This window comes from Parvularcula maris (assembly GCF_024505085.1).
Taxonomy (GTDB): domain Bacteria; phylum Pseudomonadota; class Alphaproteobacteria; order Caulobacterales; family Parvularculaceae; genus Parvularcula; species Parvularcula maris.
On record NZ_JANIBC010000004.1, the window covers coordinates 134662 to 247876 of the forward strand.

Below are 113215 nucleotides of genomic sequence, written 5' to 3' on the forward strand. Positions count from 1 at the left end.
CAGTACCCTGTCTGGATGAGCCATGGCGACCGGGTCATCAGCCTGCCAGAAGGCTTCCACACCATCGGCACGTCGGAGAACGCTCCGTTCGCTGCCATCGCCGATGAGCTGCGCGGTTTCTACGGCGTGCAGTTCCACCCCGAAGTGGTGCACACACTGGACGGCGCGAGGCTGCTCTCCAACTTCACCAAGCAGATCTGCGGCCTCACCGGCGACTGGACCATGGCCGCCTTCAAGGACGAGATGATCGCCAAGATCCGCCAGCAGGTTGGCAGCGCCAAGGTCATCTGCGGTCTCTCCGGCGGGGTCGACAGCGCCGTGGCGGCTGTCCTTCTGCACGAAGCCATCGGCGACCAGCTCACCTGCGTCTTCGTCGATACCGGCCTGATGCGGATGAATGAGGGGCGCGAAGTCGTGGACCTCTTCCGAGGCACCTACAACATCCCCCTCGTCCATATCGAGGCTGAGGATCAGTTCCTGGGCGAGCTGGCGGGGGTCTCGGACCCGGAAGCCAAGCGCAAGATCATCGGACGGGTCTTCGTCGAGATCTTCGAGCGCGAGGCATCGAGGATCGAGGGCGCCGAGTTTCTGGCCCAAGGTACGCTGTACCCTGATGTCATCGAGAGCGTCTCCGCCACCGGCGGCCCCTCGGTCACGATCAAGTCGCATCACAATGTCGGCGGCCTGCCAGAGCGCATGGGCCTCAAGCTGGTCGAGCCCCTGCGCGAGCTCTTCAAGGACGAGGTGCGAGACCTAGGCCGCGAGCTAGGCCTGCCGGATGCTTTCGTCGGTAGGCACCCCTTCCCAGGGCCGGGCCTAGCCATCCGCATCCCCGGCGAGATCACCAAACAGGGCGCGGACCTTCTTCGCAAGGCGGACAAGATCTATCTCGACGCCATCCGCGAAGAGGGGCTCTACGACGCCATCTGGCAGGCCTTCGCCGTCCTCCTCCCGGTACGGACGGTCGGTGTGATGGGCGATGCCCGCACCTACGACCAGGTGCTGGCGCTGCGCGCCGTCACCTCCACCGACGGCATGACGGCGGACACCTACGCCTTCAGCCACGACTTCCTCAGCCGCGTCAGCACCAAGATCATCAACAACTGCGAAGGCATCGGCCGCGTCGTCTACGACATCACCTCGAAACCGCCCGGCACGATCGAGTGGGAGTAGGCGCTCCGTGCAGGAGGGGCAGGGCAAGACCAGGATACAGCTAGCCGCGCTGTTCGGCGCGCCGGTGCTCTTCGCCCTGATCCTGCTCGCTGGCCCGCCCGAAGGTCTCAGCTTCGAAGCGCTGGTCACCCTCGCGCTTCTGGCACTGATGGCGATCTGGTGGATGACCGAGGCGATCCCCATTCCGATCACCTCGCTTCTGCCGCTCGTCGTCCTACCGGCCTTCGGTGTGCGCAGCATCTCCGAGGCGTCGGCACCCTATGCCGACCGGATCATCATCCTGCTGCTGGGCGGCTTCATCATCGCCAAGTCCGTGGAGCGCTGGCACCTGCATGAGCGGCTGGCGCTGCTGACGGTGAGGCGAGCGGGCACGAAGACGGCAGGCCTGATCCTAGGCTTCCTCGTCGCCTCCGCAGCTCTTTCCGGCTGGATCAGCAACACCGCGACGACGATCATGCTGATGCCTGTCGCGCTGTCGGTGGCCTACAGTCTCGGGGCGGAGGAGAAGGCCCGCTCACCCCTAGCCGTCGCGCTGGCGCTCGCTGTCGCCTACGGAGCGTCGATCGGCGGGTTGGCCACCCCCGTGGGCACACCCACCAACCTCATCGTCATGGGCGCGCTGGAGAATACAGGCGCTGCCTCGATCAGTTTTGACCAGTGGATGCGCTTCGGCGTGCCGACCGTCCTCCTGATGATCCCCGCCGCCTGGGGCGTGCTGCTCCTCTCCGGCGGTAGGGCGCTCAAGGTCGAGGGCGACCCGCAGGCGGTAGTCAAGCAGCGCCTCGACGCTCTCGGCCCCTGGACCACACCGGAGATACGTACCCTGATCGTCTTCAGCGTGGTGGCCTTTTTCTGGATCTTCCGAAGGGCCTTCATCCAGGATCTCACGCTTTTCGGCGTCCAGCCCTTCGCCGGGCTCACCGACCACGTCATCGCCATCGCAGGGGCCATCGCGATGTTTCTAGTTCCTGCAGGGTGCAGGAAGGACCGCGCGGGTGAGATGCTGCTCGACTGGGATACTGCCGAGCGCATACCTTGGGGCGTCGTCCTCCTCTTCGGCGGAGGCCTGTCCCTCGCAGCGGCGATCACGGCGACGGGGCTCGGCAGCTACATGGCGGGCCTGATGGGCGGTGTGATGGACATGCCGGGGCTGGTCATCGCCGCCTTCTTCGCGCTCTTCGTCATCTTCTGGACCGAGATCACCTCCAACGTCGCCACCGCCGCTGCCTTGATGCCGGTGGTGATCGCCGTGGCTGCCTCGGCGGGGGTGGAGCCGGTGGTCCTCGCCGTGCCGGTGGCGCTGGCGGCGAGCTGCGCCTTCATGTTCCCCATGGCGACCGCCCCCAACGCCATCGCGTTTGCCACGGGCGAGGTCACCATCCCGCGCATGGCGAGGATCGGCTTCGTTCTGAACCTCGCAGGCCTCCTCATCATCACCCTGATCGGCGCCTATCTGGTGCCGCGCTGAGCGACCCCCTGGGGCTTTGGGCAAACCGTGCTAAGCCCTGTGCGGTAAGGGCAGAGGAGAGACGCCATGAAAGCCTGGCCGCGTATCGCCACCATGATTGCACTGTTGATCGTGCTTGGCTTCATCAGCCTCATCTACGGCTACCGCTTCGGCTTCTGGGGTCTAGGCCCGGTGTTCACCGGCCTGCGCCCGCCCTTTCTGTTCCTCCTAGGTGTAGCCTTCGTCCTAGCGGCGGCAGCAGCTGGCGCCTTGGTCTTTAAGCGCAGCTTCGTCCCTGCGATAGCGGCACTCGCCGTGGCGATCGCGGCGGGGGGCTTCGGCTACCTGCCCCTCTGGATGAAGTCCCAGGTGGAGGCGAACCCCTTCATCCACGACGTCACCACCGACGTGACCGATCCGCCCGCCTTCGTCGCGGTGCTGGATGAGCGGCGCGATGCACCCAACCCGCCGGAATACGACCGCGAGCAGACCGCTGCCCAGCTCGAAGGCTTCCCGGACCTCCGCCCCCTGGTCATGCCCAAGCCCCTACCGGAAGCCTTCGCCATCGCCGTCGATGCGGTGAAGGCCGAGGGGCTGACGATCAAGGCCGTCGAGCCGAAGGACCGCCGGATCGAGGCCACCGAGACCGTGCCGCTCTTCGGCTTTAAGGACGACGTGGTGATCCGCCTGCGCGATGCCCACGGCGTGGCGACGGTGATCGACATCCGCTCGAAATCGAGGGTGGGCGGCTCCGACCTCGGCTTCAACGCCCGCCGCATCCGCAGCCTGATCGACCGCATGGAAGAGAAGGGCGGCAGGCTCGAAGGGCCTATGCCGAAGGACGAGCGCAAGGTTTGATTTCGATATCCCGGTCATTTCGGGGACGCGAAACGTAGCCCGGAATGCAGAATTGGAGAGTTCGACCGGAAAGCGAATAGTGTCTCAGTCTGTATTCACTTCGCCAGGCGCGCTCTGGGGCCACCTCTCCCGTTCACGGGAGAGGTCAAAGGCTGCGCAGCAGGCTTTGGGTGAGGGCATCGGCAAAGCCGTTCTGCTGCGCTCGGCATCAAACCCGCGCTCAGAACCCCCTCACCCTCGGTCCCTCTCCCGCAGACGGGAGAGGGAGGCGGTACTTGCTAGGCTTTCAAACTAAGCCACTACCGAAAAGTGCTTTGGGCCAGTAGGAAAGTTTCCCGGTTCTCATTACCCGGCTCTTTTTCCAACCGCCTCGAAACGACGCTCTTAAACCCTATACGGACGAAGCGCCTCGCTGGGAGAGGGGCGCGGGAGTACGCGTCTGCCCTCGCGCCTCCTCGCGCAGACCACGGAAGATCTGATCCGCTCGTAGCGATCGGCGGTAATCCGTCGCCGCCAGCTTCTCAAGTAGCTCTCGCGTCTTCGCTTTGTGGTCGGTCATCCCTGCAATCCCGAGCTTTCCCTTTACTGCCCGTTAAGGGGAGTAAGCGTTCTCATAGGTTAACGGAAAGTGAAGCTCTAGGGAAGTGGTTTCATCACGTGACAGGCGTGGCCACATCGCCACACCCCATATGGTACAAGGCCCGTCCGTTCACGGTGCGTTCTAGTTTGGGCTGTTGAAGGCCGTTGGCTAGTCCGCCTGCACCTTCACGTAGGAGCCGGGAGCGTCCTCGATCACCTGGAGCTCGCCATCACCGGGCACGGGGGCAGGGACCTTGCCGGGGGAGCGCTCGTTCAGCCACTCGATCCAGTGCGGCCACCAGGAGTGCTCGTGCATCTCCGCACCGGCCGTCCACTCCTGCAGCGAGCCGGGTAGCTGGTCGTTGATGCGGTAGTGGTACTTCTTCTTGTCCGGGTGGTTAATGACCCCGGCGATATGCCCGGAGCCCGCCAGCATGTAGGTCACATCGTCCCCGCCGAAAAGCCTGGCGGAGCGGTAGACGGATTGCGGCGGCGCGATGTGGTCCTTTTCCCCCGCCTGCATGAAGATCGGCGTCTTCACCTTGGAGAGGTCGATCCGCGTACCCTCGATCTCCAGCTCGCCGCGCGACAGCTTGTTGTGCTGGTAGAAGTCGCGCAGGTAGAAGAGGTGGCACGCCTTGGTCATCCGTGTGCTGTCGGCGTTCCAGTAGAGAAGATCGAACTTCTTCGCCTCCTTGCCCTTGTAGTAGTTGTCGACAAAGGCCGACCAGATCAGGTCGTTGGGCCGCAGCATGTTGAAGGTCCGGGCCATGGCCGAGCCTTCCAAGACCCCGCCCGAAGCGTCGATCTGCTTCTCGATATTGCCGATCTGCTTGTCGTCGACGAAGAGGAGGAGGTCGCCCGCCTGCTCGAAATCCGTCTGCGCCGTGAAGAAGGTCGCGGTGTTGATCCGCGTGTCGTCGTGCTCGGCCATGTAAGCGAGCGCCACGGCGAGAAGCGTGCCGCCGATGCAGTAGCCGATCGTGTCGAACTCCTCCGCACCCGTCGCGCGGCTGGCGGCCTCCAGCGCCTCGAAGACGCCCTGGCGCATATAGTCGGGGAAGCTCTTCTCCTTCAGCTCCGGCCCCGGATTGACCCAGGAGACGACGAACACCGTCCGCCCCTGATCCACCAGCCAGCGGATGAAGCTGTTCTCCGGCTGAAGGTCCAGGATATAGAACTTGTTGATCCAGGGCGGGAAGATGACCATGGGCCGCTCCGCCGCTTCCTCCGTGGTGGGAGAATACTGGATGAGCTGCATCATCTCGTTCTGGTAGACGACCTTGCCGGGCGTTGTGGCCAGGTTCTCGCCCACCTTGAAGAAGTCGAGATCGGCCTGGCGGATGGCGAGCTCGCCATGCCCGCGTTCGAGATCGGCCATGAAGTTCTCGAGGCCGCGCACGAAGTTGCCGCCCTTGGTGGCCATGGTCTCGTCGATGACTTCCGGGTTGATGGCCGGAACGTTGGTCGGCGACATGGCGGCGAGGAACTGGTCGGCGTGGAACTGCGCCCGGCGCTTGGTCGCCTCGTCCACGCCGTCGGCGGCCTGGATCGCCTCGTCCACCCACTTCGCCATGATGAGGTAGCTCTGCTTGACGAAGTCGAGGGCGGGGTTCGCCGCCCAGGCATCGTGCTTGAAGCGCTTGTCCGAGGGGGAGGGCTCGACCACGGGCTCGGCCGGCTTGCCCGATGCCTTGTCGGCCATGGCGGCGAAGAGCTTGGTGTAGTTGTCCCACAGCGACATCTGCAGGCTCATCACCTTGACCGGGTTCTGGGACAGGGCGGTGATGACGTCAGAGGTGGCGCCGGCCACGTTGAGGGGGTCGGAGGCGGGCTGCGCGCCGCGCTGGCCGTACTCGACCCGGCGCTCCGCCACGTCGCGCATCACGTCCTGGGCCTTGACGTTGATGTCGGCCATGGTCCGCGCCAGGCGCGCCATGTCGGTGTAGGGGGGCATCCCGTCCGAGCCGGCGAAGGGGTTGCCGTTGCCTGGAGCGGCCTTCGCAGGCGCTGCCTTGGCGTCGGGTACCGGACGCAGCCTCGCCTCGGTCTTGGTGACCACGGGAGCTTTCTTGGCTGTCTTCTTCGCAGGAGCCTTCTTCGCCGCGGTCTTCTTGGCTGGAGCTTTCTTCGCGGGAGGGGCGGCAATCTTCGTCTCTTCGGCCTTCGGGGCAGCCTTCTTCACCGCCCGCTTGGTGCGGGGTTTCGAGGGCGCGCTTTTGCGGTCGGTATTGGACATCGGGCCACCTCCTGCTTAACCGCTTGGTTGGGTCTCGCCTTCATGTCAAAAGCGCAAACGGCAGAGATTGCAACCGGAACACACATATGCGCTGGCTTTCCTTGATCTTCCCTTTCGCGCTCGCAGCATGCGCCACCGAGCCGCTGAGCGAGGGGCAGGTGCTGATCAACGAGCGTGCGAAGATGCGGGCCAAGGACGAGAAGTTCCCGGTTCTCCGGCCCCTGCCTGGCCGAGAGGCGCTGGGCGAGGGGCTGCCCGGCAATCCGCGCCAGGAGCTGGCAGAGACCGCCCTGGCGATGCGCCTTCTGACTGAACAGGCCGCGGAGGCGCCTAACGGCTCGGACATCGACGCGGTGGCGGGCGAGTTGCGAGCCCTGGTCGCCGAGCTCCAGCGCGGCAGCACCGTCCGCGGCCCCGAGGTCGATGTGGAGGCGCTAGGCTTCCCGACCCCGCCGCCCCTCAACTGAGGTTTTCTCTTATTCGGCGATGGGGAGAAGCGTCATGCTCCTAGTCCCGCCCCCTCAGCCTACCGGCAGCTCCCCCACCAGTGGGGGAGCGACATAGAGAGCAAGCGGTGGTTCTGGTTCCCTCCCCACCCCGTGGGGGAGGTGCTCGAAGGGCGGAGGGGGCTGCTGTGTTCTCAAACGGAGACAGCGCCGGAAGTTGGACGGATCCGACTAAGGCAGAAGCTCTATGCCGGAGTAAGTCCACTCCCAGGGAATGCCGGTCTCGCCGAGCGCGTCTCGTACGAGCCTAGGATAGGCAGGCTCGATGCGGACATCGTTGGAGAGCATGACGATGCAGTCCTCCGAGGCCGCCTTGCAGACCACCATGTTCGCGGTCCAGTCATTGTGCCCGCCGCGCCAGAAGACGAGGCCTTGCGGTCCTTCGAAGAGGTGGATGCCCGGTCCCGAGGAGAAGCCGTCCAAACGCTCCTCTTCAGGCAGCTCCTCGCCGGGGGCGGGGAACTGTGCCCTCGTGGTGATCGGCACCACGGGGGCCGTCAGCTCACGGCACATCTCTTCCGATAGGCGCTCGCAGCGGACCATCGCGGCGAAGAGCGAGGCGGCGTCGCTGATCGTGGTGTCCATGGAGCCCGCCGCACGGACCTTGCTGCGCTCGTCATGGGGAACCGCCTCGCCGCTCAGCGTCCAGCCATCGGCCAGGTTCTCGGCGAAGTCCTCGCGCCACATCATGTCGGTCTTGGTCATGTTCAGGGGGCGGAAGACACGCTCGCGCATCTCCTCGCCGACATCGAGACCCAAGCCCTGTTCGAGAACGAACTGCATCAGGATCGAACCGTCCCCCGAATAGCCGTAGCGGCTGCCTGGGTCGAAATGGATCTCGAGCGGCGCCTCCCAGTCGAGCCTTCCGTCCAAGGTGATGAAGAAGAGGTTCCTGAAGCCGCCCGCATTACCGAGAAGGTGCCGGGGCGTGATCTCCCGCCAGCGGGGATCGTCCGCCAAATCTTCCCATGGGGCATGGGTTTCTTCGAAACCTGTATATTCGGGCAGGGGCTTGGGCAGCAGCTCGGCGATGGGCTGGTCGAGATCCATCATTCCTTCGTCAGCAAGCTGAAGGACGAGATAGGCGAAGACCGCCTTGGTCAGCGATGCTCCGTACATCACCGTGTCGGTGGTCAGCGGCTCGCCCGCCTCGTTGCGATCGCCGAAGGCCTCCACGCCCGTGACCTCCCCGCCCTCGATCCGGGCATAGGCGAGGCCCCGCGCGCCGGTGTCCTCCATGGCCTGCCGCATGCCCCCATCCCAGCTCTGGCTGTCGGGGGAGGGCTTCTGGGCACAAGCCAAGAGGAGCAGGGGAAGGGCGGCAGCGAATGACCTGAGCGTAAGCATAAAGAAGACATTGGTACTTACTGATCTGAGCGCAAGGCGGAGAGTCAGCAGCGGTGCACTAGTATTGGTGGAAGCGCCCATCTCTTGAGGGCTAGTGATGAACCGAGCGCGCTTGATGAACGCCCTCACCCGAAGCCTGCTCATGCAGCCTTCGACCTCCCCAGAGGGAGAGGTGACCCCCCACCTTGCCGCGCCGTTCAAAGGGGGTAAGTGCATCCCATGCCTTGCAGAGGAGGGGTTCCATGGCGCTTCGGGTGAACATTGCCGGTCTCGGCACCGTCGGCGCCAGCCTGCTGCAGCTCCTCGAAGGGGGGCAGCGCGAGGGGCTCGCCGTCTCCGGCATCTCGGCCCGAAGCCGCAGCCGCGACCGGGGCGTGGACCTCTCCCCCTATGCCTGGTCCGACGACCCGGTGAGCCTTGCGCAGGCTGACGACGCCGAGGTCTTCGTCGAGCTCATCGGCGGTGAGGACGGCGTCGCCAAGGCCGCCATCGAGACCGCGCTGCGCTCGGGCAAGCATGTGGTCACCGCCAACAAGGCCTTGATCGCCAAGCACGGCCTCGCCCTCGCCCAGCTCGCCGAGGAGATGGGCGTCGCCCTTCGCTTCGAGGCAGCCGTGGCGGGCGGCGTGCCTGTGGTCAGCGGCCTACGCACAGGCCTCTCCGGCTCGAAGATCCTCCGCCTCCAGGGCGTCCTCAACGGCACCTGCAACTTCATCCTAGCGGCCATGGAGGGCGGCGCGAGCTACGCCGACGCCCTCGCCGAGGCTCAGCGCCTTGGCTTTGCCGAGGCCGACCCCAGCTTCGACGTCGGCGGCATCGATGCAGCGCAGAAGCTCGCCATCCTCGCAGCCCACGCCTTCGGCGCCATGCCGCCCCTCACCGCCATCGACCCGAGGGGCATCGACCAGGTCACCCCAGGCGATCTCAGCGCCGCGCGGGAGCTCGGCCTGCGCATGAAGCTCGTCGCCGCGGTCAGCCGCACAGACGACGGCCTCGCCGCCCGCGTCGCGCCTGCGCTCGTGCCCATCACCTCCGCCCTCGACATAGGCGGCGGCTCGGAGAACATCGTCGTGGTGGACGCCGAGCCCCTGGGCCGGGTCGCCTTCTCAGGGCCAGGTGCAGGGGGAGGGCCGACCGCCTCCGCCGTCCTCTCCGATCTCACCGCCATCTCGCGCGGCGCCCTAGGCCCCGCCTTCGGCCATCCGGCCAGCAGCATCGACGCCGCCCCAAAGGTCGCCCCCGACGCGAGCCCCGTCCCCCACTTCATCCGCGTCCTGGTCGAGGACCGCCCTGGTGTCCTCGCGGGCCTCACCGATATCCTGGGCCGCGCCGAGATCAGCATCGAGACCATCCGCCAAGGCCCCGCCTCCCAGGGCGAGCCCGGCGTCGAGCTGGTCCTCACCACCCACGCCTCCTCCACCGAAACCCATGAGAGGGCCGCCGCCGAGATCGGCAAGCTTGAGGCCGTTCTCGCCAAACCCTCCGTCTACCCTATTCTCAGTAAGGACTGACCCCATGCCCATCAAAGACCAGAACGCCTATCTCGACCGCATCCTGACCATCGAGCTCGGGCGCTGCACCGAGGCCGCGGCCGTGGCCGCCTCCACCATGATCGGCCGGGGCGACAAGATGGGCGCCGACCAGGCCGCCGTCGATGCCCTCCGTACAGCCCTCAACAAGCTCGACATCTCCGGCACGGTGGTGATCGGCGAGGGCGAGATGGACGAGGCGCCGATGCTCTATATCGGCGAGGAGGTCGGCCAGGGCGGCCCCAAGATCGACATCGCCTTGGACCCGCTAGAGGGCACGACCCTCACCGCCAAGGCCATGTCGGACGCCCTCGCCGTGGTGGCCATGGCGACCGAGGGCGGGCTCCTCCACGCCCCCGACGTCTATATGGACAAGATCGCCATCGGCCCCGGCTACCCCGACGGCACGGTGGACCTCGACGCCGATCCCGAGGAGAACATCAGGAACCTCGCCAAGGCCAAGGGAGTGAAGCCCAGTGAGCTGACGATCTGCTGCCTCGACCGCGACCGGCACAAGGCCATCATCGACGCCGCCAGGCGCGCCGACGCCCGCGTCTTCCTCATCCCCGACGGCGACGTGGCGGGCGTCTTCCACGTCACCAACCCCGAAGGCACCGGGGTCGACATGTATATGGGCTCGGGCGGCGCCCCCGAAGGCGTCCTAGCAGCAGCCGCTCTTCGGTGCGTAGGCGGACAGATGCAGGGCCGTCTCCAGTTCGCCGACGACGCCGAGCTCGCGAGAGCCGAGAAGGCAGGCATCACCGACCTCAAGAAGAAGTACGAGCTGATGGACATGGCAGGCGGCGACGTCATGTTCGCCGCCACCGGCGTCACGGACGGCACCATGCTCAAAGGCGTCAAATGGCGCGGCGACAAGGTGACGACGCAGACCATGGTCATGCGGAGCAAAAGCGGGACCGTGCGGGTGATCGACGCGGTGAGCCGGGCGGACAGCTTTAATTTGGGGTATCGGGGTTAGCCGAGTAGCCGCGACCAATCCTTTATCGTTAGCAGAAGGCGATCTTTTTCGGTTTCTGCTAACGGGCAGCAATGAGCTATTGGGCCGCGCAAAATATTCAATGATCCGAGTATTCTGTGGACTGCAGGTTTGCTGGAAATAATATTACTAAAAATGTCCCAATTCGCTGTTATTAGAACTGTCAGCTCTCCAAAGGTTGTATAATCGATGGATTGATCTGAGCGGACGGTTACTCCGCTGTCCAGCTCGGCTTTCTGCCGACGTTTCACCTCATCCTTTATGTTCTGCGGTACCTTATCGCTGTTCCACCAGTCTTGCCCGCCTGCTTCAGGATCTGAAAGTGTTGAAGAACATAAGTCTCTAATCGATTTTTCTAGGCAGTAGAAAATTTGATAGTAAAAGGCCATTTCGGCCGCCTCGGACCGAACGCGGCTTTCGAACTGCTCCAGAGCCGTTTCGTTTTCTTCCTCAACTACGGTAGTTCCCATTAATCCGCTGATTCCGGTAGCAGCTTCCAAAGCGCGCAATTCATCGCCGAGCTGGAGAGCACTCATACCGAAAGCTCGTATACGTTCCTGTTGGTCCAAGATCAGTCCTTTAGAAGATTTTCTTTAAGGCTCTTAAATATAGCGTTGAATACTGATATATCTGACGTTGCCGGAAGATTAAGATTGATCGTATAAGACAGATTAATTCTATTCGACGATCCCACTCTTGTTTGAGGTATTATGGTTCCAATGTCATTATTGACCTCTGATCCCGTCTCTTCCATTTCAGCTGAAGCGGGATTTTCGCTGTCGAAAGCAGCATAATCTTTGAGGTTAGCGATAGTAGAAAGTGTAAGTGGAACACTTCGTGCGTCTTCCGCTTGTCCTGTTACTTCCAGTATCAATCCCTTGAGTTCTTCAGGATCGAGCTCGTGCATAAATTCATTGTACTGATAAAGTTCGTCGTAGCCAATGCGGATTGCCTCAGCTGCTGCCCATCCTCGCGTGGTCTTATTTCGGAATTTGCGATACAGATCTGTCGGAGTTCCGTCTGCAGCTGCAAAACCTATTTTTTTGAAGAATGCCGTGAGCTGATCGCCTGGACCGCCTTTTATGCCTAGTTTTGTTTTGACGAAATCTTGGCTCACCTTCGGCGGCGTTGGAGCAGAGATAATAGCTTCGAAACCCTTCCGTACACTGCCAGGAGAAGAAAGGTAGGGTAGTTTTTGAGTCATTGCCGTGAGCCACCGATCATATGAGCACCAGAGGTTGCAGAATTCGAGTGGAATGCCAATAAGTCATTACAGCGAAACCAGGTGCTGCAGCTGACGGGTTGTAGAGCGAGGGTACGGTGCATTCCGGCTTCGTCTCCAAGCGCCCTACGGGCCGGGCTCATCGTAGGGTGGACGCTGGCAGGCGGCCACCTTTCCCGGCGGCGAGGTCGGCAAGGTGGCCGGCAGGTGGCCGGCTACCGCCGTCCACTCTACGAGACCGATTCCGCGGAGTGAACATGGAGCGGCCGCATCTCCCCGCCGTCATCCCGGAAAGCCGCCAGGCTTATCCGGGACCCATGGCCTGACCTTGCGGCTAGGGCACCGCGGCTGGGCGGCTTGAGGGGGCGGGTCCATGGGTCCCGGATAGGCTTCGCCTTCCGGGATGACGGGGGAGCAGGGGCCCTCCCGAAGGGATCAAAGGCCCTCACGCAGTGAGTAGGGCGGCTGCCCGTGTGCTGATCGTCTGATGTGCCTTCCTCTCCGGCAGCCGCGTCGGGGCGGCCCGCGTCGGTGGCCGCGCGGGTGCGGGCGGTCTCTTCGCGCCATAGGAACGCCTGGGATACGCACCCGCCCTACGGCGCTGCGCTCGACTTATCCCCGCCGCTCCCTCTTCCCCTACAACACCCCCGTTGCGGCAAGACCGGGGCGGTAGGCGCCTGACCTTCCTGCTTGTCGCTGCGGCGGGTGTTGGTGCCTTCTGGGGTAGCGAGCCGGTGCGTCCGGTTAACGTAGCCGGAGGATCAGAGCAGCCATCGGGGCGAGCTAAGGATTGGCCCCCGCGTCCTTACTTACAGGACGGTCCGCCGTACCGCGCGCATCGGTCAGGGGGTGGGAACCCTGCTAGGCCGAAGCCCTCAACAAACCTCTTCCCTCGCTTCGGCAACGAGGCGCGCGGAACACCCCGGACCAGCTTGCAACCGACCACGGGCGGGGGCTTCGGCGTGCGCGGCTTTCTCCCAGCGTCATCCCGGCCGTAGCGAAGCGGAGAGCCGGGACCCATGGACCGGACGCTGACAACCACGAACGACCGCCGAACATACCCCAACCCTCCGTCCATGGGTCCCGGATAGCCTTCGGCTTCCGGGATGACGGCGGACGGGAACGTAGGGCGGACGGCGAAGCCGGCCGCGCCGAAACCAACCCCTCAACCCCGAACGCGGCCGGCTGCGCCGTCCGCCCTACGCTCTCCCGCCTGACGCCTTGCCGCACCTCCGCATTTCTCGTACCCCCGTGAGAAATCCTGGAGGCACCCCATGTCATCGGCCATCGTCCATCTCGCCATCCCCGCCGGCAATCTCGAAGAGACCCTGAAGTTCTACACGGACGTGCTCGGCTGCAGCCTTGGCAACTCCGAGAAGGGGCGCTGGCAGGACGTGAACTTCTGGGGCAACGAGCTGACCCTCCATCAGAGCGAGGAGCGCCTGCCAAACGTGCGCCACGACGTTGATATGGGCGCGGTGCTGGTGCCCCATTTCGGCGTCCACCTCACCCAGGAGGACTTCGACGGCATCAAGGACCGCATTGCCGAGGCGGGCCTCACCTATATCGACGAGCCCTACCGCCGCTTCGAAGGCGGTGAGTACGAGCAGGAGACCTTCTTCATCGCCGACCCCAACGGCAACGTCCTCGAGATCAAGACCATGAAGAACCCCGAGGTCCTCTGGCCGAAGAGCTAGTGGGTTTTGGCAGGTAGGGCCTGAACGCCCTCGCCTTTTCCGTGTTCCCCTCCCGCAACAACGCAGGGGAGGACCCCATGGAACTATTCACCTTCGAGCGCACCCGCGGCAAGGACAAGAAGCCCGAGAGGGACGACGGGAACTGGTTCTCCGACCTCTTCAAGCGCAACAAGCTTGACGACAAGGAGGTCAAGGCCGAGCCCAAGGGGGAGCGGGTCATCCTCAAGGGCCGGGTCAAGGACCGCGAGACGGCGGAGAAGATCATCGTCGCCGCTGGTAACAATAAGGGCGTCTCGGAGGTCGAGAGCCAGCTCGAGATCGAGAAGGACGACAAGCCGAAGAGCCAGATGTACACCGTGAAGTCCGGCGACACGCTCTCCAAGATCGCCCGCGAGTTCTACGGCGAGGCGAACAAGTACCCGCAGATCTTCGAGGCCAACCGCCCCATGCTGGAGGACCCGGACAAGATCTATCCCGGCCAGGTCCTGCGTATCCCGCCGGAACGCTGAGCTTTGCTGTCCCAGGCCAGCGGCGAGCTGAGCTTCCAGACGAGGCGGCAGGGCTTCACCGATGTGACCCAGCCGCTCTCGACCTGGCTGACCGAGCACGGCGCGGGGGAGGGGCTCCTCACGCTTCTCCTGCGCCATACGTCGGCCAGCCTCGTGATCCAGGAGAATGCCGACGGCGATGTCCTGCTGGACCTCGGCGACGCGCTGGACGGGATCGCGCCCCAGGACGGACGCTACCGCCATGGGGCGGAGGGGCCGGACGACATGCCCGCCCATATCCGCTCGGCCCTGACCTCGCCCACCCTTTCCATCCCGGTGAGCGGCGGGCGGATGGCGCTGGGCATGTGGCAGGCGGTCTATATCGCCGAGCACCGGACCATGCCGCACAAGAGACGGCTGGCGGTTCACTTTCTGGGCGAACTTACCCCCTAGGCGTCAGGGGCGTCATAGGATGGAGGCGTGCTTCCTTACGTCCCTTTCCAGCCATCCGGTTTTGTCTAACAGGGCAGGATGAACGCTTATCTTCTCGCAGGCCTTCTAGGCCTCGCCCTGACCCTCATCGTCTACACCGTGGTGGGCTGGAAGAGCATCGGCCACTGCATGACCATGTGGCTGAAGCCGTCCTACTGGACGAGCTACAACACGGTGGAGTTCCTGGCCTGGGCGACCAAGGCCGCGGTCATCGTGCCGGGCCTCGTCTTCGGGATCGAGGTCTGGTGGCTACACATCCTGACGCTGGTCACCTCGGTGGCCCTGATCTGGGCTTCGATGCGCAAGCTGCTGCCGACCCTGGTGGCCTTCAACACCCTCTGGATCTTCCTCTCCATGACGGTGATCGTCAGGCACCTCCTGGGTGGAGGTTAGAGCCCCCAGCCCGAGGGAAGCGGATAGGGCTCGCCCTTCTCGATGCGCATCAGCCCCCTGACGGAGCGTGTCAGGGTCATGAGGAAGAGCCAGACGAAGGCCAGGCCGGAAAGGATCATCAACGGAATGCCAATCGGCGCCAAGAGGAGCGTGAAGGTGAGGATCACGCCAAGCCAGAAGAGACCGGCATTGATGATGTTGCCGAGGAACGTCTTCCAGAAGACGCCGATCTGGTGCTCGTAATGGGTCCGCGCCACGGCATCATTGGTGCCGCGGAACAGATAGGCGAGGACCGCGCCCACCACAAGCGACAGGCCCGCCGAGAACAGGGCGACGATGTAGAGCGCGTAGACCGCGACGACCTTCCAGCGTGCTTCTTCTTCCATGGGTGAGATTTCCCCTTCTTCGGTTGCCGCCCAGCAGACCCCCATGTAATGGCGCCCCCGCACAGGAACAACGGACCCGGCGCAACAAAGCTCACCGGCGGGTCCGCGACCCTTCGAGACAAACCGCAGAACCCAAGGAGCCCATATGGCCACCCAGCGCACTTTCTCCATCATCAAGCCCGACGCCACCAAGCGGAACCTGACCGGCAAGATCATCGACAAGTTCGAATCGAACGGCCTCCGCGTCGTCGCCTCCAAACGTATCCATATGACCGAAGACCAGGCGAAACAGTTCTACGCCGTCCACAAGGAGCGTCCCTTCTACGGCGACCTCGTCAGCTACATGATCTCCGGCCCGGTGGTCGTGCAGGTGCTCGAAGGCGAGAACGCCATCGCCAAGAACCGCGAGATCATGGGCGCCACCAACCCCGCCGACGCCGCCGAGGGCACCATCCGCAAGGAGTTCGCCGAATCGATCGAGGCGAACTCGGTGCATGGCTCGGATGGTGAAGACACCGCTAAAGAAGAGATCGCATTCTTCTTCGATGATAACGAAATCGTCGGCTGAGGAACTCTGTAACAGCCTGATGTCTTCACGCTTGGTAGAGGTTTAGCGGTTAGCCTTAACCCTACCAAGCAGTGAATCAAGCCTCACGACTTGATGACAAGTACGAACCTTTGCACGCCTTTTGCATTGCTTGCGGCAGGAGGCGTGTTTGATGGAAAACCGCAACAAGCGCATGCTCAAGATCCTCGCCGTGACCGCGACCCTGACTGCAGGCTCCGCTTCGCTGGGTGAGGCTTTCGAGAACCCGTTCGGCGCACCCATCGACGTGCTGCCCGAAACGGAAGTCATGGTCGACGCCGCCAGAGCCTTCGACAAGATCGACATGAACCGCGACGGCCTCATCGACGAGGACGAGTACGCCGCCCAGCGTGTGGTCTACGCCCAGCTTGCCAGGTTCAACCGCCAGATCGCCATTGACGGCACCATCACCGTCCGGGTGCCCGTGCCGGAAGAGATCGGCCAGACCCTGACCTCGCCCGAGAAAGTGGCCCTCGATGCCGTGGCGCGCCGCGACTACCGGCTACGGGTCGGCGGTGGCGGTTTCGACCGCGCCGGATGGGAGGAAGCTCGCCTCGAGACCTTCTTCCTGAACGACACCAATGGCGACGGCGAGCTGCGCGGCAAGGAGCTGAAGGCCTACGCCTCCTACTTCGCCGGACAGACCCTCGGCAGCGGCAGCGCGGGCTCCTAAGTCCCCGCCATGCTCAGCGCGTAGAGCGTCACCGCCGCAGCGGTGGCGACATTCAGGCTCTCCACCTCCTCTCGCAGTGGGATCGATACCAGCGCGTCGCAGTGCCCGCGTACCCCCTCGCGAATGCCCTTGCCTTCGGCGCCCATGACCACAGCCACGGGACCGTCGGCGCGAAACTCGGGAAGGGGCACGGAGCCTTCTCCGGCCAGGCCCACCGTGGTGAAGCCCATCTCCTGGAGCGCTTCCAAGGAGCGGCTGATATTGACCGCCCGCACCACCGGCAGCGTCTCCAGCGTGCCCGCTGCCGCCTTGGCGAGCGCACCTGCAAGGGGCGGGGTGCGCCGGTCCTGAACGATCATCGCCTTAGCGCCGAAGCCTGCAGCCACGCGGATGATGGCGCCGATGTTCTGCGGATCGGTGACCTGATCGAGGACCACCACCGCGCCAGGGCCTTCTGGGCTGATGACATCCTTCAGCCGGGCACGGGGAAGGTCGGAGACCTGTGCGGCGATACCCTGATGGACAGCGCCCTGGTGCAGGAGCTTATCGATCTGGTGCGGCTTCAGGCTCTCGGCACTGCCGGGGATCTTGTGCTCGGCCTCCAGCCATGCGCTAGCATTGTCGGTAAGGGCTAGGCGCAGAAGGTCCCGCTTGGGGTTGCGGAGGGCGGCGAGAACCGCATGGCGCCCATAGAGCCAGACGGGGCCGTCTTCACGGGGTTTCTCGGACCGGCGGTGCTGGGGTCGGGCAGGCATGGAGGCGGATTGGCGGAAGTTGAGGGGAGAGGGAAGGGGGCTATGCGAGCCCTACCGTTTATCAGATGCGGTTTCCCACGGCGAAGGCGCAGCCGCAGACCGTGGTACCCATCTCCTGAAGCCTGTCGAATGTCCGCCGGTGGGAGATGGGTCCCACGGTCAAGCCGTGGGAAGCGTCAGAAGAAGAGCTGAGCGCTTCCACTACAGACCCTTCGAAGCTCGGCGGCGGAACGGGAAGGCACCCGACCGGGTGCCCGGACCGTATGGTCCGCCCCATCGGAGGCGCCGCGCGCCGTGAGATAAAGGAGAAAACCATTTTCGAGACTGAGGCTCTTGCTGCCGAGCTGCTGCCGCAGCATTTTCGACCTGAAAAAGGTCCCCCGGACCTTTTTCTTTCGCTGCGCGAAACCGGACGAAAATGGTGGAGAGGGCTGGATTCGAACCAGCGTACGCATACGCGGGCAGATTTACAGTCTGCTGCCTTTAACCACTCGGCCACCTCTCCAGGCCGCTCGAGAGCGAAGCAGGCCCATAGAGCGATGGACGCTGGCGCGCAACCCATTGGTGGGAGGTTTTCTAGGCCGACAAAGGAGCTGGCCGCTGCCTCACATAGCGAAGCCACACGGCAAGGTTCGTCCCAACGAGAAGCACCGCCACCGCCCAGAACGGCAGGCCGAAGCCTTCCTTCGACGCGGCTCCCCACGGCGAGAAGAGAAGGTAGAGCCCGGCGACCGAGGAGGCGAGGCTGACCGATGTGGGCAGGAGCCCTTGCCAGGGGGTCATGTCGATGACTGCCTTACGCAACGGCTCTGCCCGTTCCGTCCGTGGCTTCCACCTCGCGATCAGCAGCATAAGGACGACCTCGGCAGCGAACAGGACGGCGTATTGATGGATGAAGTGGATGTCGAGGATTGGCCAGGGGGAGAAGCGAAGGAACCCATAGGCGAGGATGTGGAAGCCGATCGCCAGTTTAGCCGCGAGGGCGGGGACGCGCTTGGTGAAGATGCCCGTGACCACAATGGCGATGATCGGGATGTTGTAGAAGCCGGTAAAGACGCGGATCACCTGCCACAGCCCTGCTTCGGCGAAGGAGAGCATGGGCGCCGCCGCGAAGCTGAAGAGGGCGATCACCACGCTAGTGATCTTCGCCATGCGGATCAGCGCCGCCTCGTCCGGCACCGATCTCTTCAGCGGCGCCCAGATGTCGAGGGTGAAGAGGGTGGCGGCCGAGTTGAGGAGCGAGTTGAACGAGCTGAACACCGCTCCCAAAAGCACGGCGAGGAAGAAGCCGCCAAGCGCCGCTGGCAGAACATCGTCCACCAGCCTCGGATAGGCCTCGTCGATGCCGGCAAGGCCGGGGCCGTAGAGGTGGTAGGCGATGACACCGGGGACCATCATCATGAAGGGCACGGCCACCTTGAAGAAGCCCGCGAGGAGGACGCCCTTCTGGCTCTCCTTCAGAGACGCGCCGCCCAGGACCCGCTGGATGACATACTGGTTCGTGCACCAATAGAAGAGGTTGGCAAAGATCATCCCGGTAAAGAGCGTGCCGAAAGGCGTCGGGTCGTCCTTCGAGCCGATGGCGCTGAGCTTCTCCGGCTCGGCGGTCGCGATGATCTCGATGCCTCGCATCAGACTGCCTTCGCCCAAGGCCATCAGCCCCAGAGCGGGGACCAGCAGCCCGACGATCAGAAGCCCGACCCCGTTCAGCGTATCGGAGACGGCCACCGCCCTCAGCCCTCCGAAGACGGCATAGACCGCGCCGACGACGCCGATGACGATCACGGTCAGAACCAAGGCAGGGAAAGGAGCGAGCCCGGTGAGCTCCTCGACCCGGAAGAGGCGGATCACCGCCAGTGAGCCGGAATAGAGCACCGAAGGGATGGTGACGAGGCCGTAGCCGAGGATGAAGAGGAGCGCCGCGAGCCGCCTCACCCCCTCATCGTAGCGGGAGGCCAGGAACTCGGGCAGGGTGGTGAAAGCGCCGGCGAGGTAGCGCGGCAGGAACACCGCCGCCATGGCGATGGCCGAGATGGCGGCGGTCACCTCCCAGCCCATGGACGACAGGTTCGCTCCGTGGGCGGAGCCGTTGAGACCGATCATCTGCTCGGCGGAGAGGTTGGTGAGAAGAAGCGAGCCCGCGATGAACCCGGCGCTCAGCCCGTGCCCGGCGAGGAAGTAGCCCTCCTTGGTCGAGGCCTCGCCTCTAGTCTTGAGGTAGCTGACCCAGCCGACGAGCACCATGAACCCAAGGCAGGTGAGAAGGGTGAGAAGAAGGCCGCAGCTCTGCATGGAGGAGGCCTAGCGCGGTTTGCGGCCCATGCCAGCGGCGTTGCGCAGGATCATCTTTCCGCAGCACACCCTTTGACCACGAAGTTCGCGTAGGCCATCAAGACGACGGGTATATTGGGAGTTCGCCATGCGCGGTTGTCTGACGGTTCTGCTCGCTCTTTTCTGGGGTACGGCCAGCGCCCTGCCCATTGAGGCGTTCCAGCTCGACGGCGTCGAGTACGACGACAGCATCCAGACGCCGGACGAGTTCCTGGGCTACGGCCTCGGCGAGCGGCCCATCCGACACGACAAGCTGGTCGAGTATCTGAGCGGGCTCGCCGAAACCTCCGACCGGATGCAGGTCGAGACCATCGGGTACACCCATGAGGGGAGGCCGATCCTCTTCTTCGCGGTGAGCTCTCCTGAGAACCTCCTGAACCTCGAGGAGATCCGCGAGTTCCACCTCGCCGCCCTTCGCGGTGAGCCGGTGCCGGAGGAGCAGCCGGCGGTGATCTGGATCAATTACGGCGTCCACGGCGCGGAGAGCGCGGGCATGGACGCATCGGTTCCCGCCCTCTACCATTTCGCCGCCGCCCAAGGGGAAGAGATCGAGGAGCAGCTCGACGACGCGGTGGTGCTGGTCGTGGCGATCCTCAACCCCGACGGCCACTCCCGCCGGGTCGACCACGTCGAGACCTTCGGCGGTGAGGTGCCGGTCACCGACCCCGCCCACGCCCAGCACGACCTCTGGACCGAGGCGCGGACCAACCACTACTGGTTCGACCTCAACCGCCAGTGGCTCCTCCTGTCCCAGCCCGAGGCCCAAGCCTGGGTCTCGAAGTGGCAGGAGTGGAAGCCGCAGGTCTCCGCCGACTTCCACGAGATGGGCTCGCAGTCGACCTTCTACTTCCACCCCGGTGAGCCGAAGCGGAAGAACCCCCTCATCCCCGACCAGGCCCGCGAGCTGACCAAGGACATCGCCGAGTACCACCGCGAGTTCCTGGACAGCGAAGCGCGCCTCTATTTCACTGAGCAGGGCTTCGACAATTTCTACATCGGCAAGGGATCGACCTACCCGCAGGTGAATGGCGGGCTGGGCATCCTGTTCGAGGTGGGCGCGGCGAGGGGCGGGGCTGTCGAGAGCCCGTCCGGCGAGCGTTCCTATGCGGACAATATCCGCACCCATTTCCGCACCACCCTCTCCACCATCGAGGGGACGCTGGCGGCCAAGGACGAGATCGAGGCCTATCAGCGCGAGTTCTTCGAAAGCGCGGCTACGGAGGCCCAGCGTGATGCGACCAAGGGCTATGTCATCAGTGCGGGGAAGGACAAGGGCCGGATGACGCGGTTCCTGAACCTGCTCTCGACCCACGACATCGTCGCTCACCGGCTTGCCGAGCCTCTGGATGTGAACGGTCAGGTCTATGAGCCCGAGGACAGCTATGTGGTGCCTTTGCAGCAGCCCCAGTACCTGATGATCCGGGGCATCTTCGACCGGGTGACCGAGTTCGAGGAGAACATCTTCTACGATGTGAGCGGCTGGACCCTGCCGCTCGCCTTCGACCTACACCACGCGCCGCTCAAGAACCGTGTGTCGCGCGGTGATGCGGCGGGCCGCTACGACCAAGACCTCCTCGGTGAGCTCTGGGAGGGGGAAGAGGAAGAGACGCGCCGGAACCTGGCGGAGAGCAGCTACGGCTACGTCATGCCGTGGGCGGACCGCCGCGCGCCCGGTGCGCTCTACAAGCTTCTGGACGAGGGGCTCCTTGCCCGGATCGCCCGCGAGCCCTTCGAAGTCAGGACGCCGGAAGGCATCGAGACTTTCTCCGCCGGAACGGTCTTCATTCCCTTCGCCCGTCAGGAGCAGTCCGAGGAAGAGATCCGTACGCTGCTCGAAGAGGCGATGAACGAGTTCGGCATCGACGTCCTGCCTGTCAGTTCTGGCGCCGGCGATGTGGCGACCGCCTCCTTGGGCGGGGCCAGCTTCGAGCCGGGGCGGGAGCCGTCCGTCGTTCTGCCCTATGATGGAGGACTGGCCCGCTACGATGTGGGGGAGGTGTGGCACCTTCTCGACCACGACCTCAACATGCCGGTGACCCTGGTGCATAAGGACCGCCTCGGCGGCCTCGACTGGTCGCGCTACACCCACCTTCTCATGGTGGGCGGCGGCGCGCAGCTTCCTCAGGGCACGGCGGACCGTGTCGGCCAGTGGATCCGCGAGGAGGGCGGCACGCTGGTCGCCATGCGGCAGGCAGCCGTCTGGGCACAGAACACCTATCTCGAAGACGGCCAGGAGACCAGCGAGGACGAGGGGCCGGAAGACGGCAGGACCCGCCTCAACTACGCCGAGATGGGCACGCGGGACGCGGAGCATGTGGTGGCGGGCTCGATCGTCGCCACCGACATCGACACCACCCATCCGCTAGCCTTCGGGTACACGGACCGTGACCTGCCGAGCCTGCGCAATACGTCGCTCACGCTGACATGGCCGGAGGACAACCCCTACGCCGTGGTCTCGGCCTATAAACCGAGCGGCAGCGTCCTTCTCACCGGCTACATGTCCGAGCGCCGCCGGGGCGAGATCGCCGAGACCCCCGCCGTGATCGCCGAGCGCTACGGCCGCGGGGCGGTGGTCCTGATGGCCGACAACCCGGTCTTCCGCGGCTTCTTCCACGGTACCGAGCGGCTTCTGGTCAACGCGATCTTCTTCTCGAACCTGATCGACCGGCCCTCCGGCGATTACACGGCGGTGGAGGAGTAGGACGCTGCCCTTCAACCATCTCTCCCTTCGGGAGAGATCGACATCTTGGATGTCGAGTGAGGGCGAATGTTGAGCCGAGCTCGGAATCAAGAACGGCGTTCATATCGTTTGCAATCAGACGAAACGTACGCGCTGGTGGCCGCTCCCCCTCAGCCTGTCGGCAGCTCCCCCTCGGGGAGGGGGAGCGAAATCGAGAGCAAGCGCTGGTTCTGCTTCCCTCCCCCACGAGTGGGGGAGGTGCCCGAAGGGCGGAGGGGGCCACCTGCGTTCGCAGACAACCCGAACATTCAAGAACGATCTTCCCTAGGAACTTCTCCGCGCAGCCTTCGACCTCTCCCGAAGGGAAAGGTGGGCACGGTCGCGAAGTCGAAAGGAAGGCATTCGAGCTAGGTCCAGGACCCGCTGTCCGAACCCTTGGCCAAAGGGGGCGGCGCTGGCTAAGCCGCCTCCAACGAACAAAGCCAAGGAGGCAACGGCCATGGACATCAACGGCAAGACAGCGATCATCACCGGCGGCGCATCGGGCCTCGGTGGCGCCACCACGCGCCTCTTCGCCGAGAAGGGCGTCAACGTCGTCATCCTCGACCGGGACAAGGAGAAGGGCGAGGCGCTGGCTGGCGAGCTCGGCGATCACGTCCGCTTCCTCACCTGCGACGTGACCTCCGAGGAGAACGTGCAGGCCGCCATCGAGCTGGCGGTGGAGACCTTCGGCGGCGTCCACATCGCCTGCAACTTCGCGGGCATCGCCTGGGCGCAGAAGACCGTCGGCAAGGACGGCCCGCACTCCCTCGACGCCTTCCGCAAGGTGATCGAGGTCAACCTCATCGGCAGCTTCAACGTCATCCGCCTCGCCGCCATCGCCATGATGAAGAACGAGCCCTGGGGCGACAACCAGCGCGGCGTCATCATCAACACTGCGTCGGTTGCGGCCTATGAGGGGCAGATGGGCCAGGCGGCCTACTCCGCTTCCAAGGGCGGCATCGTCGGCATGACCCTGCCCATCGCCCGCGACCTGGCCCGCGAGGGCATCCGCGTGAACACGGTGGCGCCCGGCCTCATCAAGACGCCGCTCTTCGAGGGCCTGCCGGAGGAGGCGGTGAAGTCACTGTCCGAGCAGCCCCTCCACCCCAAGCGCCTCGGCGACCCTGCCGAGATCGCCCACGCCGCGCTGTTCATCGCCGAGAACGACTACGTCAACGGCGAGACCATCCGCGTAGACGCGGGCATTCGCATGCAGCCCCGCTAGAGGGAGATAGGCATGGCTGTCACCTTTTACGACTATCCCGGCGCGCCGAGCCCCAGGCGCGCTAAGATGGCCCTGATCGAGAAGGGTCTGGACCACGAGACGATCGTGATCGACCTGGCCGAGAAAGAGCAGCTCACGGACGAGTTCAGGGCCGTGAACCCTGCCTGTACGGTGCCTGCGTTGAGGCTCGAAGACGGAACGTTGCTAGGCGACAACCAGGGCATCATCGCCTGGCTCGACGCAGCCCAACCCGAGCCGCCTCTTTTAGGCCGCACACCGACGGAGCGAGGGCTGGTGGCGAGCTGGACCGCCCGCTGCGAGTTCGAAGGCCTGATGGCAGTGGCCGAAGTCGTCCGCAACATGGCGCCTCAGATGAAGGGGCGGGCCATGACGGGGCCGCAGAACTACGAGCAGATCCCAGAGCTTGCCATGCGGGGCGCGGCCAGGCTGCAGCACTTCTGGGCCGTCCTGGACGAGCGCCTCGCTGACCGGAGCTTCATCGCCACGGACGATTTCACCTGGGCCGACATCACGGCGGTGGCGACCTTCGACTTCTCCAAGGTGGCGCGCCAACGTCCCGGCGACGAGTTCAAGAACCTCCACCGCTGGCGCGAGGCGGTGGGGGAGCGGGAGAGTGTGGCTGCGACGTTGCCGAAGCGGTAGGTAGAGAGGCAGATGCCGCGGCCCCCTCAGCCTCCTCTTCGCTCCCCCACATGTGGGGGAGCGAAGAGGAGGCGAGAGAAGGGTAACGAACAGCCATCCGAACCCTCTTCCCAAGCGACCGACCGGTCGCCGGGCGGTCAGCCCGCCCCATCGGAGGCGCCGCGCTGTGAGATCGAGGATGGCGGGCACTGAGGGAGAAAGCTCGAACTTGCGATCCCAAAGCTGCGACTGCGGCTCGGCCGGTCAGGCCGCCCCCGCGGAGCGCCTTCGGCGCGTGAGCGAAAAGGATCTGGCGGAGGAGGAGGGATTCGAACCCCCGGAACGCGCAAACGCTCAACGGTTTTCAAGACCGCCGCTTTCGACCACTCAGCCACTCCTCCGGCTCGGGTCCGGTGCCCCTTAGGGCAACAGTCCAGAGAGCGAAAGCCTGCTCAGGCCTTCAGAAGGCCGGTTTGGGCGGCGGCGGTCCGGCTGCCTGGGAAGACGGTCTCCTCCAGGTGACCCTCGGGAATGCCGAGATGGCTGCCCAGGACGCCCTTCAGCACGCTTTCAGTAGACACTGTCGGTCTCACGTCTCGGCCATCGAGAAGGTCCTGTGGCCTGAGCCCGGCCCAGTCGCCCATAATCCGTCCGCCCTCGACGGCGCCGCCGAAGAGGAAGCTGACCCCGCCCGTGCCGTGGTCGCTGCCGCGGCTGCCGTTCTCCGCTGCGGTGCGCCCGAACTCCGACACGGTCATCACCACCGTATCCTTCCAGGCGCTGCCAAGGCCCGTCTGCAGGTTGGCGACGGCGCGGTTGAGCGAGGGCATGAGTTTCAAGCTCTTCTGAAGGAGTTGAGAGTGGCTGTCCCACCCCTCGCTCGACAGGATGGCGATGCGAGGCCCGTCCGGCTTGGCCAGCAGCCTCCCCGCCACGAGAGCGGAACTCGGAAGGTCCCTGCCGCTGGAGATACCGTTGCGCTCCTGAACGCCAAGGTCTGACACGGCGCTTTCCAGTAGCTCCGCATCCAGCGTACCCAAGAGCACCGGGTCGTCGGCATACATCTCTTCAACCCTCGCCAGGAAGTCGTCGCTAGGCGGCTTCATGGTGGTGGGCGCGAAGTGCCAGACCTGCGCCTTGCCGTTCATCGCGAGGGGGTAGTTCAGCCCCATCGAGAGACCCGAGGGCTGGGAGGGCATGGCACGGAGGGCGCGGTTGAGGAAACCCGAAGAGCTGCCGTAAGGACGGTTGCTGCCGTTTTCGAGCTGGTTCTGGCCGTCGAAGTGGCTACGGCCGCGGTATCCCGTGGCGATGGCCGGGAAGACGATCAGCTCCTTCTGGCGGTAGAGCTTGGCAAGGGCGCCGAGCTCTGGGTGCATACCGAAGAGACCGTCGAGCTTGAGGGCGCCGCCTTCCTGTCCCGGCGTGGGGATACGGGTCGCCTTGCGTAGAGCCTTGTACTGAGGATCACCGTAGGGGGGTAGGACGTGGATGCCGTCCTGCGCGCCGCGCTGGATGATCAGCACGAAGCGTTTTTCGGTATTGGGGGAGGCGAAGGATACCCCTGGAAGCGCAAGGCCCGCAGCGGCGGCCCCGCCCAGAAAGAGGCGGCGGTCCATCATCATCTTGCTCATCTGCGTTGAAACTCCGGTGAGGCGAGGATCAGTCCGACGGCGTCCTTGGCTGATGCAGCTCCGAAGACGGCCCTGTCGGTCCGTTTGCTGACGACGGGGCCGATCGTGTCTTCGAACACCCTGACGGAAAGGAGCGGCGGACGCAGTTTTCGGGACAGAAGCGCGATATAGGCGAGCCGCCGCTGCACGCCTGCCGCCGTGAGCCAGGCTTCCTCGCGGTCGCTGAAGCCTTCGGGGGAGGGGGGGCGGAGAGGCGCCTGGCCGAGATTGTGAAGGATGCCAGAGCGGCCCGTCGGCTCGGGCAGGTAGTCGATCAGCGCACGGTCGGCAGCGGTCACGAAATCGACCATGGTCTTGGCCTTGGCGAAGGGCTGCTGCCAGGCATGGGGCAGGTCGATCAGCGCTTCGTAGACGGAGGGTAGGTTGCCGCCCGTGCGCAGGAACACCGTCTCGATCCTTTTGACCGCACCCCCCGGCGGATCGTCAGCGACGAAGTGCCGGACTAGCTTGGTGGCGATGTGCCTCGCGGTCGCGGGATGGGCGGCGAGGTCTTCGAGCACCTTGAGGAGTTCTTGATGCCCTTCCTCCTCATAGGTCTTGCCAAGGACCGTTTTCGGCCCCCGCTCATGATAGGCGGAGAAGAACACGCCGCCGCCGATCCTCCGCTCCCCGAACCCGCCGATCTTTTCAGCGTAGCGAGCCTCATCGCCCAAGGTTTTTGGAGAGGTGAACGACCAGCCGGTGTAGACCTTGGCCAGTGCGACCACGTCGTCCTGCGTGTATCCTCCGTTCACCCCTAAGGTGTGGAGCTCCAAAGTTTCCCTGGCGAGGTTTTCGTTCATCCGAACCTTGCGAAGCTCTCCGAGCGGGGAGTTCGGTCCGAAGGACAAGTGGTTGTCGAGATAGCCGATCATCACCGGATGGGTGAGAGCGGCGACGAGGAGATCCTTGAACGACCCGAACATATAGGGGCGGATGGCGTCGGCGTAGTGGTCCGTAATGACCGATGAGATGGCTCTGCTGTTGTTGCCCACCGCGAAGTGGTTGCCCCAGAAAGCGGCCAGTCGCTCCGCATAAGGTCTTTTGCTGATTTGCCGCTGATGGAAATGGTCGTCCACCAGCAGTTTGATCTCGTCGAAGTACCCCCTCCTGATGTCGCCCCGCTCTTCCTTCGGCGCGAGGTGGAGGTTGGCTAGTTTGTCCGCGGCAGAAAGGCGCTTCTCGCCCGTCCGTAGCCTGGGCAGGGGACCGCTCAGTTGGGCTCGAAGCCAGCCCTGCGGATCGCCTGCTGCCTGGCTCATCTCGCCAGGATGAGGGCCGAGGCCGAAGCGGTGGCAGGCGATAAAGGCGTTCTTGCTCGTCATGAGCCTTGCCTAGCACACAACGCGCCAAAGCGGGACAGAAGCCAGAAGTTGTCTTACGGCTCCTTATGAAAAGACCAGCCGGACGTTGCATCCGGCTGGTCGCTCTCTCGAACTCCGCTAGGCGGTGTCGTCGCCCTCGTCGGGCCTGACGACGTTGTTTTCGGGACGCCGGTCGATCAGCTTGTTGTAGGGATCGGCCCCTATATGGGTCGGGCGCTCGTCCACCGTGAAGGTGAAGCTCTGCTCGCCCGACACAACCTCCCGGCGTTCGAAGGCGATGATGTGCTCGTCGCCGCTGACGACGTCCTTCGGATGCTCCGAGAACGCAGCAATGTCGATCGTGATCGAGAGAGGCTCTTCGGTCTCGTTGCCCTGGCCGTCGGAAACGAGCTTCTTCGCGTCAACTTTCATGCTGACATCGAAGCGTCCGTCCTCACGCTCGGTGACGTTCGCGGACAGCACCTCGACATCGTAGAGAACGATACGCTCGAAGAGGTCGGTGATGAGCTGCTCGTGCTCTTCGCCTGCCTCCTCGCGCAGGATGGCGAGGAAGTCCACCGTACGCGGATAGGGATCGGACTTGTAGCCCCACTCCGTCAGCATACGCCTGATGGCACGGTTGAGCGTCTCCTCGCCGATCTGGTCGCGCAGGAGGTAGAGGACATGCCCGCCCTTCTGGTAGTGGATGTACTGCTGGTTCTCCACCCGGTAGAGCGGCATCTCCTCGATCGGCTCATTCGCCCTTCCGGAGAGGTAGCGGTCGAGCTCGTAGCGCAGGAAGCGGCGCATCTGTTCGGGGCCGTAGAGGTCCTCCATGACCAGGAAGGCGCCGTACTGTGCGAAGCTCTCGATCAGCATGGTGGCGCCCTGGACGGGAGCCGCCGAAAGCTGGTGGCCGAACCACTGGTGGGCGACCTCGTGCGCGGTCACATAGGTGATCGCGTCGATATCGGCCGCCTCGGGGCTGTCGTCCACCTTCAGGATGAAGCCGATATTCTCCGAATACGGCACGGTGTTCGGGAAGCTCTGCGCGAAGCTCGCATAGGGGAACTCCTGGATGCGCATCTGCCGGTACTGGAAGGGGGTGAAGACGTCGGTGAACTTGTCGAAGCTCAGCCGCATGGCCTCGATCATCCGCTCCACATTGTAGGGGTGCTTCTGGTCGTAGAAGACCTGAAGCTTCACGTCCTCCTGCCCCTCGGGTGCCTCCCAAACATCCTCGGCAACCTCGTAGCGGGCCGACTGGATCGAGTAGAAGTTCTGGATCGGGGTGTCCTGCTCGTAGACGAAGGTCCTCCGGTCTCCCTCCACGGTGTCGCTGACGAGGTAGCCGGGCGTCACCGCGATCTGGTCGGCATCCGTCGTGATGACGGCGCGGAAATCCACCCAGTCCGAGCCGGAGAAGAGGCCCCTCGACCAGTAGCGCTCGTCTTCCAGCTTCGCGGCACGGGGCAGCTCTTCGAGGCCGCGCTTGCGGCGCTCGGCCCGGTCGGTGAGGATCTTCTCCTCGCCCCAACCGATCTGAGCCAGGTTCGAGCTGTCGATGAAGGTGCCGTTCTCGCGGACGGGGCTGAGATTGTTGCCCGACCGGAAGCCCGGATTGCTGATCTCCACCGTCGACTTCATCACCCGCCTCTCACCGGGCTGGAGCGCCGGATCGAAGGTGAAGATGTAGTGGTTGAAGCCCTCATCCTCCGTGGTCACCCTAGCGCCCTCGACCTCGTGGGCCTGGACTTCCGATAGGCGGGCATAGTCCACCTGCATGGTCGCGATGGCTTCGTCCGTCTGGTTCTCCAGCACGTACTCCGTCGACAGAACGGCCCGGCGCTCCTTCGGGTAGAGGTCCGCGTCGAGATCGACGGAGACGATCTCAGGCTGCGGGTCCCACTCGTACTGGCGGTAGGTCCGCTCGAACTCCTCTGCGGCGTCGCGGCGCGCTTCCGCCTTCTGGTACTCGTTGAGCACGTTGGTGTTGTAGTAGACGAAGCCGCCCATGGCCGCGAAGGCTGCCAACGAGCCGGCGAAGACCGCCTGGCCCCGCCCGCCTAGGCGGCTCGGCAGGCGTTTGATGCGTGAGAGCATGGGATCGAGGCTCCCTCGGCTCCAAAGGCCGAAGGTCAGCATGCTCAGGGCGATGACGAACAGACCCCAATAGACCGACATGACCGACGAGATGCCGAGATAAGGTCCGTACTCGTTCATATCCGAGTAGTTGATGTTGATCCCGGAGCCGAAATTGTAGAGCCAGTGGTCGAAACCCACCTGATCCATCACGATGGAGCCGACGAAGTAGGCAAGGAAGATGCCGATACCGACCCATTTGTTGTTCGCCGCCACCTGCACGAACAGGGCGAAGGCAGCGAGGAAGGTGAAGCTGACCAGTGAGTAGAAGAAGCCCCTGACCGCGTACTGACCAAGCTCGATGAAGGTGAAGCCCTTGGCGAGCTGGACGGCGATGGCCGTGCCCGACGCGAAGACCGTCATCAGCAGGAGGACCATGGCGACGGCGGCGAACTTGGCGCCGACGAAGACCCAGGAGGGAGTGGGGGTCGCGTCCACGATCTCGTTGAACTTGAAGCCCCGCTCGCGCCAGATCAGCTCGGAGGTGTAGTAGACCGCGACGATGATCGGCACGAAGGCGAAAGCGCCTTCCACCGCACCGATCATCAGCCTCGTGATCGGGTAGCTCTCGGTGCCGTACATGTTGCCGAGGTTCAGAAGCGAACCCATCGTGTTGGCGATGGAGAGGATCAGCACCACCCAGAACGCCACCGAGCGCATGATGCCGAAGCTCTCGAAACGCACGCGGGTCGCGAACTGCTTCAGCGCTGCGTTCCTAGACGGGGTGACCTTGGGCAGGTCGACGACGCGGAGCGCCGCGGCGGCAACGCTCTTCTCCGCCTTCTTCTTGCCGCCGAAACTCAAGCCGCCAAGTCCCTTGGGGAAGGCGAGGTTCACCAGGAGAAGCAAGACCGCCAGCCCGCCATAGAGAAGCCGGTTCTGCAGCAGCAGGCCTTCTAAAGGGATCACTTGAGTGTTCTGTTCCTGGGCGGTCCAGTAGCGGGTGATCTCACCGGCGGCGCCGAAGCCGAAGGGTTCGAGCAGGGCTGCCAGCGTCCTGGTTTCGAGCTCCGAGGTGAGGGAGGTGGCCGTGACCCAGCCGATGAAGATCGCCACCAGCGCCACCCAGGTGGCCATGGTGGAGCGGGTGAGGTTGGCGACCGTGAACAGGATCGTGCCCAGAACGGCGAGGTTCAGCACGCCGAACACCAGGTAGATGTAGAAGTAAGGTCCGACGATCGCCGGACCCATCTGCTCCTGGTCGAGCCAGGGCATCATGGTGCCGATCCAGAAGGCGAGGGGTACGGACAGGAAGCAAAGCGCCGTGGCGACGAGGCCGCCGAGATACCGCCCGAGCAGCATGGTCCGCGCCGGCACCGGCATGGCGCCGAACACCTCGGCAGTCTTCAGCGCCTTGTCCCTGGTGACCGTGGTGGCCATGAAGACCACCGGCATGAAGATGGCGATCACGCCCATCACCGCGATGGTGGAGAAGGCTGCGGAGGGTGAGTTGATGTTGACCGCCTCGGAAGAGCCGATCTGAAGCTGGTCCACGGTGACGGCACCGAAGACGAGCAGGAAGAAGAGAACGAAGATCGCGAGGAACGCCGCGCCGCGGAGCTGATAGGCCAGCTCGAACCTAAAGACCGAGCCCAGCATGTTACGCGGCCTCCGCCTGGGCGCCGGTGAAGATCGCGCCGCGGATGGTGGCGAAGTAGACGTCCTCGAGGTTGGGCGAGACCTCTTCGAAGCCGTCGCCGGGATGGCTCTCGCTATAGACCCGGATCACGGTCTGGCCTTGAACGAGGCGTGCGCTGATCACTTTGTGCCGGTTCTGGTGGTCCTCGAGGTCGGCCTTGGCGATCACCTTGCGCCAGATGCGGCCCTCGACGGTTTGAACCAGCTCCGAAGGCGAGCCCTTCGCCGCGATCCGGCCCTGGTTCATGATCGCCATCTGCGAGCAGAGGTCCGAGACATCCTCGACGATATGGGTGGAGAGGATGATGACCACGTTCTCGCCGATCTCGGAGAGGAGGTTGTGGAAACGGTTGCGCTCTTCGGGGTCGAGGCCGGCGGTGGGCTCGTCGACGATGATCAGCTTAGGATCACCGAGGAGCGCCTGGGCGATACCGAAGCGCTGGCGCATCCCGCCCGAATAGGTGGCGGGGGCCTTCTTGCGCGCCTCCCATAGGTTCGTCTCGCGCAGGAGCTTTTCGACCACGTCCTTGCGCTCGCGCCCGTTCGAAATGCCCTTCAGCACCGCGAGGTGGTCGAGCAGCTTCATGGCCGAGATGCGGGGGTAGACGCCGAAATCCTGGGGCAGGTAGCCGAGCTGCCGCCTGACCGGCTCGGGGTTCTTCAGGACGTCGATGCCGCCGAAGGTGACCTGGCCCCGGTCGGCGTCCTGCAGGGTGGCGATGGTGCGCATCAGCGAGGACTTGCCCGCGCCGTTCGGCCCCAGAAGGCCGAACATGCCGAGACCCACATCGAGGTTCACATGGTCCAGCGCCTTGACGCCGTTGGGGTAGGTCTTGTTCAGGCCTTCGATCTTCAGCATGGATGTGCCCTCTCTCGCGCTGCGCCGCGGTGCATCATATATCGTTTGCCGGTAAATATGGACGTCTCGTTAGCTACCGCAAGGGGGCTCGGACCAGCATCTGCAATTTCGCAAGATCGGTCCCCTCAGGGGGCAGCCCGGCGAAGCGCCGCCATATCCCCACCGCAGATGGCTTCTTCCACTTCGATGATCCGCTCGATCGGCCAGTTCCACCAGGCGGTCTCTTGCAGCTCCCGGATGACCGTGTCGGGGAACCGCTGCCGCACGACCCGGCCGGGATTGCCCGCGACCACGCTGTAGGCAGGGACGGTTCCGCCCACCACGGCCCCCGCGCCGACGATGACGCCGTTGCCGATCACCGCGCCGGGCAGAACGGTGGCGCCCCGCCCGAGCCACACATCGTGGCCGATCACCGTATCCGGCCCCGGTCCGGGGAGAGAAACGCGGTCCTCCTTCGCCCCCTCATCGAAGACGGCGAAGGGGTAGGTGCTGAACCCGTCATAGCGGTGGTTCGCCGAGGAGGTGATGAAGGTGACGCCATCGGCGATCTGGCAGAACCTGCCGATCACTAATCTTTCCGGAGAGAAGTCATAGAGATAGGGAGCGAGCCGAGCCGCCCAGTCCCCCGGCGGATCGAAGCTGCTGGCATAGCTGTACTCACCGACCTCGATACGAGGGTGGTCGATGACGGGCTTCAGAAAGACCGTCCCGGCATGACGGCTGCCATCGGGCAGCGGGACGGGATGCGTGGTATGGGGAGGGGGAAAGGCAGGCATGACAAATCCTTCGCTGGCGCTGAGTAGGGTGGTTCAGGCAGCAGGTTTGTTCATGGCTCCCTCCATTGGCTGTGGGCTGGTTAGTCGTTAGTAGGCCGAAATGTCCAGATGCAACTTCGTTGAAGACCCTGGCAACTAGCGCCTCCCTCTCCCGCTTGCGAGCGAGGGACCGAGGGTGAGGGTGTCCTGAGCGCCCATTCTATTGCAAACGCCGAAAACGGCTTCGCCGAAGCCCTCACCCAAAGCCTGCTGACGCGGCCTTTGACCTCTCCCGTGAACGGGAGAGGTGAGAACGAAGAGGAGAGACACTCCGCCGCCCTGTTTCTCCCCAGCCCGCCCCCTATGTCCTCACAAACACCTGGAGGGCACCCCCTTGAGCCGTGACAGAGACAGCCTCGCCGTTCCCAGCCGCCGCTTGGGTAGGCTCGCGCGCTTTACAGGCCTCGGCACCTCCATCGCCGGGAACATGCTGGCCGAGGGGGCCAAGCGGGTGGCGCGCGGCGAGCGGCCCAGCGTCGAGGGCCTGCTGCTCACCCCGGCCAATGCGCAGAAGCTCACCGATCAGCTCAGCCAGCTCCGCGGCGCGGCCATGAAGGTCGGGCAGCTCCTCTCTATCGGCGGTGACGATATGCTGCCTCCCGAGCTTGCCGAGATCCTTGCGAAGCTGAGGGACCAGGCCCACCACATGCCGCCCCAGCAGCTCCGCCGTGTGCTGAACGATGCTTGGGGCGCGGGCTGGATGGCGAAGTTCGAGAAGTTCGACCCCCGACCCATCGCTGCCGCCTCCATCGGCCAGGTTCACCGCGCCAGGACCAGGGACGGCCGCGACCTCGCCATCAAGGTTCAGTACCCAGGCGTGCGAGAAAGCATCGACAGCGACGTCGACAACGTCCTGACCCTGATCAAGCTCTCCGGCCAGGCGCCCAAGGGCGTCGACATGAAGCCGGTCTTCACCGAGGCCAAGGCCCAGCTGCACGAGGAAGCGGACTACCTCCGCGAAGGCGCCATGATGGCCCGCTTCGGCGAACTTCTGGCGGGAGATGACGCCTTCGTCGTGCCGAGCTTCCACGAGGACCTGACCACGAAGGACGTCCTCGCCATGTCCTTCGAGAAGGGCCAGCCCATCGAGGACCTCCTCAGCCGCGACCAAGCCGTGCGCAACCATGCGGTGGAGCTTCTCTTCGACCTTGTCATTCGCGAGCTCTTCGAGTTCAAGCTGATGCAGACCGATCCCAACTTCGCCAACTACCGCTACCGTCCGGAGACGGAGGAGATCGTGCTTCTCGATTTCGGCGCGACGCGCGAGATCGCGCCCGAGCTTTCGGAAGGGTACCGCAAGCTCGTCGGCGCGGACCTCACCGGCGACTGGCGCGCAATCGACCAGGCGGCCCGCTCGATCAACCTCTATTCGGGCGAGCTCGACAAGGATCAGGAGGCGGCCCTCGAGGGCATGTTCCTGGCCGCCGTCGAGCCCCTGCGCCATGACGGCCCCTACGATTTCGCCGCCTCGGATGTGACGCTCAGGCTGCGCGACTACGGCATCGCGCTGCGCGAGACCAAGTTCGACCACGCGCCGAACCCGGTGGTGATGTTCCTCCATCGCAAGATCGGCGGCATGTACATGCTGGCGACGAAGCTGGAGGCGAACGTGAATGTCAGGGAGCTTCTACGCAGGTACGGCTTCGATTGACCTTCACTCATGCTCACCTCTCCCGTTCACGGGAGAGGTCGAAATCTATTTGATTTCGGGTGAGGGCCTCGGCGAAGCCGTTCTGCCGCGCTTTTGGTAAAAGCGGTGCTCAGAACACCCTCACCCTCGGTCCCTCTCCCGCTTGCGGGAGAGGGAGGCGCTAGTCGCCAAGGATAGGAACTGGCATCTCACCGCGCCGCAGCATGACAGGCCGCGCGCTTTCAGCTAGCTCCGCCCCATGCTTTCCGTCCTCGATCTCTTCCGCGTCGGCATCGGTCCCTCCAGCTCCCACACCGTTGGCCCGATGCGCATCGGGCGACGGTTCCTGGCGCAGCTCTCCGGGGAGGAGCGCGGGCGGATCGCCGAAGTCTATGTCCAGCTCCAGGGCTCCCTCGCCCTGACCGGCGAGGGCCACGGTACACTGACGGCCACGGCGCTGGGGCTGATGGGCCAGGACCCCGAAACCTACGACCCACAAGCGGGCGAGGCGGGGCTGGCGCGCATCGAGGAGGAGGGGGTTCTCTGCCTCTTCGGCGAGCGGGATATTCCGTTCACCACCAAGCGCCATATCGACCTTGCGGGCGACGTCATCCCGCCGCTCCACCCTAACGGCATGAGGCTGCGCGCGCTGGACGAGGACGGCGCGCCCGTGGCGGAGGGGCAGTTCTATTCCACCGGCGGCGGCTTCATCGCTTCCGAAGCTCAGCTCCAGAAGCCTGCCGAGGACGATATCGTCCCCACCAGGACCGTTGTGCCGCTCCCCTTCTCTTCAGGGGCGGAGCTTCTCTCCATCTGCCGCGAAGAGGGTCTCTCCATCGCGGAGGTGGTCCTTGGCAACGAGGACGCCTACCGCCCCCGCGTCGAGACGGAGGAGAAGTTCGACCTCATCGCGAAGGTCATGTTCGACTGCATCGACAGGGGCCTCTCGACAAGGGGCGAGCTGCCGGGGGGCCTTCACGTCAAGCGGCGAGCGCCGGACCTCCACGACAAGGTCCTCGCCACCCCCATGGCTAACGAACCCGAGCGCCTGTTCGACATCCTCAACGTCTACGCCATGGCCGTGAACGAGGAGAACGCAGCCGGCGGCAAGGTCGTCACCGCACCGACGAACGGTGCGGCGGGAATCATCCCGGCGGTCCTCCGGCGCTATTGCCCCGAAGGCGAAGCATCCGACCGTGCACGGCGCACTTTTCTCGTCACCGCGGGCGGCATCGGGCTTCTTTACAAGCAGCGCGCCTCGATCTCCGGGGCAGAGATGGGCTGTCAGGGGGAGGTGGGGGTGGCCTGCTCCATGGCCGCTGCGGGCCTCGCCGCCGTCTGGGGCGGCACGCCCCAGCAATGCGCCTGCGCCGCCGAGATCGGCATGGAGCACAATCTGGGCCTCACCTGCGATCCTGTCGGCGGCCTCGTCCAGATCCCCTGCATCGAGCGCAACGCGATCGGCGCGGTGAAGGCGGTCAACGCCGCGCGCCTTGCTCTGCACTCGGACGGCCCCGGCAAGGTCTCCCTCGACCAGGTCATTGAAACCATGCGCCAGACCGGCCTCGACATGTCGAACAAGTACAAGGAGACAAGCCAGGGCGGCCTCGCAGTCAACGTGATTGAATGCTGAACGAAGTCTGAGCGCCACCCATAGCTTTCTCCCCAGCCCCTCAACCGCCCCTCAAACCTGACTTGCTAACCCACACCCTCGGCACCTTTTGGAACGAGGGAGCGGCACCATGGTTCAGCGGCGCGAAGCACAAAGCCTTGTGGACCGCTACCAGCGCCTCGGCTGCCTCGAAGCGGTCAGGCGGAAGAATGCGGTCAGCCCCGACGAGGTGAGCCGCTGGTGCGGCCTGCCCATGCGCCATGTGCTGCGCCACTTAGCGGCACTGGAGCGCGATGGAGAAGTCCTGCGTGACGGCGCGTTGTTCAGACCCGCTGTGACGGCTGCAACACCCGCACGGACCGTTGCCGTGATCGCCTAGCTGATCACCCAGTCCTCAGGGTGCCAATCGACCTTGGGCGCCTTCGGGTTCATCTCTTCGAGGGTCTGGCGGACGATGCGCGCCACGGCTGCGTTGCGGCGGCTCTTGCTGTCGGACGGCACCACATACCAGGGCGCATGTTCGGTCGAGCAGCGCTGAACCATCAGCTCGTAGGCACGCTGATAATCGTCCCACAGAGCGCGGCTGTCAAGATCGGCCTTGGAGAACTTCCACCGCTTGTGCGGCTTGTCGAGCCTTGCTTGGAGGCGCTCCTTCTGCTCCTCTTTGGAGATGTGCAGGAAGAATTTCAGTACCTTCGTCCCGGTACGGCAGAGATAGCGCTCGAAGGCGTTGATGTCCTCGTAGCGCGCCTCGACCTCCTCCTCGGACTGCAGGCCCAGCACCTTTACGGCCAGGACGTCGCCATAGTGTGAGCGGTCGAAGATGCCGATATGCCCCTTGCGCGGCACGGCCTTGTGAATGCGCCAGAGATAGTCATGGGCCAGCTCCTCCGTGTTCGGTGCCTTGAAGGCGGTGACCTCCATCCCCATCGGCGAGGTGTGCGCGAAGACGGACTTCACCGTCCCGCCCTTGCCGGCCGTGTCCATGCCCTGCAGCACGACAAGAAGGGAGCGCTGGCCCTCCGCGTAAAGACGGTCCTGAAGCTCGTCGATGGCCCATGCATCGGCCTCGCAGGAGGCTTTCGCCGCTTCCTTATCGGCGAAGAGGTCGTCCAGGCGGGTGGGGGCGGCGGCGATGTCGAAGGACGCGGCCTCAGGGCGGAGCGCATCGTGGACGGCGGCGTAGGAGGGCTGATCGGTCACGGGACGAAGGGTAGGATGTGGAGAGGCCCTGTCCAGTTATTAGGACAGTAGGTAGACGGCCCTTCCTCCTTTCTCAAGAACGAACCGCCGCCAAGGCAAGAGGATTTCGAACACGGTCCACACAGGAGACTGACGTCAGCAGAACTTCTTACAAGCCTCCCTCAAAACCAGCTGAGCAGGCGCCCATCGACCCTCCCGATACCCCTCACCACAACTATCAATTGGACCGAACGGCCTCCCGCCTCCACATTGCCTCCAGACAAGGAGGCCATCATGACCGATCGCCAGAACACTGCCGCCGCCCTCACCGACCTTCTCGGTGAGACCTACGCCCTCTATCTCCGGGCCCACGGCTATCACTGGAACGTGGAGGGGCCGAACTTCGCCAGCCTCCATGCCCTGTTCGAGGAGGACTACCGCGCCCTGTTCGAGAGCCTGGACGAGATCGCCGAGCGCATCCGAGCCCTCGGCGCCTACGCTCCCATGGGCGGCGAGCTGAGACGGATCGCGGCCCGCTATGCGGAAGACAACGAGGTGCCGAGCGCCAATGCCATGGTGCAGAACCTGCTGTCCGGCCACGAAAGCTGGCTTGAGGGTGCCCGCGCGGCGCTGGACGTGGCGGAGGAGGCGGGCGACCCGGCCACTGAAGGGCTGCTCGGCGAGCTGATAACGGCGCATGAGAAAACGGCGTGGATGCTGCGCTCCAGCCTGGAGCGCTAGCTACTCCGCGGGAGACGCCACCGGCTTCTGCCCTTCATAGTCCCGGTGGGGGCTGGTGCGGTCGAGCGCCTGCCCCACCTTTCCGGGCATGTGCTTCGCGGCATAGGTCGCGTGCTTGTCCACCGTGTCGTTGTAGGTGCGGTTGAAGCGTACCCAAGCGGCCATGCGCGGGCTGTGCATGATCATCAGGCCGAGCCCGAAGAAGGCCAATACGAAGCCAAGCGGCACGGGCGAGATGGTGAGGATCACCCCCATTACGGTTAGAAACCCGCCGACACCCAGCATGAATACGCGCTTCACGGCCCACCACCTTTCCGATGGAGAGGAACAAGTTGCGGCAGTGGAGAGTTCCCCAAAAGAGGAGGCGGCGCATGTACCGTCTCCCTCTCCCATTTACGGGAGAGGGACCGAGGGTGAGGGGGCTTCGCAAGCGGTTTGCGCAGCAAACGAAAGGGCCGGGGGACTATTTCGAACCGGAGAAAGCTGTCGCAGCAGCAGATGCAGCAAGACGGCTTCGCCGAAGCCCTCACCCAAAGCCTGCTGACGCAGCCTTTGACCTCTCCCGTGAACGGGAGAGGTAGCTATCCCGGCTGTTGCGGCGCACCACGGGGCGTTCTATGGCGCGAGCCCTATGGCTGATTTTCTCCTCGAGCTCTTCTGCGAAGAAATCCCTGCGCGGCTTCAGGCCAAGGCGGCGGGTGACCTCGAACGCCTACTTGTGGGCAAGCTCGAAGAGGCCGGGCTGAAGGGCGGCAGCGCCGAGAGCTTCTACGGCCCCCGCCGCCTGACGCTGTCGATCACAGGTTTGCCCGAAGCCTCGCCGGACAGCCGCGAAGAGCGCAAAGGGCCCAAGGTCGGCGCGCCGGAGAAGGCCGTGCAGGGCTTCCTGCGCGGCGCGGGGCTGACCGATATTTCCCAGGCTGAGGTGCTGGAGACTAAGAAGGGCGAGGTCTATGTCGCCATCATCGAGACCAAGGGCCGCCCCGCCGGCGAAGTGATCGCCGAGGCGCTCGCCGACGTCGTCCAGAACTTCCCCTGGCCCAAATCCCAGCGCTGGGGGTCCGGCGACCTTCGCTGGGTGCGCCCTTTGCGCCGCGTGCTCCTGACCCTGGACGGCGAGGTGGTGCCCTTTGCCATCGAGAACGAGGGGCAGGGGGTGAAGGCTTCGGACGAGACCGAGACCCACCGCGTGCTCGGCAGCGGCGTGGTGAGTGCTCGCGACCTGGCTTCCTATGAGAAGGCCCTGACGGTAGGCCACGTGATCCTCCGCGCTGAAGAGCGCCGTAGGCGGATCGAAGAGGGCGCGGCCAAACTCTGCGCTGACGAAGGTCTGGAGCTGGTCGAGGATGAGGGCCTCCTGCGCGAGGTCACCGGCCTCTCCGAATGGCCGACCGCTTACATGGGCCGCTTCGACGAGGCGTTCCTGCAGCTTCCCGACGAGGTCATCACCGCCGCCATGCGCGGGCACCAGAAATATTTCTCCGTGCGCGATCCGAAAACGGGCCGCTTGGCGCCGAGCTTCGTCTGCGTCGCCGATATCGAGGGCGACGAGCGCATGATGCGCGGCTACGAACGTGTGCTGACGGCCAGGCTGTCCGACGCGCTGTTCCTCTACCGCAACGACCTGTCCAAGCGGCTGGAGAGCCACGCCGAGAAACTCTCCGGCGTCACCTTCTTCGAGGGCCTCGGCACGATCGCCGACAAGGTGGAGCGGGTGGCCGCCCTCGCGCGCGAGCTGGCCCCCGCCTGCGGCGCCGATCCTGACGAGGCTGAGCGTGCGGCAAGGCTCGCCAAGGCCGACCTTGCCTCGGAGATGGTCTACGAGTTCCCCGAACTCCAAGGCCTCATGGGCCGCTACTACGCGCTGGAGCAGGGCGAGAGCGAGGCCGTGGCTGACGCCATCCGCGACCACTACAAGCCCCAGGGGCAGTCGGACGATCTGCCCACGAACAAGATCGGCGTGGCGGTGAGCCTGGCGGACAAGCTGGACACGCTGGCCGCGTTCTGGAGCATTGACCAGAAGCCTACGGGGTCAAGGGATCCGTTTGCGCTTAGGCGTGCGGCTTTGGCGGTGATACGGATGATACTAGCTTTTGAGATTAGACGGAGTACTAACGATATGCTGCTACGAGCTAGCTCAAAAGCAAAGCTCATACAGTTCGAGCACCTCAAGCGCACTGTCCGTCGAAGGAACGAGAAAGCTCAATACGCCGCGGAAAGAGAGAGGTTAGGTAGTAGTGCAACGCGCGATGAGGTCTTAGCGTCCTTTCTTCGAACGCAGGCCAATCTGGCAGTCAGCGCACTTGAAATGACAGAAGACGAGGCAGAACAGCAGTTCACAGACGAACAACTGCGCCTACGGGAAGAGGCAGTATCAGAAGCTGTTGAGCAAGCTATCCCGATTGCCACCGACCTCCTCACCTTCTTCCACGACCGCCTGACCGTCTATTTCCGGGACCAGGGCTTCCGCCACGACCGCGTCGCTGCCGCCCTCGAGGAAGGCGCGGACGATTTCGTGCTGGTGGAGAAGAAGCTGCGGGCGCTGTCGGACTTTCTCGACACGCCCGAAGGCGCGGACCTCTCCGCTGCCTATAAGCGCGCCGCGAACATCCTCAAGGCCGAGGAGAAGAAGACCGGCCTGCCGGACGCTGACCCCGACCCCTCCCTCTTCGAGCAGGAGGAGGAGCGGGCGCTGCACGCCGCCCTCGAAACTGCTGAAACGAAAGCGCAAAGCGCCATCGCTGAGGAAGACTTTGCCTCGGCCATGGCCGCGCTATCTGCCGTTCGGGGGCCGCTCGATGCGTTTTTCGAAGCCGTCACCGTCAACGCAGAGGACGAAGGGTTGCGCGCTAACCGCCTGGCACAACTCTTGCGTTTGAAGACAACCGTACAAAAGGTGGCCGATTTCGATCGGCTCGAAGGATAGGACTGAGGATCATGGACGGCGAAGCACGCGGCAAGTGGGTCTACGCATTCGGCGGCGGGGCGTCCGAGGGACGCTCGGGCATGAAGAACCTCCTCGGCGGCAAGGGCGCGAACCTCGCCGAGATGGCCAATCTCGGCCTGCCCGTACCCCCCGGCTTCACCATCACCACCGAGGTCTGCACCGCCTTTTACGACAATGACCGGCAGTACCCGGACGGCCTGAAAGAGGCCGTCGCCGAGGCTCTTTCCAAGGTCGAAGGCGTCACCGGCAAAAAGTTTGGCGATACGACCAACCCGCTCCTCGTCTCGGTCCGCTCCGGCGCCCGCGCCTCCATGCCCGGCATGATGGACACCGTGCTGAACCTCGGCCTCAACGACGAGACGGTCAGCGGCCTCGCCAAGCTCTCCGGCGATGAGCGCTTCGCCTATGACAGCTACCGCCGCTTCATCCAGATGTATGGCGACGTGGTCCTCGGCGTACCGCACCACACCTTCGAGGAGATCCTCGATACGTATAAGGACGACCGCGACTACGTGCTCGACACGGCCCTGTCTGCACAGGACTGGAAAGAGGTCATCGCTCAGTATAAGGCGGCCGTTCAAGAAGAGCTCGGCAGACCCTTCCCTCAGGACCCTCAAGAACAGCTCTGGGGCGCCATCGACGCGGTCTTCGGCTCCTGGATGAACGAGCGGTCCAAGACCTACCGTCGTTTGAACAATATCCCTGCCGAATGGGGCACAGCTGTCAATGTCCAGGCCATGGTGTTCGGCAATATGGGCGAGACATCGGCCACAGGCGTCGCCTTCACCCGCAACCCTTCCACCGGCGAGCGCAAGGTCTACGGCGAGTTCCTGATCAACGCTCAAGGCGAAGACGTGGTGGCGGGCATCCGTACGCCGCAGAACCTGACCAAGGAAGCCCGTGAAGAGCAGGGTTCGGACGAAGCCTCCCTGGAAGAGGCGATGCCGGAGACGTATCAGGAGCTCTCAGACGTCTTCAGCAAGCTCGAAGACCATTACCGCGACATGCAGGACATCGAGTTCACCATTGAAGAGGGCAAGCTCTACATGCTGCAGACCCGCAATGGTAAGCGTACGGCGAAAGCCGCGCTGAAGATCGCGGTGGACCTTTGTGCGGAAGGCAAGATCTCCGAGGACGAAGCCGTGCTGCGCGTCGACCCCGCCGCCCTCGATCAGCTTCTCCACCCCTCCCTCGACCCCGACGCGCCGCGCGACGTCATCGCCAAGGGCCTGCCCGCCAGCCCCGGCGCCGCCTCAGGCGAGGTGGTCTTCACCGCAGACGAAGCCGAAGAACTCGCGAACCAGGGCCGTCAGGTGATGCTCGTCCGTGTGGAGACTTCTCCTGAGGACATCCACGGCATGCACGCCGCCGCCGGCATCGTCACGGCTCGCGGCGGCATGACCTCCCACGCCGCCGTGGTCGCTCGCGGCATGGGCCGGGCGTGTGTCTGCGGGGCCGGGGACCTTCGCATCGAGAAGGACGGCAGCAAGTTCTCCGTTCACGGACGCGAGGTGCGCAAGGGCGACCAGATCACCATCGACGGCTCCACCGGCGAGATCTTCTTCGGCGCCGTGCCTACCATCGAGCCTGAGCTCTCTGGCGACTTCGCCAAGGTGATGGAGTGGGCGGACAAGCACCGCCGCATGCGCGTGCGCGCCAACGCCGAAACGCCCCTCGACGCCAAGACCGCACGCGGCTTCGGCGCCGAAGGCATCGGCCTTTGCCGCACCGAGCACATGTTCTTCGACGCCGACCGCATCAATGTCGTGCGCGAGATGATCCTCGCCGAGAGCGAGCAGGGCCGCCGGGTGGCGCTCGACAAGCTCCTCCCCTTCCAGCGCTCGGACTTCGAGCAGCTCTTCGAGGAGATGAAGGGCCTGCCGATCACCATCCGCCTCCTCGACCCGCCGCTGCACGAGTTCCTCCCTCACGGCGAGGCGGAGATCGCGGATGTGGCGAAAGCCCTAGGCCGCGAGGTCAAGGACGTGAAGGAGCGGCTTTCGTCGCTGCACGAACAGAACCCCATGCTCGGCCACCGGGGCTGCCGCCTAGCCGTTAGCTACCCCGAGATCGCCGAGATGCAGGCGCGCGCCATCTTCGAGGCCGGTCTCGCCTCCGCCGAGGGTGCCGCCGATCCTGTCCAGCCCGAGATCATGGTGCCCCTCGTCAGCACCAAGAAGGAGCTGGACCTCGTCAAGGCCGTCATCGACCAGACCGCCGCCAAGGTCTTCGCCGAGAAGGGCAGCAAGCTGAACTACACCGTCGGCACCATGATCGAGCTGCCGCGCGCGGCGCTGACCGCCGACAAGATCGCCCACACGGCGGAGTTCTTCTCCTTCGGTACGAACGACCTCACTCAGACGACGTTCGGTCTCAGCCGCGATGATGCAGGCTCGTTCCTGCCAGCCTATCTGCGCCAGAACATCCTGGATCAGGACCCTTTCGTCAGCCTCGATCAGGAGGGTGTCGGCCAGCTCGTCGCCATCGGCGCGGAGAAGGGCCGTTCGGTCCGCTCGCTGATCAAGCTCGGCATCTGCGGCGAGCATGGCGGCGACCCCGCCTCGATCAGCTTCTGCGAGGGTGTCGGCCTCGACTATGTAAGCTGCTCGCCCTACCGGGTGCCGATCGCGAGGCTCGCGGCGGCTCAGGCTTCGCTGGTGCTCAGGCAGCAGAACGAGGCTTCGTCCTAGTTCTGCTGCTGGAGAAACAGGCCCTGTTGCTTGTAACTTGAACCATCATCCCGGACTCGATCCAGGATCCATAGCTTGAAGCTGAGCAAGAAGGGCTGCCGTTTTTCGGTGTTGCACACGCCCGGTCCATGGGTCCCGGATAAGCCTTCGGCTTTCCGGGATGACGGCTTCGGAAGGCGTTCACACGCTTACAGCCTCGCACGACCTCCCACTCTTACCTGTTCGTTTCCTCATGTGACCCCTGGTTGCGAACACCCTACGGGACCCCACCTCTCTCAAACGTGAGGGCATCAGGGAGAAACCATTTGGGCAGACAGGGTCGGGGCAGCCTCAAAGGGCGCAAGCGGGGCATGGGTCTGGCGGCAGGAGCCGTAGCAGCGGCGGCGGCATCCACGAGCTTCTTCTCCATGGGCAGCGCGACCGTGAGCCATTCGGTTCCCGAGTGGCAGACCTTTCTGTTCCACGACGCCGCGCTCGAGCTTTCCGCCTTTGACGAGAGCCCGCTGACCAGCGCCATCGACCTTCTGACAGAGGCCGGTTTCGACGGCGGTTCGATCGCTAGCGAGCTGGTCGCTCGCGGCGTGCCGGGTGTCAGTTTCGTCATGGACGAGATGCCTGCCGAACCCAGCGAAAAGCAGGCGGCGGAGCGTTTCTGCCTCGCCCAGGCCATCTACTACGAAGCGCGCAATCAGCCTGTCACGGGCCGCTTGGCCGTGGCCGATGTGGTGCTGAACCGCGCCGACGACCACCGCTTTCCCTCCACCATCTGCGGCGTGGTCTTCCAGGGCGTGGGCAAGGACTATGCGTGTCAGTTCAGCTTCGCCTGCGACGGCAGTATGGACAAACCGCGTGAAGCGAAGGCCTGGGAGCAGGCCGAGAAGCTGGCCGACCTCGTCTATCGCGGCTTCCGCCCGGCGGTGACGGGTTTCGCCACCTTCTACCATGCCGACTATGTCGATCCGTCCTGGTCGCGCCGCTACGACGAGACCCAGGTGATCGGCGACCATATCTTCTACCGCCTGCCCGACAGCATCGAGCTGGCCGCCGCCGATCTGGGTATGGCCGCTGCGAGCTAGGGCCGAAGCCTAGCCTGCGAGGTCCATGCCGATATCGAGGGCGGGCGCCGAGTGGGTGAGGGCGCCGACCGAGATCACATCCACACCCGTTTGCGCGATGGCGCGGACCGTATCGAGGTTGACCCCGCCCGAAGCTTCCAAGATCGCCTGCCCGGAGTTCAGCTCCACCGCCTTCCGCAGCTCGTCCGTACTCATATTGTCGAGAAGGATGATGTCGGGCTTTGCGGGAAGGGCCTCTTCTAGCTGCGCCAGCGTGTCCACCTCCAGCTCGATTTTGACCGTATGCCCCGCATAGGCGCGGGCCTTGGCCACGGCATCAGCGATGGAGGCGCTGGCGGCGACGTGGTTGTCCTTGATCATCACCGCATCGGACAGGCTCATCCGGTGGGTCATGCCCCCGCCCATCCGTACCGCGTGCTTCTGCACGAGGCGCAGGCCCGGCAGGGTCTTGCGTGTGGCGGCGATCCTCGCCGCGGTGCCTTGGGTTTCCGCGACATAGGCAGCCGTAAGTGTGGCAATGCCGCTGAGATGGGTGAGGAAATTGAGCGCCGTCCGCTCCGCCGTCAGAAGCGAGACGACAGGCCCTTCGGCTCGCATGATGGTTTCGCCGTGCTCGCCGTGCTCGCCGTCCTCGATCAGCAGGCTGAGTTCGATCCGAGGATCGACCAGCGCGAAGGCGATCCGTGCCAGCGCCGTACCTGCGACCACGCCGCCTGTTCTCAGTCGCAGTGCCGCGCTTCCCTCAGCGGCTCGGTCGATGGTGGAGAGGCTGGAGAGATCGCCGCCCTGGGCCAGATCCTCATTGAGCGCGGCTCGCACGAGGGGTTCGAGTAGGCTGCTCGGCAGATCGGTCATCAGACCACTTCCTTCATGCTGATACGGGCCTCGCCCGTTTGGGGGTCGATGGTGGTAAGGGTGTGCTGCGCTGTGGGAGCGAGTTCAGGGTGATCGGCGCGCTGATGGGCACCGCGGCTTTCTTCCCTCGCAAGGGCTGCCGTAAGGATGAGCTCCGCAGTCCGTCTGGCGAGAGTGCCCCCCACGGTCTCCGCGCTCTGCTGACGGATGATGCCGACCGCTTCTTTCAAACCGCCTGCGCTGCGCAGGAGCCCGGCCTTCTCCGCCATCAAACGTCGCAGGGGCTGGAGGCTTTGGGGCGGGTGGTGCCGCCGGGGCAGGGGAGGCGGCGCTGGGGTCGCTCTCTCTTCCCTTCCTCCCAAATGACAGGCAGCCCTGGTGCCGAACACGATGGCCTCCAGAAGGGAGTTCGAAGCCAGCCGGTTGGCGCCGTGCACCCCGGTCGAGGCGCACTCGCCGACGGCATAGAGGCCGGGCACCGTGCTTCGTCCTTCAAGATCGGTCAGTACACCGCCCATATGGTAGTGGGCGGCGGGCGCCACGGGGATCAGCTCACGGCTCGCGTCGATGCCGGCTTCGGCGAGGGCGGCGTTCACGGTGGGAAAGCGTTCGGCGAAGCTCTCGCCCAAGGCTTCGCGCGCATCGAGGAAAGCTCCGCCGGTCGCGGCAAGCGCCTTCGCCACGCCCCTCGCCACCTCGTCGCGGGGGGCGAGCTCACCATCGGCGTGAAGCTCGGGCATGAAGCGGTGGCCGTTCGCATCGAGAAGAATGCCTCCGGCTCCCCTGATCGCCTCGGTTGCGAGGGGCGCCGGGTCACGTCCGAGATCGAGGCCCGTGGGGTGGAACTGCACGAACTCCAGGTCGCGTAGGGCCGCCCCGGCTTCCGCGGCGAGCGCGATGCCGTGCCCCAGGCTGACCAGCGGGTTGGTGGTGACAGAGAAGAGGCCGCCGACGCCCCCTGAAGCCAGGACGATGTCGCCGGCCTCGAGAAGGAGAGGCCTCTGCCCCTCGATGTCCCAGCACAGACAGCCTGCCGCGCCGCCGTGATCGTCCGTCAGCAGCTTCTCGGCGACGACCCGCTCATGGATGGTGATGCTAGGAGTGGCGGCGGCTCGCGAGACCAGCGCGCGCATGATGGCGGCGCCTGCTTCGTCGCCGCCCACATGGACGATGCGGTCCGTACCGTGCGCGGCCTCCCGCCCGAGGACGAGCTCGCCGCCTTCGTTGCGATCGAAGGCGACACCGGCCGTCTCCAGCGCGGCGACCGCGCCGGGCCCCTCCTCCGTCAGAACCCGGACGGCTTCTGGTGAAGAGAGACCGACACCGGCTGCGAGCGTGTCCTCGGCATGGGCGTCGGCGCTGTCGCCATCTCCGACCGCGGCGGCCAGCCCCCCCTGCGCCCAGAGGGAGCTGCCCTCGCCTAGCCTTCCTGCGGTGATCAGGGTGACCGGGCGGGGCGCCATCTGAAGCGCCGTCCACAGCCCGGCGATGCCCGCACCGATGATGAGGCAGCCGCCCTGTGCCCGTGCCGCCTCCACCGGTCCGTCTACTCCCTAGCGGTGCTCGACAGCGACGACATCGCCGCCGTGACCGACGGTAAACGCCGCGGGCGAGGCGGGGGGAGGCAGGTCGATCATCCGCTGCACCGCGACCCGCGCGCGCTCGGCCACGGCCTCATCCACATGAACCTCATGGGTCATGGTCTCGAGGGACATCTGAATGCCCTCCAGGGTGATTCGCTTCATATGAGGGCAGAGGTTGCAGGGGCGGACGAACTCGACGCCGGGGTTCTCCAGCGCGACGTTGTCGCTCATCGAGCACTCGGTGACGAGCACCACTTGGCGCGGCTGCTTCTTCTGGACGTAGCCGGACATGGCGGCGGTCGAGCCTGCGTAGTCCGCCTCCGCCAGCACCTCGGGCGGGCATTCGGGGTGGGCGAGGACAACCACCCCCGGATTACCTGCGCGGATCTCGCGGATGTCCTCAGCGGAGAAACGCTCATGCACCTCGCAGGAGCCAGCCCAGGTGATGACCTTCTTGTCGGTCATGCGGGCGACGTTTTTCGCCAGGTACTGATCGGGAATGAGAATGACCTGGTTCGTCCCGAACTCGGCGCAGATGTGCTCCACGACCTGCACGGCGTTCGATGAGGTGCAGCAGATGTCCGTTTCCGCTTTCACCTCAGCGGTAGTGTTCACATAGGTCACCACCGGCACGCCGGGGTAGCGCTCCTTGAGAAGACGCACATCACTACCGGTGATAGAGCTGGCCAGTGAACATCCCGCCTCAAGGGAAGGTATTAACACTTTTTTTGCAGGCGCGAGGACTTTGGAAGTCTCGGCCATGAAATGAACGCCACCTTGGACGATGACGTTCTGTTTAACCTTAGCCGCCTCACGGGCGAGTTGGAGGCTGTCCCCGCGAATGTCTCCGACCACCGCAAAGATCTCAGGGGTCATGTAATTGTGAGCAAGTATCACCGCATCGCGCTCCTCCTTGAGCTGCAGGATACGCGCGACAACGGGCGCCATCACTTTCCATTCAAACTCTGGAACCTTAGCCGAAACAAGGGGATAGAGATGATCGGTGGCAGCGCTCACCGCGACCGGGGAGAGGTGGCTCTGCTCGTGGTCAAAGGCAGCCATCAAGCTTCCTCCAGTTTTGCTCACTGAGAGTATATGACCCTCTGATGAAGGCCGCGCAAGAGCTAACTGCACTGCGTTTGGGGGCGGGGTTGTCTCGAATTGAGACGCATGGTTTTACGCACCGGTAACGCCCAGCGGACTTGTTGGCAGGTATCGGTTCCGCATATCGAGGCGCAGCTCAAGAAAAGTTGAAGAGCGCAAGGCAGGGAAGATTTATGCAACCCCAAAGTGCAGTCTCTAACGCTACGCAAGCTAGCGACGCGACCTTCTTTGAAGGTTTCGAAGTATTCCAGGATCATCCGTTTTTGTGCGCGTGCAGCGGCTGCGAGCATGATCATTCAGAGGTGGAGAGCTACGATCCTGCTTGGCAGGGCGCTGAGCAGACCGGTAGTTCCGTAGGCGGACTAGGCGGTTTCTTCTCCGACGTCGGCGTGGCGATCCTCTCTTCCACCCCGAACTTCGGCTACTCGATCGACGTGGTCGATGCGGCGGGCTCCCTCAGCAACAGCGTGCTGTCCCAGTTCCAAGCCGTCGTCGACGCCGCCATGAAGACCTGGGCCTACTATCTCGGTGGCCACAAGAACGCCAATATCGAGGTTCAGGTGAATGTCGGCGGCACCTCCGCTGTCGCCTCCGCCGGCCCCGGCGCCATGTATTTCGGCGACTATGTTGACGCCAACGGCTCGGGCAAGATCGACAATGGAGACTACCGCCTCGTCACCACCGGCACCCTGATGGAGCTGCAGACCGGCAACGATCCAAACTCCGGTGCGGACATCGTCGTCTACGTCAATGAGAGCCTGCTGACGAACAACAAGTTCTTCTTCGATCCCACCCTCTCGAAAGCCGTGCCGAACGGCGCGATCGACTTCTACTCGGTCATCCTTCACGAGCTCGGCCATGGTCTCGGCTTCATCGGCCTCAACGGCGAGGCGGGACAGTCCAGCACCCGTAACTTCACCGTAGACGGAAAGACGGTGAGCGTGGGCTACGGCACGGCGCTCGACTACTACACCCGCGTCGGTAAGGACGGCGTTCCCCGTTTCGAAGGGCCGAACGCCTCGGACGCCTATGGCGACGGTATCGCGGTCGAGTACAAGACCGGCAGCTCCGGCTCGGACCTCTCGCACTTCCTCGGCAACTCGCTGAACGGGGTGAAGAGCGACCTGCGGCACACGCTGATGAACCCCTTCACCGTGTCCGGCGACCGGGTCGAGATCGGCCAGCTCGAGCTCGAGTTCCTGCGCGACATCGGCTACACCATCGCCAATGATGCTCGCCGGTTCACCAACAGCATCGACGGCGCCAACATTCCGACGGTGAAGGTTCGCTCCGATGTGGACGTCACGTCGGCCAACGACTTCAAGTTCCGTGTGGTGCTGAACGAAGCCTACGGCTCCAGCTCAGCCTCCGTGTCCGTCGGCTACGAGGTCGTGGGCGCGAACGGCAAATCGGTGACCGGCCGCGTGATCTTCGCTCCGGGCGACCTGATCGAGACGCTTACGGTGGACGGTGAGGCCCTGTTCGGTGCCGGTCTCAAAAACTTCGGCGGCACGCTGACGATCAAGCTGTTCAACCCCTCCAACGCCGACCTCGGCAACGGTAACCTGCAGCAGACCTTTAAGTTCTCCCCAGACGGCGGCCCGGCACCTGCTCCCGAGCCGGAGCCCACGCCCGAGCCGACGCCGGAACCGGAACCAACCCCGGAACCTGAGCCTGCGCCGGAACCCGAGCCGACCCCCGAGCCCAAGCCTAGCGGCGAAGGTCTGCCTTCCCCAACAAGTTTCGTTGCCCACGAGGAAATTCGCGGCACATCGTCTGGTGATCGTCTCGTCGGTGGCGAAGGTGACGAGAAGATCTTTGGTCTTGGCGGCAACGATTACCTCTTCGGAAGCTACGGTTCAGATCTGCTGATCGGCGGGGAGGGTAACGACTATCTCAGTGGTCAGGGAGGTGGCGATTATTACCTCGGCGATAGTCACCATGACCTGAACACTGACGACCGTAATACTTTCGTTCTCTATCCAAGCGAACAAGAGACGATTGTACGGTTCGAGCTCTCCAATGCGATAAGCCGCAACACCGATGCACTGGCGTTCAACACCGGTCGGCTGGAAGGCTCGTCGCTTTCGAAATCCGTGCAAGACGCCCTTTCCGGCGCTCTCCGCGAACTCTCCGACTTCACCAAACTAGCCGATGCGCTGACCAATGACGGGAAATCGCAGAGCTATGTCGAAGCCTCGGGTACGACGGTGAAGTTCGTGATCAACGAGACCTTCTCCTTCGTGATCCTTAACCTTCACAGCGACGACCAGGACGTGGCTAAAGCGTTCTCCGCCTACGCCGATCTCAACGTTGCCAATATCAGCACCGGTCTGATCAGCGTCGAGGGTTCGACGAGGCCTGATGTACTTCTTGGTACGGTTGGCGACGACTTTATCAGTGGCGGAAGGGGCGCTGATCTGATCGTCGGCGGTGCAGGTAACGACGTGATGCGTGGCGGTCACCAGGAGGATATCTTCTCCGCTGGCAACGGTCTCGATACGATCGAGGACTTCGAGTTGTTCACGGACAACTTGGTCCTGGAAACGCAGATCGCCGTACGAGCCAAGAACGGTGCAGCCCAGCTTCTGGATTTCGTCAAAGACGGTATCTCAAGCATTCGAGACCTGCTGGACTTCACGGACCTTGTGTCCAACGACGGCAATAGCGACACTTTCGTCAGCATTGACGGGAACGACCTCCTTCTGGTCCTCGACCGCTCTGGAAGCACGGTCACCGATGGTGTTCGCTTGGAAGGCATCGTTGGCGACCGCGTAGATCGGGCGGACCTTCTGGCTGCTGGAGCGACAGACGCTTCCGGCAACCTGGCTGCGACCTGGGACGTCTTCGATGACGCCATGGTAGCTTAGCGGGCGCTTAGCGTTCAAAAGAACAAGGCGGCAGGGCGAGAGCACCCTGCCGCCTTTTTGTTGCCTCGTGTCGGTACACCGAAGGTTTCCTCTCGCGCTTAGGTCGTGACAGACAGGAGGAACTGTACATTCACCCTATCCTCGGGTTTTCGCGCTATCTACGGACTGAGCGGACCTGGGTTGCTGGCGTAGAAACGCGATATGCTCAGTCAGGGTTCGAGCGAGGCATTGCAGATGATCAGGTTCGGTAAACTGCTTCTAGTCGGTATGGCTGTTGTCTGTGTCGTCCTAACGAATATCGGTGCCTTCAGCGGAAACAAGCAGTTGTCTCTGATAGCAGGATGCATCGGTTCGTTGTCGATCGTCACGTTTGCCGGTCTGGCTGTGCGGCGAAGACCAAATGCATGATCGCTTCTTCTGTCTTAGGTCGGCCAGCTAAGGTTCCGACCTAGAACGGATCACGACCGCAGCCGCGGCAGGGTCAGGCCTGCCGCGGCTTTTTTCTGTCCGGCCGCAGGGCGGTAGACGGCGGCTGGGCGGCCGCCCGTGCCCTTTACGGTCTTGGACGTCTTCACCACCAGCTTCTGCGCCTCAAGAGCTCTGCGGAAGTTCTGCTTGTGCACTTCGAACCCCAGAATGCCCTCTACCGCCGTCTGCAGCTTACCCAAGGTGAACTGGGTGGGCAGGAGCTCGAAGACCACCGGGCGGTAGCGCAGTTTGCCCCTGAGCCGCCCGATGGCGGTCGCTAGAATGCGCCGGTGGTCGGAGATCATCGCCTCGCCGAAGAGCTCGGGGCCGTCGGCGCCGTCGCGGTCGCGGTGCGCCTCGGTGACGAGCTGCGCCTCATACATCAGCTCGTAGCGCTCAAGCGCCCGCGCCTCGTCCCAGGAGGAGCGGGGGAAGGTCGCCAGCAGCCTTTTGCGCCTCGCCTCGTCCGCCCCGGCCCAGGCCTTGAGCCGCGCGAGGAGGGCATCCTCCTTTTCGCCCCGTCGGTCCTCCCAGGGGAAGAACTCGTACCAGGGCCGCCAGGCTGCGCTCTCCAGGTTGGGTTCAGCGGCGCTGGGGGAGAGCCCCAGATAGCCCACCGAGACGATCCGGTCCGCCTCGTCGCCCAGCACCAGCGAAGCCCGCGGCGCCTCACGGCCTCGGTCGCCAAAGGTGTAGAGCTGCTCGGCATAGCCCAGCGGCACCGCCGTCTGGCGTTCGACGAAATCCCTTAGCGCCAGCTCGAAGGTGCGGTGCTCCGCCGGGTCGAACCGTCCGAACGGCAGCCCCCAGCCGCCGGGACGGCGTACGCACAACACATGCGGCTCCCCCCCGATCAGGGTGACCAGCGCCACATTGAGCCCGATGACCAGCCTTCGTTCCACACACTGCGTGTGGGCAATTCCGGTGCGTCATTCAAGCGCGGCGCTTGTGATCCTGCCCCCTGGAACGTCATCTCGGAGCGGCGAAGCCGAGCCCGAGATCCAGAATCGAAGCGTCTGACCCGGTAAGTGCTTGCCCAGAAACGTCTACCCTGGCCGATTATGGATTCCGGGCTCGACCTACGGCCGCCCCGGAATGACGAGCCCGAACGACTACTCCCGCAGCTCCTCGAACCTAGCCAAGTATAACGCCTGGCTCTCCTCCGTGGAAAGAATGTCGATCTCCAGCGGCTCCACGCTTCTTGGCACGGGAAAGAGCTTCTTCGCCTCGGTCTTGCCGAAGCCCGCGATCTGGGTGGCCTCGAAATAGGCGCAGGCGCGGTCGGCTTTCTTGATGAGCTTCTCGACGTGCTCCGGCAGCTCCGCAGGCAGGCCGAAGCGCAAGTGGATGGCCCGCTGCAGGCCCGCTTCCACCTGCCGATAGGTCGCGCCCAGCGCCCGCTTGAAGGGCGAGATCATGTCGCCGATGACGTATTCGGGCGCGTCGTGGAGAAGGGAGGCAAGACGCCACTCGCGCTTCCAGTCGGGTTTGATCTGCCCGCAAAGGTTCTCGACAATGACCGAGTGCTGCGCCACGTTGAAGGGGCGTGTGCCGATGGTTTGACCGTTCCACCTCGCCACCCTGGCGAGGCCGTGGGCGATGTCCTCGACCTCGATGTCGAGGGGGGAGGGGTCGAGGATGTCGAGACGGCGCCCGGACAGCATGCGCTGCCAAGCACGTGGAGGCGTTTGGGACATAAGCGGGTTGATAGCGGCGAAGCTTGAAGGGGTCACCCACGGGTTTTCCGCCCCGCAAGGCTCGCCCCGCATGCCGAAGCCGCTAGCCCGGACGTTTGCGCGGGTTCTTGCCGCTTCCGTCAGCAGCGCGGTGCTTCTTGAAGGGCTTGCCTCCGTCTTTCTTCTTGTAAGACGCGGAAGTTTTGGCAAAGGCGGCACCCGGCTTCGCCTTGCGCCGCCGCTTGAAGGACTTTTCCTTCTGCTCAGCACGCGGTTCAGAGGACGCGGCTTCCGAGGCGCCGCGTTCTTCGCGAGGCTTCCACGGCTTCTTGGAACGCTCCTGCTTGCCTCGGGGGGAGAAGTTTTCTCGGCGGTCCTGCCCGCCCTGTGGGGGCGGTCCGTCCGCGAGGGCTACCGTGATGCCGTCCTCAAGGACCGGGTCCTCCTTGATGCGGCCTAGGAAAGCGGAGGCTTTGTGAGGATCCAAGCCGACGAAGGTCTCGTGCTCCAGAACGCGGATCGCGCCGATCGCCCCCTTGGTGAGGCCCCCGGCCTTGCAGAGCATGGGAAGAAGCCAGCGGGGCTCGGCCTTCTTCTTGCGCCCCACGGAGAGGGTGACCCAGACAGCATCCGCATCCTCCCGGCGGATGGGACGCTCACGGACCTTATCGAGCGGTTCGACCACGGACAGCTCCTCCGGCGCGGAGCGGCCCTGAAGGTGCAGCTCGATGAGGGCTGCGGCGAGCTGCTCGGCGGGGTGGCTGGCGGCGAGCGTCCTGGCGAGCTCGGTCACCTCCTTCGGCTCGTTGAGGGCGGGGCTTTCGAGCAGCCTCTCCTCGTCCTTGGCGCGGACCTCGTCGGCGCTCGGCGGGTTGCCCCAGTCGGCCTCGACCTTGGCGTCGGAGAGAAGCCGCTCGACGAACCTTCTCGCCTTGGGCGGTACGATGAGGACGCTCGTACCCTTCCGCCCGGCTCGCCCCGTCCGGCCCGAGCGGTGCAGCAGCCCCTCGCGGTTCTTCGGTAGGTCGGCGTGGATGACGAGCTCGAGCCCTGGCAGGTCGATGCCGCGCGCGGCCACGTCGGTGGCCACGCAGACCCTGGCCCGCCCGTCGCGCATTGCCTGGAGGGCGTGGCTGCGCTCGGTCTGGGTCAGCTCGCCGGACATGGAGACCACCGAGAGCCCCCGGTTGGCGAGGCGGCTGGTCAGCCGCGCCACCGCCGCCCTGGTCGAGCAGAAGACGATGGCGTTCTCCGCCTCGTAGTAGCGCAGCGTGTTGATGATCGCCCGCTCGGTGTCGAACTGGGCGGTGAGAAGCGCGCGGTAGGCGATGTCGCCGTGCTGCTCGGCGGGGCTGGCGAGGGAGACCCGCACGGCGTCCTGCTGGAACCTGCCTGCGAGCTTGGCGATACCGCCGCCCACCGTGGCGGAGAACATCAGCGTCCTTCGGCCCTCGGGGCAGGCGTCCAGGATCGCCTCCAGCTCCTCGCGGAAGCCGAGCTTCAGCATCTCGTCCGCCTCGTCCAGCACCGCGACCTTGAGGGCCGCAAGGTCAAGGGAGCCGCGCGAGATGTGGTCGACCAGGCGACCCGGCGTGCCGACGACGATATGGGCGCCGCGGGAGAGGGCCTGGCGCTCGGCCCGCATGTCCATGCCGCCGACGCAGGTGGCCACCCTCGCGCCTGCCGGGCCGTAGAGCCAGGTCAGCTCCTTGGCGACCTGCATCGCAAGCTCCCTGGTGGGCGCCACGATGAGGGCCGAGGGCAGGGAGGCTTCGGGAAGCCTGTCCTCCTCGCCCAGAAGGTCTGGCCCGATGGCCACGCCGAAGCCCACGGTCTTGCCGGAGCCGGTCTTAGCCGAAACGAGGAGATCCTGGCCCAGAAGGTCGGGCGACAGCATGGCCGCCTGCACCTCGGTCAGGGTCTCGTAGCCCTTCTGCGCAAGAGCGCGGGCAAGGGCGGGATGCAGCCCTTCGGCGGCGGCGGTGCTGGTCATGGCGTGGTTTCCGGCGGCGCGCGGGGCCGAGCATACCGGCCGCTGCGCCGCGATGATCGTCGGCGAAAGCGCGCGCCTAGCAGATCATGCTCGCCATAGCGAGGGGGTTCCGAGAGGCGGGGGTGTTTGTTCGTTCATGGAGGGGGCAGCCGCTTGGTGCTTGCCTCCCCTCCCACAGATTGCTTAGCGACCGTGGGAAACCGCCCAAAGAGAGCACCAAGCCGTACGGTGGATGTAGGATGCGGCCACCTTCGCAAGAACGAGACGTGGTCAGGTGGCCGGCTGCCGCCGTCCACCTTGTGGTCTACGACTTAATATCTACACCGAATTCCTCTATCAAGGGTCGATTAGGTGCAGTCCAGAAACCGGTTTGCGGAATAGGCCTGTACTCAGAAGCGTCCCCACGGTGCAAAAGAGCGACGATTTTCAACTCTGCTGGGCCTTTCTTTACTAGGTCAACCAAAAGAGGACGTTGTGGCGTTATTACGCCGCCGTGTTGCGTGAATGTGAAACCATTGGTTCTAAAATTACTAACAACAAGATCAGGATTGAATCCAATAGAGTACATCGGATTACCTTGGATCCTTAGTTCCAATTCATCCTCGTTATTCAGAGTTAGAAGCACAAAGTCTAAGTGGGGCTCAAGAAGGTGAGATGCACGAATTTTGACTTTCATCTCTTCTCTTGGGTTGCCTGATAGATGAAAAGACAGGTTCTCAAATTGCTCTTCACTGGGCTTGAAAGTGGAACTTCCTGAGATAACGCTTTCGATGTCGTGGATTGCCCGTTCAACCCCCTTCGTATGTAGATCGATATAGACGCTTTGCATAAGCAATGGCGGCATTTCACAACCGTCCATCCGCACAGGTATAATTCGGCAATTCCCTGATGTGGCTTGCATTAACGCCGCGTGCCATTCCAGTTGGACCATTTTGCTAGCCATGCTGCTACGGCTCACAAAAAGGAAAAAGAAGTCAGGGGCGTTCATCCCCTCGTTCATTTTCGCAATGATGCCATCGCCTGGTTGCATCGACCAACTGTCATAGAAGACCGCATCCTGGCCATACATATGACGTAGACGAACCGCTATCGGTTCGACCAAAGGCTTGTCATTATGGTTATGGCTTAGGAAAACCTTAACCATCAGCAAGCCCGCACCACAATAGACCCAGCCGAGTACCCCGCGCCAAACCCAGAGATCACTCCCAAGCTCCCGCTCTCCATATCATCCTTGTACTTATGGAAAGCGATGATCGAACCCGCCGAGCTCGTATTGGCGTACTCGTCGAGGATGACGGGGGCCTCGTGCGCCTCGGGGTCGCGGCCCAGGAGCTTCTTGGCGATCAGGAGGTTCATGTTGAGGTTGGCCTGGTGCAGCCAGAAGCGGCTGACCTCCGCCGTGTCGATGCCGTTGTCGCGCAGATGCTCCTCGATCATGGCGGAGACGAGGGGGACGACCTCTTTGAAGACCGAGCGCCCGTTCTGCTTGAAGAGCTTGTCCGTCTTCGGATCGCTGAGGTCGATGACCGCGTCCTCGCCGGGGTTGAGGAAGCCGAAATTGTTGCGGATATTGTTGGAGAACTGGGTCTTGAGCCGCGTGTCGAGGATGTCGAAGGCGCCCTTCGGGGCCTCGCCCTCGGGCCGTCCGATGATCGCGGCGGTGGCGACGTCGCCGAAGATGAAGTGGCCGTCCCGGTCCTTGAAGTTGATATGGGCGGTGCAGATCTCCGGGTTGACCATCAGCACACGGCGCGCGCCCGTGGCGAGCAGCCCCACGGCGGTCTGGATGCCGAAGCTGGCGCTCGCGCAGGCCACGTTCATGTCGAAGGCGTAGCCGTCGATGCCTAGAGCATCCTGCACCTCCACCGCCATGGCGGGGTACTGGCGCTGCATGTTGGAGGCGGCGCAGATCACCGCATCGATGTCCTGGGGGCCTAGATTCGCCCGCTCCATCGCGTCCCTGGCCGCCTTCACCGCCATCTCGGCCATGATGGAGAGCTCGTCGTTGGAGCGCTCCTCGAAGTTCGGGCGCATGCGATCGGGGTCGAGGATGCCCTCTTTCTCCAAGACGTAGCGCGCCTTGATGCCCGAGGCCTTCTCGATGAAGGGGGCGTTGGAGGGCTCCAGCTTCTGGTCCGGGTTCGCCTCGTTCCAGCGCGCCACATAGGCGTTGTAGGCCTCCACCAGCTCCTCATTGGAGATGGACTGCTCGGGCGTGAAAAGACCGGTGGAGAGGATGCAGGCGATGGCGGGCTTCATAGGACCTCGCGAGGGTTGTTTGGGGCCTTGTGCGCCTTATCGGGGAGGGGGGCAACCGGGGTCATCTCCCCTCTCCCGCTTGCGGGAGAGGGGCCGGGGGTGAGGGGGTTCTGAGCACCGCGCTGCATAGTTTACACAGCAGTACGGCTTCGCCGATCCCCTCACCCGAAATCGAAGATTTCGACCTCTCCCGTGAACGGGAGAGGTGGGGCGTTCTACGACAGCTCCCCGTGCCGGAAGCAGCAGGTCAGGTGGTCGTTCACCATGCCCACGGCCTGGGCGAAGGCGTAGACGATGACCGGGCCGCAGAAGGTGAAGCCTCGTTTCTTGAGGTCTTTCGACATCTGCTCGGAGATAGGCGTCTTGGCAGGCATGTCCTCGATCCGCTCGAGGTTCGTTTGTACTGGGATGCCGCCCCAGTAGCTCCACAGCCATTCGGAGAAGCTCTCCTTCTCCATGACCTCAAGCCAGGCGCGTGCGTTCTTGCGGGCGCCCTCGATCTTCAGCCGTGAGCGGATGATGCCGGGGTTTGCCAGCAGCTCCTCGATCTTGGCCTCGTCCCAGCGAGCGATGGCCTCCGGGTCGAAGCCGTCAAACGCCTCGCGAAAATTCTCGCGCTTGTGTAGGATGGTGCGCCAGGAGAGCCCTGCTTGGAAGCCGTCGAGGACCAGCTTCTCGAACAGGGCGCGGTCGTCATATTCGGGCACACCCCACTCGGTGTCGTGGTAGTGCTCGTAGAGAGCGTCGCCGTTGGTGGGCCAGGGGCAGCGGGTTGGGTTAGTCATCTCGTTTTCTTCTTAAAGAGATAGAACCACCGCCTGTTCTATCCCAAACTAACCAAGCCCCTAGACCTGCACTTACTCCGCATGCAGCAAAAACCAGCATCGTTTCTACATCCTGATAAGGAGGTGGCCGGAAAACAATTGAAGTCGCAGCGGTAGACAGTAAGCCACCGAGAATAGCGGTTGACCACCATCTTGGAGCAGCGAAGCGAAGATGTAGTAGCGCTAAAGGCAAACCCACGATAAAAATGAAAGGAAGGGCAACAATGAAGCCGATCATCAGTACGAGTATCGTCTGTTGCCCACTAGATGTATGAAATATAAGCGGTAGTGCCGCAGCGGCAGAACTTACAACGATACCAAGAGCGAAACGATTGGCTAAGCGCATAGTTGGTGTTTCATTTTTGCCAGCACTTACCCAAGATAAGCCGGCTTTCTGATCTTCAGGCTCAGATCGAACCCGTTGTGCAAGGCAAAGGCCTCGGCGCCTTCCAGCCGGTCCATACGCATGACCGCGAGACCCTCGCCGCCGATCATGCTCGTCACTGTGCCGACGATGCCCTGGCGCTGGCGCAGGGTCGTGCCGCGGGGGAGGTCTGCATCGCCGTAGACCTTCAGTGTACGCTTTCGCACCTCGCCCTTCCTGAACATGCGGCTGGCGACCTCCTGACCGACGAAGCAGCCCTTCTTGTAGTTCACTGCGCCCAAGAGATCGAGATTGGCGTCCATCGGGAAGATGTCCCCGGACTGGTAGTCGAGGCCGAACTCAGGCACGCCGAGGCGCCTCAGAAGGTGAAAGTAGGTGGGGCTCTTCGGGCCCGAAACCAACGGCCCCAGGGTGAACCAGCGGTGGCCCAGCCCGTCGAGGCGGGGGTCGAGGCCCGCATCCTCCGGCGCCTTGCCCTCCGGCGCGACAAAGACCCCGCCCGGCACCTTCTCGAAGGTGGCCTTACTGCGCATCTTGTAGAGGTTGAGCTGCTTGACCAGCGGTGCGCCCCGGCCCTGGAAGACGTCGATCAGGAAGCCATTGGTCAGACGGTGCAGGAACATCACGTCCATGACCTTGCCCTGGGGCGTCAGAAGGCAGGCGAAGACGATGTCGCCCGGCTTCCTGCCCGAGACGTCGGCGGAGAGGACGGAGTTGAGAAGCTGTTCGGCGTCGGGGCCTTCGGCACTGATGAGGTCCCGCGCGAGCGCTGTCGGCTGGAAACTCATAGGGGCGGCAGGCTCTCCTCTTCGACCGCGGTGGAGCGGCCCACCGGCCTCAGCTCGATCACGGCGTCCTTGGCACCCAAGGGCACGGTGAGGCGCACGGGGCGGTAGCCGAGCTTGGCGATCTGCACCTCCACCGTCATGCCGTAGTCGATGCGGCAGGGGGTGAGGCACTCGCCGTGGGGGTAGGTGAGGGTCGCCCCGGTCGGCAGGCTGTCGATCACCACCCCCGGCACCGGCGCCTCGTCCTTCGGCCGCGCGAAGCTCAGCCCCTCGGGCAGGCTGACGGTCTGGCACGCGGCCAGCGGTAGAAGGAGGAGGGGCAGAAGACGCTTCATGGCGCGGGCAGGGGCTCCTGGTTGGCGGCGGCGAAGGCCTGGTCGAGATCGGCGGTAAGGTCCTCTATCGCTTCTAGCCCGGCATGGAAACGCAAGACTTGTCTCTCTTCGCGCCACGCGCCTTGGGAGCGGCATGTCGCGGGCCAGGCCGGAAGGCAGAGGCTCTCATACCCGCCCCAGCTATAGCCCAAAGCGTAAAAGTTTAGTTTGTCGATGAACCGTCTCGTATAGGCCTCGTCGCCCCGCTTCAGCACCACCGAGAAGAGCCCCGAGGCGCCGGTGAAGTCACGCTTCCAGAGCTCATGCTGGGGGTGGCTGGGAAGACCAGGGTGGAGGACGCGGGCGACCTCCTCGCGCTCTTCGAGCCAGCGGGCGAGAGCGAGGCCCTGAACCTCGTGCTCGGCGAGGCGGATATGCAGCGTCCTCATCCCGCGCAAAACGGTATAGACGTCGTCGGGCGAGGTGGCGTTGCCCAGAAGCTGCGCGGTCTTGAAGATGGTCTTGGCCGCCTTGGCCGTGCGGCTGGCGATGGTGCCGAGGAAGACGTCGGAGTGTCCGCCGAGGTACTTCGTAGCGCTCTGAATGCTGATCGTCGCGCCGAGCTGCAGCGGCTTGTAGAAGTGCCCCGCGCCCCAAGTGTTGTCCACGGTGACGGGGACGTCCCCCGCCGCCTCGCAGATGGCGGGCAGGTCCTGAAGCTCGAAGGTGAGGGAGCCAGGGCTCTCGCAGTGGATGAGGGCGGTCTTCTCAGTGATCAGCTTGCGGATGCCGCCGCCGATCAGAGGATCGTAGTAGCGGACATCGACGCCCCTTGGCGCCAGGTACTGGTCGCAGAAGGCCCGCACCGGGTCGTAGGTGCTGTCCGTGACCAGAACCTCCGTACCCGGCTTGGCGTAGGCGAGGATCGCCATGTTGACCGCCGAGAGGCCGGAACTCGTCAGCGTGACGCCCTCGGCGCCTTCTAGCGCCATCACCGCCTCGCGCAGGGCTTCGTGGGTGTCGGTGCCGTGGCGGCCGTAATATTTGGGACGGCCCCGCCCGCGGAAATCGTCATAGGACGGAAAGACCACGGTCGAGCCGCGCTCGACGGCCGGGTTCACCATGCGCAGCCCCTCATGGGGGCGGCCGAGATGGCAGAGCTTGGTCTCGTCCTTCATCCGCGCCACTCAATCAGGCCCTTGGCCTGGTCGTAGATGGTGAAGCCTTCGCGCTGGTAGAGCTGCAGTGCGCGGGGGTTGTCGAGGGTGCAGGTCTCGATGATGACGCGCCCGCGGCGAAGCTGCCAGGCGAGCTCGGTGATCTCACGAAAGAACCAGCGGCCAAGGCGCTGGCCCTGCATATGGGGGAAGAGGCCGAAGAACTTGATCGCCGCCTCGCCGTCCTTGCGCGCGTCGATCTCGCCGAAACCTGCAGGAGAGCCTTCAGCATAGAGAACGTAGATATAGGTCTGCGGGTCGTCCGTATGCTTTCGCAGCGCCTCGTCGTTCATGTAGCGGCGCGAAATCCAGCGGTGCGGCTCGCCTACGCCGTTGAAGAGGAAGCGGTAGAAATCGGGATGCGGCTTCTCCGCCCGCATCAGCGCCAGCGCCCTGCCGGGGCGGGGCAGGGGGGTCTGCGCGCGGGGGCTCGTCTGCTCGAGGTAGCGGATCGTCACCTCGTGGCGCTCGAGGGGTTCGGGAGCTCTGGGGGCGGCGCTCATTGCAATTGCTCTAGCGTTTCAAAGGGAGGAAGACACCCACCGTGCTCTATCCGGATAGGCTTCTCGGTCTTAGACACACCTTGCCGCAAGCGGACTAAACTCGCAGTTACTTCCTCGATTAGGTCCTCATTCGCAAGGCAGACAGTGAGCACATACTCGTTGTTTCTATCGCTGAGCAGAAATGGCTGATACTTTGAAACGCGAGCTAGCCGACTGTGGGTCAACCATCCATCTTGAAGTGATGGAGAAGCACACTGTCCGTATAGGTAGGAAACGAACGATCCGCGCCAATCGTCTGCCTGTTCAAGAGATAGGGTGAAGCTGCAGCTGCCTGCCTGTAACGGCTCCGAAATCTCCATCGGTTCAAGACGGCCTTTGCCGGGAGAAAACATCACGGTGAGCAATAACAGCAGCAGACCAACCAGCCCTGCTAGTATAGCCCCTAGGAGGAAACCTGCCGTCTGTCGTAAGGCCCAAATCACGACATCCTCGTCCCGTTGGGCACCGGGGTGTCAGGCCCGGCCAACACCACCTCGCCGTTCTCGTCCTCGAAGCCCAGGACCAGCACCTCCGACACGAAGGGGCCGATCTGGCGCGGGGCGAAGTTGACGACGGCCATGACCTGGCGGCCCGGCAGGTCCTCAGGAGTATAGTGCTTTGTGATCTGGGCGGAGGACTTCTTCTCGCCGATCTCGTCGCCGAAATCCGCCCAAAGCTTGATCGCGGGCTTACGCGCCCCGGGGAAGGGTTCGGCGCGCAGGACCGTTCCTACACGGATGTCGAGGGCCTCGAAGGTGGCGAAGGGGGTTTGGGGCGTTACAGGCATGGCATTCTCCTCCCTTCGTCATCCCGGCCGCAGCGCAGCGAAGAGCCGGGACCCATGGACCGACCGCTGCTCTTGCACAAACCGGCGGGTCCATGGGTCCCGGATAAGCCTGCGGCTTTCCGGGATGACGGAAGGAAGCTTGTCACGCCATCCACCCCGGCACGGGCAAGCCCTTCTCGCGCAGGAACGCTGGGTTGAAGAGCTTGCTCTGATACCTGTTCCCATAGTCGCAGAGGATGGTGACGATGGTGTGCCCCGGCCCCATCTCGCGGGCGAGGCGGATCGCGCCAGCCACGTTGATGCCTGCCGAACCGCCGAGGCACAGGCCCTCTTCTTCGGTCAGCCTGAAGAGGATCCCCAGCGCCTCCTCGTCGGGAATGCGGTACGCCTTGTCGACCTTCACCCCTTCGAGGTTCGCCGTCACTCGGCCCTGACCGATGCCCTCCATGACCGAGGAGCCTTCGGTCGAGAGCTCGCCGCGCGTGTACCAGTCGTAGAGCTTGGCGCCGTAGGGGTCGGAGATGGCGATGGTCACTTCCCTTTTGCGCTCCTTCAGCGCCAGGGACACCCCGCCCAAGGTTCCGCCCGAGCCCACGGCGCAGGTGAAGCCGTCGACCTCGCCGCCGGTCTGCTCGAAGATCTCCGGCCCGGTGGTGCGGTAGTGCGCGTCGCGGTTGGCCGTGTTGTCGAACTGGTTGGCCCAGATGGCGTTCTCCGTCTCCTCGGCCACGCGGCGCGAATAGTGCACATAGTTGTTCTGATCGGCGTAGGGGACAGCGTCGACCTCGATCAGCTCGCCGCCGAGAAGCCTGACCGCGTCCTTCTTCTCCTCGGACTGGGTCCGGGGCATGACGATCTTCACCTTGTAGCCCTTGGCCTTGCCGACGAGGCAGAGGCCGATGCCGGTATTGCCGGCGGTCCCCTCGACGATGATCCCGCCCGGCCTCAGCGAGCCGTCGGCCTCGGCCGCCTCGACGATGCCGAGGGCGGCGCGGTCCTTCACCGACTGGCCGGGGTTCAGGAACTCCGCCTTGCCTAGAATGGTGCAGCCGGTCTCCTCCGAGGCACGGCGAAGCTTGATGAGGGGCGTGTTCCCGATGGCGCCGAGAACCGTGTCGTGAATGGTCATGGGCGCCACTTAGGGCGCAGCGCCGCCGGGATGAAGAGAGGGACTGCGAAAGGCTGTGTTGCCGCCGTGGTCGCAAGATATTGGCGACCTATCGCAAACCGCGTGCTGTGACATTTCTGCAACGACTTTTGGTTAACTTAGTGCTTCTCAGATGTGACAGATTGTCAAAACGTCCGAAAATATCACACCCTACCGCGGCGGTGGCATGTTCCGCCGCGGGGTGTCGGGGTGACCTCAGTTCACGCCTCGATTGATGAAGGGCAATATCATGTCAGGGAATAGAGACCTGCTGCGGCTCCTCGCCGCCAGCACGATGCTGACTGCGTTCGCGACGTCAGCCATGGCGCAGGACGCACCCATCGAGATCACACCGCAGGCCGAAGAAGCCGAAGAGCGCGGCGATGAGATCGTGGTGACCGGCTCACGCTTGCGCCGCAACGAGTTCAACTCCATCTCGCCGGTGCAAGTCATCGACGCCGATACGTCTCGCCTTTCCGGTCTGGCGACGGCGAGCGATTTCATCACCCAGTCCCCGGTGGTTACTGGTGCGCAGCTCGACAGCTCGATCAACGCCGGCTCGCCGACGGCTGCCGTTGAAGGCGTCGGCGCCGGTGGTGTCGGTGCCAACAACGTATCGCTGCGGGGTCTCGGCCCAGAGCGCACACTGCTTCTCGTGAACGGCCGCCGCCTGGCGCCGTCCGGTGTGCGCGGCGCGCCCGTCGCCCCCGACCTCAACCTGATCCCCGGCTTGGCCGTCGAGACGGTCGAGCTTCTCACCGATGGCGCCTCCTCGATCTACGGCTCCGACGCCGTGGCAGGTGTGGCCAACATCATCCTGAAGAAGGACTTCGAAGGCTTCGAGGTCGCCGGTCAGTGGAGCCAACCCTTCGAGGATGGCGGCCGTGTGGCACAGATCGGTTTCTTGGCCGGTACGGGCAACGACCGCGGCAGCGTCATGTTCGCGGGTGAGTACTTCCACCGCGAAACGGTGCTGGTCGGCGACCGTCCAGACTTCAATGACTGCCTTCGCGACATCGACCTGGCGGATAACGGAGAGATCTTCTCGGTCTGCGCGGATGCCCGCCCGGCCAACGCCGCCGTCACCCTGCCGCAGTTCTTTGTCTACAGAACGCCTGGCTTCACCAGCGACGGCCTGCCCGAGGGCTTCTCCACCAACGCCGACCTCGTGGCGCGGGGCATCAACCGCCGTACCTTGGACGTATACGGCCTTCAGGACGAGGAGCGTGCGACCCAACTTCTGGCCGGTGTCGAGCGCTATAACATCTTCACCAGCGGCGACTACGAGATCATGGAGAACCTCGAGTTCTACTTCGAGGCCTCTTTCGCTCAGCGTACGGTGGAAGAAGATCTCACCAACGAACAGATCTTCCCCGGCGTTCCCGGCCTGATCCCGCAGGAAGACGAGAACGGCAACATCATCGTCGATGTGGACGACGTTGACGAGGACGGTGACCGCAACGAACCGCTTCTTGTCGACAACCCGCTCAATCCGTTCGCTGGCGACGCGCTGCCGGTGGTGTCGAGCCTGTCCCTTCCCCAGGAGCGTGAATCGACCGTCTCGAACCTCCGCCTGGTCGGCGGGTTCACCGGTGACATCCCGCCGCTTGCGGACAAGAACTGGGTTTACGACGTCGGTCTGACCTTCGACCGGTCCTACGGCACGGCTACCCAGCCGATCCTTCGTGAGGACGCGCTGCGGCAGTCCCTCGACACGCTACGTCTCGACTCCGATGGCAACCCCATCTGCGGCACGCCGCGGACGGCCTTGACCTTCGGCTTCCTGACGCCTGAGGACTGCGTCGTCGTCGACTTCTTCAACGACAGCCTCTACACCATCACGGGCGGTATCGGCGACTTCGCCACCCCGGAGGAGCGCGACTTCCTACGTGGCCGCGCGTTCAACACCACCGAGATCGAACAGCGCCAGGCCTACGGCCTCTTCACCGGCGACATGTTCGACATGCCTGCCGGCACGGTCGGCCTCGCCCTCGGCATCGAGTACCGCGAGCTGGAGATCGAGTCGCTCAACGACATCGTGCGCCAGAACGGGCTCGCCGCTTCGGAGGTTCCCGACATCGAGAACGACACGATCGGCCGTACCTGGCTGTTCGAGGTCTTCGGCGAGACGGAAGTTCCGATCCACGAAACCGTCTCCGTCAACCTTTCTGGCCGGTACACGGAAGAAAAGAACTTCGGCAACAAGTTCACCTACTCGGTGAAGGGTAATTTCGAGCCCACCGATTGGCTGCGCTTGCGCGCGACCTACGGCACCACCTTCCGTGCTCCGAACCTGCGCGACCAGTTCCTCGCAGGCCAGGCAGGCACGATCGGCGGCGGTAACGACCCCTGCCTTGTTCCGAACGACGCCAATGACGGCGGCACTTACGACCCGACGGGCGACCAGCGTCCGCAGGCCCTCCTCGACCAGTGTGTTGCGGACGGTGCCGACCCCACGGCTCTCGGCCTGGGCGCCGTCACGGGCATCCCGATCCAGACGGGCGGCTCTGTGGACCTCGAGGCGGAGACTTCGGACAGTCTGACGGCCGGTGTCGTGTTCGATGCCAAGCCGTTCACCGACGCCTTCGATTTCGACCTCTCGGTGACCTATTTCGAGATCGACATCGAGGACACCGTGCAGGAGACCTCCGCAGCCGGAACCCTCGGGGCGTGCTACAGCGCCAATCCCGACCCGAACGCCTGTGCCCGCGTCACACGGAACCCCGGCTCGGGTACGGTTTCCCTCGTGAGGGCGCCGTTTATCAATATCGGCTCGGTCAAGACCTCCGGTATCGACTACGTGGCCCGTTTCGGCATGGACCTCGACGGCTTCGGCGAGACCTTCAACGACACCCGTCTCGGTCTCACCTTCGCCGCCACCCAGACGCTGGAGTACGATCAGGACGTCGATCCGAGTGACGACTTCGTGGAGAACTTCGCTGGCACGATCGGCTTCCCGGAGTTCAGCTTCCTGAGCAATATCACCGTCGAGAGGGGAGCGTTCACCGGCCTGTGGCGCTCGCGCTACTTCGGCAAAGGTCAGCAGGAGGCATCCGACGACTTCGCCGACACCACCGGTGACGAGTTCGGCGCCACGGCCTGTGACATTGCCGGCTATGTCGGTCAGTGCCGCGACGTGGACTTCGTCGACAACTACGTGATGCACGACGCTTCGGTGAGCTACGCCGCCGACTCCTGGACCATCACGGCCGGTGTGCAGAACGTGTTCGATGCGGCCCCGCCGCTCGTCGACCAGGGCGAAGCTCCTGCGCGGACGAACATCGTCGTGCAGTCCGGCTACGACCTGATCGGTCGCCGCGCGTTCATCAACGCACGGAAGACCTTCTAAGTCTGAAGCTACGACGCCCTGCGGAGTTGTCTCCGCAGGGCAAGCTAAAAGGCCCGCAAACCTGACGAGGTTTGCGGGCCTTTTTGTTGGTGAAACTCGTATCTAGAGCAGCGTGGAGATCAGCCGCCCTTCTTGCCGAAGGGGCTGGAGACCGGCTCCATGTCGATCTTGGGCATGGGCGCTTGAGCGGCGGGGCGGCCGGGGGCTTGCGCCTGGCGCTGTCCGGGGCCTGCGGGGGGCACCTGGCCTGCGAAGACCGCGATCATGGTGCGGGTGTCCGGGAAGCCGGTGGCGGGGAGGCCCATCTGGGTCTGGTAGGCGGCGAGAGCCTTCTGGCTGCCGGGGCCGAAATCGCCGTCCACGGTGATGGCCTGACCGCTATCCTTGAGGCGCTGCTGCAGGCGGCGGATGACCGTGGGGTACATGGCCGTCTCCTGGCCCGCGACCTTGATCGGCCTCATCTGCTCGGCCTTGGTCACGCGCTCGCCGCCAAGCCCGCGGATGAGCTGGGTGGCGGCGACGGCCACGGGCTGCTGGGGCATCTGGTTGCAGGTGGCGGCCAGCGCGTTGGCCAGCACCTGGTCGTCCTGCCAGCTCACGAGGTCGTAGGCGCCGTCCATAAACATGTTGGCGGCGGAGAGGTAGCCCGAAAGCCAGGTCATCACGAGGGGCGCTTCCTGGCTGCCCTGCTCGGCGGACTGGAGGAACGCGCCGCAGGGAAGAAGGCCGATGCCCTTCACGGCGTAGCGGCCATCGGGATCGCCTGCGTGCGCCGTGCCCAGCATCGGCAGTAGGGCTGCGGCGGCAAGAACGGTCTTCTTCAGCGAAGGCATAAAACAGCTCCTCAACTCATGGGGCGTCTGGTTCTGCGTGATCGAATGGATCGGCACCCCGCCCGAAGATGCCCCCTGCGGCCGCTCTTTCAACACGAGAGCGTTACAATTTCTAGGTGGTGGAGATGGGGAATTGGAAAGGCGTTCGCGGGTGTGCTCTTCCGAAAGGGCCGCGGATCGCCTATCTGCCGCGGATGGAACCTGTCTCGCTCAGCAAAGCCGCTGCCTCCCTCGACCTCGGCGTGCCCAAGGGCTCGCGTGTGGTCGTGGCCATGTCCGGCGGGGTGGACAGCACGGTCACGGCGGCCCTGGTCAAGGCGGCGGGCTACGATGCCGTGGGCATCACCCTGCAGCTCTACGACCACGGGGTCGCCATCCAGAAGAAGGGTGCCTGCTGCGCCGGCCAGGACATCGCCGATGCGCGGGCCGCGGCCGATCAGATCGGCATCCCCCACTATGTCCTCGACTATGAAAGCCGGTTCTCTGAAGCCGTCATGGAGGACTTCGCCGACACCTACCTCGCAGGGGCGACGCCGATCCCCTGCGTGCGCTGCAACCAGAGCGTCAAGTTCAAGGACCTCCTCGGCACGGCCCGAGACCTCGGCGCCGAGGCCATGGCGACGGGGCACTATATCCGCCGCGAGCTGGGGCCGAGCGGTCCCGAGCTTCACCGGGCAGAGGATGCAGGCAAGGATCAGAGCTACTTTCTCTTCGCCACCACGCGGGAACAGCTCGATTTCCTGCGCTTTCCCCTCGGCGCCTACCCGAAAAGCGTGACCAGGAGCCTCGCGGGGGAGATGGGGCTGGCGGTGGCCGACAAGCCGGACAGCCAGGACATCTGCTTCGTGCCGGAGGGCAAGTACACCTCCGTGGTCGAACGGCTGCGCCCAGGCTCGGCCGAGCCAGGTGAGATCGTCAGTAAGTCAGGCGAGGTGCTGGGCCGCCACGCAGGGGTCATCCACTACACGGTGGGCCAGCGGCGTGGCCTCGGCATTGGCGGGATGGAGGAGCCCCTCTACGTGGTCGGCATCGATGCGGCGAAGCGTCAGGTCATCGTCGGCCCGCAGGAGGCGCTGCTGACGAGGCGTGTGCTGCTGAAGGAGCTCAACTGGATCGGCGACGGCGCGGACATTCCCGACGGTTTGCCGATCAGGGTCAAGCTTCGCTCCACAAGGCCCCCGGCCCCAGCGCGGCTAGGGGTATTGGGCGGACAGCCCTATGTCGATCTGGAGACGCCCGAGGCGGGGGTCGCGCCGGGCCAGGCCTGCGTCTTCTACGGGGCTGAAAGCTCGCGCGTGCTTGGCGGCGGATGGATCACCGGCACGGTGGCGGCCGCGGACATGCCGGAGCGATCCGCAGCCTGAGGAACGGCTAGTCGTTCAGCTCGAGACCGGTCGGCTTCTTCGGAAGGTCCATCTCGGGCAGAGCGGTCGTCTCCGACTGCGCCTCCAGATGGGCGGCGATGGCGTGGGCGGCCTGATCGTCGAGGCGGGTGCCCGGCTCCGCCGCGCCTGCGGTGAAGTCGGGTGTCTCGGCAAGATCGCCCTCCGTCTTCAACGAGACGCTCTCCAGTGGGGGAGCGGAGCGGAGGGAACGGCGGGCGAGGTCGCAGGACTGGCCGATGGCGGCCCCGAGGCGGTCGAGCTGCTCGATATAGAGGTCAAACGGGTTCATGATGGCTCCTTGTCCAAGCGCCATTCTGCGCCTTCTCGCACCTGCAGCATACACCGTATGCTGTAACCTAGCCGGAACGTGAGTCCCGCTTCAGGCGACCCATTCGGCGAGGCGCGCATCGGTCAGCGCGGGCTCGAACCCCGGTACCGCTGGCTCCTGCTCGGACGCGCGAGACAGGCGGGTCAGGATGCTGTCCGCATGGGCATTGAGAAGGCGCAGGCCCTCCTCGCGGTGCTCTTGGGTAGCACCGGAGGCCGGGTCCTGCCGGGCGAAGACGCTCGGCGCCATCATCATCCGCCAGAAGCTCATCTGAAGGTCGAAGCAGCAGCGTTGACTGTCGAGAAAGGAACAAAAGACATCCTGAGCCGGATTCTGTTCCGCGGTTTCTTTCTGGTTTGTCATGACTTGCTCCTACCTGCACTGCAAAGAACGCCCTCGGCACAAGAAAAGCAACAGTGAACAAGTCACATAGTGTGGAACCAAAGGGGCGCGAAACGTGCGCAAGCGCCTGTTGAAGCGCGTGGCGGGCGCTGCCATAAGCCGCGGCGAAACCAGACCGGACGGCTGCCATGAACATCCACGAGTACCAGGCCAAAGAGCTTCTGAAATCCTACGGCGCGCCCGTCGCGAACGGTGTCATCGTCATGAACGCCGCCGAGGCCGAGGCGAAGGCGAAGGAGCTCCCCGGCCCCCTCTGGGTGGTGAAGGCGCAGATCCATGCAGGCGGCCGCGGCAAAGGCCACTTCAAGGAAGCCGCCGCTGGCGAGAAAGGCGGCGTGCGCCTCGCCAAGTCCGCCGAAGAGGCCGCCGAGCAGGCGAAAAAGATGCTAGGCAACACCCTGGTCACCATCCAGACCGGCGAAGAGGGCAAGGAGGTCGGCCGTGTCTATTTCGAGGACGGCGCCGACATCGAGAAGGAGCTCTACCTCTCCGTCCTGGTCGACCGCGGCACCGGCAAGGTGGCGTTCATCGCCTCCACGGAAGGCGGCATGGACATCGAGGCCGTCGCGGAAGAGACCCCTGAGAAGATCGCCACCGTCACCGTCGAGCCGAAAGACGGCGTCACTGACGAAGTCGCCAACAAGATCGTCAGCGCGCTGAAGCTCGAAGGGCAGGGCGCCGATGACGGCCGCGAGCTCGTGCGTACCCTCTACAAGGCCTTCACCGAGAAGGACATGGCGATGCTGGAGATCAACCCGCTGATCGTCATGCCCGACGGCCGCCTCAGGGTGCTCGACGCCAAGGTCGGCTTCGACCCCAACGCCTCCTTCCGCCACCCCGACATCGAGAAGCTCCGTGACGAGAGCGAAGAGGACGAGCTGGAGCTCAAGGCCAACGAGTTCGACCTCGCCTATGTCAAGCTCGACGGCAATATCGGCTGCATGGTCAACGGGGCCGGCCTCGCCATGGCGACCATGGACATCATCAAGCATTACGGCGCCGAGCCCGCCAACTTCCTCGATGTCGGCGGCGGCGCCACCAAGGAGAAGGTGACCGAGGCCTTCAAGATCATCACCTCCGACCCCGGCGTCGAGGGTATCCTGGTCAACATCTTCGGCGGCATTATGCGCTGCGACGTCATCGCCGAGGGCGTCCTGGCCGCCGTTCAGGAAGTCGGCCTCAAAGTGCCGCTGGTGGTCCGCCTGGAAGGCACCAATGTCGACGAGGGCAAGGCCATCATCAACGGCTCCGACCTCGACGTGATCTCGGCCGACGACCTCGAAGACGCCGCCAGCAAGATCGTCAAGGCGGTGAAGGGGTAGGCCTCCGCCGAGTAGAAAATCTCGTGCCCCTGGCGCTTGCAATCAGCGTGTAAAGACACCAGCATTGCAGGACGTTCAGGGGATTTGGAGACGGTGGTGGAACCTATGTCGAGAAGGCTGCAGACAAGCTGGTCATGGACCTTGATCAGCTTGTTGCTCCTGGCGCTGTGCTTCGATCAGGCTTCGGGTCAAGATAGGGATCGTCTCGAACTCTTCGAACCGCGACCCACGAACAGTCGGGATATCGACTACACCGTCTTCAACGAGTTCTTGGAGACCTACGTCCTCAATACGGGACCTTCTCTACGCAAGCGGTTGGGTCCGCCTCCGAAGGTGACGGGGACGAACACCCGGCGCGGCCATCACTCTCCGTACAGGCTTGAAGGCAACAAGATCGTCTTCTCTTTGATGGCCGTTCCGGAGCGAGGCCTTCCACGCGAGTATGTCGACACACTCGTCAAGATCGCCAACCAAACCGACCTTCAGGCCTTTCCCCGCAACGAGCAGTTGGCGTTCTGGTTCAACCTCCACAACATGCTGGTGATCAGGGAGCTTGCCGAAAACTATCCTGTCCCGCGGCCCGGTGCCATCAAGCCGAAAGGCAACAGGGAGCGGCTGCACCAGGCGAAGCTGGTGACGATCCGCGGCGTCGATCTATCGCTCGAAGATATCCGTATCGGGATTGTCTATCGCTACTGGACCGACCCCAGGGTGATGTACGGCTTCTTCCATGGCGATATCGCCAGCCCCAATATTCGATCGGAGGCGTGGAGCGGCAGGAACGTGTCTCGCCACCTCAGTGAGAACGCCACCGAGTTCGTCAACTCCCTACGAGGCATCAACGATACGTTCGGATCCGTTCGCGTGTCGCCTATCTACAAGGAAGCGGACGGGACGCTGTTCGATCCATGGGAGCCCAGCCTCCGTCAGCATCTCATGCGGTTTGCCGACGCGGAGGTACGGTTAGTCGTCAGCGGTGCCGAACGCCTTCGCGTCGGGAATCGCGAGACCGCCATCGCCGACCTTGCAGGGGGCTACCGAGAGGTCGTGAACAGCCCCATTCAGATGGCGGAGTTCGGCGGCGGGTTGGCAACGAAACTTCCTCCGAGCGCGGTCGATCTCAGGCGCGAGATCTACCGCAAGAATGTAGAACTCTACCAAACCCGTGGCCGTGTCGTGATCGTCGATGAGGGTAGCGAAGTCTCCAGCGAAGGGGACAAGGTAGAGTAGCGTCCGGACCGGAAGCCAGCCCGTAGGACGAACCACGAAACTTCCGGTTTTCGTCCTGTCGACGGTTTGTCGGTGCGGGTAGTGGTCCTGACGGACGGTCTATCCCATCCGTGCTACACGGAAGGCTTGTCAGGACAGAGGTCCGGGCAAGATGAAGCTGGATCGGTTCCCTGCTTCGAGCTGGAAACCCCTAGAGCGACTTAAGGGGCGACCAGTGAGCAGGATGGTGATAGCGGCAGGCCTCGCCGCATCTGCGGTGCTACTACTTCTCGGTAAGGACTATCTGCACGCATCCTTAGCGGGCTCGGTCGGGGGACGGGATTGTCCTGCGGCGCTGATCCAGGAAGCCACAGCGCGTGCCGCTCGGACCTTCCCCAACGACAACGCCGAGCCGGTCATCCGCTGCATGAAGGGGCCTGCGCTGGGTCTTCGTGTCGATTACGGTGCGAGCCACTTTCTTCCGGTCCTGCCCACACTCATCCTTTTGGGGCCGAAGGGGCAGAACACGGATGTTCTGGCCCATGAGCTTGTCCATGCAGAGGTCCGGGCGAAGACAGGGGCGCTGGTACGGTCCTACGGGCTGCCGACCTGGTTCGATGAGGGGCTGGGGATGCAGGCTGACGAGCGTGCACCGTTTCAGGACCTCGGCGATCTCGCACCTTCTCCCGGTGACTTTCCCGAGCTCGGCGAGATAGGTCGCCCCTCCACATTCTTCCGTGCGGGGAGGCAGAGCAGGCTGAACTACGGCTTCGCCCGCTGCGTGGTGGCGGGTTGGCTGGAGGCTGAGGGCACCGATCTGGACGGGTTTTTGAAAGACCAGAGCCTGCTCGGAAAGTTTCCGACCGACCGTTTCGAACCCCACGCGGCGGCCTGCCGGGAGAGGTTGTCACAGCATTCCTGATAGGGTCCGGGATGACGGTTGGAGGTGCACACGGCCCCTAGGGCAGCTCGCGAGGCATACTGTCATCCGGCGGGGCGCACGGTGCGCGGCGGCACACTCTCGGTGTGCCGCCTTACTGGGTAGGCTGAGGCCTAGGCAGCCTTGCGCCGACGTGCGGCACCGAAGGCGGCGAGGGCCGAGCCGAACAGGATCACCGCGCCCGGAACGGGGACTTCGGAGAGCTCACCGGCCAGGGCGGGCAAGGAGGCGATGAACTCGCCGTCCTCGTTCACACCGTGAATGACGATCTCACGCAGGAACAGGGGCAGGAGGTCCTCGACGCCGTAGCTGTCATTGCTGTCGCCCACATTGGCGAAGAGGGTCTGCGCGTTGGGCGCACTGAAGTCGAAGGTGCGGTCGTAGTCGATGCTCGTGCCGCTTTGGAAGTTGTTCGAGTTGGCTGAGCCGCTATCGGCCAGCGGCAGGATGATGGGGCCGTAGGCGGGGGCGCCCTCCGGCACGGTCAGGATGCCGTCATTGTTCGTATCGAACTCACTCTCCGGCACCGGCGTCACGCTGTCGATCGGGTCGCCGTCCACACCGTCACTGAACCGACCGTGGATGTGCATGACATGCAGGCCGTCATCGAGACCCGACGCCTGGATCTGCACCCGCAGGGTGTTGGCGACGTCGTCATACACAACAGTGGCGTTGCCGCTGCCGCCGCTGTCGTTCAGCTCGGTAAAAGTGGTGGTGTAGGTGAAGGTGGCGGCGTTCGCCCCGGCGCTCAGCGCTAGAATGGAGCCGGCGACGCATGCGCCTTTGACAATCAATCTCAACATCTCGTTTTCCTCCCGTTTTCTTCTTGGGTGTTCAGCTTTGGGACGGATCGGGACCGCATAGCAACGGAACGGCCCATCACGAGGAGGAGAGATGCAAAGAAAATCAAAAGGTTCTGGCCGTTCTATCCAAGACGACCTCCAGATATGAGAAAGGCGAGGCAGAATCTGCCTCGCCTTCTTGCAGCGGCTTTCGCAGCCTATTTCTTGGAGAACGCGTCCTTCACGTTGCCCCAGGCTTTCTTGAGCGAGCCTTTGCGCTGGTCGTTCTCGCCTTGGCGTTCGAGGCTTTCATCGCCTGTTGCCGCGCCGACGGTCTCTTTGATCTGACCGCCTAGCTGGTCAGCGGAGCCTTCGGCCTTGGTTTCGGTGGACGTTTGATGTGCCATGTGAGCGAGCCTCCTTTAGCTTGCTACTGAGCGAACACTGTTCTTCGCGCCCTGTTCCGGATCGGGGATGATCCGGTAGCGGGCCTGAAGGAAGCTGTAGAAGGCAAAGCCCAAGAGCCCGATAGAGATCGCGCCGAGAAGGATCGCGCCGTAGGGCTGCTGCTGGAGCCAGGAGAGCGCACCGCCGACGCCCTTGGCGTTGTCGGGGTTCGTCGTGAAGGCCGCATAGAGCAGGAACGCGCCGATGATGCCGAAGACTACGGCGCGGGCGATGATGCCGAACTTCACGGCCTTGTTCGAGAAGCCGTGGGCGTCGGGCAGGCGGATATGCTCGCGATACTCTTCACCGAGGGCTTTCTTGATCTGAAAGCCCGCGACGATGAAGCCGATGATCCCGGCGATGCCGACGAGCCACACGCCGAAGGGCTGGGCCATCAGCTTCGCGGTGAGGCTCTCAGCGCCGCCGCCGCTGCCGCCGGACGAGCCGCCGGTCGCACCGAAGGCCAGGGCGGCTGCGTAGAGCGCGAGGGCGAAGTGGGTAAGGCCCGAGGCGGCATGGGCGATCCGCTTGGCGATGGCCTTCCCGTCCGAGCCCTCGTTCTCGAGGTCGAAGGCGGCGGAGGCGAGCCTCCAAAGGCCGTATCCGAAGAGGCCGATGGCGAGGAAGGCGAGGACCGCCTTGCCCCAGCCGCTGCCGGTGAGGGTCTCGAGGGCGCCGGTCTGACCCGTGGTGCCGCCGCCCGAGCCGAAGGCCGCCATCAGGGCCAGGCTGCCGACGATGCCGTAGGTGATCCCCCGCGCGGCAAAACCTGCGCGGGCTAGTTTCTCGTAGAGCTCCTTGCTCTCGTTCTTCGCTTGTTGAGCGATAGCCATGGACCGTCTCTCCCGATGGGTTTTAAGTTGTGCGCAAGGGGGATCCCCGCATCTAGAACACGAACGGATGTTCATGCGATGCGTTCAGCCGCTCGCGGCATCGTAAACAGCGTAAGCCCTGTTGCGATGCCGCGCGGGCTTGCCTATCGAGCGCGCAGATTTCTCTCGGAGCACGCGCGCATGGCCATCCTCGTCGACAAGAACACCAAGGTCCTGACCCAGGGGCTGACCGGCAAGACCGGCACCTTCCACACCGAGCAGGGCCTGGCCTACGGCACCAAGATGGTCGGCGGCGTGGTGCCCGGTAAAGGCGGCCAGACCTGGACCGCTGGCGAGCCCGCTGCGGGCACCGAGCTTCCCGTCTTCGGCAATGTCGCCGAAGCGATGAAAGAGACCGGCGCCAACGCCTCGGTGGTCTATGTGCCGCCGAAATTCGCCGCTGCCTCCATGATTGAAGCGATCGAGGCGGAGATGCCGCTTCTCATCACCATCACCGAGGGCATCCCCGTCCTCGACATGGTGCGGGTGAAGGACGCGCTGTCCGGCTCCAAGACCCGCCTCGTGGGACCCAACTGCCCCGGCGTCATCACCCCGGACGAGTGCAAGATCGGCATCATGCCCGGTCACATTCACAGGAGGGGTTCGGTGGGCATCGTCAGCCGCTCCGGCACGCTGACCTATGAGGCCGTGCACCAGACCACCAATGCCGGCCTTGGTCAGTCCACCTGCGTCGGCATTGGCGGCGACCCGGTCAAGGGCACCGACTTCATTGACGTGCTGGAGCTGTTCCTCGAAGACGATGAGACCGAGAGCATCATCATGATCGGCGAGATCGGCGGCAGCGCCGAGGCCGATGCCGCGCGCTACCTGGCGGAGCACAAGATCAAGAAACCCACCGTCGGCTTTATCGCCGGGGTCACGGCGCCTCCTGGCCGCCGCATGGGTCACGCAGGCGCCATTGTTTCGGGCGGCGAGGACACGGCCGAAAGCAAGATCGCGGCGATGAACGAGGCGGGTATCCGCGTCGCGCCGACACCCGCGAGCCTCGGGACGACGCTGGTCGAACTTCTTAAGGAAAAGAGCGCATAGGCGCGCCTGAAAGCTGCCCCGGCGCTTCCCCTGGTGGTTGCGCCGCGGCGGGCGGGGCGTATGTAAGACGCTAGTACGGAAAATATGCGGGCTTCCGGGCCCATGACCAACTACCACCCGGCGGCGGCCGGACCCGCCCCGGCGACCGAAGGACCGGCCGCGACATGGCTCACGACGGCAGCCCAGGCTCCGACTTCGAGGACAACCAGTCCTCCGACATCTCTTTTCTTTCCGGCGGCAACGCGCTCTATCTGGAGCAGCAGTTCGCCCGCTATGCCGAGAACCCCTCAAGCGTCGATCCCGAGCTCCGGGCCTATTTCGACGCCTTCGGCGACGGCTCCGAGACCGCCAAGACCAATGCCGACGGGCCGAGCTGGAAGCGCGCCGACTGGCCGCGCCGCGACGGCGACGAGCTGACGGCGGCGCTCGGCGGCGACTGGAGCGCCGTGAGCGGAGCGCTCGCGCAGAAGCTCGAGAAGAAGAAGCCCGCAGGGATCGACGTCACCGACGTCCAGGCAGCGGTGCATGACAGCGTCCGGGCGCTGATGCTCATCCGCGCCTACCGCGTGCGCGGGCACATGATCGCCAATCTCGACCCGCTGGGCCTGCGCGAGCTCGACGTGCACCCCGAGCTCGACCCCGCCACCTACGGCTTCGAGGAGACCGACTACGATCGCGAGATCTATCTCGACAACGTGCTCGGTCTGGAGACAGGCTCTCTGCGGACGATCCTCGAGATCTTGCGCCGCACCTATTGCGGCACGTTTGCCATCGAGTTCACCCACATCACCGACCCGGAGCAGAAGCAGTGGCTTCAGAACCGGATCGAGGGGATGGACAAGGAGATCAAGTTCACCCCCGAGGGCAAGAAGGCGATCCTCAGCAAGCTGATCGAAGCGGAGGGTTTCGAGAACTATCTCCACGTCAAATATCAAGGTACGAAGCGCTTCGGCATCGACGGCGGCGAGGCGATGGTCCCCGCCCTTGAGCAGATCATCAAGCGCGGCGGCGCCATGGGGGTCCAGGAGATCAATGTGGGCATGCCCCATCGGGGCCGCCTCAACGTGCTGGCCGCGGTGATGGGCAAGCCCTACCACCAGATCTTCCACGAGTTCCAGGGCGGCGCTGCCATTCCTTCCGATGTCGGAGGATCGGGCGATGTGAAGTACCATTTGGGCGCCTCGTCGGACCGCGAGTTCGACGGCAACAAGGTGCACTTGTCGCTGGCGGCGAACCCCTCTCACCTCGAAGCGGTGGACCCGGTCGTGCTCGGCAAGTGCCGGGCCAAGCAGGACATGATGGAGCACGGCGACGAGATCACCGTCGCGCGTACCCACGTCCTGCCGCTGCTGCTGCACGGTGATGCGGCGTTTGCAGGGCAGGGCGTCGTGGCGGAGTGCTTCGGTTTCACCCAGCTCAGGGGCTATCGCACCGGCGGCACGGTCCACTTCATCGTCAACAACCAGATCGGCTTCACGACGAGCCCCCGCTTCTCGCGCAGCTCTCCGTACCCTTCCGATGTCGCGAAGATGGTCGAGGCGCCGATCTTCCACGTCAACGGCGACGATCCGGAGGCGGTGGTTTTCGCAGCCAAGGTCGCGACCGAGTTCCGGATGGTCTTCGGCCATGACGTGGTGCTCGATATGTGGTGCTACAGACGTTACGGCCACAATGAAGGCGACGAGCCGGCGTTCACCCAGCCCCTCATGTACGAGAAAATCCGTGCACGCCGTACCACGCGTGAGCTCTATGCCGATCGTCTCGTCCAGGAAAGTCTTCTCAGCGAGGCCGAAGTCGAGAAGGAGATGGCGGACTTCAAGCAGTTCCTCGCTGACGAGTTCGACAAGGGCGAGGCCTATGAGCCCACCAAGGCGGACTGGCTCGATGCCCGCTGGAAAGGTTTCGCTCCGCCCCAGGACGATGAGCGCAAGGGCGACACCGCCGTCAGCCTCGACCGCCTCCAGGCGCTGGGCAAGAAGCTGACCCACGTTCCCGAAAACTTCACCATCCACAAGACGCTGAAGCGCATCCTGTCCGCCAAAGAGAAGACGCTGACGAGCGGCGAGAACATCGACTGGGCGACCGCCGAGGCGCTGGCTTTCGGCTCGCTTCTCAACGAGGGCTATAGGGTGCGTCTGTCCGGCCAGGACTCGGTACGCGGAACCTTCTCTCAGCGCCATGCCAGCTTTGTCGATCAGAAGACGGAGAAGCGCTGGACGCCGCTCAGGCACCTCTCCGACGAACAGGCCGAGTTCGAAGTCATCGATTCGAACCTCTCCGAGTTCGCGGTGCAGGGTTTTGAGTACGGCTACTCCCTGGCTGACCCCACGACCCTGGTCCTCTGGGAAGCGCAGTTTGGCGACTTCGCCAACGGTGCGCAGATTATCTTCGATCAGTTCATCTCCTCCGCCGAGAGGAAGTGGCTGCGCATGTCCGGCCTGACGCTGCTTCTGCCGCACGGCTATGAGGGGCAGGGGCCTGAGCACTCCTCAGCGCGCCTAGAGCGCTACCTCCAGGCCTGTGCCCAGGATAACATCCAGGTCGCCAACTGCACAACGCCTGCGAACTACTTCCACATCCTTCGCCGTCAGATGAAGCGGGACTTCAGAAAGCCACTCGTGCTGATGACGCCCAAATCGCTGCTGCGCCACAAGCGCGCAGTGTCGACCTATGAGGAGATGGGGCCGGGCTCGTCCTTCCACCGGGTCCTGTGGGACGATGCGGAGTACAAGCCCGAATCGTCCGAGATCAAACTGGTGGCCGACGAGAAGATCCGCCGCGTCGTTATGTGCTCGGGCAAGGTCTATTACGACTTGTTTGAAGAGCGCGAGAAACGGGGCGTGAACGATGTCTATCTGATGCGCGTCGAGCAGTTCTACCCGCTGCCCGCTGGCTCCCTCATCAAAGAGCTCAGGCGCTTCAAAGATGCCGAGATGGTCTGGTGCCAGGAAGAGCCTAAGAACATGGGCGGCTGGTCCTTCATCGAACCGAACCTCGAATGGGTGCTCACCCAGCTCGACGCCAAGCACACCCGTGCCCGCTATGCAGGGCGGCCTGCTGCGGCCTCGCCTGCTACGGGGCATGCTGAACAACACCGAAACGAACTCGAGGCCTTCCTCGAGGAAGCCTTAGGATCCTGAAGAAGATGGTCGAAATCCGCGTACCCACCCTTGGCGAAAGCGTCACCGAAGCGACGATCGGCCAGTGGCTGAAGAAAGAGGGCGACACGGTCGCCGCCGACGAGCCCGTGGTCGAGCTCGAGACTGACAAGGTCTCGGTCGAGGTGCCTGCGCCCGCCGCCGGCGTGCTGTCGAAGATCACCGCCCAAGAGGGCGACACGGTGGAGCTGAACGCGCTCCTCGGCGAGATCGGCGGGGAAGGGGCCTCCTCCGGTGCTGTTGCTCCGAAGGCTGAGGAGAAGCCCGCATCCAACGGCGCTGCGGCGGTCAAGGAGACCGAAGCAGGCGCCGGGCAAGAGGTCGAGATCACCGCTCCTTCCTCGGGCGAGAGTGTGACCGAGGCCGATATCGGCGAGTGGCTGGTCAAGGTCGGCGACTATGTGAAGGTGGACGATCCGATCGTCAGCTTGGAGACGGATAAGGCGGCTGTCGACGTGCCCGCGCCGGTCTCGGGTACGCTGAAGGAGATCGTTGCCGAAGCGGGCGCGACGGTCGCCGTGGGCGATGTGCTCGGCATCATCACCAGTGGCGAGGCCGCCGAAGGCCGAGCACCGAGCGCGAAGCCTGCGGATCAAACACAGGAAACCGCGGCGCCTCAGACCGAAGTGCATCAGAACCAGCAGAGCCAGGGTGCCCTCAGCCCCGCGCCGCGCCGCATCATCGAGCAGAACGGCCTCGATGCCGGCTCGATCCAGGGCACCGGCCGCGGTGGCCGCATCACTAAAGGGGATGCCCTCAACGCGCTGAACCAGGTCAGCCAGCAGCAGGAAGCGAAACAGGCCAAAGCGCCCTCCGCGCCCAAGGAGCTCGGCGAGCGCGAGGAGCGGGTCAAGATGTCCCGCCTGCGCCAGACCATCGCCCGGCGCCTTAAGGAGAGCCAGGAGACCGCCGCTCAGCTCACCACCTTCAACGATGTGGACATGACCGCGGTCATGGCGGCGCGCTCTCAGTATAAAGACCTCTTCGAGAAGAAGCACGGCGTGAAGCTCGGCTTTATGGGCTTCTTCGTGAAGGCCGCCATCCAGGCCCTGCGCGAGGTGCCCGAGGTCAACGCTGAGATCGACGGCCAGGACATTATCTACAAGAACCACTACGACATCGGTATCGCAGTGGGTACGGAGAAAGGCCTCGTCGTCCCCGTCGTGCGCGATGCGGACATGAAGTCCCTTGCGCAGATCGAGAAGGATATCGGCGACTATGGCCGCCGTGCTCGCGATGGTGACCTCAAGCTCGAGGAGATGCAGGGCGGCACCTTCACCATCACCAATGGCGGCGTCTACGGCTCGCTCATGTCCACGCCGATCCTCAACATGCCCCAGTCGGGCATCCTCGGCATGCACCGTATCGAGAAGCGACCCATCGCTGTGGGCGACAAGATCGAGATTCGCCCCATGATGTATCTCGCGCTCAGCTACGACCACCGCATCGTCGACGGCAAAGGTGCCGTGACCTTCCTGGTCCGGATCAAGGAGAACCTGGAAGACCCGCAGCGTCTTCTGCTGGATCTCTAAGCACTACGAGATTCTTCAAATACGAAGAGGCCCGCGACGCAAGATCTCGCGGGCCTCTTCGTAATCAGCTAGATTCATAGTAACCGGCAAATTTATCGGCGCACAGAACGGAGCCGTCGGAACCGCTCGCCGTCACATCCGGTGCTTGAGGTAGTAGAAGCCTCGCTCAGCAACAGATGGGTAAAGGTCGTCCGTAAGCTGACGAGCAATCTGCTGCAACTCGGGCCGGTCTTTCGCTCTGTCTTCGATTAAGGCATTGCCAGCGATCCTTCTGACCCTCGGCGATGGATCCGAAGCTGCCTGGTTCAGAGTGTAGAGCCAGTCCACTGCAATAGTTAGGGGGCGATGCTCGGTCACCGAGCGCCGCTTGGCCTCGTTGAACCTTCGATCCACCCAGGCTTTCTCGAACCCATCTGCCCATTCAGCCCTGCCTCTCAGAAGCCATTGGGTCGCGGTAGCCCTCACGGCGGGCTGCGCAGCGCTTCTGCTGAGATTGGGTAGCTGGTGGTCGATTGCAGGAAGATCAGCCATGCTGCCCAGAAGCCGCGCCATGGGTCCAGCGTGCTGATTCTCAACTTGGTCGAGTATGACTATCAGAACTTCAGGAACTGCGCGCAAGGCGCGGAGGGTCGCGATTTCATTCTCTCCAATACGGCCCCAGTCGCGAAAGGACGGCAGCACATAGGACGCAGCTTCTGCCATAGTAGAAGCCGGGGTGCTGATTGCCGCGTGTTTGGCTGCCACAACGGCCGCCCTTCGAACCTCCGGCACCCAGTCGTTCAGACGTCGGAGCACCACCGTCATCAAAAAGGGGTTGGGAATAGGGTGCCGTGCGGCATATCGAAGGGCCGCTTCGCGCCGGAAACCATTCCAGCTCATGAGGTCTAGCCACGGTATGGTTTTCAAGGTCGGATCGAACTTAGGATCCCAGGGTTCATAAGTATGAACGAGTGCCTTCCGAAGAGTATGTTCGGCAGACTGTGCGTCTTTCGGGACGCATTTCTCGCACGCGTCTACAAAAGCACTGAGCCGCACGCTAGAAATTGGACCAGTTTCGTTCTCTAGCGCAACTGCAGCCCTTGATAGCGCCAGATATGCTCCATCACCTTCGTCAGTTGGCGAGGGGACATGAAGAGTACGCGGACGGGTCTTGTCGCTCTCGTTATGCTGGGCGGGGCGTCGGAGAAGGCCCAGTTTCTTAAGAACCTCTTGCCACACATCCGCTACTTTACTGCTGCTAGGTTCGGTGCAGTCGGTTACTATAGGTTGCCCGCCCTACCAAAGGAAAAGGCCGGGCGCTGCGGCCCGGCCTCCTCAGTCTTACTTAGTCGGTGAACCGATTAACGACGGGGTTCGTCGTCATCGTCGGCGAGTTCGTCGGTTTCTTCCTCGATCTCGTCACCGGCTTCTTCGGCTTCGTTCTCAATGTCGTCACCAAGTTCCTCGGCTTCCTGTTCGACATTCTCGGCACCAGCTTCGATGTCGTTGCCGAGCTCTTCGGTCTCACGCTCAACGTCGTTGCCGAACTCTTCCGCTTCCATCTCGGTAGTTTCAGCGCCGGCTTCGATATCGTTGCCGAGCTCGTTGGTCTCGCGTTCGATGTCGTTACCTAGCTCTTCCGCTTCCTGTTCGGTCGCATCGTAGCCGCGCTCGATATCGTTGCCGAGTTCTTCGGTTTCGCGCTCGACGTCATTGCCAAGCTCTTCCGCTTCGTACTCGACTTCGTTGCCGAGAGCTTCTGCATCGGCAGCAGTTTCGGCAGCTTCACGCTCGACATCGTTGCCGAACTCTTCCGCTTCCATCTCAGCTTCGTCGTAGCCGCGCTCGATGTCGTCGCCCATCTGATCGGCTTCGGTCTCGATGGCGTTTCCGGCTTCGTCGAACTCAGCTTCAGCCTCGTTCAGCGTTTCGTCCGTTTCCGCTTCGAACTCTTGGACTTCGCGTTCCGCGGCGGTCCGGTTGCCTTGGAAGGTGTTGTTCACACCGTCCTGCAGGCGACGGGTCAGCGGCACGGCGAGGGTACCTTCATAGGGCGTCATCGTGCCGAAGTTCTCCGGAGAGACGTCCACGGAGTAGCCGACATTGGTCTCCGCATCACCCTCGGCGACAGCGATGTCCGAGTAGGGAAGGGCGTAGCGCTGATCGTCATAGGCGATGACGACGTTCTCGAGACGACCCTCGGAGCTCATCACCAGATCTTCGACCTCGACGGTCTCGTCGGAGGAGGCGAGCTGGATCTCGGCGCTGCGCAGCTCGGAGAGGAGCGTGTTGCCGTTCTCGCCGATCACGAAGTCGTCGCGCGACCAGGGTGCGTAAGCAGCAATGGTCTCTTTGTCGGCGTCGATCTCGAAACGCAGCTTCTCGCCGTCACGAACCGGGGTCAGCTTGTCGAAGGCGACCACATAGGTCTCTTCGCCAACGCCCGCAAAGCCGCCACTCTCGATGATGGCGTCGGTGGCCATGCCGTTCTCGTCGACGATCACGTCGATCAGGTCGGCTACTTCATCGCCTTCAGCGTTGAAGATGTCGACGTCGATGAGCTGGTAGCCGTAGACTTCGCCGCCGAAATCGGTGCCCATGGACTCGGTGGAGGCGTCGACATTGGCGACGGCCATCTCGTCGTCGTCCATCTCATCCATATCGTCGCCATCGGCGAGGCGGGCCTCGTCGTCGGAGACGGGTATGTCGTACTCGTCATCCTGGGCAACGGTGGTGGTAGAGACTTCGCCTTCGTCCTCAGTATCGTAGTCCTGGGAGATCGGGCTTACCGCAGCGTCGGGTCCGTCTTCATAGGTCCCGGTGGCAGGGTCGAAGGCAGTGCCATCGTCCAGTTCGGAGCGGTTGTAGTCCTCGTCCTCGAGGGGCTCGCCCTCGTTCAGAGTGTTGTAGTCCTCGGCTTCGTACTCATCCGAGGTGTCGACGTCGTCCATGTCGTCATCGGACATGGTGTCGGCGTCGTCCGACATTTCGCCCATATCCTCGGGCGGGTTCATGTCGCCGGGCTGGGTCTCAGCCGGCATCATGGTGGGGTCGGCGTCCTCCATCTCCTGCTCGGGCATGTCCGGCGTGGTGCTCGAGTTCGGAGAGGTCTGCTGGAGATTGCCCTCGGCATCCATCTCCATGTCGCCGTCGGCAGCGTCGTCTTCTTCAGTGGTGGTCTGCAGAACGACGTCGTTCAGCTCTTCCGCGCTGTCGACTTCGTCAAGTTCGTCCTGTTCGAGTTCATCGACCTCGGCAGGGACGTCTGCGCCCGGCTCGACATATTCTTGGGGATCAACAGCCTCTTGGCTTTCCTGGGCATAGGCGCCAGCGATCATCAAGGTGCTGATAGCAGTACTGCAAAGAAGGGTTTTCATGTTCCGCCTTCAAAAGTTTCTACAGACCGGCCAACACAGCTTTCGCGGGAGGGTTTCACTGTCGCGCAGAGGTGAAAGCAGTAACTATAAAGGGTTGTTAACCTTCACGAACTGATTGTGAATTTACGGTGTTCTATGAAATGAGGTTGTGACTTTCACACCCTTTTCTGGTAGGGAAGACCATGGGCTGGTGGAAATTTGCAAGTTTAGTGCTTTTGGTGGCGGCTAGCGGCTGTCACACACGCTCGCCTGACGCCCGCGAGGGTATGGTTGGCGGCATCCGGGAGGGCGCGCTGGCGCCGCTCGAGGATCTTAACGTCCGTCGTGAACAGATCCCGCCGCTCCTGGCCGAGCTCGACGTCTACGAGAAACCCGTTCCTTCAAGCTGTACGGGCATTGAGATCGAGATAGCCGACCTTGAGAGCTACGTTGGCTCGGATATCGACCGGGTTGCACCGGTGGGCTCCACCAGCTTCCGCAGCCGCATGTCCGACATTGCCGACGACCAGGCCTACCGTCTGGTCAGCGATCTGACCACGGATTTCATTCCCTTCCGCTCCATGGTGCGCCGGGCCACTGGCGCTTCGGCTCATGACAAGGCCGTGCGTGAGGCCTATCGCCGTGGCCGCCTGCGCCGCAGCTATCTGAAAGGCGTCGGCTTCGCGATGGGCTGCGACAGCCCCGCCGCGCCGCGCTTCCCGCAGACCGTGGCCGAGCGCCGCCGTCTCGACGCGGAAGCTGCCTCGGTGAGCTTCGAGGTGCTGGAAGTTCCGCCTGCTTGGTAGCGGGCACGAACACCGCTGTCTTTGCTGCCTTTAACCGCTTGCGTCTCATGTCGCCTCTCGGCATCACCGCGGCAGCAAGCGGAGCGGTGCGATGGCGCGGAAAGTCTATAAGAGCGCGAAGGAAGCGCTCGAAGGTCTCACCTTCGACGGCATGACGGTGATGGCAGGGGGCTTCGGTCTTTGCGGCATTCCCGAGCAGCTCATCATTGCGCTGCGCGATTCAGGCGCCAAGGACATCACCGCCATCTCTAACAATGCGGGCGTCGACGATTGGGGCCTGGGGCTCCTGCTCCAAACGCGGCAGATCAAGAAGATGGTCAGCTCCTATGTGGGCGAGAACAAGACCTTCGAGAAGCAGTATCTCGGCGGCGAGCTGGACCTAGAGTTCAACCCCCAAGGAACGCTCGCCGAGCGCATCAGGGCAGGCGGCGCGGGCATCCCGGCCTTCTACACCAAGACCGGCGTCGGCACGAAGATCGCCGAGGGCAAGGAAGAGCGCGAGTTCGGCGGCGAGCGCTACATTCTAGAGACGGGCCTGACCGCGGACCTCTCTTTGGTCCGCGCCTGGAAGGGGGACCATGAGGGCAACCTCGTCTTCCGCAAGACTGCCCGCAACTTCAACCCGATGATGGCCACCGCCGGGAAGACCTGCGTCGCCGAGGTGGAGCACCTCGTCCCCACTGGCGAGCTCGACCCGGATCACATCCACACGGCTGGCATCTTCGTCGACCGGATCGTCGAGGCGGAGCAGGAGAAGCGCATCGAGCAGCGCACGACCCAGGAAGCAGCCGCCGCCAAGGCAAAGCAGGGCGCGACCGGCGGCAAAGCGGCTTGAGGTAACGGAGGAAAATCAGATGGCTACAACTCTACCAGCAGCCGAGGCATCTGCCGAACTCGCAGAGAGCTTTGTTGATCGTGCTTACCGGTACTTAGATGGTGCCGATGCTAGCGATGGAGAAAAGTTATTAGCCGCATCGCAGCTAGCGAATGTAATGGCGACGGTTTTCGCAGCCTCCGCTGGAAATCAAGATCTAAGCTCAGCATCTGTGAAAAAGGCTGCTGAAGTAGTCTCTCGGAGTAGATAAACGTGCCCTGGACCCGTGATCAGATGGCCGAGAAAGCCGCGAGCGAGCTCGAAGACGGCTTCTACGTGAACCTTGGGATCGGCATCCCAACCCTGGTGGCGAACTACATTCCGGGCGGCATGGAGGTCACGCTCCAGTCCGAGAACGGGATGCTCGGCATGGGGCCTTTCCCGACTGAGACGCAAGTCGACGCCGACCTCATCAATGCCGGCAAGCAGACCATCACCGAGCTCGACAAGACGAGCTTCTTCAGCTCGGCCGACAGCTTCGCGATGATCCGCGGGGGGCATATCGACCTCTCCATCCTCGGCGCGATGGAGGTGAGCCAAGGCGGCGACCTCGCCAACTGGATGATCCCCGGCAAGATGGTGAAGGGCATGGGCGGCGCCATGGACCTCGTCGCCGGAGTGAAGCGCGTCGTGGTCCTGATGGATCACATGTCCAAGTCGGGCGACCCGAAGCTCCTCAAGGAGTGCTCCCTACCGCTCACCGGTGTGGCCTGCGTCGACCGGGTGGTCAGCTCCCACGGGGTCTTCGATGTGGACAAGGCGGCGGGCAAGCTGAAGCTCATTGAGATAGCGCCGGAGGTGACGCTCGACGAGCTGCGCGCCAGCACCGAGGCTGCGTTCGAGGCTTAGGGCTGGTCTCTTGTCCCTTATGCAGTCATGATGATCTAGGGACGGCGATAGACTGCCTTTATCTTATCCGTCCCGTCCAACCTGCTCCGCGAAACCAATCAGATTGCCCGAAGGGTCACGCACATAGATCTCCCGCGCGCCATAATCGGTCATGCGGGCGGGCACCGCGATCGAGTGCTCATCAATCCTAGCTTCGAGATCAGCGAGAGAGGCGACTTCGATATAGATGACCGAGCGGCCCACGCCTTCGATCAGCGTTTTGTCCTGCGCCCGCGCGAGATCGAAGGACTGGTACATCACCTCTATACCGTCCGCAGACAGCGCGGCAAACCCGAGCCCCTCGCCGAAGGGCACGGTCATGGTCGTCTCGAAACCCAGCCCGCTCCAGAACGCAGCACAGGCCTCAACGTCCTCCGCCAGAAGAACGGGAGTGATCTTCAGAAAACGTTCCATGCGGTCCTCCTCTATGAAAGCAGGCTGCGCGACGGTTGCCTGGCCGCTGCCACAAGTGACCAGCATGCAACCGATCAGAACAAGTCGAAACATTCTCGCAACCCCTAGCTAGTATTAATAATACTAGTTTGTGTTCTCTGGCGCAAGGGGTTTTGCGCTTGGAACTGCCTTGCCGCTAGAACGCGGTCCATGAAGCTCACCGTTCCCGATCTCGTGGTTCTATCGGTGCTCGTGAGAGCAGGGCCGATGCACGGATACGACCTCTGGCAACGCCTGTCGGCTGCTGACGTGCGAGACTGGGTACGGGTGTCGCGTCCGCAGACCTACTATTCGCTCCGCAAGCTGACGGAAGGGGGTTACCTACAGAGGGTAGAGGCGTCCAAGCCTTCGGGCGGACCCGAACGCACCACCGTTCGCGCAGCGGCATCAGGCAAGCGAGCGCTATGGGAGGCGCTTGCGCTGGATCAATGGGTGGAGCGGCCGCCGCCCCATGCCTTCGTGACCTGGGCGGCCATGGCGGCGCAGGGTGATCCGGCGGTCGCGCAGCAGCAGATCGAACGACACCGTGCGATCCTTTCAGGGGAGATCACACGGGAGGAAGACACCCTCTTCGCGCTCGATGGAAAGGCGGGGGTCGACGCCGCCGTCGCCCGCGCTCTGGTGCGAATGGCCATCAGGCGAATGAGGGCAGACCTCGCTTCTCTCGACGAGGTAGCGGATGCGCTGGCGCTCGCGAGCTGGGCCGAAGACGGATTGAGCTGATGCAAGGGGCCTTCGCCTCTTGGACGGTTGAGCCTACCTCCACCCCATGCCGCGCTTCATCCGTACCGTCGATCTCGAGACCACGGGCTCGCGCCCGCCTGCCCATGCCGTCTGCGAGATCGGCTGGCAGGACGTAGTCGAGCAGCCTGACAGGACATGGGAAGTGGGCGGCGAGGACGGTTTCATTATCTGCGATCCCGAACGGGACATCCCGCCGGTCACCCAAGCCGTCCACCACCTCACCGATGAGGACGTGAAAGGCTGCCCGGTCTTTCGCGACGTAGCGCCTGAGGTGCTCCGTCCGGGGCCGGACTGTATCGGCCTCGCTGCCCACAGGGTGACCTTCGAGAGCCGCTTCTGCACGCCGGAGCTGACCGGTGGCCTGCCCTGGGTCTGCACCTGGAAGTCGGCACTTCGGTGCTTTCCGGACAGCCCCAGCTTCTCGAACCAGGTGCTCAAATACTGGCGAAAGCCCGAAGGCCTCGACCGTCAGCGCGCTTTGCCTGTGCACAGAGCGTTTCCTGATGCCTACACCACGGCCTTTCACCTGCGCGATATGCTCAACATGGTCGGCCCGGACGAGCTCTTCGCTTGGAACGAGGAGCCGGGCCTTCTCCCGCGCGTCCCGCGCGGCGAGCTGCGCGGGACCAAATGGGGTGAGCTGAGCGATGCCGAACTGACACCCCTCCTCCGGGACAGGGATGTGGACATCCGCTTCTCGGCCAGCCGCGAGATGGAGCGGCGCACAGGTCTTCCTGCGACGGAGAAGCGGGAGAAGCAGGGCGTGCTGCTTTAACGCAGCTCCTCTGAAAGAACATTCCGCTGATCCGTCATCCCGGAAAGCCGGTAGGCTTATCCGGGACCCATGGACCGAACGGAAGAAGTAGGTAGGAAGGTTCTGTCCATGGGTCCGTCGATCCGCGCTGCGGCTCAACCTCGTTTCAGTCGGCCGGGATGACGGTGGGAATACGCTGTACCCCTACCGTCCCATCCACCTCGCAACCCGCGTCGCCACCAATGCCGAGCCGCTCAGGGCAAAGAGCAGCGCGAACACTGTTGTCGCGCGAAGCCACCAGGAGTTGAAGTTTTCGCGGCTTGACCAGTCCATGATGTGAAGCCCCCACATGAAGTCGAAGCTGTACCACAGTGGCGTACGCACCTTTTCTAGTTCGCCGGTCAGGGGGTGGAAGTAGAGGGCGGCGCGGTCATCCGGTCCGAAGCTCGCCTCCCATACCGGACCGTCGCCGCCCACCGCGCGGGGGCGCTCTTCGAGATAGGTGAGGCCTGCGAGGGTGCCTCGTCCGGCATAGCTGCTTTCCGCCAGCCTGGCCATCGCTTCCTCGTTCAGAACCGGCAAGCGTTCGCCCGTCAGACCACTGACTAGCACCTCCTCGAGGCCGTAGCGGACGACCCAGACCGGCTCGCCCGAACGCATGGTCAGCAGAGCCTCGTTGGCGGGGAAGGGGGCGGCGGCCATGGCAATTTCGGGCGCGACGATGCCGCTTTCAGGCAGGAAAGGCGCCGAGCGGTCGGTACGCAGATGGTCGCCGCGCACGCGGTCGATGTCGAAGCCGACCATGAAGAGGCCCGAGGCGAACCATAGAAGCACTTGGGCGCCGACGGCGATGGCGAGCGCCAGGTGAAGCTGACGCAGGCGGCGCTGCCAGAGGCCTCTGGTCATCTCAACTCTCACCGAAGACGCGGGCGAAGATCGTATCGACATGCTTGGTGTGGTGGTTCATGTCGAACATCGCCTCGACCTCTTCGGCGGACAGCGCGGCCATGACCTCTTCGTCCGCCTTCAGAAGGTCGAGGAACTTGGCGCTCTCGTCCCAGACCTTCATCGCGTTGCGCTGGACGAGGCGGTAGGCGTCCTCGCGGCTGATGCCTGCCTGGGTAAGGGCGAGGAGCACGCGCTGGGAGAAGACGAGGCCGCCAAGCTGGTCGAGGTTGCGCTGCATGTTCTCAGGGTAGACGATCAGCTTCTCGATGACGCCGGCAAGACGATGGAGGGCGAAGTCGAGATGGGTGGTGGCATCGGGTCCGATCCCTCTTTCCACGGAGGAGTGGCTGATGTCCCGCTCATGCCACAGCGCCACGTTCTCCATGGCCGGAACCACGGCGGAGCGGACGAGGCGGGCGAGGCCGGTGAGGTTCTCGGTGAGGATCGGGTTCTTCTTATGCGGCATAGCCGAGGAGCCTTTCTGGCCCTTGGAGAAGAACTCGGACGCCTCCAGCACCTCCGTACGCTGAAGGTGACGGATCTCCGTGGCGAGACGCTCCACCGACGAGGCGATGATGCCGAGGGTCGCGAAGAACGCGGCATGGCGGTCGCGGGGGATGACCTGCGTCGAGACAGGCTCGGGCTTGAGGCCCAGCTTCTCCGCTACGTATTCTTCGACGGAAGGGAGCGTGTTTGCGAAGGTGCCCACCGCGCCGGAGAGAGCGCAGGTGGCGATCTCCTCGCGCGCGGTCCTGAGCCTCGTCAGCCCCCGGTCGAACTCTGCGTAGAAGGTGGCGAGGGTCACGCCGAAGGTCGTCGGCTCGGCATGGATGCCGTGGCTGCGTCCGATCTTGACCGTGTCCTTGTGCTCGAAGGCGCGGGTCCTGAGGGCGGCGAGGACCCGCTCGATGCCCTCGATCAGCATGTCGGCGGCTCTAGTGAGCTGCACGGCAAGCTGCGTGTCCAGAATATCCGAACTCGTCAGACCCTGGTGGACGAAGCGGGCGTCCTCGCCGATGAACTCGGCGAGGTGGGTAAGGAAGGCGATGACGTCGTGCTTGGTCTCCGCCTCGATCTCGTGGATGCGCTCGACGGAGAAGGTGGCGGCGTCGCCCTTCTCGCGGATGGTCCTTGCCGCCTCTTTCGGGATGATTCCCTCCTCGGCCATGGCCTCGGCGGCATAGGCCTCGATCTCGAACCAGATACGGTACTTGGTGGCGTCGGACCAGAGGTCGATCATGGGCTGGCGGGCATAGCGGGGGATCATCGGTTTGTCCTTGTCTTCATCGGCAGTGCGCCGCACAAATCTGGTGTCGCCGCATCAACGCTATACGAGGCCCCCGATCAAGACCCGCTACGACTGCATGAAGTGCCCGGCCTATTGCTGCTCCTACGCGCATATCCCGGTGACTGAGGACGATGTCGGCGTCCTGGCCGAGTATTTCGACCTGGACCACGACCAGGCGAGAAAACGCTTCACGAAGCGCGGCGACGAGGACAGCCCCCGCGTCCTGCGGCACAAGGCCGACGAGCATTTCGGTACGATCTGCCGTTTTCTCGATTCAGAGACCCGCGGCTGCTCCATCTACGAGGCGAGGCCGCAGATCTGCCGCGACTTTCCCAACCGGAAGCGGTGCGGGTATTACGAGTTTCTCATACACGAGCGTGAGACTCAGGAGGATGAGGAGTGGATCTCGACAACGGGCAACTGGAGCTAGCCCGACCGCAGGCGCTTCACGGCGTCGTCTCGCCTGAAAAGGTAGAGCAGCACGCGCAGAGCCTCGCCTCGCTCCGAGGTCAGCTCCGGGTCCTCCTCGCACACCATCCGCGCATCGGTGGCGGCCACCTCCAGAAGGCTCTGGTGCTCGGAAGGGTTGGCCAGGGCGAAGTTCGGCAGGCCGGACTGCGCCGTGCCCAGCACATCGCCTGAGCCGCGTAGGCGCAGATCCTCCTCGGCGATCTCGAAGCCGTCCTGGGAGTTTCGGAGCACGTTGAGGCGGGCCTTGATGTTCTCCGACATCTCCCCCGGCGCGCCGCCATAGAGGAGGATGCAGGTGCCGGGCTTGTCCCCGCGTCCCACTCGGCCCCTAAGCTGGTGGAGCTGGGCGAGGCCGAAACGCTCGGCGTGCTCGATCACGATGATCGTGGCGTCGGGGGCGTTGACGCCCACCTCGATAACGGTGGTGGCCACGAGAATCTTAGCATCGCCGCGGGAGAAGCGCTGCACGGCGACGTCCTTCTCAGGCCCCTTCATCCGTCCGTGTACCAGCTCGACGGTTTCGCCGAAGCGGGCGCGGAGGGCGGCATGGCGCTCCTCGGCAGCCGTGGCGGGGAACTGGTCGTTGGTCTTGACCAGGGGGCAGACCCAGTAGACCTGGCCGCCCGCCTGCACGGCCCGGCCCACGGCTTCGGTGACCTGGCCGAGCTTGGCGAGGGGCACGGCGCGGGTGTCGACGGGTTTTCTGCCTGGCGGCTTCTCCTTGATCTGGCTGACATCCATGTCGCCGTAGGCCGTCAGAGCCAGGGTCCTGGGGATGGGCGTCGCGGTCATCACCAGAACGTCCGTGCCCGAACCCTTCTCCTGCAGCTTGAGGCGCTGCTGCACGCCGAAGCGGTGCTGCTCGTCGATGATGGCGAGGCCTAAATCCGCGAACTCGACATCGTCGGAGAAAATGGCGTGGGTGCCGACGGCGAGCTGCACGAAGCCTTCGGCCACGGCCCGGCGCTTGGCGCGGCGCTCCTCGCCCTTGTCCCGGCCCGTCAGCAGGACGGCGGAGACGCCTGCCGCCTCCAGAAGCGGCTCCATCGTCTCCATATGCTGGCGCGCCAAGATCTCCGTAGGCGCCATGAAGGCAGCCTGCGCGCCCGCTTCGATGACATCGAGGGCGGCGAGAAGCCCGACCACCGTCTTGCCCGAACCTACATCGCCCTGCACCAGGCGCACCATGCGGCGGGGGGCGGCGAGGTCCTCCCGGACCTCGGTCAGCACCTTGTCCTGGTCGCCTGTTAGGGAGAAGGGGAGCGCGGCCCTCGCTATTTTCGCCAGCTCGCCGCCGGTCTTGAAGCTGCGGCCCGCCAGCGCCCGCTGCCGTGTGCGGATCAGCGCGAGTGCGAGCTGGCTGGCGAGGAACTCGTCATAGGCGAGACGCCGCCGCGCCGGGTTGTCCGCCTTGAGGTCGAGACGGGTTTCAGGGTGGTGCGCCATCGTCACCGCCTCGCGGAAACCGGGAAAGCGCTCGCGCTCGATGAGGTCAGGCCGCAGCCATTCGGGTAGCGCAGGCAGGCGCTGGAGCGCCTCGCGGTTGGCCTTGAGAAGCGTTTTCGCCTGAAGGCCTGCCGTCATCGGGTAGATGGGCTCGGCCGAGGGCAGGTCGCCGCCCTCCTCGGGATCGAAGATCGTGTCGGGGTGGACGATCTGGCGCTGGGAGCCGTACTGCTCGATCTTGCCCGAGACGATCCTTGTGTCCCCTTCGGGTAGCTGTTTGTGCAGCCAGTCCGCACGGGGACGAAAGAAGACGAGCCGGACGAAACCCGTCTCGTCCGAGCAGAGAACCTTGTAAGGGCTGCGCGGGCGGTCGGAGGGCGGCGGCTCATGGGCGTCCACCTTGATCGTCAGCGCGGCATACATGCCGTCCTCCGTCTCGGCGATCTTGGGGCGGAAGCTGCGGTCGATGACGCCCGTCGGCAGGCGGAAGAGAAGGTCGACCACCTGCGGTCCGGCTATCTTCTCGAACAGCTCGGCCGTCTTCGAACCCACGCCGGGCAGGGCGGTGAGGTCGGCGAAGAGAGGGTTGAGGATCGACGGTCGCACGGCCCCGTTCTGCCGCGTGTTCGCCTTTTGGTACAGGGTCCGGACTCCAAAACCGTGACAGTTTGTAGGCCCGGATCCTACTCCGTCATCCCTGCGCGAGGCTCTGGGCGATCCCCGCCCGCACCCGGTCGGCGCCCTCCGCTTCGGAGCGAGCCAGGCGGCGCAGATACCAGGCGAGGGCGCGGCAGTAGCCGTCCGTTCCCGCAGCCTGGCTACCGACGAGCTGGAAACGCGAGGCCTCTTCTTCGGAAAGCCCGGCAGGATCGTTGACCGCGGCGTAGTCCTCTTGACTGGGCAGGGCACGGGGCTCGCGATCGCGCCCGTTTGCCAGCACCCGGAACAAAGCGGCCACTTGGGCGTCGATCACCGGCAGGATGGCAGGATCGCTGGCGGCGGGACCGAGGGCCGCCGCGCCCAGCGTTCCGTACTGGCCGCACCTCGTCTCACCCAGCTCGCGCAGCACCACGTCGAGGGTATCGGCGGAGCGCTCCAGATAGGCGGTCAGCAGCCTGTCTTCGGCGGCGAGCGCGTTGCCGCTCTCCCTGAGACGAAGCTCCGTCGCGTGAGCGAACGCCGCCTCGCGGGCCGCCTGCTCGGGCTCGGGCAGCTCCCGTATATCCTTCAGTTCACGGAGAAGAACGCCGAAGTCCTCGGGGTACTCTTCCTCCATGACACGGTAGAGGGCGCTGGTCTGGGTCAGCTCCTCGCCTATCCGGTCGAGGCTGGCATCGCCCGAACCGCCGAAAAGGAACTTCATGGCGAAGAAGCCGATGACGGCGCCGACAATGGCGAAGAGGAGGCGGGCCGGGGTGCTGTTCATGAACAGGGCTTTCTGTTGCTGACGCTGTTGCCCCCTCCGCCCTTCGCGCACCTCCCCCACTTCGTAGGAGAGGGCATTATGACCGGCGTGTGCTCTCTAAGTCGCTCCCCCTCAATGAGGGGGAGCTGCCGGCAGGCTGAGGGGGAGCCTAGCCGATCGCCTTCTGGAAGTTCTCGTCGACCTTGTCGAGGAACTGGGTGGTCGTGAGCCAGCCCTGCTCCGCGCCGATGAGGAGGGCGAGGTCCTTGGTCATGTTGCCGCTCTCGACGGTCTTGATGACGGTCTGCTCGAGGGTCTCGGCGAAGTTGGCGAGCTCGGGCGTGTCGTCGAGCTTGGCGCGGTGCTTCAGGCCGCGGGTCCAGGCGTAGATCGAGGCGATGGAGTTGGTGGAGGTCTCCTCGCCGCGCTGGTGGGCGCGGTAGTGGCGGGTGACCGTGCCGTGGGCGGCTTCGGCCTCGGCGGTCTTTCCGTCCGGGGTCAGAAGAACCGAGGTCATGAGGCCAAGCGAGCCGAACCCTTGCGCCACCGTGTCGGACTGGACGTCACCGTCATAGTTCTTACACGCCCAGACATAGCCGCCGGACCATTTCATGCAGGCCGCGACCATGTCGTCGATGAGGCGGTGCTCATAATGCTGGCCCATCTTCTCGAACTGGTCCTTGAACTCCGTCTCGTAGATCTCCGCAAAGATGTCTTTGAAGCGGCCATCATACTTCTTCATGATGGTGTTCTTGGTGCTGAGATAGACCGGATAGTTGCGCTGGATGCCGTAGTTGAAGCAGGCGCGGGCGAAGTCGCGGATGCTTTCGTCGAGGTTGTACATCCCCATGGCGACGCCGGAGCCCGGCGCGTCGAAGATGTCGTACTCCTGGATTTCGCCGCTTTCGCCTTCCCACTTCATGGTGATCTTGCCCTTGCCGGGGAAGATGAAGTCGGTGGCGCGGTACTGGTCGCCAAAGGCGTGGCGGCCGATGATGATCGGCTGGGTCCAGCCGGGCACCAGGCGCGGCACGTTGCGGATGATGATCGGCTCACGGAAGACCACGCCGCCAAGGATGTTGCGGATGGTGCCGTTGGGCGAGCGCCACATCTTCTTGAGGCCGAACTCCTCGACCCTCGCCTCGTCGGGGGTGATGGTGGCGCATTTCACGCCGACCCCGTGCTCCTTGATGGCGTTGGCGGCGTCGACGGTGACCTGGTCGTCGGTCTCGTCGCGGTGCTCCATGCCGAGGTCGTAATAGTGCAGGTCGATGTCGAGATAGGGGTGGATCAGCTTGTCTTTGATCAGTTGCCAGATGATCCGCGTCATCTCGTCGCCGTCGAGCTCGACGACCGGGTTCTTGACCTTGATCTTGGCCATGCCTCTATCTCCTTGGTTTCCTGAGCCCCGCTTCGGGGCCGGGGAGCCGAAGCTCCCCCTCATCTTGGGTATTCCAGGCGTCCTGTGTCGGGGACCGGGCGCCTCAAATCAACGCTCGTCGTCATCTCCGGCGCCGGTGGCGATGCCGCCTAGATCGTCTTCGTCGTCATCATCGTCGAGAAGCGTGTCGTCGTCCTCGTCGTCGGGCAGGTCGATGTCGTCGATGTCGCCGAGGTCCTCGTCGTCATCGTCATCCTCTTCCTCATCGTCGTCCAGGGACTTGGCGCGCTTGGACTTGGTGGGCGTGGCCTCGTCGTCGGCGTCCTCGAGGCTGGTCTGGTTCGCCTCGCCGAGCTCCTCGACCTCGTCCTCGTCGGTCTCGCTGGTGTCCTCATTGACCTTCGCGGAGGGTTTCGCCTCCGTCTCGTCACGCTTCTTGCGGGACTTGAGCAGCACGTCGGGGGTGAACTCATGGTCGCATTTGGGGCAGTGCGCCGGGTCTTTCTGCAGGTCGTAGAATCGCGCGCCGCAGTTGGGGCAGTCGCGCTTGGTGCCTAGGTCTTCGTTCGCCACGGGGAATCCAGCTTCGGGTTAGGAAAATCGTCTCAAGGCGCGCTGGTTGGCAGAGGCCGGGCGCGCTGTCAAAGCGGCTCTGCCGAACAGCCCGAGGGGGAAGCTCCATGACCGTACTCACCGCCCATCCGTCGGGTCCGCTGAGGGGCACCATGCGCGTGCCGAGCGACAAGAGCATGAGCCACCGGGCGCTGATGCTGGGCGCGGTGGCGCAAGGGGTAACAAGGATCGCCAGTATCTTAGAGGCGGGCGACGTGATGAGCACGGCCTCGGCTCTTCGCGCCTTCGGCGTCCGGGTGGAGCGGCGCGGCGGGCTGTTCACCGTCAGCCAGCAGGGCTGGCGGAGGCCCGAGCGGGCGCTGGACCTCGGCAATGCGGGCACCGGCGCGAGGCTTCTGATGGGCCTCGTCGCGGGGCAGGCGGCGGAGGCGCGCTTCGTCGGCGACCCCTCCCTGTCGCGAAGGCCCATGAGCCGAGTGCTGGAGCCGCTCATGGCCATGGGCCTTCGCGCCGAGAGCCGCGACGGCAGGCTGCCGGTCACGATCCATGCGTCGAAGATCAAGAGCTTCACCTACGACATGCCAGTGGCCTCGGCGCAGGTGAAGTCGGCGCTGCTGCTGGCAGGGCTCGGCGCGGACGGGCCCGTCGTGATCCGCGAGACCGTACCCACACGCGACCACACCGAGACGATGCTGAAGGCCTTCGGGGCGGACCTCGAAACCGATGGCCACCGCATCGAGCTGCGGCCCGGCGCGAGGCTCATGGGGCAGACGCTGAGCGTGCCCGCCGACCCCTCCTCGGCGGCCTTCCCGATGGTGGCGACGCTCATTATGCCCGGTTCGGAGCTTCGCCTCGACGAGGTCATGCTGAACCCCCGCCGAACGGGGCTCTTCGGCTCGCTACGCCGGATGGGAGCGCGGATCACGGAGGCGAACCGGCGCTCATCGGGAGGGGAGGAGGTCGCCGACCTGACCGTCACCTCCTCCGCCCTGAAGGGGGTGCGGATCGAGGCCTCCGAGGTCCCTGACATGATCGACGAGATACCGGTGCTCGCCGTGGCGGCGGCCTTCGCCGAGGGTGTCACGAGGATTGAGGGGCTCGAGGAACTCAAGGTGAAGGAGAGCGACCGCCTGGCCGCCACGGCAGCGCTGCTGAGGGCGGGGGGCGTCTCCTGCCGCACCGGAGAGGACTGGCTGGAGATCGACGGAACGGGCGGCAAGGTGCCTGGCGGAGGCACCGTCGAGACCGATCACGACCACCGCATCGGTATGGCGGCGGCGGTCCTGGGGATGGGAGCGAAGGCGCCCATGGAGGTCCAGGGCGCCGACGCGATCGGCACGAGCTTTCCAAGCTTTGCCGAGCTGATGAGGGGTGCGGGCGCTAGGCTCAGCTCCTGAACCCCCCGGTCAGCGGAGGGTTACTTGGCGCGGCGACGCCGCAGGGCGGCACCGAGAGCCACGGGGGCGAACAGGAAGGCCGCCGCCGGAACCGGCACGGCGTCCGTGTCCACCTCGAGGTCGAAGCTCAAGATCGTCTGGCGCGAGACATCGCTGCCCGTACCCCCCGTGAAGCCGAAATAGACCACCGAGCCAAGATCGGTGAGGTCGATGAGCTGGGTCAGGATCGGCGCCGTGGGCCTGGCGGCGCTGTCCGATGCGAAGACCGAGAGCGTCGCGCCGTCATACTCGACCCAGCCGTAGCGGGTGGCCGAGCCCTCGATGGTGAAGCTGGGGGTGGCCGTCGCGCCAACGGTCGAGCCGTCGATAATGCTGATATGGTTGCCGTTGGGGTCGCCGTAGCGGCCGCCGGGGCCGTTATCGAAAGTGTCGAACTCGACGGCGACCGCGTCGGTGATGCCGAGATAGCCGAGATTGCCGCCGCTCTGACCGATGGCGCTCGGGCCCTCGCCCTGCACGGTGAAGGTGATGCCGTCGGCCTCCCCGTTGGAGACGAAGCTGAAGCTGGCGGAGAAGGTGGTGGAGGCGTCGACCGTGTAGCCGGTGGTCCAGGCGCTGCCCGCCTGGTTGCCGCCATTATTGGTGAGCACGATCTCGGTCTGGCTCGTAGTGGCGACGCCGTTCGTGGTCATCGACGGGAAGCTGACCGGCGCGGCGTTCGCGGCGGCGGAGGCGATGACGGCAACCGAGGCCGTCAGGGCAAGGATCTGTTTCATGGGTTCCCCTTTTCTGGATGAAGTTCCTGCCCGCGCCTCCTCGCTTCTGTGAGACTAAGTAACAATGTCCCAGACGGTACAAGCGTTTGTTAGGATTAACCGCCCGAGCGGGTCGCGGAGCCTTGATTGACGCGCTCGTGTGCAGCGGCGCACGTGGCGATCTTAACCAATCTCGTTCATAAGAAGCGGAAGTGCGTCGAGAGGGTAGAGATGGCAGCGGCTGGTGGTTCTGAGTTTCTTGTCGATGCCGCGATCTATCTCGGTGCGACCACCGTCGCCGTGCCCATCTTCAAGAAGCTCAAGCTCGGCACGATCCTCGGCTTCCTGGCGGCGGGGGTCCTGTTCGGCCCTCACGCGCTGGGGCTTCTATCGTCCGGGGACGGCGTATCCCAGATCGCCGAGCTCGGCGTGGTGCTGTTCCTTTTCGTCATCGGCCTAGAATTGAGCGCGCCTAGGCTCTGGTCGCTCAAGCGCACGATCTTCGGGCTCGGCCTCCTGCAGATGCTGGTGACCGGGACCTGCATCGGCTTCGCCTTCGAGACCTTCGGATGGCTGCCGAGGGGGCCTGCCTTCATCGCCGGTTTCGCCTTGGCCTGCAGCTCGACCGCCTTCGCCCTCAGCCTCCTGGAGGAGCGAGGGGAGCTCAACACGCCCTTCGGCACCAAAGCCTTCTCGGTCCTCCTGTTCCAGGACATCGCTGTCATCCCGCTTCTCGCCGCCATCCCCTTCGTCGCGCGGGGCCAGTCCGGCGAGGAGGGAGCGTCCATGGACCCGCTCGTGATCGTGCAGGCCATCGGTGCGCTGATCCTGCTGATCCTCGTCGGTCGCTTCCTCCTCAACCGCTATTTCCGCCTCGTCGCCGTCTCGGGCTCGCGGGAGGCGTTCACGGCGGCGGCCCTCTTCGTCGTCGCCGCCACGGCGCTCCTTCTGGCCGAAGCCGGGCTCTCCATGGCGCTCGGTGCATTTCTGGCCGGGGTGCTCCTGGCGGAGAGCTCGTTCAAGCATCAGATCGAGGCCGATATCGAGCCCTTCCGCGAGCTGCTGCTCGGCCTCTTCTTCATCGGCGTGGGGATGCAGCTCGACCTGGGTGTGATGCTCGCCAACTGGTGGATCGTGCTTCTTGGAGCTGCAGCCCTCATCATCTTCAAGGGCGGCGTCCTCTACCTCCTGGTGCGGATGTTCGGCTCGAAACATACCGAGGCGTTGAAGGTCGGCGGCGTCCTCAGCCAGGGCGGCGAGTTCGGCTTCGTGGTCTTCTCGCTCGGCGTGGGCCGCGGCATCTTCGACAACGAGTTCGCGACGATCTCTTCTTCCGTGATCACCCTCTCCATGGTGGCGACCCCCCTCATCATGATGGCGCTCAGCCGGGTACGGACGAAGACCTCCGTCCCCACGCCCGATGCGCCGGAGGACGAGGAGGGCGAGGTTCTGGTGGTGGGCTACGGCCGGGTCGGCCAGATCGTCACCCAGATCCTGCGCGGCTCCAAGGTCTCGGTCACCGCCATCGACAACGACCCCGTCCGGATCGAGACGGCCAGAGCCTTCGGCGCCAAGGTCTTCTACGGCGACGGAACGGACATGCATCTTCTGGTGGGTGCAGGCGCGACCAGGGCCAACGCGGTGGTGTTCGCCATCGACGACGCGAAAGTGGTCGCCCCCGCCGTCGCCGCCCTGCGCGAGCGCTGCCCGAAGGTGAAGATCATCGTCAGCGCCTATGACCGCCTGCACGAGATGGAGCTGATGGACGAGGAGATCGACATCATCATCCGCGAGACCTTCGAGAGCGCCGTCCTCATGGCCAAGCGGACCCTGGGCTTCCTGGGCCTCAGCGACGGCATGATCGGCGAGATCGAAGCCGAGTTCAGAGACCGCGACCGCGACCGCCTCATGGCCCAGAAAGCGGGCGACCACCACTCAGGCCAGGAGCGCCTGGACGAGCCGTTCCACGCCAGGACCAAGCACAAGAAGGCGGAGAAGCACGAGCGCCGCGAAGAGCTGGTGCCGGAGGATGCTTAGGTCTCCTATCGAAGTGGATAGCCGTTTGTCTCGCATCGTTTCTCCATAGCGAACGGTGAGGCATCTTTCCTAAGGCTAAGAAGGCTACAGTAGCGGGAGGTGTCCGGGGGTTAAGCGACGGCTTTACCTTCGCAAAATCATCCGCCTCACCGCCGGTGGCGGGGTATGGCGGCGGAGCGTGTCAGGACCGCTGCGTTCTTCTCCTGCGAGGGCCAGCGGTGCTGGTCCTCCGGTGTGCGCTGGTCCTTGAACTTGATCGGGGGGTAGCGGGGGGCGAGCACGTCGCGGGTACGGCGGTAGGCCCCTATGGCTTCGAGCTTCGCCGAGACGTCGAAGGTGGCGTAGCGGGTCTTGTCGAAGAGAATATCCCGCTTGAAGGCGAAGATGACGGCGTAGGGCCATGGGCGCGGCGCGTCCTCGCTGCCGCCATAGCCGAGATAGACGGCCCTGAGGTCAGGCAGCGCGAGCTCATCCTCGTCCGTCCCCTTCGCGAGAACCCGGCGGATGAGGAAGCGGTCGTTCTCAGGGTCCAGCCTGTAGCCGAGGAGGTAGCCGGTTTCTTCGAAACGCTGCTGGTTTGTGCGCAGGAACTGCCTGGCGACGAGGAGAAGCATCACCGCAAGAAAAACCGAAGCAGCCCACCAGCCGGTCCCCGTCAAGGTTCCGGACAGGACGAACCCGAACTGGAAGAGGCAGAAACCCGCGACCAGGAACACGAGGAGGAAGACAAGCATCGTCCGGTCGTCCTTCGCCACGTCCTGGCGCACCTCTTCTTCCGTGTCCTCGAAGACGAGAACGCCCTGTTCCTCCCGAAAGCGCAGCATGACGACCCCCTAACCCTGCCGGTTCAAGCTAAAAGTAAAGGGCGGCATGATCGGCTGGTTTGCACAACATGGTCTTGGCCTTCGCAGTCGCCTAGCGGGATGGCTGCCAGGATCATCAGTTTCAACCTGCCCATTGGTTCGATGCCGAGCGGAGCTTCCGCCCGTCGGCTCCCTTTTCTCTTCCTCGGCTGAGATGCTAATCGGCAGGGCGGTTCGGTCAACGGCAAACCGGTCCGGCAGCTTCCCGCCGCAGGGGCTGTCGAGGTTGATAGGCTTCGTGGGCAGATGGCTGGTTTGTGGGTCTGTCTAGCAAATCAGCGCCGCCCCTACCTCTCCCTTCGGGAGAGGTCGAAGGCTGCGTCAGCAGGCTTCGGGTGAGGGCGTTCATTGCACTCAGGTTAGTCTGCTACTAGCCCTCACTCGACATCATAGATGTCGATCTCTCCCGGAGGGAGAGATGAGCCAGCGTGCACTTCTAAAGGGGGGACCGCGCGCCTCGTTCGAAGCCGACCCTCGGCTGGGCTTCGTGATAAACGACAGCATCTAGAGGCTTGCAGACGGACGGGTTTGGCGCCATCGCCCCGCCCATGCGCACGGCTCTTCCTCTGCTATCCCTTCTTCTCGCCGCCGCCCTCCTAGTGGGGAGCAACGGGATGCACTCGACGCTACTGGGGGTGAGGGGGACCTTGGAGGGGTTTGGCGCGACGGAGATCGCTCTTCTTCTCACCGCCTACTATGTCGGCTTCGTCGCCGGTTGCCGAAAGGCCCCCGCGATGATCCGCGATGTGGGCCATATCAGGGCGTTCACCGCCTTCGCCTCTATCGCCAGCGCCGCCGCCATGGGGCATGCGCTCATCGTGGAGAGCTGGTTCTGGATTCCCTCCCGGCTCGTCACGGGTTTCTGTTTCGCCGGCATCCAGATGATCATCGAGAGCTGGCTCAACGACCGCGCCACCAACGAGAACCGGGGCAAGGTGCTGTCGATCTACCGGATCACTGACTTCACCTCCGCCACCCTGTTCCAGGCCATCCTGCCCCTCTTTGATCCCAGAAGCTTCGTGCCCTTCGGCGTACTGACGATCCTCATCAGCTTCGCCCTCGTGCCCGTGGCGCTGACCCGCGTAAGCGCGCCCACCGTGCCGAGCTCCGCCAAGCTGAACCTGCGCAAGCTCTGGCGCGTCTCGCCGCTGGCGGCCGCGGGCTCGGCGCTGGTGGGTCTGGCCGCGAGCTCCTACTGGGCGATGTCGCCGCTCTTCGTGACGGGGCTGGGCTACAGGGCGGATGTGACGGGGTACTTCATCGGAGCGCTGATCTTCGGCGGAGCCCTCGCGCAGTTCCCGATCGGCTACCTCTCCGACCGGACCGACCGGCGCTACGTGCTGATTGGGATGAGCGCGCTGGCCCTCGTGATCGCCGCCTTCCTGCCCGTCATCGCCGGTCTCGGGGTGCCCGCGCTAATCGCGAGCGGCCTTCTCTTCGGGGCTGCGGCGGTGCCCAATTTCGGGCTCATCGTCGCTCACGCCAACGACCATGCCGAGCCGGGGGAGGCGGTCTCCGTCAACGGTGCGCTGCTCCTTCTCTTCGGCAGCGCCGCCGCCTTCGGCCCCCTCATCGCGGGCCAGCTCATCGGCCTGTTCGGCTCCGCAGCGCTCTTCTGGTGGATCGGGGCCATCTACCTCACGCTGACGGTCTTCGGCCTCGTCCGCCTGGCCAGCCGCCCCGCCCCCCAGGACGCCGGCAGCTACGTCCTCGTCACAAGACAGCAGCCCACTACCTTCGAGCTCGACCCGAGGGTGGCTGAGGACGAAAGGCCGCGGGAGTCATCACCGAGCGCTTGACATCGTATATACGATAGATGAATGATGCGAACGCGAAAGCACGGTTGTGAGAGGCCGGAACCAAAAAGAGGAACACGATGATCAATCTTCTTCGAGGAGCCCCTCATGATACAGCTCACTTGGAACGAGGAAAAGCGCGCGAAGGTCTATGAGGAGCGAGGCGTCGATCTACTCGCGGCTGCGGAGATGTTTCTCTATCCCGAGCGGACGGTTGGTCGCCGAGATGACCGGCAGGACTACGGTGAAGAGCGGTTCAATGCCGTCGGTCCCTCATCGGAGGGCGTATGGTACCATCTGACCTATACGCGGCGGGGCGAGGTGATCCATCTGATCACCGCTTGGAGGCTCAATGACGAAAGCCGACGAAAATATCAAAAGCGCTACGCTGGAAGAGCTGAAGGCGATGCGGAAGAGGGGAGAGATCCGTCCTGACGCGGAAGACGCTCCTCGCTATCCCGTGCCGGAAGGCTTCTGGGAGGAGGCGGTTCCTCTCTCCCGCCTACACGAGAAGACACCGGTCAGCCTGCGCGTGGACCGGGACGTTCTCGACTGGTTCAAGGCGCAGGGCAGTGGGCACCTGACCCGCATGAACATGGTCCTACGGGCCTTCTACGAAGCGCATCATGGGCGAGAGACGGCTAGTACGGACGACATCCCGCCCGAGCCGCCCCTCGCCGGGCGCTCCGTTTAGTCGAACGCCGCGCAGGCGATCCTGCCGCCGGCGCCGCCGATGGGCTGGGTGATGTGGTCGTCCTCGTTCTCGTGGATGATGAGGGCGAAGCCGTCCTCGTCCCTGGCCTGGTCAAGGAGAAGGCCGCCCGCGAAGATCTCGGCGCGCAGCCCCTCCGCACCGGCATAGCTGTTCGGGAAGTCCGCGCCTGTGTGGTAGCCCTGGCGGTTGAGAAGGCCGTGGACGTTGTCGTCGATATTGATGTGGCTGCCCGACGCCTTGAAGCCCTCGGCTGCGTCGGAGCAGTCGCCGACCTGGTGCAGGTGGACGCCGTGATAGCCTTCGGGAATGCCTGAGGCGTCGAGGCGGATCACCATGCCGTTCGCGCCTGCGCGCAGCTCGGCCTGGCCAATGACCTCCCCGTCCGTGCCGACGATGTCGGCGGTCTGCATCTCGTCCGGTGCCACTGGAGGCGGGGTGAACTCCTGGGAGCGCGTCTCGCCCTCAGGGGACGTCTGAGGTCCCTCGAGCACCACCTCGGGCACCTCCTGGCTGCCGGATGCTGCATCGCTCTCCCCTCCGCCGCAGGCGATGAGAACCGGAAGAATTGCTGACAGAACAAGGGGTTTACGCATGGGAGGCTCCTCTCAAACACCGTGTGGCGGTCGCTGGCGAAGACTGCTAACGCGTGGCCACTTGATTCATGAACACCGAATGACAGCGAAAGCGCCCCGTGGCCGATAACGAAGACGACATCCCCGAAACCGGTTCCCCCGACGACCTAGGTGAAGTGGCGCCCGAGAACATGCTCCCCGCCGAGCTTCCCCCCGGCGTGAGCACCGTCTCGATCTCCGGCGAGATGGAGCGCAGCTATCTCGACTACGCCATGAGCGTGATCGTCAGCCGCGCCATCCCCGATGCGCGCGACGGCCTCAAGCCCGTGCACCGGCGTATCCTCTGGTCGATGCACCAGAACGGCTTCACGCCGGACAAGAAGCACAAGAAGTCCGCCAACGTGGTCGGCGACGTGATCGGTAAGTATCACCCCCACGGCGATACGGCGGTCTATGACGCGCTGGTGCGGATGGCCCAGGACTTCTCCATGCGACTGCCGCTGATCGACGGGCAGGGCAATTTCGGCTCGATCGACAACGACCCCCCCGCCGCCATGCGCTACACCGAGTGCCGCATGGACCACCCGGCCATGTCGCTTCTCGCCGATATCGAGAAGGACACGGTCAACTTCCAGGACACCTATGACGGTGAGCGCAAGGAGCCGGTCTGTTTGCCCGCGCGCTTCCCGAACCTGCTGGTCAACGGGGCAGGGGGCATCGCCGTCGGCATGGCGACGAACATCCCGCCGCACAATCTCGGCGAGATCATCGAGGCGACCACGACCCTGATCGAGGATCCCGAGACCTCGGACGAGCGCCTTCTCGAGATCGTGCCGGGTCCTGACTTTCCCACGGGCGGGCAGATCCTCGGCAAGTCCGGCGCCCGGTCAGGCCTGATGACAGGCCGCGGCTCGGTCGTCATGCGCGGGCGGACGGAGATCGAGGAGATCAGGAAGGACCGCTACGCCATCATCGTCTCGGAAGTGCCGTTCCAGGTGAACAAGGCGGCCATGGTGGAGAAGATCGCGCTTCTCGTCCGTGAGAAGAAGATCGAGGGCATTGCGGACCTCCGCGATGAGAGCGACCGTCACGGTATCCGCGTGGTCATCGAGCTGAAACGCGACGCCAATGCCGAGGTGGTGCTAAACAACCTCTACAAGCAGAGCCCGCTTCAGACCTCCTTCGGCGTCAACATGCTGGCGCTCAACGGTGGCCGTCCTGAACAAATGAGCCTCCGCTCGGTGCTGATGAGCTTCATCGCTTTCCGCGAGGAGGTGATCACCAGGCGGACCAAGCACGATCTCGGCAAGGCCCGCGACCGCGCCCATGTCCTGACCGGCCTCGCCATCGCGGTGGCCAACATCGACGAGGTGGTGCGCCTCATCCGCGCTTCGCAGACCCCTGCCGAGGCCCGCGAAGCCTTGATGGCGCGTTCCTGGCCAGCGGCGGACATGGCCCCGCTGATTCGCTTGGTGGCGGACCCCCGCCACAAGCTTTCCGATGACGGAACGCTGAAGCTCTCCGAGACGCAAGCGAGGGCCATTCTCGACCTGCGCCTGCAGCGCCTCACCGCACTTGGTGCCGATGAGATCGGCGACGAGCTGAAGAAGCTGGCGGGCGAGATCGAGGACTATCTCGACATCCTCTCCAACCGCGGCCGCGTGCTGCAGATCGTGACCGACGAGCTGAACGAGGTGCGCGAGAAGTTCGCCACCCCCCGCCGCTCGGAGTTCATCGACGCAGTGGAGATGGAGGACGAGGACCTCATCACCCGCGAGGATATGGTGGTGACCGTCAGCCACTCTGGCTACGTCAAGCGCACGCCGCTCTCCACCTACCGGGCCCAGCGCCGGGGCGGCAAGGGCCGCTCGGGCATGTCGATGAAGGACGAGGATTTCGTCAGCCAGCTTTTCGTCGGCAACACGCATACGAACCTTCTCTTTTTCACCGACCGCGGCATGGTCTACCGGCTCAAGCTCTGGCGTCTGCCAGAGGGCGGGCCGACCTCGCGCGGCAAGGCTTTCGTCAACCTCCTGCCGCTGGAGCAGGGGGAGCGGGTCAACGTGATCCTTCCGATGCCGGAGGATGAGGGGAGCACCGAGCTCGTCTTCGCCACCCGCTCGGGGGGCGTCCGCCGCAACAAGCTCTCGGATTTCGAGAACATCAACCGCGCCGGCAAGATCGCCATGAAGCTCGACGAGGGTGACGAGTTGGTCGGTGTGCGCCTCGCGCGCGGCGGCCAGGACGATGTGCTCCTGACCACCGCCGAGGGCATGGCCATCCGCTTCCCCGTGGACGCAGTTCGGGTGTTCAGCGGGCGGACCTCCACGGGTGTGCGCGGCGTCAGGCTGGCCGACGGCGACGAGGTGATCGGCATGTCGATCATCCGCCACTTCGATGCGACGCCTGAGGAGGCAAGGGCCTATCTCAAGCACGCCGCCGCCATGCGGCGCGCGGCAGGTGACGGCGAGACCGAGGGTTCAGAAGAGGAAGGCGCCGAAGCGGCCCTCAGCTCCGAGCGCATCGCGTCGATGGCGGCCGCGGAGACCTTCATCCTCACCGTGACTGAGAACGGCTACGGCAAGCGGACCTCGTCGTTCGAGTACCGAACATCAGGGCGCGGCGGCAAGGGCATCATCGCCATCGTCACCTCCAAACGGAACGGCCGCGTGGTGGCCAGCTTCCCGGCGGAGGACGGCGAGGAGGTCATGCTCGTCACCGATGGCGGCCAGCTCATCCGCACCCCGGTGGACGACATCCGCATCGCTGGCCGCAACACCCAAGGGGTCACCATCATCAACACCCGCGAGGGCGAGAAGGTGGTCAGCGTGGAAGGTGTCGGCGAGACCGGCGAAGAGGCGGAGGCGGTGGAGGAGTGAGCCGCAGGCTGACCATCTCTACCCTGCTCGACGCGAAGCCGGACCTGGTCTGGCAGCACGTGAACACACCTCGGCTTCATCAATACGTGGCCAGACCGTTTCTCTCCTTCACCCCGGTCGAGCCTTCGGTTTGGCCGAAGGTCTGGGATGACGGGGACTACCTGGCCTCCATGAAGCTGGGCGGCGCACTGCCGATCGGGCGGCAGACGATCTCGATCTCGCGCCCCGCCCCCGAAGGAAGCTCGCGCTTTCTGCGAGACAACGGCCACAGCCCTTCGATCAAACGCTGGGACCACCTCATCACCATCAGGCCGGAGGGGCAGGCCGCCTATTACGAGGACCAGCTGGACCTTGATGCGGGCTTGCGCACCCCTTTGGTCGCAGCGTTTTCAAAGCGGTTCTACACCCATCGGCAAGCCCGGTGGCGCGAGCTTGTCAGCAAGAGCTTCGACTACGGACGGGTTTGATGGGGGAAGCGCTCCGCCCCCTGATCGGCATCGCCGCCGCCAGCGGTGCGCTCGCCATCGCGGTGCTGAGCTTCACGGGCGCCATCTGGCCCTATGCGCCGGATGATGAGGGGAGGGCCTATCTCGCCTTCGCCAACGCCTTCGCCGCGATCACGTTCTTCTCCTGCGTTCTGATACTGATCAGCGCGGTCGTTGCGGCCGCCCATCGCCATCGCTGGCGCATGCAGCTGTTCGTCGCCCTGTCGGCGATCGTCTTCCTTGTGGGCTTTGTCGGCACCTCCTTCCAGCTTGTCGAAGCCATGAACACCTGGTTCGAGCAGGCGCCGCGCATGGGTCCTGGCAGCGTGACGACGGTGCGGCTCCTATCCCTTTGCGGGGTAGACGCGATCTTCCTCGGCCTCGCCTTCGGCATTGTCGAGCTCGTCCGCAGGCTGCGGAACGCTTCCTAGGGGAACCGGTAGAGTAAGGAGGGAAAAGCGATGGCTGGGCTCTGCCGACGCTACCGACTTTTAACCGTGAGCTGACAGCTTTCTTCGATACGCTCTACGCTCCTACTCTCGTGACTTTTGCGTCTGTCACAGGATGCTCACAGCGTCCGAACAGGCGGGCAGGTTTCGTCACGGAGGCTCCTATGCCCAAACTTCTGACCCTGTCTGCCGTCAGCCTGATGGCGCTCACCGCCTGCACTACTACCGGCAACACGGAGCGCAACGCCCTCGGCGGCGCGGCGATCGGTGCGGCTGCGGGCGCTTTGATCGGCAACGCCGTGGGCGGCGGTGCATCGGAGGGCGCGGCCATCGGCGCCGTTCTCGGCGGCGGCGCGGGCGCTGCCCGCGGCCAGGCCCAGGACCGCGAGCTCGAAAGCCGGCAGAACGCCCAGCGCAAGCTCTTCTTCGACGAGAAGGCGCAGCGTCAGTACTATTTCGACGAGCGCTCCGGCCAGACCTTCTGGGCCAATGGCGAGTTCAGGAGCTGACACAGCTCCGACGGGAGGTTCGCCGAGCGAGCCTCCCATCTGTCTTTTCGGTCATCAAACCTTCACGACAGGACCGGGCTGTGGCAAGGCGGGGTTGTTTCTTCAGCCACCCTTAGCAAGGTCATGACCAAACCCCTCATCGGCCTCTATCCCGGCACGTTCGACCCGATCACCCTCGGCCACCTCGACATCATCAAGCGGGCGGTGAAGCTCTGCGACGAGCTGGTCATCGGGGTAGCCAAGCACTCGGGCAAGGACCCACTCTTCACCCTGGAGGAGCGGATCGAGCTCGTCCGCGCCTCCATCGCCGAGACCGAGGAGGGGGCGAGGGCCACGGTGCGGGTCGAGCCCTTCGAGGGGCTTCTGATCCACTATGCCGAGAGCCTGAACTGCAACCTCATCATCCGTGGCCTGCGCGCCGTGTCGGACTTCGAGTACGAGTTCCAGATGGTGGGCATGAACTCGGCCATGAACGACGACATCGAGACCGTCTTCTTGATGGCCGACGCCCGCTACCAGTCCATCGCCAGCCGCCTGGTCAAGGAGATCGCCAAGCTTGGCGGCTCCTTCGAGCATTTCGTCCCCGATGCGGTGGCCGAACCCTTGAAGGCGAAGCTTACCGCCTGACCAGCGTGTAAGCGCCGGGCCGCTAGCGCCCGAAGATGTGATCGGCTATCAGACAACCATGCGTATCTTCGCCTGTCTTGCCGCCGCTGCGGCTGTCCTCACCGCTCCCGCCCTGGCTTTCCAGCAGCGTCCGCCGACCGAGGCCGAACTGCTGCTGCAGAACGCTCCCGACGAGGTCTGGCAGGAGGTCGATCCGGAGAACCTTCTCGTCATCGACCTGCCGTCGGGTCCCGCCATCGCGGAGCTGCGCCCCGACTTCGCGCCGCTCCATGTGGAGCGGATCAAGCAGCTCTCCCGCGACGGCTTCTACAACGGCACGATCTTCCACCGGGTCATTGACGGCTTTATGGCCCAAGGGGGGGACCCGACAGGGACGGGGACCGGCGGCTCGACCTATCCCGACCTCAAGGGCCGTTTCGTCACCGAGCGCGGCAAGCTGGGCAACTTCATCCCCGTGGGCCGCGACGACCGAGCCTCGGTCATCGGTTTTCTCGGCACCATGCCGATCGGTGCCCAGACCACGGCGCTGACGGAGTTTCTGAACACAGAGGCGGTGGGCGCCTGGCCGCTCCACTGCCCCGAGGTGCTGTCCATGGCGCGGGCCGGAGACCCCGACTCGGCCAACAGCCAGTTCTTCATCATGCTGGCCGACAACCGCCGCTCCCTCGATCAGCAGTACACGGCCTGGGGCCGCATCATCGACGGTGAGCGCAATGTGCGCCGCATCAACCGGGGCGAGCCGCCCGAACGCCCGACTCCCATCCTGCGCATGAGGGTGATGAGCGACCTGCCCGCCGGTGAACAAAAGCGGGTCGAGGTCTTGAGAACCGACAGCGAAACCTTCAAGGCCTGGCTTCAACAGACCGGCAACATGACCGAGGACGGCTTCTTCCCTGACGCCTGCGCGGTCAAGGTCCCGGTGCGCATCGACGATAGGATTAGCTGATGGGTAAGCTCAAGCTGAAGCTCGAAACGGGCGACGTGGTCATCGAGACCTATGAGGACAAAGCGCCGAAGCACGTGGCGCAGATCACCAAGCTCGCCGAGGACGGCTTCTATGACGGGCTGACCTTCCACCGGGTGATCGACGGCTTCATGGCTCAGGGCGGCGACCCCAAGGGCGACGGCACCGGCGGCTATTCGGAGAACCTACCTGCCGAGTTCAACGATGTCAGCCACCAGGAAGGCGTCTGCTCCATGGCGCGCGCCCAGGACCCGAACTCCGCCTCCAGCCAGTTCTTCATCTGCCTCGACGACGCCAGTTTCCTCGATAAGCAGTACACGGTATGGGGCAAGGTGGTCGAAGGCATGGACCACGTCCACGCCATCAACAAGGGCGAGCCGCCTGCCAACCCGACGAAGATCCTCGAGTTCCGCAAGGCGGACTGAGTTTCCTCAGACTGCTGAGGTTTCAGAACCCGGTTGCCGACGGCAGCCGGGTTTTTGTTTGGGCAGGGCTTTTCTTACAGGTCATTCTGAAGCAGGCGAAGTGTGAGCCTAGTATCCAGAATTAGTCCGGGTGGGTTTGCCGGGCGGTTCTTCTTTTTCTATCATTCCGATTCTGGATTCCGGGCTCGCTCTTCGAGCGCCCCGGAATGACGGCCCGTAGGGTGGACGCCGGAGGCGGCCACCTTTCCTAGGTACAACGCATGGTCCTACCGCCGTCATCCCGGACAGCGAAGCGGATACGGGACCCAAGGCCGGACGTTACGAACCGCTCGGTCCGGGGCACGTGGGGGAAGCGCTCGGTCCATGGGTCCCGGATAGCCTTCGGCTTCCGGGATGACGGTAGGAGCGCGCAGCACGAGCATCCGCTTGTCGCGGACAGTTCATCGGAACGGGGACCCGGCGCGCGGCGCTGCCGCAGCTTGGGTGTGAAACTGTGAAAGGTGCTTTGGCATGAGGGGAGCCCATTCCCCTACGCCGCGCGCCAGCTTGGTAAGGCTCTGAACAGGGGCCAATCCTTAGCTCGCCCTGCTCGGGTCCAGCTTGCGGGCAGACGGTAAGCGGACGAGCATCTGCTGCGCCGCCCCCAGGACCACCCGCCCCGAAGCCTCACCAAGGCAGCAGACCAGGTAGGATGGCGCCTCCCGCCCCGAACGCCTGCTGCGATGGGGGAACATAGGGGATGGGGAGAGGGCGGGGATAAGTTGCTCACGCCGCAGCCCCCTCCGCCCTTCGGGCACCTCCCCCATGGAATGGGGGAGGGAAGCAGTGACCGGCGTTGGCTTACTACTTCGCTCCCCTACGCAGTGGGGGAGCTGCCGGCAGGCTGAGGGGGACGGGGCCAGATCTTCCGATGGTGCTTTCACACGGCGTAGCGAAGCTGAGACCGTGGGACCCAGCTCCTGCTCGCGACGCCTATCCTGCTGTTGGGAGATGGGTCCCATGGATCGCTGCGCGACCATGGGAAGGCGCAAAAAGGAGGTGTAGGCTTTAGGAGGAGTGGGAGACCGTAGGGCGGAACACCATAGGTGATCCGCTGTGACGCGGTTGCGCCCAGGAACGGCGGCACGCTTCGCNCAAAAAGGAGGTGTAGGCTTTAGGAGGAGTGGGAGACCGTAGGGCGGAACACCATAGGTGATCCGCTGTGACGCGGTTGCGCCCAGGAACGGCGGCACGCTTCGCGAGCCGCCCTACGGAGCTACTACTATCCCCCCAATATCTTCACCAGCGCCGCCAGTAGTCCCACGGCCCCGCCGATCATCACGCCGAACTTGATCGTCATGCGCTGCTCGAGGCTGATGAAGCGGTCGTCGAGCCGGGCGAGGTCGCGCTTGGTCACCAGATTGTCTGCAGCGATGTCGCGCAGGACGGCGATGTGCTCCTCCGCCTGCTCCCGGTCGAGGCCAACCCTTTCCAGGCGCCTGACAAACTCAGCCTTTTCGAAACCCGTTCTCATCAGACCGTCAGTGTGACTCATATATGAGAACATTGCAAGAACAAATGATGCCGTAAGGGCGAAATGCATTTGATTTGAATGGTTTAGATCAGGTTCGTTCAGCCCGCCGCCTGGCTTCCGCGCTGTCGGTGTCTTCGAGATAGATCAGGCCGACGAGGCGCCGGATCACCATCTCTTCGTGAGGGTCGCGGTGGTCGTCGGTGAGGACCACGCGCCACATGTCTTCGATGAGCTTCATCTTCTCCTCGCGGGAGAGGCCGTCCTTCACCACGCGGCTGAACTGGTAGAGGTCGTTGGCCTCGGCCTGGGCGGCTTCGGCCTCGGCGAGGAGGGCTTCGGTTTTCTCCCTACCCAGAGAGAAGCGGTCCTCGAGAAGGGATAGGATCAGGCTGCGCTCCTCGCCGGTATAGTCCTCATCGGCGGCGGCGGCCTCGACCAGGAGCGCCGCGACGGCGCGGGGCAGGTCGTCCGTCTTGTCCTCGGCGGACTGTTCAGTGTTACCGCGTAGGCTGTTCAGTAGACGGTCGAGCATGGCTCTCTTCCCCTTCGGCGTGGTTGATGTAGCAGCTCTGGGCCTCAGGTGCCGAGACCCTTCGCCCCGGCAGGTCCAGCACCTCAAGCACGAAAAGCTCCTTCCCGCGCATGACGGTCACCTGATCGCCGATGCGAAGCTTGAAGCCAGGCTTGTCCGTGCGCAGGGTCTGCCCGTTCCGAGCGATACGGGGGCTCTTGCCTGAGATGATCTTGGCGGCGAGCGCGCGGGTCTTGAAGATGCGCACGGCCCAGAGCCATTTGTCGAGGCGTGCGCTCTCTTCCCCCTCGCTCACGCGGCGGCGAGCTCCCTCG

Annotated in this window: 101 protein-coding genes and 2 tRNA genes (2 of these 103 running past the window's edge); 49 read left to right on the plus strand and 54 right to left on the minus strand. The window is 64.1% G+C overall.

Annotated features, from left to right (window positions below; translation table 11 throughout):
* From guaA to NOG11_RS07640, 3 genes are all read left to right on the plus strand, one after another.
* Positions 1–1173, plus strand: the 3' portion of a protein-coding gene (gene guaA / locus NOG11_RS07630) for a glutamine-hydrolyzing GMP synthase (RefSeq protein ID WP_256619131.1). Its footprint begins 399 nt before the window's first position; the window shows 1173 of its 1572 coding nt (coding positions 400–1572); the start codon falls outside the window, past its left edge; its stop codon occupies positions 1171–1173.
* A gap of 7 nt (positions 1174–1180) precedes the next feature.
* Positions 1181–2641: an SLC13 family permease gene (locus tag NOG11_RS07635; RefSeq protein ID WP_256619132.1), complete on the plus strand. Its 1461-nt coding sequence runs from the start codon at positions 1181–1183 to the stop codon at positions 2639–2641.
* Positions 2642–2707: 66 nt separating this feature from the next.
* Complete coding sequence (locus tag NOG11_RS07640; RefSeq protein ID WP_256619133.1) at positions 2708–3478, plus strand: DUF1499 domain-containing protein; 771 nt, start codon at positions 2708–2710, stop codon at positions 3476–3478.
* Positions 3479–4226: 748 nt separating this feature from the next.
* On the opposite strand, the gene NOG11_RS07645 is transcribed toward NOG11_RS07640, so the two are convergent.
* Complete coding sequence (locus NOG11_RS07645; protein WP_256619134.1) at positions 4227–6296, minus strand: PHA/PHB synthase family protein; 2070 nt, start codon at positions 6294–6296, stop codon at positions 4227–4229.
* 86 nt (positions 6297–6382) lie between these two features.
* Here NOG11_RS07645 and NOG11_RS07650 point away from each other — a divergent pair, with 86 nt between their 5' ends.
* A complete protein-coding gene (locus tag NOG11_RS07650; RefSeq protein ID WP_256619135.1) occupies positions 6383–6763 on the plus strand; it encodes a hypothetical protein in 381 nt (126 codons plus the stop codon).
* 210 nt (positions 6764–6973) lie between these two features.
* On the opposite strand, the gene NOG11_RS07655 is transcribed toward NOG11_RS07650, so the two are convergent.
* The gene (locus NOG11_RS07655; protein WP_256619136.1) at positions 6974–8149 is read right to left on the minus strand and encodes a serine hydrolase domain-containing protein; all 1176 of its coding nucleotides are present in this window, start codon (positions 8147–8149) and stop codon (positions 6974–6976) included.
* A 242-nt stretch (positions 8150–8391) separates the two neighbouring features.
* Between NOG11_RS07655 and NOG11_RS07660 the strand changes: the two genes are divergently transcribed.
* Both NOG11_RS07660 and glpX read left to right on the plus strand, forming a co-directional pair.
* Positions 8392–9660: a homoserine dehydrogenase gene (locus tag NOG11_RS07660; protein ID WP_256619137.1), complete on the plus strand. Its 1269-nt coding sequence runs from the start codon at positions 8392–8394 to the stop codon at positions 9658–9660.
* 4 nt (positions 9661–9664) lie between these two features.
* The gene (glpX, locus tag NOG11_RS07665) at positions 9665–10657 is read left to right on the plus strand and encodes a class II fructose-bisphosphatase (RefSeq protein WP_256619138.1); all 993 of its coding nucleotides are present in this window, start codon (positions 9665–9667) and stop codon (positions 10655–10657) included.
* On the opposite strand, the gene NOG11_RS07670 is transcribed toward glpX, so the two are convergent.
* Together NOG11_RS07670 and NOG11_RS07675 are read right to left on the minus strand one after the other, a co-directional pair.
* Entirely contained in the window at positions 10654–11244 is a 591-nt protein-coding gene (locus NOG11_RS07670; RefSeq protein ID WP_256619139.1) for a Swt1 family HEPN domain-containing protein, read from the minus strand. The genes glpX and NOG11_RS07670 overlap by 4 nt on opposite strands.
* Before the next feature lie 2 nt (positions 11245–11246).
* Positions 11247–11879, minus strand: a complete 633-nt coding sequence (locus NOG11_RS07675; RefSeq protein WP_256619140.1) for a DUF5343 domain-containing protein — start codon at positions 11877–11879, stop codon at positions 11247–11249.
* Positions 11880–13171: 1292 nt separating this feature from the next.
* Between NOG11_RS07675 and NOG11_RS07680 the strand changes: the two genes are divergently transcribed.
* From NOG11_RS07680 to NOG11_RS07695, 4 genes are all read left to right on the plus strand, one after another.
* Complete coding sequence (locus NOG11_RS07680; RefSeq protein WP_256619141.1) at positions 13172–13594, plus strand: VOC family protein; 423 nt, start codon at positions 13172–13174, stop codon at positions 13592–13594.
* A 77-nt stretch (positions 13595–13671) separates the two neighbouring features.
* Positions 13672–14103 carry a peptidoglycan-binding protein LysM gene (gene lysM / locus NOG11_RS07685; protein ID WP_256619142.1) on the plus strand — a complete coding sequence of 144 codons (432 nt, stop codon included), beginning with the start codon at positions 13672–13674 and terminating at the stop codon, positions 14101–14103.
* A 3-nt stretch (positions 14104–14106) separates the two neighbouring features.
* Positions 14107–14535, plus strand: coding sequence for a secondary thiamine-phosphate synthase enzyme YjbQ (locus NOG11_RS07690; RefSeq protein WP_256619143.1), 429 nt, complete (start codon positions 14107–14109; stop codon positions 14533–14535).
* Between the two features lie 78 nt (positions 14536–14613).
* The gene (locus NOG11_RS07695; RefSeq protein ID WP_256619144.1) at positions 14614–14967 is read left to right on the plus strand and encodes a hypothetical protein; all 354 of its coding nucleotides are present in this window, start codon (positions 14614–14616) and stop codon (positions 14965–14967) included.
* On the opposite strand, the gene NOG11_RS07700 is transcribed toward NOG11_RS07695, so the two are convergent.
* Entirely contained in the window at positions 14964–15353 is a 390-nt protein-coding gene (locus NOG11_RS07700; protein WP_256619145.1) for a hypothetical protein, read from the minus strand. The two genes, NOG11_RS07695 and NOG11_RS07700, sit on opposite strands and share 4 nt — an antisense overlap.
* A gap of 145 nt (positions 15354–15498) precedes the next feature.
* Here NOG11_RS07700 and ndk point away from each other — a divergent pair, with 145 nt between their 5' ends.
* Together ndk and NOG11_RS07710 are read left to right on the plus strand one after the other, a co-directional pair.
* Positions 15499–15921, plus strand: coding sequence for a nucleoside-diphosphate kinase (gene ndk, locus NOG11_RS07705; protein ID WP_256619146.1), 423 nt, complete (start codon positions 15499–15501; stop codon positions 15919–15921).
* 151 nt (positions 15922–16072) lie between these two features.
* Entirely contained in the window at positions 16073–16612 is a 540-nt protein-coding gene (locus NOG11_RS07710) for a hypothetical protein (RefSeq protein ID WP_256619147.1), read from the plus strand.
* Here NOG11_RS07710 and rlmB read toward each other — a convergent pair.
* From rlmB to NOG11_RS07725, 3 genes are all read right to left on the minus strand, one after another.
* Positions 16609–17367 (minus strand): 23S rRNA (guanosine(2251)-2'-O)-methyltransferase RlmB, encoded by a 759-nt coding sequence (gene rlmB / locus NOG11_RS07715; RefSeq protein ID WP_256619149.1) that lies wholly within the window; start codon positions 17365–17367, stop codon positions 16609–16611. The genes NOG11_RS07710 and rlmB overlap by 4 nt on opposite strands.
* A 419-nt stretch (positions 17368–17786) precedes the next feature.
* Positions 17787–17872 (minus strand) — tRNA-Tyr (locus NOG11_RS07720).
* A 71-nt stretch (positions 17873–17943) separates the two neighbouring features.
* Positions 17944–19659, minus strand: a complete 1716-nt coding sequence (locus tag NOG11_RS07725; protein WP_256619150.1) for a solute:sodium symporter family transporter — start codon at positions 19657–19659, stop codon at positions 17944–17946.
* 127 nt (positions 19660–19786) lie between these two features.
* Here NOG11_RS07725 and NOG11_RS07730 point away from each other — a divergent pair, with 127 nt between their 5' ends.
* The 3 genes from NOG11_RS07730 (at position 19787) to NOG11_RS07740 (ending at position 24308) form a co-directional block, all read left to right on the plus strand.
* Positions 19787–22399, plus strand: a complete 2613-nt coding sequence (locus NOG11_RS07730; protein WP_256619151.1) for a M14 family zinc carboxypeptidase — start codon at positions 19787–19789, stop codon at positions 22397–22399.
* Between the two features lie 478 nt (positions 22400–22877).
* Complete coding sequence (locus NOG11_RS07735) at positions 22878–23645, plus strand: 3-hydroxyacyl-CoA dehydrogenase (RefSeq protein ID WP_256619152.1); 768 nt, start codon at positions 22878–22880, stop codon at positions 23643–23645.
* Positions 23646–23657: 12 nt separating this feature from the next.
* Entirely contained in the window at positions 23658–24308 is a 651-nt protein-coding gene (locus NOG11_RS07740) for a glutathione S-transferase family protein (protein ID WP_256619153.1), read from the plus strand.
* A gap of 290 nt (positions 24309–24598) precedes the next feature.
* Here the strand turns inward: NOG11_RS07740 and NOG11_RS07745 are convergent.
* From NOG11_RS07745 to NOG11_RS07770, 6 genes are all read right to left on the minus strand, one after another.
* Positions 24599–24688: transfer RNA gene (locus NOG11_RS07745), tRNA-Ser, on the minus strand.
* 51 nt (positions 24689–24739) lie between these two features.
* Positions 24740–25921: a DUF1501 domain-containing protein gene (locus NOG11_RS07750; RefSeq protein ID WP_256619154.1), complete on the minus strand. Its 1182-nt coding sequence runs from the start codon at positions 25919–25921 to the stop codon at positions 24740–24742.
* Positions 25918–27285: a DUF1800 domain-containing protein gene (locus NOG11_RS07755; protein ID WP_256619155.1), complete on the minus strand. Its 1368-nt coding sequence runs from the start codon at positions 27283–27285 to the stop codon at positions 25918–25920. The genes NOG11_RS07750 and NOG11_RS07755 overlap by 4 nt, the downstream gene beginning before the upstream one ends.
* 117 nt (positions 27286–27402) lie before the next feature.
* A complete protein-coding gene (locus NOG11_RS07760) occupies positions 27403–31005 on the minus strand; it encodes an ABC transporter permease/M1 family aminopeptidase (protein WP_256619156.1) in 3603 nt (1200 codons plus the stop codon).
* Between the two features lies 1 nt (position 31006).
* A complete protein-coding gene (locus NOG11_RS07765) occupies positions 31007–31903 on the minus strand; it encodes an ABC transporter ATP-binding protein (RefSeq protein ID WP_256619157.1) in 897 nt (298 codons plus the stop codon).
* A gap of 125 nt (positions 31904–32028) precedes the next feature.
* Positions 32029–32679, minus strand: a complete 651-nt coding sequence (locus tag NOG11_RS07770; protein ID WP_256619158.1) for a CatB-related O-acetyltransferase — start codon at positions 32677–32679, stop codon at positions 32029–32031.
* A 373-nt stretch (positions 32680–33052) separates the two neighbouring features.
* Between NOG11_RS07770 and NOG11_RS07775 the strand changes: the two genes are divergently transcribed.
* The 3 genes from NOG11_RS07775 (at position 33053) to NOG11_RS07785 (ending at position 36339) form a co-directional block, all read left to right on the plus strand.
* On the plus strand, positions 33053–34369 hold the full coding sequence (locus tag NOG11_RS07775) for an ABC1 kinase family protein (RefSeq protein ID WP_256619159.1): 1317 nt from the start codon (positions 33053–33055) through the stop codon (positions 34367–34369).
* A gap of 238 nt (positions 34370–34607) precedes the next feature.
* Complete coding sequence (locus NOG11_RS07780) at positions 34608–35981, plus strand: L-serine ammonia-lyase (protein WP_256619160.1); 1374 nt, start codon at positions 34608–34610, stop codon at positions 35979–35981.
* 109 nt (positions 35982–36090) lie between these two features.
* The gene (locus NOG11_RS07785) at positions 36091–36339 is read left to right on the plus strand and encodes a DprA-like winged helix domain-containing protein (protein ID WP_256619161.1); all 249 of its coding nucleotides are present in this window, start codon (positions 36091–36093) and stop codon (positions 36337–36339) included.
* Here the strand turns inward: NOG11_RS07785 and NOG11_RS07790 are convergent.
* Complete coding sequence (locus NOG11_RS07790) at positions 36336–37163, minus strand: PPK2 family polyphosphate kinase (protein ID WP_256619162.1); 828 nt, start codon at positions 37161–37163, stop codon at positions 36336–36338. The two genes, NOG11_RS07785 and NOG11_RS07790, sit on opposite strands and share 4 nt — an antisense overlap.
* 273 nt (positions 37164–37436) lie before the next feature.
* Here NOG11_RS07790 and NOG11_RS07795 point away from each other — a divergent pair, with 273 nt between their 5' ends.
* Positions 37437–37883, plus strand: coding sequence for a Dps family protein (locus tag NOG11_RS07795; RefSeq protein WP_256619163.1), 447 nt, complete (start codon positions 37437–37439; stop codon positions 37881–37883).
* On the opposite strand, the gene NOG11_RS07800 is transcribed toward NOG11_RS07795, so the two are convergent.
* Complete coding sequence (locus tag NOG11_RS07800; RefSeq protein ID WP_256619164.1) at positions 37884–38183, minus strand: hypothetical protein; 300 nt, start codon at positions 38181–38183, stop codon at positions 37884–37886.
* Positions 38184–38514: 331 nt separating this feature from the next.
* On the opposite strand from NOG11_RS07800, the gene glyS reads away from it, so the two are divergent.
* The 3 genes from glyS to NOG11_RS07815 all read left to right on the plus strand — a co-directional run bounded on the left by glyS (position 38515) and on the right by NOG11_RS07815 (position 44596).
* On the plus strand, positions 38515–40809 hold the full coding sequence (glyS, locus tag NOG11_RS07805) for a glycine--tRNA ligase subunit beta (protein WP_256619165.1): 2295 nt from the start codon (positions 38515–38517) through the stop codon (positions 40807–40809).
* 11 nt (positions 40810–40820) lie between these two features.
* Positions 40821–43520, plus strand: a complete 2700-nt coding sequence (gene ppdK, locus NOG11_RS07810) for a pyruvate, phosphate dikinase (protein ID WP_256619166.1) — start codon at positions 40821–40823, stop codon at positions 43518–43520.
* A gap of 305 nt (positions 43521–43825) precedes the next feature.
* A complete protein-coding gene (locus NOG11_RS07815) occupies positions 43826–44596 on the plus strand; it encodes a cell wall hydrolase (protein WP_256619167.1) in 771 nt (256 codons plus the stop codon).
* A gap of 9 nt (positions 44597–44605) precedes the next feature.
* Here NOG11_RS07815 and nadC read toward each other — a convergent pair whose 3' ends face one another.
* Genes nadC through nadA form a run of 3 tightly spaced genes read right to left on the minus strand, consistent with a single transcriptional unit; the run spans position 44606 to position 48096 of the window.
* Positions 44606–45451, minus strand: a complete 846-nt coding sequence (gene nadC, locus NOG11_RS07820; RefSeq protein WP_256619168.1) for a carboxylating nicotinate-nucleotide diphosphorylase — start codon at positions 45449–45451, stop codon at positions 44606–44608.
* A complete protein-coding gene (locus NOG11_RS07825; RefSeq protein WP_256619169.1) occupies positions 45451–46989 on the minus strand; it encodes an L-aspartate oxidase in 1539 nt (512 codons plus the stop codon). The genes nadC and NOG11_RS07825 overlap by 1 nt, the downstream gene beginning before the upstream one ends.
* A 15-nt stretch (positions 46990–47004) precedes the next feature.
* Positions 47005–48096 carry a quinolinate synthase NadA gene (nadA, locus tag NOG11_RS07830; protein WP_256619170.1) on the minus strand — a complete coding sequence of 364 codons (1092 nt, stop codon included), beginning with the start codon at positions 48094–48096 and terminating at the stop codon, positions 47005–47007.
* 344 nt (positions 48097–48440) lie between these two features.
* On the opposite strand from nadA, the gene NOG11_RS07835 reads away from it, so the two are divergent.
* Positions 48441–51008 carry a hypothetical protein gene (locus NOG11_RS07835; RefSeq protein ID WP_370468249.1) on the plus strand — a complete coding sequence of 856 codons (2568 nt, stop codon included), beginning with the start codon at positions 48441–48443 and terminating at the stop codon, positions 51006–51008.
* 458 nt (positions 51009–51466) lie between these two features.
* Here the strand turns inward: NOG11_RS07835 and NOG11_RS15155 are convergent, their stop codons facing one another.
* From NOG11_RS15155 to NOG11_RS07900, 13 genes are all read right to left on the minus strand, one after another.
* On the minus strand, positions 51467–52378 hold the full coding sequence (locus NOG11_RS15155) for an NUDIX hydrolase (protein ID WP_256619171.1): 912 nt from the start codon (positions 52376–52378) through the stop codon (positions 51467–51469).
* 210 nt (positions 52379–52588) lie between these two features.
* Positions 52589–53173, minus strand: a complete 585-nt coding sequence (locus NOG11_RS07845) for a YfbR-like 5'-deoxynucleotidase (RefSeq protein WP_256619172.1) — start codon at positions 53171–53173, stop codon at positions 52589–52591.
* 82 nt (positions 53174–53255) lie between these two features.
* The gene (locus NOG11_RS07850; protein ID WP_256619173.1) at positions 53256–55145 is read right to left on the minus strand and encodes a DEAD/DEAH box helicase; all 1890 of its coding nucleotides are present in this window, start codon (positions 55143–55145) and stop codon (positions 53256–53258) included.
* Positions 55146–55449: 304 nt separating this feature from the next.
* On the minus strand, positions 55450–56289 hold the full coding sequence (locus NOG11_RS07855) for a toll/interleukin-1 receptor domain-containing protein (protein ID WP_256619174.1): 840 nt from the start codon (positions 56287–56289) through the stop codon (positions 55450–55452).
* Entirely contained in the window at positions 56289–57404 is a 1116-nt protein-coding gene (locus NOG11_RS07860) for a beta-ketoacyl-ACP synthase III (protein WP_256619175.1), read from the minus strand. Before NOG11_RS07860 ends, NOG11_RS07855 begins: the two co-directional genes overlap by 1 nt.
* Before the next feature lie 215 nt (positions 57405–57619).
* Entirely contained in the window at positions 57620–58189 is a 570-nt protein-coding gene (locus NOG11_RS07865) for a DNA-3-methyladenine glycosylase I (protein ID WP_256619176.1), read from the minus strand.
* Positions 58182–58466: a hypothetical protein gene (locus NOG11_RS07870; RefSeq protein WP_256619177.1), complete on the minus strand. Its 285-nt coding sequence runs from the start codon at positions 58464–58466 to the stop codon at positions 58182–58184. The genes NOG11_RS07865 and NOG11_RS07870 overlap by 8 nt, the downstream gene beginning before the upstream one ends.
* A gap of 134 nt (positions 58467–58600) precedes the next feature.
* Positions 58601–59401: a CAF17-like 4Fe-4S cluster assembly/insertion protein YgfZ gene (gene ygfZ / locus NOG11_RS07875; protein WP_256619178.1), complete on the minus strand. Its 801-nt coding sequence runs from the start codon at positions 59399–59401 to the stop codon at positions 58601–58603.
* Complete coding sequence (locus NOG11_RS07880) at positions 59398–59736, minus strand: hypothetical protein (RefSeq protein ID WP_256619179.1); 339 nt, start codon at positions 59734–59736, stop codon at positions 59398–59400. The genes ygfZ and NOG11_RS07880 overlap by 4 nt, the downstream gene beginning before the upstream one ends.
* Complete coding sequence (gene metC, locus NOG11_RS07885; RefSeq protein WP_256619266.1) at positions 59733–60893, minus strand: cystathionine beta-lyase; 1161 nt, start codon at positions 60891–60893, stop codon at positions 59733–59735. Before metC ends, NOG11_RS07880 begins: the two co-directional genes overlap by 4 nt.
* On the minus strand, positions 60890–61435 hold the full coding sequence (locus NOG11_RS07890; protein ID WP_256619180.1) for a GNAT family N-acetyltransferase: 546 nt from the start codon (positions 61433–61435) through the stop codon (positions 60890–60892). The genes metC and NOG11_RS07890 overlap by 4 nt, the downstream gene beginning before the upstream one ends.
* Before the next feature lie 478 nt (positions 61436–61913).
* Positions 61914–62261 carry a tRNA-binding protein gene (locus NOG11_RS07895; RefSeq protein WP_256619181.1) on the minus strand — a complete coding sequence of 116 codons (348 nt, stop codon included), beginning with the start codon at positions 62259–62261 and terminating at the stop codon, positions 61914–61916.
* Between the two features lie 142 nt (positions 62262–62403).
* A complete protein-coding gene (locus NOG11_RS07900) occupies positions 62404–63390 on the minus strand; it encodes a cysteine synthase A (protein ID WP_256619182.1) in 987 nt (328 codons plus the stop codon).
* Between the two features lie 268 nt (positions 63391–63658).
* Here NOG11_RS07900 and NOG11_RS07905 point away from each other — a divergent pair, with 268 nt between their 5' ends.
* Entirely contained in the window at positions 63659–66757 is a 3099-nt protein-coding gene (locus tag NOG11_RS07905; RefSeq protein ID WP_256619183.1) for a TonB-dependent receptor plug domain-containing protein, read from the plus strand.
* Between the two features lie 119 nt (positions 66758–66876).
* Here the strand turns inward: NOG11_RS07905 and NOG11_RS07910 are convergent, their stop codons facing one another.
* Positions 66877–67590 carry a peptidoglycan-binding domain-containing protein gene (locus NOG11_RS07910; RefSeq protein WP_256619184.1) on the minus strand — a complete coding sequence of 238 codons (714 nt, stop codon included), beginning with the start codon at positions 67588–67590 and terminating at the stop codon, positions 66877–66879.
* A 194-nt stretch (positions 67591–67784) separates the two neighbouring features.
* Here NOG11_RS07910 and mnmA point away from each other — a divergent pair, with 194 nt between their 5' ends.
* Positions 67785–68954 (plus strand): tRNA 2-thiouridine(34) synthase MnmA, encoded by a 1170-nt coding sequence (gene mnmA, locus NOG11_RS07915; RefSeq protein WP_256619185.1) that lies wholly within the window; start codon positions 67785–67787, stop codon positions 68952–68954.
* 7 nt (positions 68955–68961) lie between these two features.
* On the opposite strand, the gene NOG11_RS07920 is transcribed toward mnmA, so the two are convergent.
* The gene (locus NOG11_RS07920; protein ID WP_256619186.1) at positions 68962–69264 is read right to left on the minus strand and encodes a hypothetical protein; all 303 of its coding nucleotides are present in this window, start codon (positions 69262–69264) and stop codon (positions 68962–68964) included.
* Positions 69265–69354: 90 nt separating this feature from the next.
* Positions 69355–69666 (minus strand): hypothetical protein, encoded by a 312-nt coding sequence (locus NOG11_RS07925; protein ID WP_256619187.1) that lies wholly within the window; start codon positions 69664–69666, stop codon positions 69355–69357.
* 167 nt (positions 69667–69833) lie between these two features.
* Between NOG11_RS07925 and sucC the strand changes: the two genes are divergently transcribed.
* The 3 genes from sucC to NOG11_RS07940 all read left to right on the plus strand — a co-directional run bounded on the left by sucC (position 69834) and on the right by NOG11_RS07940 (position 73158).
* Entirely contained in the window at positions 69834–71027 is a 1194-nt protein-coding gene (sucC, locus tag NOG11_RS07930) for an ADP-forming succinate--CoA ligase subunit beta (protein WP_256619188.1), read from the plus strand.
* 141 nt (positions 71028–71168) lie between these two features.
* Entirely contained in the window at positions 71169–72257 is a 1089-nt protein-coding gene (locus NOG11_RS07935; protein ID WP_256619189.1) for a DUF547 domain-containing protein, read from the plus strand.
* Positions 72258–72480: 223 nt separating this feature from the next.
* Complete coding sequence (locus tag NOG11_RS07940; protein ID WP_370468251.1) at positions 72481–73158, plus strand: hypothetical protein; 678 nt, start codon at positions 72481–72483, stop codon at positions 73156–73158.
* A 131-nt stretch (positions 73159–73289) separates the two neighbouring features.
* On the opposite strand, the gene NOG11_RS07945 is transcribed toward NOG11_RS07940, so the two are convergent.
* The 3 genes from NOG11_RS07945 to NOG11_RS07955 all read right to left on the minus strand — a co-directional run bounded on the left by NOG11_RS07945 (position 73290) and on the right by NOG11_RS07955 (position 75238).
* Complete coding sequence (locus NOG11_RS07945; protein ID WP_256619191.1) at positions 73290–73979, minus strand: CHRD domain-containing protein; 690 nt, start codon at positions 73977–73979, stop codon at positions 73290–73292.
* A 197-nt stretch (positions 73980–74176) separates the two neighbouring features.
* Positions 74177–74365 (minus strand): CsbD family protein, encoded by a 189-nt coding sequence (locus NOG11_RS07950; protein WP_256619193.1) that lies wholly within the window; start codon positions 74363–74365, stop codon positions 74177–74179.
* A 15-nt stretch (positions 74366–74380) separates the two neighbouring features.
* A complete protein-coding gene (locus NOG11_RS07955) occupies positions 74381–75238 on the minus strand; it encodes a DUF1206 domain-containing protein (RefSeq protein WP_256619194.1) in 858 nt (285 codons plus the stop codon).
* A gap of 180 nt (positions 75239–75418) precedes the next feature.
* On the opposite strand from NOG11_RS07955, the gene sucD reads away from it, so the two are divergent.
* From sucD to odhB, 3 genes are all read left to right on the plus strand, one after another.
* Entirely contained in the window at positions 75419–76327 is a 909-nt protein-coding gene (sucD, locus tag NOG11_RS07960; protein WP_256619195.1) for a succinate--CoA ligase subunit alpha, read from the plus strand.
* Positions 76328–76491: 164 nt separating this feature from the next.
* Positions 76492–79467, plus strand: a complete 2976-nt coding sequence (locus NOG11_RS07965) for a 2-oxoglutarate dehydrogenase E1 component (RefSeq protein WP_256619196.1) — start codon at positions 76492–76494, stop codon at positions 79465–79467.
* Positions 79468–79472: 5 nt separating this feature from the next.
* Positions 79473–81017, plus strand: coding sequence for a 2-oxoglutarate dehydrogenase complex dihydrolipoyllysine-residue succinyltransferase (gene odhB, locus NOG11_RS07970; RefSeq protein ID WP_256619197.1), 1545 nt, complete (start codon positions 79473–79475; stop codon positions 81015–81017).
* Positions 81018–81149: 132 nt separating this feature from the next.
* Here the strand turns inward: odhB and NOG11_RS07975 are convergent, their stop codons facing one another.
* Together NOG11_RS07975 and NOG11_RS07980 are read right to left on the minus strand one after the other, a co-directional pair.
* Positions 81150–81896 carry a hypothetical protein gene (locus NOG11_RS07975; RefSeq protein ID WP_256619198.1) on the minus strand — a complete coding sequence of 249 codons (747 nt, stop codon included), beginning with the start codon at positions 81894–81896 and terminating at the stop codon, positions 81150–81152.
* 461 nt (positions 81897–82357) lie between these two features.
* The gene (locus NOG11_RS07980) at positions 82358–84334 is read right to left on the minus strand and encodes a PRC-barrel domain-containing protein (RefSeq protein ID WP_256619199.1); all 1977 of its coding nucleotides are present in this window, start codon (positions 84332–84334) and stop codon (positions 82358–82360) included.
* 305 nt (positions 84335–84639) lie between these two features.
* Here NOG11_RS07980 and NOG11_RS07985 point away from each other — a divergent pair, with 305 nt between their 5' ends.
* The 3 genes from NOG11_RS07985 (at position 84640) to NOG11_RS07995 (ending at position 86881) form a co-directional block, all read left to right on the plus strand.
* The gene (locus NOG11_RS07985; RefSeq protein ID WP_256619200.1) at positions 84640–85158 is read left to right on the plus strand and encodes a hypothetical protein; all 519 of its coding nucleotides are present in this window, start codon (positions 84640–84642) and stop codon (positions 85156–85158) included.
* Between the two features lie 91 nt (positions 85159–85249).
* Entirely contained in the window at positions 85250–85993 is a 744-nt protein-coding gene (locus NOG11_RS07990) for a CoA transferase subunit A (protein WP_256619201.1), read from the plus strand.
* 252 nt (positions 85994–86245) lie between these two features.
* Positions 86246–86881 (plus strand): CoA transferase subunit B, encoded by a 636-nt coding sequence (locus NOG11_RS07995; RefSeq protein WP_256619202.1) that lies wholly within the window; start codon positions 86246–86248, stop codon positions 86879–86881.
* A gap of 63 nt (positions 86882–86944) precedes the next feature.
* On the opposite strand, the gene NOG11_RS08000 is transcribed toward NOG11_RS07995, so the two are convergent.
* Positions 86945–87334 (minus strand): VOC family protein, encoded by a 390-nt coding sequence (locus NOG11_RS08000; RefSeq protein WP_256619203.1) that lies wholly within the window; start codon positions 87332–87334, stop codon positions 86945–86947.
* Between the two features lie 189 nt (positions 87335–87523).
* On the opposite strand from NOG11_RS08000, the gene NOG11_RS08005 reads away from it, so the two are divergent.
* Complete coding sequence (locus NOG11_RS08005) at positions 87524–88096, plus strand: PadR family transcriptional regulator (RefSeq protein WP_256619204.1); 573 nt, start codon at positions 87524–87526, stop codon at positions 88094–88096.
* A gap of 46 nt (positions 88097–88142) precedes the next feature.
* Positions 88143–88892, plus strand: coding sequence for a 3'-5' exonuclease (locus tag NOG11_RS08010; protein ID WP_256619205.1), 750 nt, complete (start codon positions 88143–88145; stop codon positions 88890–88892).
* A gap of 183 nt (positions 88893–89075) precedes the next feature.
* Here the strand turns inward: NOG11_RS08010 and NOG11_RS08015 are convergent, their stop codons facing one another.
* Entirely contained in the window at positions 89076–89777 is a 702-nt protein-coding gene (locus NOG11_RS08015; protein ID WP_256619206.1) for a hypothetical protein, read from the minus strand.
* A 1-nt stretch (position 89778) separates the two neighbouring features.
* Positions 89779–91086 (minus strand): adenylosuccinate lyase, encoded by a 1308-nt coding sequence (gene purB, locus NOG11_RS08020; protein ID WP_305888992.1) that lies wholly within the window; start codon positions 91084–91086, stop codon positions 89779–89781.
* A 43-nt stretch (positions 91087–91129) separates the two neighbouring features.
* Here purB and NOG11_RS08025 point away from each other — a divergent pair, with 43 nt between their 5' ends.
* Positions 91130–91537 (plus strand): YkgJ family cysteine cluster protein, encoded by a 408-nt coding sequence (locus tag NOG11_RS08025; protein ID WP_256619208.1) that lies wholly within the window; start codon positions 91130–91132, stop codon positions 91535–91537.
* Here NOG11_RS08025 and recG read toward each other — a convergent pair.
* From recG to NOG11_RS08045, 4 genes are all read right to left on the minus strand, one after another.
* Complete coding sequence (recG, locus tag NOG11_RS08030) at positions 91534–93630, minus strand: ATP-dependent DNA helicase RecG (protein ID WP_256619209.1); 2097 nt, start codon at positions 93628–93630, stop codon at positions 91534–91536. The genes NOG11_RS08025 and recG overlap by 4 nt on opposite strands.
* Positions 93631–93715: 85 nt before the next feature.
* A complete protein-coding gene (locus NOG11_RS08035) occupies positions 93716–94450 on the minus strand; it encodes a hypothetical protein (RefSeq protein ID WP_256619210.1) in 735 nt (244 codons plus the stop codon).
* Positions 94451–94598: 148 nt separating this feature from the next.
* Entirely contained in the window at positions 94599–95810 is a 1212-nt protein-coding gene (locus tag NOG11_RS08040; RefSeq protein WP_256619211.1) for an NADP-dependent isocitrate dehydrogenase, read from the minus strand.
* A 108-nt stretch (positions 95811–95918) separates the two neighbouring features.
* Positions 95919–96383 carry a TIGR02300 family protein gene (locus NOG11_RS08045; protein ID WP_256619212.1) on the minus strand — a complete coding sequence of 155 codons (465 nt, stop codon included), beginning with the start codon at positions 96381–96383 and terminating at the stop codon, positions 95919–95921.
* A 107-nt stretch (positions 96384–96490) separates the two neighbouring features.
* Here NOG11_RS08045 and aroA point away from each other — a divergent pair, with 107 nt between their 5' ends.
* A complete protein-coding gene (gene aroA, locus NOG11_RS08050; RefSeq protein WP_256619213.1) occupies positions 96491–97780 on the plus strand; it encodes a 3-phosphoshikimate 1-carboxyvinyltransferase in 1290 nt (429 codons plus the stop codon).
* Positions 97781–97800: 20 nt separating this feature from the next.
* Here the strand turns inward: aroA and NOG11_RS08055 are convergent, their stop codons facing one another.
* The gene (locus NOG11_RS08055; protein ID WP_256619214.1) at positions 97801–98556 is read right to left on the minus strand and encodes an L-type lectin-domain containing protein; all 756 of its coding nucleotides are present in this window, start codon (positions 98554–98556) and stop codon (positions 97801–97803) included.
* Between the two features lie 210 nt (positions 98557–98766).
* Between NOG11_RS08055 and NOG11_RS08060 the strand changes: the two genes are divergently transcribed.
* Positions 98767–100572: a monovalent cation:proton antiporter-2 (CPA2) family protein gene (locus NOG11_RS08060; protein ID WP_256619215.1), complete on the plus strand. Its 1806-nt coding sequence runs from the start codon at positions 98767–98769 to the stop codon at positions 100570–100572.
* Positions 100573–100718: 146 nt separating this feature from the next.
* Here NOG11_RS08060 and NOG11_RS08065 read toward each other — a convergent pair whose 3' ends face one another.
* The gene (locus NOG11_RS08065; protein WP_256619216.1) at positions 100719–101396 is read right to left on the minus strand and encodes a hypothetical protein; all 678 of its coding nucleotides are present in this window, start codon (positions 101394–101396) and stop codon (positions 100719–100721) included.
* Between the two features lie 587 nt (positions 101397–101983).
* On the opposite strand from NOG11_RS08065, the gene NOG11_RS08070 reads away from it, so the two are divergent.
* The 3 genes from NOG11_RS08070 to NOG11_RS08080 all read left to right on the plus strand — a co-directional run bounded on the left by NOG11_RS08070 (position 101984) and on the right by NOG11_RS08080 (position 103925).
* Complete coding sequence (locus NOG11_RS08070; RefSeq protein WP_256619217.1) at positions 101984–103234, plus strand: MFS transporter; 1251 nt, start codon at positions 101984–101986, stop codon at positions 103232–103234.
* Positions 103235–103339: 105 nt separating this feature from the next.
* Positions 103340–103666, plus strand: a complete 327-nt coding sequence (locus NOG11_RS08075) for a BrnT family toxin (RefSeq protein ID WP_256619218.1) — start codon at positions 103340–103342, stop codon at positions 103664–103666.
* Positions 103584–103925, plus strand: coding sequence for a BrnA antitoxin family protein (locus tag NOG11_RS08080; RefSeq protein ID WP_256619219.1), 342 nt, complete (start codon positions 103584–103586; stop codon positions 103923–103925). The genes NOG11_RS08075 and NOG11_RS08080 overlap by 83 nt, the downstream gene beginning before the upstream one ends.
* Here the strand turns inward: NOG11_RS08080 and NOG11_RS08085 are convergent.
* Complete coding sequence (locus NOG11_RS08085) at positions 103922–104539, minus strand: superoxide dismutase family protein (protein WP_256619220.1); 618 nt, start codon at positions 104537–104539, stop codon at positions 103922–103924. The two genes, NOG11_RS08080 and NOG11_RS08085, sit on opposite strands and share 4 nt — an antisense overlap.
* Positions 104540–104637: 98 nt before the next feature.
* On the opposite strand from NOG11_RS08085, the gene gyrA reads away from it, so the two are divergent.
* The 7 genes from gyrA to NOG11_RS08120 all read left to right on the plus strand — a co-directional run bounded on the left by gyrA (position 104638) and on the right by NOG11_RS08120 (position 110856).
* Positions 104638–107397, plus strand: a complete 2760-nt coding sequence (gene gyrA / locus NOG11_RS08090; protein ID WP_256619221.1) for a DNA gyrase subunit A — start codon at positions 104638–104640, stop codon at positions 107395–107397.
* Positions 107394–107864, plus strand: coding sequence for an Rv1443c family protein (locus NOG11_RS08095; protein ID WP_256619222.1), 471 nt, complete (start codon positions 107394–107396; stop codon positions 107862–107864). Before gyrA ends, NOG11_RS08095 begins: the two co-directional genes overlap by 4 nt.
* Positions 107864–108313, plus strand: a complete 450-nt coding sequence (locus tag NOG11_RS08100; protein ID WP_256619223.1) for a hypothetical protein — start codon at positions 107864–107866, stop codon at positions 108311–108313. Before NOG11_RS08095 ends, NOG11_RS08100 begins: the two co-directional genes overlap by 1 nt.
* Positions 108314–108495: 182 nt before the next feature.
* Positions 108496–108840 (plus strand): YMGG-like glycine zipper-containing protein, encoded by a 345-nt coding sequence (locus NOG11_RS08105; protein WP_256619224.1) that lies wholly within the window; start codon positions 108496–108498, stop codon positions 108838–108840.
* 123 nt (positions 108841–108963) lie between these two features.
* Complete coding sequence (coaD, locus tag NOG11_RS08110) at positions 108964–109467, plus strand: pantetheine-phosphate adenylyltransferase (RefSeq protein WP_256619225.1); 504 nt, start codon at positions 108964–108966, stop codon at positions 109465–109467.
* A gap of 58 nt (positions 109468–109525) precedes the next feature.
* Complete coding sequence (locus tag NOG11_RS08115) at positions 109526–110413, plus strand: peptidylprolyl isomerase (RefSeq protein ID WP_256619226.1); 888 nt, start codon at positions 109526–109528, stop codon at positions 110411–110413.
* Positions 110413–110856 carry a peptidylprolyl isomerase gene (locus NOG11_RS08120; RefSeq protein WP_256619227.1) on the plus strand — a complete coding sequence of 148 codons (444 nt, stop codon included), beginning with the start codon at positions 110413–110415 and terminating at the stop codon, positions 110854–110856. Before NOG11_RS08115 ends, NOG11_RS08120 begins: the two co-directional genes overlap by 1 nt.
* A gap of 1261 nt (positions 110857–112117) precedes the next feature.
* Here NOG11_RS08120 and NOG11_RS08125 read toward each other — a convergent pair.
* From NOG11_RS08125 to NOG11_RS15160, 4 genes are all read right to left on the minus strand, one after another.
* Complete coding sequence (locus NOG11_RS08125) at positions 112118–112390, minus strand: CCDC90 family protein (protein WP_256619228.1); 273 nt, start codon at positions 112388–112390, stop codon at positions 112118–112120.
* Between the two features lie 67 nt (positions 112391–112457).
* A complete protein-coding gene (locus NOG11_RS08130) occupies positions 112458–112901 on the minus strand; it encodes a tellurite resistance TerB family protein (protein WP_256619229.1) in 444 nt (147 codons plus the stop codon).
* The gene (locus NOG11_RS08135) at positions 112867–113196 is read right to left on the minus strand and encodes an RNA-binding S4 domain-containing protein (RefSeq protein ID WP_256619230.1); all 330 of its coding nucleotides are present in this window, start codon (positions 113194–113196) and stop codon (positions 112867–112869) included. The genes NOG11_RS08130 and NOG11_RS08135 overlap by 35 nt, the downstream gene beginning before the upstream one ends.
* Positions 113193–113215, minus strand: the 3' end of a protein-coding gene (locus NOG11_RS15160) for a UdgX family uracil-DNA binding protein (protein WP_256619231.1). The gene runs 1423 nt beyond the window's last position; 23 of the gene's 1446 nt are visible here — the last part of the coding sequence; the start codon falls outside the window, past its right edge; it ends in the stop codon at positions 113193–113195. Before NOG11_RS15160 ends, NOG11_RS08135 begins: the two co-directional genes overlap by 4 nt.

What these genes read in the sequence shown, in the direction of transcription:
- NOG11_RS07640 (WP_256619133.1), top strand. Translation starts at nt 2,708, where the DNA reads ATGAAAGCCTGGCCGCGTATCGCCACCATGATTGCACTGTTGATCGTG.
- NOG11_RS07645 (WP_256619134.1), bottom strand. Translation starts at nt 6,296, where the DNA reads ATGTCCAATACCGACCGCAAAAGCGCGCCCTCGAAACCCCGCACCAAG.
- NOG11_RS07650 (WP_256619135.1), top strand. Translation starts at nt 6,383, where the DNA reads ATGCGCTGGCTTTCCTTGATCTTCCCTTTCGCGCTCGCAGCATGCGCC.
- NOG11_RS07655 (WP_256619136.1), bottom strand. Translation starts at nt 8,149, where the DNA reads ATGCTTACGCTCAGGTCATTCGCTGCCGCCCTTCCCCTGCTCCTCTTG.
- NOG11_RS07660 (WP_256619137.1), top strand. Translation starts at nt 8,392, where the DNA reads ATGGCGCTTCGGGTGAACATTGCCGGTCTCGGCACCGTCGGCGCCAGC.
- glpX (WP_256619138.1), top strand. Translation starts at nt 9,665, where the DNA reads ATGCCCATCAAAGACCAGAACGCCTATCTCGACCGCATCCTGACCATC.
- NOG11_RS07675 (WP_256619140.1), bottom strand. Translation starts at nt 11,879, where the DNA reads ATGACTCAAAAACTACCCTACCTTTCTTCTCCTGGCAGTGTACGGAAG.
- NOG11_RS07680 (WP_256619141.1), top strand. Translation starts at nt 13,172, where the DNA reads ATGTCATCGGCCATCGTCCATCTCGCCATCCCCGCCGGCAATCTCGAA.
- lysM (WP_256619142.1), top strand. Translation starts at nt 13,672, where the DNA reads ATGGAACTATTCACCTTCGAGCGCACCCGCGGCAAGGACAAGAAGCCC.
- NOG11_RS07695 (WP_256619144.1), top strand. Translation starts at nt 14,614, where the DNA reads ATGAACGCTTATCTTCTCGCAGGCCTTCTAGGCCTCGCCCTGACCCTC.
- NOG11_RS07700 (WP_256619145.1), bottom strand. Translation starts at nt 15,353, where the DNA reads ATGGAAGAAGAAGCACGCTGGAAGGTCGTCGCGGTCTACGCGCTCTAC.
- ndk (WP_256619146.1), top strand. Translation starts at nt 15,499, where the DNA reads ATGGCCACCCAGCGCACTTTCTCCATCATCAAGCCCGACGCCACCAAG.
- NOG11_RS07710 (WP_256619147.1), top strand. Translation starts at nt 16,073, where the DNA reads ATGGAAAACCGCAACAAGCGCATGCTCAAGATCCTCGCCGTGACCGCG.
- rlmB (WP_256619149.1), bottom strand. Translation starts at nt 17,367, where the DNA reads ATGCCTGCCCGACCCCAGCACCGCCGGTCCGAGAAACCCCGTGAAGAC.
- NOG11_RS07725 (WP_256619150.1), bottom strand. Translation starts at nt 19,659, where the DNA reads ATGCAGAGCTGCGGCCTTCTTCTCACCCTTCTCACCTGCCTTGGGTTC.
- NOG11_RS07730 (WP_256619151.1), top strand. Translation starts at nt 19,787, where the DNA reads ATGCGCGGTTGTCTGACGGTTCTGCTCGCTCTTTTCTGGGGTACGGCC.
- NOG11_RS07735 (WP_256619152.1), top strand. Translation starts at nt 22,878, where the DNA reads ATGGACATCAACGGCAAGACAGCGATCATCACCGGCGGCGCATCGGGC.
- NOG11_RS07740 (WP_256619153.1), top strand. Translation starts at nt 23,658, where the DNA reads ATGGCTGTCACCTTTTACGACTATCCCGGCGCGCCGAGCCCCAGGCGC.
- NOG11_RS07750 (WP_256619154.1), bottom strand. Translation starts at nt 25,921, where the DNA reads ATGAGCAAGATGATGATGGACCGCCGCCTCTTTCTGGGCGGGGCCGCC.
- NOG11_RS07755 (WP_256619155.1), bottom strand. Translation starts at nt 27,285, where the DNA reads ATGACGAGCAAGAACGCCTTTATCGCCTGCCACCGCTTCGGCCTCGGC.
- NOG11_RS07760 (WP_256619156.1), bottom strand. Translation starts at nt 31,005, where the DNA reads ATGCTGGGCTCGGTCTTTAGGTTCGAGCTGGCCTATCAGCTCCGCGGC.
- NOG11_RS07765 (WP_256619157.1), bottom strand. Translation starts at nt 31,903, where the DNA reads ATGCTGAAGATCGAAGGCCTGAACAAGACCTACCCCAACGGCGTCAAG.
- NOG11_RS07770 (WP_256619158.1), bottom strand. Translation starts at nt 32,679, where the DNA reads ATGCCTGCCTTTCCCCCTCCCCATACCACGCATCCCGTCCCGCTGCCC.
- NOG11_RS07780 (WP_256619160.1), top strand. Translation starts at nt 34,608, where the DNA reads ATGCTTTCCGTCCTCGATCTCTTCCGCGTCGGCATCGGTCCCTCCAGC.
- NOG11_RS07785 (WP_256619161.1), top strand. Translation starts at nt 36,091, where the DNA reads ATGGTTCAGCGGCGCGAAGCACAAAGCCTTGTGGACCGCTACCAGCGC.
- NOG11_RS07795 (WP_256619163.1), top strand. Translation starts at nt 37,437, where the DNA reads ATGACCGATCGCCAGAACACTGCCGCCGCCCTCACCGACCTTCTCGGT.
- glyS (WP_256619165.1), top strand. Translation starts at nt 38,515, where the DNA reads ATGGCTGATTTTCTCCTCGAGCTCTTCTGCGAAGAAATCCCTGCGCGG.
- ppdK (WP_256619166.1), top strand. Translation starts at nt 40,821, where the DNA reads ATGGACGGCGAAGCACGCGGCAAGTGGGTCTACGCATTCGGCGGCGGG.
- nadC (WP_256619168.1), bottom strand. Translation starts at nt 45,451, where the DNA reads ATGACCGATCTGCCGAGCAGCCTACTCGAACCCCTCGTGCGAGCCGCG.
- nadA (WP_256619170.1), bottom strand. Translation starts at nt 48,096, where the DNA reads ATGGCTGCCTTTGACCACGAGCAGAGCCACCTCTCCCCGGTCGCGGTG.
- NOG11_RS07845 (WP_256619172.1), bottom strand. Translation starts at nt 53,173, where the DNA reads ATGTCCCAAACGCCTCCACGTGCTTGGCAGCGCATGCTGTCCGGGCGC.
- NOG11_RS07850 (WP_256619173.1), bottom strand. Translation starts at nt 55,145, where the DNA reads ATGACCAGCACCGCCGCCGCCGAAGGGCTGCATCCCGCCCTTGCCCGC.
- NOG11_RS07855 (WP_256619174.1), bottom strand. Translation starts at nt 56,289, where the DNA reads ATGGTTAAGGTTTTCCTAAGCCATAACCATAATGACAAGCCTTTGGTC.
- NOG11_RS07860 (WP_256619175.1), bottom strand. Translation starts at nt 57,404, where the DNA reads ATGAAGCCCGCCATCGCCTGCATCCTCTCCACCGGTCTTTTCACGCCC.
- NOG11_RS07865 (WP_256619176.1), bottom strand. Translation starts at nt 58,189, where the DNA reads ATGACTAACCCAACCCGCTGCCCCTGGCCCACCAACGGCGACGCTCTC.
- NOG11_RS07870 (WP_256619177.1), bottom strand. Translation starts at nt 58,466, where the DNA reads ATGATCGGCTTCATTGTTGCCCTTCCTTTCATTTTTATCGTGGGTTTG.
- ygfZ (WP_256619178.1), bottom strand. Translation starts at nt 59,401, where the DNA reads ATGAGTTTCCAGCCGACAGCGCTCGCGCGGGACCTCATCAGTGCCGAA.
- NOG11_RS07880 (WP_256619179.1), bottom strand. Translation starts at nt 59,736, where the DNA reads ATGAAGCGTCTTCTGCCCCTCCTCCTTCTACCGCTGGCCGCGTGCCAG.
- metC (WP_256619266.1), bottom strand. Translation starts at nt 60,893, where the DNA reads ATGAAGGACGAGACCAAGCTCTGCCATCTCGGCCGCCCCCATGAGGGG.
- NOG11_RS07890 (WP_256619180.1), bottom strand. Translation starts at nt 61,435, where the DNA reads ATGAGCGCCGCCCCCAGAGCTCCCGAACCCCTCGAGCGCCACGAGGTG.
- NOG11_RS07895 (WP_256619181.1), bottom strand. Translation starts at nt 62,261, where the DNA reads ATGCCTGTAACGCCCCAAACCCCCTTCGCCACCTTCGAGGCCCTCGAC.
- NOG11_RS07900 (WP_256619182.1), bottom strand. Translation starts at nt 63,390, where the DNA reads ATGACCATTCACGACACGGTTCTCGGCGCCATCGGGAACACGCCCCTC.
- NOG11_RS07905 (WP_256619183.1), top strand. Translation starts at nt 63,659, where the DNA reads ATGTCAGGGAATAGAGACCTGCTGCGGCTCCTCGCCGCCAGCACGATG.
- NOG11_RS07910 (WP_256619184.1), bottom strand. Translation starts at nt 67,590, where the DNA reads ATGCCTTCGCTGAAGAAGACCGTTCTTGCCGCCGCAGCCCTACTGCCG.
- mnmA (WP_256619185.1), top strand. Translation starts at nt 67,785, where the DNA reads ATGGAACCTGTCTCGCTCAGCAAAGCCGCTGCCTCCCTCGACCTCGGC.
- NOG11_RS07920 (WP_256619186.1), bottom strand. Translation starts at nt 69,264, where the DNA reads ATGAACCCGTTTGACCTCTATATCGAGCAGCTCGACCGCCTCGGGGCC.
- NOG11_RS07925 (WP_256619187.1), bottom strand. Translation starts at nt 69,666, where the DNA reads ATGACAAACCAGAAAGAAACCGCGGAACAGAATCCGGCTCAGGATGTC.
- sucC (WP_256619188.1), top strand. Translation starts at nt 69,834, where the DNA reads ATGAACATCCACGAGTACCAGGCCAAAGAGCTTCTGAAATCCTACGGC.
- NOG11_RS07940 (WP_370468251.1), top strand. Translation starts at nt 72,481, where the DNA reads ATGGTGATAGCGGCAGGCCTCGCCGCATCTGCGGTGCTACTACTTCTC.
- NOG11_RS07945 (WP_256619191.1), bottom strand. Translation starts at nt 73,979, where the DNA reads ATGTTGAGATTGATTGTCAAAGGCGCATGCGTCGCCGGCTCCATTCTA.
- NOG11_RS07950 (WP_256619193.1), bottom strand. Translation starts at nt 74,365, where the DNA reads ATGGCACATCAAACGTCCACCGAAACCAAGGCCGAAGGCTCCGCTGAC.
- NOG11_RS07955 (WP_256619194.1), bottom strand. Translation starts at nt 75,238, where the DNA reads ATGGCTATCGCTCAACAAGCGAAGAACGAGAGCAAGGAGCTCTACGAG.
- sucD (WP_256619195.1), top strand. Translation starts at nt 75,419, where the DNA reads ATGGCCATCCTCGTCGACAAGAACACCAAGGTCCTGACCCAGGGGCTG.
- NOG11_RS07965 (WP_256619196.1), top strand. Translation starts at nt 76,492, where the DNA reads ATGGCTCACGACGGCAGCCCAGGCTCCGACTTCGAGGACAACCAGTCC.
- odhB (WP_256619197.1), top strand. Translation starts at nt 79,473, where the DNA reads ATGGTCGAAATCCGCGTACCCACCCTTGGCGAAAGCGTCACCGAAGCG.
- NOG11_RS07975 (WP_256619198.1), bottom strand. Translation starts at nt 81,896, where the DNA reads ATGAGCTGGAATGGTTTCCGGCGCGAAGCGGCCCTTCGATATGCCGCA.
- NOG11_RS07980 (WP_256619199.1), bottom strand. Translation starts at nt 84,334, where the DNA reads ATGATCGCTGGCGCCTATGCCCAGGAAAGCCAAGAGGCTGTTGATCCC.
- NOG11_RS07985 (WP_256619200.1), top strand. Translation starts at nt 84,640, where the DNA reads ATGGTTGGCGGCATCCGGGAGGGCGCGCTGGCGCCGCTCGAGGATCTT.
- NOG11_RS07990 (WP_256619201.1), top strand. Translation starts at nt 85,250, where the DNA reads ATGGCGCGGAAAGTCTATAAGAGCGCGAAGGAAGCGCTCGAAGGTCTC.
- NOG11_RS08000 (WP_256619203.1), bottom strand. Translation starts at nt 87,334, where the DNA reads ATGGAACGTTTTCTGAAGATCACTCCCGTTCTTCTGGCGGAGGACGTT.
- NOG11_RS08005 (WP_256619204.1), top strand. Translation starts at nt 87,524, where the DNA reads ATGAAGCTCACCGTTCCCGATCTCGTGGTTCTATCGGTGCTCGTGAGA.
- NOG11_RS08010 (WP_256619205.1), top strand. Translation starts at nt 88,143, where the DNA reads ATGCCGCGCTTCATCCGTACCGTCGATCTCGAGACCACGGGCTCGCGC.
- NOG11_RS08015 (WP_256619206.1), bottom strand. Translation starts at nt 89,777, where the DNA reads ATGACCAGAGGCCTCTGGCAGCGCCGCCTGCGTCAGCTTCACCTGGCG.
- purB (WP_305888992.1), bottom strand. Translation starts at nt 91,086, where the DNA reads ATGATCCCCCGCTATGCCCGCCAGCCCATGATCGACCTCTGGTCCGAC.
- NOG11_RS08035 (WP_256619210.1), bottom strand. Translation starts at nt 94,450, where the DNA reads ATGAACAGCACCCCGGCCCGCCTCCTCTTCGCCATTGTCGGCGCCGTC.
- NOG11_RS08040 (WP_256619211.1), bottom strand. Translation starts at nt 95,810, where the DNA reads ATGGCCAAGATCAAGGTCAAGAACCCGGTCGTCGAGCTCGACGGCGAC.
- aroA (WP_256619213.1), top strand. Translation starts at nt 96,491, where the DNA reads ATGACCGTACTCACCGCCCATCCGTCGGGTCCGCTGAGGGGCACCATG.
- NOG11_RS08055 (WP_256619214.1), bottom strand. Translation starts at nt 98,556, where the DNA reads ATGAAACAGATCCTTGCCCTGACGGCCTCGGTTGCCGTCATCGCCTCC.
- NOG11_RS08060 (WP_256619215.1), top strand. Translation starts at nt 98,767, where the DNA reads ATGGCAGCGGCTGGTGGTTCTGAGTTTCTTGTCGATGCCGCGATCTAT.
- NOG11_RS08065 (WP_256619216.1), bottom strand. Translation starts at nt 101,396, where the DNA reads ATGCTGCGCTTTCGGGAGGAACAGGGCGTTCTCGTCTTCGAGGACACG.
- NOG11_RS08070 (WP_256619217.1), top strand. Translation starts at nt 101,984, where the DNA reads ATGCGCACGGCTCTTCCTCTGCTATCCCTTCTTCTCGCCGCCGCCCTC.
- NOG11_RS08075 (WP_256619218.1), top strand. Translation starts at nt 103,340, where the DNA reads ATGATACAGCTCACTTGGAACGAGGAAAAGCGCGCGAAGGTCTATGAG.
- NOG11_RS08080 (WP_256619219.1), top strand. Translation starts at nt 103,584, where the DNA reads ATGACGAAAGCCGACGAAAATATCAAAAGCGCTACGCTGGAAGAGCTG.
- NOG11_RS08085 (WP_256619220.1), bottom strand. Translation starts at nt 104,539, where the DNA reads ATGCGTAAACCCCTTGTTCTGTCAGCAATTCTTCCGGTTCTCATCGCC.
- NOG11_RS08100 (WP_256619223.1), top strand. Translation starts at nt 107,864, where the DNA reads ATGGGGGAAGCGCTCCGCCCCCTGATCGGCATCGCCGCCGCCAGCGGT.
- NOG11_RS08105 (WP_256619224.1), top strand. Translation starts at nt 108,496, where the DNA reads ATGCCCAAACTTCTGACCCTGTCTGCCGTCAGCCTGATGGCGCTCACC.
- coaD (WP_256619225.1), top strand. Translation starts at nt 108,964, where the DNA reads ATGACCAAACCCCTCATCGGCCTCTATCCCGGCACGTTCGACCCGATC.
- NOG11_RS08115 (WP_256619226.1), top strand. Translation starts at nt 109,526, where the DNA reads ATGCGTATCTTCGCCTGTCTTGCCGCCGCTGCGGCTGTCCTCACCGCT.
- NOG11_RS08120 (WP_256619227.1), top strand. Translation starts at nt 110,413, where the DNA reads ATGGGTAAGCTCAAGCTGAAGCTCGAAACGGGCGACGTGGTCATCGAG.
- NOG11_RS08125 (WP_256619228.1), bottom strand. Translation starts at nt 112,390, where the DNA reads ATGAGTCACACTGACGGTCTGATGAGAACGGGTTTCGAAAAGGCTGAG.
- NOG11_RS08130 (WP_256619229.1), bottom strand. Translation starts at nt 112,901, where the DNA reads ATGCTCGACCGTCTACTGAACAGCCTACGCGGTAACACTGAACAGTCC.